Below are 109,289 nucleotides of genomic sequence, written 5' to 3'. Positions count from 1 at the left end.
GCGCTGGCCATCTGGTCGCGTGGCCGCGGCGCCCAGTGGCTGTGGCTGGAGGTGCGGGTCAGCAACGACCGGGCCCACGAGGTCTACCAGCGCTACGGCTTTCAGCGCATCGGTGAACGCAAGAACTACTACCCGGCCGCGGCCGGCCAGCGTGAACACGCGCTGGTGATGAGCCTCAAGCTCTAGGTTGCCATGAGCCTGGATCTGGACGCGCGCCAACGCGCGATGCTGGCCGAGATGGGGGTGCAGGTCTGGTGGCCGGCCGCCGAGCCGGCGTTGCCTGCTGCGGCCCCTGCGCCCGTGGCCGCACCGGCCGCAGCCACTGTGGCGCCTGTGCCGCAGGCCAAACCAGCGCCGGTCATGGTCGCTCCTGTGGCCGCCCGTGCCGCACCCATCCGCATTGACGCCGGGCCGGTGGCCACCATGGACTGGGCGGCGTTGCAAGCGGCGGTGGCCGGTTGCCAGGCCTGTGGCCTGTGCCAGAGCCGCAAAAACACCGTGTTCGGCGTTGGACCGGCCCCTGCCCAGGCCGACGCGCCGCCGCAGGTCGACTGGTTGGTGGTGGGCGAGGCGCCGGGCGAAAACGAAGACCTGGCCGGCGAGCCCTTTGTGGGCCAGGCCGGCAAGTTGCTCGACAACATGCTCAAGGCCGTGGGCCTGAGCCGCCGCGGCAGCGACGGTTTGCGGGGCGCTTTCATTGCCAACACGCTGAAATGCCGGCCGCCCGGCAACCGCAACCCCACTCCGGAAGAAATGGCGCAGTGCCAGCCTTTTCTGGCGCGTCAGATCGAGCTGCTGCAGCCCAAAATCATCCTGGCCTCGGGCAAGTTCGCGGTGCAGGCGCTGCTGCAGGAAACCCTGCCCGACGTGGCCACCACGCCGCTGGGCAAGCTGCGCGGCCGGGTGCACCGTTACCGCGGCATCCCGGTGGTGGTGACCTACCACCCGGCCTATCTGCTGCGCGCCCTGCCCGAAAAAGCCAAGGCCTGGGCTGACCTGTGCCTGGCGCTGGAAGTGTTGAGCACGCCCTGAAGGGGGTGTTGGACAGCCCGAAGAGGCGCTGACTCTGGCGGCGCCGCGGCCTGCAAGGCCAGGGCGCACACGCAGTGAGCAGCCGTGGGGGCCCTCCTTACAATCGGGGGATGACTTTCCTCGAGATGCTGCGCGCGGCGGAGCAGAAAAACGCGTCCATGCTGTGTGTGGGCCTGGACCCCGAACCCACCAAGTTTCCCGGGGCCATGCGGGGCGATGCCAGCCGGATTTTTGACTTCTGCGCCGCCATCGTCGAGGCCACGGCCGACCTGGCCATCGCCTTCAAGCCGCAGATCGCGTATTTCGCCGCGCATCGCGCCGAAGCCCAGCTGGAGCAGTTGATCGCCCAGATCCGCCAGGTGGCGCCGCAGGTGCCGGTGATTCTGGACGCCAAGCGCGGCGACATCGGCTCGACCGCCGAGCAGTACGCCATCGAGGCCTTTGAGCGCTACGGCGCCGACGCGGTGACGCTGTCGCCTTTCATGGGGTTTGACTCGGTCCAGCCTTATCTGAAGCACCATGGCAAGGGCGCCTTTTTGCTGTGCCGCACCTCCAACCCGGGCGGTGACGACCTGCAGGCCCAGCGCCTGGCTTCGGTCGACGGCCAGCCCTTGCTGTACGAGCATGTGGCCCGTTTGGCGCAAGGTCCGTGGAATTTGAACGGCCAGCTGGGCCTGGTGGTGGGCGCGACCTACCCGGCCGAGATCGAGCGCGTGCGGGCGGTGGCGCCCACGCTGCCGCTGCTGATTCCCGGCGTCGGTGCTCAGGGCGGCGACGCGGTGGCCACGGTCAAGGCCGGCTGGCGGGTCGATGCACCGATTGTGGTGAACTCGTCGCGGGCCATCCTGTACGCTTCGTCGGGCGACGATTTCGCCGCCGCGGCACGCCGGGAAGCCCTGAAAACACGCGATTTGCTGCAATCGGCACAATCCCAGGCATGAACGCGCTCAACATCTCCGAACTGATGCAGACCCTGGGCCTGCAGGCCAGGCAGGCCTCGGCCCAGATGGCCAAGGCCTCTGCCGCCACCAAGAACAAGGCGCTGAAGGCGCTGGCCGTGCGGCTGCGCGCCAACGTGGACGCGCTGCAGCTGGACAACGCCAAGGACATCGCCCGCGCCCAGGCTACCGGTCTGGCCGCCCCCCTGGTGGACCGGCTGCGCCTGACGCCGCAGGTGATTGCCACCGTGGCCGAGGGTTGCGAGCAGCTGGCTGCCATGCCCGACGTGATTGGCGAGGTGATTGGTCTGAAGCAGCAGCCCAGCGGCATCCGCGTGGGCCAGATGCGGGTGCCGATTGGCGTGTTCGGCATGATTTTCGAGAGCCGGCCCAACGTGACCATCGAGGCCGCTTCTCTGAGCATCAAGAGCGGCAACGCCTGCATCCTGCGCGGCGGCTCGGAAGCCATCGAGTCCAACAAGGCGCTGGCCCGGCTGGTGCAACAGGCGCTGACCGAGGCCGGCCTGCCGGCCGAAGCGGTGCAGCTGGTGCCCACCACCGACCGCGAGGCTGTGGGCCAGCTGATCACCATGCCCCAGTACGTGGACGTGGTGATTCCGCGCGGCGGCAAGGGGCTGATCGAGCGCATCAGCCGCGACGCCAAGGTGCCGGTCATCAAGCACCTGGACGGCAACTGCCACACCTATGTGGACGACCCCTGCGACATCGCCATGGCGGTGGCGGTGGCCGACAACGCCAAGACCCACAAGTACAGCCCCTGCAACGCCAGCGAGGGCCTGCTGGTGGCGCGCGGCGTGGCGGCCGAATTCCTGCCCCAGATCGGCGCCATCTTTGCCGCCAAGGGCGTGGAGATGCGCTGCGACGCCGAGGCCAAGGCCATTCTGGCGGCGCTGCCCCAGGCCCATTTGACCGACGCCACCGAGCAGGACTGGTTCGAGGAGTATTTGGCGCCCATCATCAGCGTCAAGGTGGTGGACGGGGTGGATGCGGCGATCGCCCACATCAACCACTACGGCAGCCACCACACCGACGCCATCCTGACCACCAACCACCTGCACGCCCGGCGCTTTCTACGTGAGGTGGATTCGGCCAGCGTGATGGTGAATGCGAGCACCCGCTTCGCCGACGGCTTCGAGTACGGGCTGGGGGCCGAAATCGGCATCTCCACCGACAAGTTCCACGCCCGCGGGCCGGTGGGCATCGAAGGCCTGACCTCGCTGAAATACGTGGTGCTGGGCGAGGGCGAAGTGCGCGCCTGACGGCCCAGTGGGCGGTCCGCGGGGTGCGGGCTTGCAAGCGGGGACAATGTCCCCACTTTTTAGAATCCTTTTGACATCCCTTCGCGAGGCCGCATGGTTCCCCATCTCGTCACCGCCCTGACCGGCCCCATCAACGAGCTCGAGCAGCGAGTGCTCGACTCCATGCCGGCCATCGAGCGCTGGTTCCGCCTCGAATGGATGGAGCACACGCCGCCGTTTTACTGCTCGGTGGACGTGCGCAACGCCGGCTTCAAGCTGGCGCCGGTGGACACCAACCTCTACCCCGGCGGCTGGAACAACCTGACCGACGAGATGCTGCCGCTGGCGGTGCAGGCGGCGATGGCGGCGATCGAGAAGATCTGCCCCGAGGCCCGCAACCTGCTGGTGATTCCGGAAAACCACACCCGCAACACCTTTTACCTGAGCAATCTGGTGCAGCTGCAACGGGTCTTCCACATGGCCGGCCTGAACGTGCGCATCGGCTCCATCAGCCCGGAGATCAAGGAGCCCACCGTCGTCAACCTGCCCAACGGCCAGAGCGTGACGCTGGAGCCGGTGATCCGCAGCAAGCGCCGGCTGGGGCTGAAGGACTTCGACCCCTGCACCATCCTGCTCAACAACGACCTCAGCGCCGGCATCCCCGGCATCCTGGAGGACATCCATGAGCAGTATTTGCTGCCGCCGCTGCACGCCGGCTGGAGCGTGCGCCGCAAGAGCAAGCATTTCCAGTGCTACGAAGAGGTGTCCAAGCGCTTCGGCAAGCTGCTGGGCGTGGACCCCTGGCTGATCAACCCGATGTTCAACAAATGCGGCGAGGTCAATTTCGCCGAGGGCACGGGCATGGACTGCCTGACCAGCAACGTGGACGCGCTGCTGACCAAGATCAAGCGCAAGTACAAGGAATACGGCATCAACGAGAAGCCGTTTGTGGTGGTCAAGGCCGACAACGGCACCTATGGCATGGGCATCATGACGGTGCGCGACGTCAAGGACCTGGAGGCGCTGAACCGCAAAACCCGCAACAAGATGAGCGTCATCAAGGACGGCCAGACGGTGGGGGAGGTCATCATCCAGGAGGGGGTGCTGACCAACGAACGCATGAACGACGCGGTGGCCGAGCCGGTGGTCTACATGATGGACCGCTACGTGGTGGGCGGCTTCTACCGCATCCACGCCGAGCGTGGCATCGACGAAAACCTCAACGCGCCCGGCGCCAGCTTTGTGCCGCTGGCCTTTGCCAACTCCACCCATTTGCCGCAGCCCGGCATCAAGCCCGGCGCCAGCGCGCCCAACCGCTTCTACATGTATGGCGTGATTGGCCGGCTGGCCATGCTGGCCGCCAGCTACGAGCTGGAAGCCACCGACCCCAACGCCGAAGTCTACGACTGAGCGGGGCCCCGGCCTGGCCGTCAAGCGGCGGCCAGGCACAGTTGCTGCATCGCAACAAATCTGCGAAATTGCCGGTTTTTTTGGCGTCTTACCTCAGTTTTGCGGGGGCTGAGCGGCGCACAATGGCGTTCTTTCTTCATGTGACGGACTCCCAACGCGGCCACCCTGGCTGCTGACCCGGGCCCCAGACCCCAGTGCAAAGCTCGAAATCATCGCTCGCGGCGCTCACCATCGGCGCCATCGGAGTTGTCTACGGCGACATTGGCACCAGCGTTTTGTACGCGATGAAGGAGGTCTTTGGCAGCGGCCATGTGCCGTTCACGCCGGAGAACGTCTACGGCATCCTGTCGATGTTCGTCTGGACACTGACCGTCATCGTTTCTTTCAAGTACGTGGTGCTGGTGCTGCGCGCCGACAACGCCGGCGAGGGTGGCCTGGTGGCCATGCTGGCCCTGGCCTCGCAGGCGGTGAAGGACAAGCCCGAGCTGCGCCGGGTGCTGCTGTTGCTGGGCATTTTTGGCACCGCGCTGTTTTACGGTGACGGTGTCATCACCCCGGCGATTTCGGTGCTGTCGGCCATCGAGGGCCTGGAGGTGGTGTCGCCCGGCCTGCACCCCTATGTGCTGCCGCTGACCCTGGTGGTGCTGCTGGCGCTGTTCATAGTGCAAAAACGTGGCACCAGCGGCATCGGCAAGTTCTTCGGCCCCATCACCGTGCTGTGGTTTCTGGTGCTGGCGCTGCTGGGCGTGTCTCACATCATGGACAACCCGGCCATTCTGCGCGCGGTCAGCCCGCACTACGCGCTGAGCTTCATGGTCGATTTCCCGGGCATCACCTTCATCATCCTGGGCGCGGTGGTGTTGTGTGTCACCGGGGCCGAGGCGCTGTACGCCGACCTGGGCCATTTCGGCAAACGGCCGATCCGGCTGGCCTGGTTCATCGTGGTCATGCCCTCGCTGGTGCTGAACTACTTTGGCCAGGGCGCGCTGCTGCTGCAGCAGCCCTCGGCGGTGAAAAATCCGTTCTTCCTGATGGTGCCCGACTGGGCCCAGTTGCCCATGGTGGTGCTGGCCACCATGGCCACGGTGATCGCCTCGCAGGCGCTGATCACCGGCGCTTTCAGCGTCACCAAGCAGGTCATCCAGCTGGGCTACCTGCCACGGCTGGGGGTCAAACACACCAGCGTCAAGGACACCGGCCAGATCTACATGCCCTTCGTCAACTGGGGGCTGTTTGTCGCCATCGTGCTGGCGGTGGGCATGTTCAAGTCGTCGAGCAACCTGGCCGCGGCCTATGGCGTGGCGGTCTGCACCGACATGCTGATCACCACCATCCTGACCTTCTTCGTGATCCGCTACGGCTGGAAATACCCGCTGTGGCTGTGTGTGGCCGCCACTGGTTTTTTCTTCGCGGTCGATTTGGCATTTTTTGCCTCCAACCTGCTCAAGGTGCCGCAGGGCGGCTGGTTCCCGCTGGTGATTGGCGGCGCGATTTTCACGCTGATGGTGACCTGGAAAGAAGGGCGCCGCCTGCTCAACGAAAAAATGCGCGCCGACGCCATCGACCTGCCCAGCTTCCTGGAGGCGGTGTTCGTCAGCCCGCCGGTGCGGGTGGAAGGCACGGCGGTGTTCCTGACCAGCGACGTGGGCGCGGTGCCCAACGCGCTGCTGCACAACCTCAAGCACAACAAGGTGCTGCACGAAACCAATCTGTTCGTCACGGTGCGCAACCACGAGGTGCCGTGGATCGGCCTGGACAAGCGGCTGGAGATCCAGTCGCTGGGCCACCATTGCTGGCAGGTGGTGGTGCACTATGGCTTCAAGAACGACCCCGACCTGCCCAGCGCGCTGCGCCAGATGCGGGGCCGGGGCTGCGAGATCGAGCCCATGAACACCAGCTACTTCTTGTCGCGCGACACCGTCATCCCCACCATCGGCGGTGGCATGGTGCCCTGGCGCGAAAAGCTGTTCGCCCAGATGCACCACAACGCCAGCGGGGCGGCCGACTTCCTGAACCTGCCCAGCAACTCGGTGGTCGAGCTGGGCTCCAAGATCGAGATCTGACGCAGCCGGCGCGGCTGCCCCCCGGGGTGCACGCCGCGCACTTCTTGGCGACAATGGGCCGATGAACCTGCTCTTCATCGCCGACCCCATCGACTCCTTCAAGATCACCAAGGACAGCACCTTTGTGATGATGCGTGCGCTGCAGGCGCGCGGCCACCGCCTGTCGGTGTGCGAGCCCAAAGACCTGATGTGGCAGCGCGGCGGCCGCGTCACCGCCTATGTGCGCGACATCACACTGACCGGCGACCCGCTGGCCTGGTATGCCGACGCCCACCCCGGCGCCGACTGCCGGCCGGTGGCGCTGGCCGACTTTGGCGCGGTGCTGATGCGCAAAGACCCACCCTTCGATTCCGAATTCTTCTACGCCACCCATTTGCTGGAACAGGCCGAGCGCGAAGGCGCCCGGGTCTTCAACAAGCCGCGGGCGCTGCGCGACCACCCGGAGAAGCTGGCCATCCTGGAGTTCCCGCAGTTCATCGGCCCGACGCTGGTGACCCGCGACCCGGCCGACATTCGTCGCTTCCATGCCGAGCACCACGACATCATCCTGAAGCCGCTGGACGGCATGGGCGGCATGGGCATCTTCCGGGTCACTGCCGACGGCATGAACCTGGGCAGCATCATGGAGACCCTGAACCGTGGCGGCGCCGAAACCGTGATGGTGCAGAAGTTCATTCCCGCCATCGCCCAGGGCGACAAGCGGATTCTGGTGATCGGTGGCCAGCCCGTGCCTTTTTGTCTGGCCCGGATCCCCCAGGGGGGCGAGGTGCGCGGCAACCTGGCGGCCGGTGGCAAGGGCGTGGCCCAGCCCCTGAGTCCGCGCGACCGCGAGATCGCCGAGGCGCTGGGGCCGGTGCTGATGGCGCGCGGCCTGCTGCTGGTGGGCCTGGACGTGATCGGCGACAGCCTGACCGAGATCAACGTCACCAGCCCGACCTGCTTCCAGGAAATCTTCAACCAGACCGGCTGCGACGTGGCCGCGCTCTATGCCGATGCGCTGGAGGCCCGGCTCTGAGCCCAGCCGGTCCGATCTTTGGGTCATGAACTCATGCCAAAAATGTTGTGGCAAAACCACTGACACCTGTTTGTAATACGGCCTGGTTACAAACCTGACTGGTAGTTTTGTTTCAACTTTTTTTGGATTGCCTCATGAAGAAACCCCTCATCGCCCTTGCTGCACTGGCCGCCGCCGGTGGTGCTTTCGCCCAGTCCTCCGTCACCCTGTATGGCGTGGTGGACACCACGCTGACCCGCATCACCGGCTCCCTGGCCAGCGTGACCGGTCAGACCTCGGGCAACTGGGCCAGCAGCCGCCTCGGGTTCCGCGGTACCGAAGACCTCGGTGGTGGCCTGAAAGCCAACTTCAATCTGGAGTCTGGCATCAGCGTGGACAACGGCTCCGGCGCTGCCACCAGTGCTGACAACATCAGCGGTGGCTCTGCCGCAGGCCTGACCTTCAACCGCATCGCCACCGTGGGCCTGGCCGGCTCCTTCGGTGAATTCCAGTTCGGCCGCCGCAATGTGCCCTCGTTCTACAACGACGACCGCAACCCCTTTGGTACCAACAGCGTCGGTGATGACGTGCACTGGCAGGCCAACCTGATCGGCCAGGCCCAGCAGCGCACCTCCAACGGCTTCCACTACTTCACGCCCGAACTCGGCGGCTTTTTCGCCCATTTGCACTACGCACTGGGTGAGCAGGCGTCCAACGCCACCTTCGGCACCGACAAGAACGGCAACTACGCCGGCCTGTTGCTCGGCTACCGCCAGGGCCCGCTGGACGTGGCCTTCGGTTATGGCAAGCAAGACATCAAGCGTGGCGACGCCACCGCCTCCAACACCGCCGACCGCAGCGTGACCAACCTGGGCGCGTCCTATGACTTCGGCGTGGTCAAGTTCAGCGGCGAGTACTCGCAGCAGAAGCTGGAGAACACCATCAACATCGGCGCCGCGCTGACGACACCGTCGGCCGCGCCTTACGGCGTGGCCGCTGCCGGTGTGGACACCAAGGCCAAGGGCTACGCGCTGGCCGCCACCGCACCGCTGGGTTCGGGTGTGTTCAAGGTCGGTTACAGCACCGTCAAGATCGACAACGGTCTGGGCCTGGGCACCGAGCCCAAGGCCAGCAAGTTCGCCGTGGGTTATGTCTACAACTTCTCCAAGCGCACCTCGATCTACACCACCGTGGCCCGCCTGAACAACAAGAACAATGCCGCCCTGACCGCCGGCACCCGCGCCGGTCTGGCCGGTGCCAGCACCGCCGCCAACGAGAGCTCCAACGGCTACGAACTGGGCCTGCGCCACAATTTCTGATGTGACACGCCCCCGGTGCGCCGGGGTTTGATTTCCAAGGTATTGGCCTCTGCAACCCCGGTTGCAGAGGCTTTTTTCATGCCCCCGGCAGGCCGATGGAGCCGGCCTTCACTGCGGCTGGCCGTTGACAAACACCCGCAGCTCACCGGACGCAAAACGCGTCCAGGCCTCGTTGGTGGTGAGCGGCGCGGTGACCACCACCGCCACCCGGTCGTCGGGCTGGGCGTGTTCGGCGAAGTTCACGCTCAGGTCTTCGTCGCTCAGTGTGGCGTGGGCAAAGGGGTGCTGGCGCACCACCCAGTACAGCTCGGTCGAGGCATGGGCCCACAGCGCCTGGCCGTTGCTCAACAGGCAGTTGAAGGTGCCATGGCGGGCGATCTTGGGCATCAGCTCGCCCAGCGTCAGCGTCAGCTCGGCCACGCTGGGCACATCGGCGTGCGATTTGGCCAGCTCCTGCATCAGCCAGCAGAAAGCCCGTTCGCTGTCGGTGCCACCCACTGGGCGAAACTGGCCGTGCAGCCGGGGGTGGAAGTCCTTCAGGTCGCCGTTGTGGGCGAACACCCAGTAGCGGCCCCACAGCTCGCGCACAAAGGGGTGGCAGTTCTGCAGCGCCACCCGGCCCTGGGTGGCCTTGCGGATGTGGGCAATGACGTTGCGGCTCTGGATGGGGTAGCTGCGTATCAACGCCGCCACCGGCGACTCCGAGGCCGCGCTGTGGTCGACAAAATGGCGCAGGCCCTTGTCGCCCTCGGCGCTGCCGTCGCCCTCAAAAAACGCGATGCCCCAGCCGTCGCTGTGGTGGTCGGTGCGGCCACCGCGCTGGGCGAAGCCGGTGAAGCTGAAGGTCACGTCGGTCGGCGTGTTGCAGTTCATGCCGAGCAATTGGCACATGGTCTCAGTCCTTGGCCGCGGGTGGGGCGTGGCGGGGGTGGGGCGCCCGCAGCCCCCAGGCCGCCACCATGGCCAGCGCACACAGGCCGGCCAGCATCACAAAAACCTCGTCAAAGGCCGCGATGCGGGCGGCGCTGGACAGCGGCTTGTCCAGCGAGTCGCCATGGGCGGTCAGCCGCCATTCCAGCACGATGCCACACAGGCTCACGCCCACCGCACCGCCCAGCATGCGCAGAAAGCTGATGGCGCTGGCGCCCTGGGGAATCAGGCCCTGGGGCAGGCCGCGCATCGCGCCCAGGTTCAGCGAGGGCAGGATGAAGCCCAGGCCGATGCGGCCCAGCACCGCCCAGGCCAGGATCAGCAGCAGCGAGCTGCCCAGGCCCACGGTGACCATCAGCGCGAACGAGGCCGCCAGCAGCGCCAGGCCGATGCTGACCAGCCGGTGGGTGGGTTGGCGGTCGGCCAGCCGGCCCACCACCGCGATGGTGATGGCCAGCACCAGGCCGGCCGGCAGCAGCGCCGTGCCCACATGCGAGGCCGACAGGCCCAGCCCCAGCTGCATGTAGACCGGCAGCAAATAGGTCGAGCCGAACAGCGCCGTGCCGTAGATGAAGGCCACGATGCCGCCCATGGTGAATTGCCGGTGGTGGTACAGCGCCAGCGCCATCAGCGGCTCGCCGCCACCGCCCGCCAGCCGCCGTTCCCACCACAGAAACGCCACCAGGCTGGCCAGCGCCGCACCCAGCAGCAGCGCCGCCTCGGTGGCCGAGCCGCCGTGCAGCGCCACCAGGCCGTTGAGCAGGCTCAGCGTGCCCACCGCCACCAGCAGCAGGCCGCGCCAGTCCAGGCCCAGGCCGTCGCGGTTGGCCGCCACGCCGCCGGGCGCGGTGTTGGGCACAAAGCGGTGGGCCAGCCACAGCGAGGCCAGGCACAGCGGCACCACCATGAAGAAGATCGAGCGCCAGCCAAACCAGTCCACCAGCAGGCCGCCGATGCTGGGTCCCAGCGCCGGCGCCAGCACCACGCCCATGCCGAAGATGCCGCTGGCCCGGCCCTGCTCGTGGGACTCGAAGGCGCGCAGGATGATGATGGCCGGGATGGGCTGGACCACGCCGGCCGCCAGGCCCTCGGTCACCCGGGCCACCAGCACCAGGTCGTAATGGCCCGACAGGCCGCCCAACAGGCCGCCGGCCATCAGCAGCAGCATCGCGGCGGCGTAGGTGCGGCGGTAGCCGTAACGCGCCAGCAGCCAGGGCGTGGTCAGCATGGACACCGTCATCGCCACCATGAAACCCGAGCTGACCCATTGCGCGCGCTCCTGGCCGATGCCGAAAAAATGGCTCATGCCGGGGATGGCCACGTTGACGATGGTCGACGACATCACCGACGCCATCGTGCCCACCATCACCGCCAGCAACAGCAGCCAGCGGTAGCGCTGGCCATAGCGCTGGCGCAGCGCGCTCAGCGTGTGGGGCGATTCAGCGGTGGGGTGAACAGACATGGAGGGCAGCTTGAAAGTAGCATTGTGCCGCCTGCACCCCAAGGAGACGCTGTGGCCCCCACCGATTTCAGCCTGGACCACCATTGGCTGCCCTTCACCCCCAACCGCAGCTTCGCGCTCGACCCGCGGGTCTTGGTGGCCGCCGACGGCATGGCCTTCACCACCCACGACGGCCGTCGGGTGCTGGACGGCATTTCCAGCCTGTGGTGTGTGGGCGCCGGCCACAACCGCCGGCCCCTCATTGAGGCCATCAAGCGCCAGCTCGATACGCTGGACTACGCCACCGCCTTCCAGGCCACCAACAACCAGGCCTGTCTGGCGGCCGACCGCATCGCCGCGCTGGCGCCGGGCGACCTGAACCGGGTGCTGTTCTGCAACTCCGGCTCGGAGGCGGCCGACACCGCGCTCAAGCTGGCGCTGGCCTACCACCGGGCCCGTGGCGAGGGCCAGCGCACCGTTTTCATCGGCCGCGAGCGGGCCTACCACGGCGTGGGTTTCGGCGGCTTGAGCGTCGGCGGCATTGCCGGCAACCGCAAGGCCTTCTCTGGGGCGCTGCTGCCGCGGGTGGACCACCTGGCCCACATCCACGACCCGGCGCGCCACGCCTTTGTCCACCACCAACTGCCGGCATGGGACCACGACCCGCTGGCCGAGCTGACCCAGCGCATCCTGCCGCTGCACGACCCGTCCAACGTGGCGGCCGTCATCGTCGAGCCAGTGGCCGGCAGCGCCGGCTGGTACATCCCGCCACAGGGCTATTTGCAGCGGCTGCGCCAGATCTGCGACCAGCACGGCATTTTGCTGATCTTCGACGAGGTCATCACCGGCTTTGGCCGCCTGGGCACGCCGTTTGCCGCCGACTTCTTCGGCGTCACGCCCGACCTGCTGACCTTTGCCAAATGCGTGACCAACGGCGTCATCCCGTTGGGCGGCGTGGTCTGCCGCGACAAAGTGCACGCGGCGGTGATGGCGGCCCACGCCCAGTCACCGGCCCACGCCATCGAGTTTGCCCATGGCTACACCTACTCCGGCCACCCGGTGGCCTGCGCGGCGGCGGTGGCCACGCTGGATTTGTTCGTCCAGGAAGACCTGTTCGTCCGTGCCGGTGAGATGGGCCACCTGTTGGGCGACGCCATGCACAGCGCGCTGGTGGGCTTGCCCGGCGTGGTGGGCCTGCGCACGCTGGGCCTGGCCGGTGCGGTGGAACTGGACCCGCAAGGTCAGCCGGGCCGTCGGGCCTACGAGGTGTTTCTGGCCTGCTTCCACCGTGGCCTGCTGGTGCGGCCGGCCGGCGACAACCTGGTGCTGTGCCCGCCCTACATTGTCAGCCCGGCCGAGATCGACCAGATGGTGACCACGCTGGCCGAGGCGCTGCGGGCCACGGCCTGAAACCGCTCAGCGCGGCGTGGATGCCGGCGCCTTGAAGGCCTCGCGCATCTCGGCGCAGTAGTCCTTGGGCGGCACCGGCGGGGTGCGCCAGGCCTGGTCGTAGCCCTGAGGTGGGGGGCTGCCCTCGGGCGCGGCCCACAGCCGCACCGCCTTGGCCTTCAGGGTGGGCGGCAGGTGCAAGGGCACGCCCAGGGTCCGGTCCACATGGGCGCTGCCGGCCAGCAACACCACCACCTGGCCGGGCCGCGCGGCGGCGGCCACGCTCTGGGCCATGGCCAGGTCGCGCGCCACCTGCACCCGGGCCATGGCCGGCAACTGGCCCTCAGGCAGCAGGCCGCAATGGCCGTCGCGCACCGCGTCCTGCTGGGCTTGCCAGCGCTCGGCGCTGAGCCGGGTGTCGAGTTCGGGCGCCTTCATCGCGTCGCGCAGCGCCGGCCGGGCCAGGTTGCCGCCCAGCACCGGCACGCCGGCGCGCACCGCCGCCATCACCGCCGGGCCGTAATCGGCCCAGGGCCAGCCGTCGGCGCCCCAGCGCAGCGCGGCCTGGACCTGGGCCTCGCCGGCATCCCGTGGCAGGCCGGCGGTGCTGGCGCCCTGGGAGGCCATCTCGATCACCACCGCCGCCAGCTGGCCGCGTTCGGCCAGCCGGGCGATCACGGCGCGGTGGATCTGCTGGTGTTCGGGGGCGTCGTGCTGCTCGCCCAGCAGCACCGCGTCGGCGGGCAGCAGGGCGTCGATCTGCGAGGCAGCCACCGGGGCGCTGGGCGTGGCGCAGCCCAGCAGGCTGGCAAGCAGCAGGCCGGTCAGGGCCAAGCCGACGGGGACACGGGGAGAAGGGGAAAGAAGGTGGCGCATGGCCCCATGCTAGGGCCAGCGCAAAGCCGGGGCGGGCGCGTCGGACATGGCCGGGCGCCCGGCCGCCGCCTCAATGCATGATGACCGGGTTTTGCGCCAGGCCGGTGTAGCGCTCCAGCGTGTCTTCCACCTCTTCGGCGGTGGGCATGTTTTCCTGCCAGTCGCGGATGTGCTGGTGGAACAGCTCGGCCCAGGAGCCGTCGAGGTAGACCTCTTTGCCCGAGCGTTTGTCAACGATCTCGAAGCCATGGCGAACCAGCGGCGGGTGCAGGGCCACCGGCAGGTCGGCGTCGGGATGGATGTGGACGACGGCGAACGATTCCGAGTCGTAGAGCATTTGCATGTTGTCGATCATTTCCACAGTGTGTACTCCTTAAGTAGCAACGTTCGCGCCATCTTCAAGACCGACCGGGGGGTCTGGGTGCCGGATGGCAGACAAACCGGGGGTCTGGTCAAGGAGTTTGCACCCCTTCGAGGAGTTGATCGACAAAATCGCCGCGGACTTGAGTCAATTTGATGCGTATTGGTAAAAAATTTAACGCTGGCGCAAACCAAAGTTCCACTTTTTGGTCGAATTCGTGGCGCGGAGGACGCACCAACTTGAGGCCGCGCAGCGCGCCATAGGGCAAATTCAGGCCTTCTTCGCGCTCCACCGTGAAGCGCCAGACCTCGGCCTCGCGGGGTCCGGCGGTTTGAATACCAATGGTTTTGCCCGGCGTGTAGCGGCCCGGGTCGCCGGCCAGCAAGGCCGACAGCTGCATCAGCACGCTCAACCGATCCTGTGCGCCGGGCAGCAAGGCCACGTCGGGGGTGTTGGCGCTGAAACTGATCTTGCCCTTGTCCCGGTCGAAGTGGGCCGCCAGCTCGCTGCGCGACTTGTCCGAGAAGCGGGTCGGCGCCAGGCCCTGGGGCGTCAAGCGGCCGCTGCTGGTCTGCACCCGGTTGCCGAGCAGGAAGACATTGACCTCCAGCCGCGCCTCGTAGCTGGTGGCCGCGGGTTTCCACTGCAGCTCGGCGTGTGCGGTGTACTGGAAGCCCTTGGCCTGGCCCTTGACCACGTACTGCAGGGCCACCGGTCCGGGCACCACCACCGGGGCCGCCGCGGCCAGGCCGGTTTCCGGCCCGTCGCCATCGGGCTGGCTGGCCACGGCGGTGGGGGCGGGTGCCGCCTCGCTGGCCAGTGGGGGCGCCGAAGCGGCCGTGGCGGCCGGGGTTGGCGTGGCCGGCGGGGCCAGGTCGGGCAAGGCTTCGGCCGGGCTGGCGGGGGCGGGCTCCGGCGTGGTCTGCGGCGCGGGTGCGGCAGCTTCGGTCGCTCTTTTCCGTGCCACCGGGGCCACCGCCCGGGCGCGGGGCGGGGCTCCCGCCTGGATGGCCGGGGGGGTGGGCGCCGGCGCTGCGGCCAGCGGCTCCGGGCCTGGCAGGCTGCGGGTCAGCAGGCGCACCGGGGTGGTGGCCGGGGCCAGCGGTGGCGGCACCCAGGCCTCGGGGGCGCGCTGCAGCAGCCACAGGTGAACCGCCAGCACGGCCACGGCCAGCCCGGCCAGCGGCACCCAGGTCGATCCACCGGGCCAGGCCGGTCGAAAGGGGGGAGGGGCGGTCAGGCGCAGCGGCAAAAGGGGCTTTCAGGTGGTGACATCGGAGCTTAACGCCGCCGCCCGGTCCGGGGTCGGTGAAGCCGCGGTAAACGGTGTGGCCCGTTGTCGCCAACGGCCCGGTGAAAATAGCGCCATGAAACTCGCCACCCTCAAAGACGGCTCGCGCGACGGCCAGCTGGTTGTTGTCTCGCGTGACCTGGCCAGCGCCCATTACGCCACCGGCATCGCCAGTCGGCTGCAGCAGGCACTGGACGACTGGAACTTCATCGGCCCGCAACTGCAAGACCTGTCCGACACGCTGAACCACGGCAAGCCGCGCCATGCCTTTCCTTTTGACGCCGCGCTGTGCCTGGCGCCGCTGCCGCGGGCCCACAGCTGGTTGACCGCCCAGGCCCACCCGAGCCATGTGGAGCGGCTGGCCCAGGCCGAGGGGCGCGAGCCGCCCAGCCATCTGAAATCGCGGCCGCGCATGCGCCTGGGCGACGCCAGCCAGTTCCTCGGGCCCGAGGCGCCGTTGCCTGCGGCCTGGTGCGCCCAGGGCCTGGACTTTGGTGCCCAGCTGGCGGTGGTGACCGGCGAGGTGCCGGCCGGCAGCCCGCCCGCTCAGGCCCTGGAAGGGGTGAGGCTGCTGATGCTGGCCAACGACTTGACGCTGCGCCAGCTGCTGGCCAATGAGCTGGCCGCCGGTCTGGGGCCGCTGCAAAGCCAGCCCGGCACCGCGTTTGCACCGGTGGCGGTGACGCCCGACGAGCTGGGCGACGCCTGGGACCATGGCCGGGTGGTGCTGAAGTTGCTCACCAGCTGGAACGGCCGCAAGGTCGGTCTGGGCGACGCAGCGGCCGGCCAGCAGTTCCACTTTGGCCAGTTGCTGGCCCACGCGGCGGCGCAGCGGCCACTGCGCGCCGGCACGGTGCTGGGCGCCGGCCCGGTGAGCCACCCCGACCCGGCGTTTGGTTACCACAGCATCGCGGAGAAGCGGGCGCTGGAGATGTTGGCCGACGGCCAGGCCGTCACCGGTTACCTGCAGCCTGGCGACCGGGTGCGGCACGAGCTCAAGGGCCGCGACGGCCTGAGCCTGTTTGGCGCCATCGACCAGGCCGTGGCCGGCGCCTGAGCGCGGCTGTCACAGGAGTGTCCCCAGGGGCGGACTGGCCAAAGTAATTCACCCTACACTCCGAGGCAGTTCATTCACGCCCTGAGGTTTGTTCATGTTGACGTCCTCCCTGCTTCGCTCGGTTTCGCTGCTGGCATTGGTGGGGCTGACGGCCACCACCAGCCTGGCCCAGACCAAGGTGCTGATCAACCCGGGCGACCGGGGCGAACAATCGCGGTTTGCGGTCTACAGCGCCTGGCGCACGGCCATCGAGCAGGCGCTGCGCAAGGAGAAGGTGACCGACATTGCCGTCACGCTGTCGACCGACGCCACCGCCGACCTGGGCCTGACCCGATCCAAAATTCCCGACATCTTCATCGCCCCCGCCCATGTGATCGGCAGCGCGGTGCGCCATGGCTACACCCCGGTGCTGGGCCTGGACAAACCGGTGCAGGCGGTGCTGGTGGCGCCCAAGGACAGCCCCATCACCACCCTGGCCCAGGCCCAGGGCAAGTCGCTGGGCCTGCCGCTGCAGGACAGCGTGGTGACCTACCTGGTGCGGGGCGAGTTGAACGCCGCCAACACCACGCTCAAGCGCCATTTCCGCGGCGTCTATGAAACCCGTTACCAGGACGCGCTGCTGAGCTGTCTGCAGCTGAAACGTTGCGACGTGGTGGGGGTGGAGCGCGCGGTGTACGACCGCTGGGTGGCGGCCAACGAACCGGTGAAACTGGTGATGGAAAGCAAGACCGCGCCGGCCATGGGCGTGGCCCTGAAAGACGGTGCCCGTCCCGGCGCCGAGGCCTTGCTGACCGCCATGATGGGCGGCGGCGGCCAGCTGGGCGCCGCCAGCGACGGGGCCAAGCTCGCCGGGCTGGACGCCAAGGCCTTTGACTACGTGTCCACGCTGGGCTATTTCACGCCGCGCGCCCTGCCGGGCGCCACCGTGGTCGATGCCAAGGCGGTGGCCCAGCTGATGGCCGCCGGCGCCCGCTACGTCGACACCCGCACCGACGCCGAATTCAAGGCCGGCCACATGCCGGGTGCGGTGCTGATGCCCTATGTGGAAAAGAGCGCCAAAGACGCCGACTTCAACGCCTCGCTGGACCAGTTCGAGCTGGCCAAGCTGGCCATCGATCCCAACACCCCGGTGATTTTCGGCTGCAATGGCGCCGAATGCTGGAAGAGCTTCAAGGCCAGCCAGGCCGCGATCAAGGCCGGCTACACCAAGGTGCATTGGTTCCGCGGCGGCTTCCCCGAGTGGCGCAGCGCCGGCATGAAGATCGACGCCGGCTGAGCGTCGCTTTGCCACGCCGCGCGTGATGGGCTGCTCGCCGACCCTCGGGGCCTGGTCGCTGGCAAGTCGGCGGCTGGTGGGGTGGGCTCGACGGCTGGGCCTTGGGTTCGCGGTCGGGTGGCTTGCCGGGTCGGCCTGGGCCCAGCCCCCTTGCCCTCCCGCGGCGCCGGCGCTCACGCCGGAGCGCCTCGCCCTGGCCCAGCGCAACGCACGCGACCATGGCCTGCTGTGGCGGGTGGAAAAGGCGGGTCGCGTGTCCTGGCTTTACGGCACGCTGCACCTGGCCCGGCTGGACTGGCTGGCGCCCGGGCCCACGGTGCGTGCGGCGTTTCAGGGCAGCGACACGCTGGCGCTGGAGCTCAACCTGCTCGACGCCGAATCGCTGAAACCCTTGACCGAGCCGGCCGACCCCGAGCGCATCCGCCAGGTCATGACCGCCCCCCGCCGTTCCCGCCTGGCCCAGGCCATGGCCAGTGCCTGTGTGCCCGATGGCGCCCTGGACGGTCAGCGCCCGGCGATGCAGGCCGCGGCCCTCGCTGTGATGGCCGGCCGGACCGTGGGTCTGCACGCCGAATTTGCCATCGACGCCTTGCTGGCCGGGGCCGCCCAGCGGCTGAACAAACCCGTGGTGGCGCTGGAATCGGCGGCCGACCAGCTGGAACTGCTGGCCGGTGCCAATGCCACCGAAGAGGGCGAGCTGGTGGACGGCGCGCTCGACGAACTGGAATCCGGCCACATGCCGCGCCAGCTCGAGCGTCTGGCCCAGGCTTGGGCCCGCGGCGATGAGCGCCTGCTGGCCGACTACCCGCGCTGGTGCCACTGCCTGAACAGCGCCCGCGACCGGGCCCAGTGGAAGCGTGTGCTGAACGACCGCAACGGCCCGATGGCCGAGCGCATCATGGCCCTGCACGACGGCGGCCGGGCGGTGTTTGCCGCGGTGGGCGCGCTGCACATGGTGGGGCCGCAAGGCCTGCCAGCCTTGCTGCGGACCGGTGGATTTCGGGTGACGCGTGTGGTGCCGGCCCGTCCGTGACGGTGCCGCCCAGCGCTTCTTTGTGTAGCCAACTTGTCGGCCTGGGCAATGGGCTGACGCTGATTTTCTGGAGATCGCCATGGACACCTGGCTGCTGTACGCCCTGCTCGCCATGCTGTTTGCCGGTTTCACCGGGGTGATTGCCAAGCTGGGCCTGGCGGGCATCTCGGCCGACCTGGGCATGGCCATCCGCACCGCTGTGGTGTTTGTGCTGGTGATTCCCTTCGCCGCCGCGGTGGTGCCGCGCACCGACTGGGCCCAGCTCACGGCCCGCAACTGGGGCTGGCTGGCCTTGTCGGGCCTGGCCACCGCGGTGTCCTGGGTCTGTTACTACCGGGCCATCAAGCTGGGCGAGGTGTCCACCGTGGCGTTGATCGACAAGGGCAGCGTGGTGGTGGCCCTGCTGCTGGCGGTGTTGCTGCTGGGCGAGTCGCTGAGCCTGGCCAAGCTGACCGGTGGGGCGCTGGTGGTGGCGGGGTTGCTGGTGATTGCCCGCGGCTGAGGTCTGCGGGGCGGGGCTCCAGCGGTCAGGCGCACGCCACCCGCGACGGCAGGCTGCCGATGGCCGGCCAGGGCAGTTGGCTCAGCGTGGGTCGGCAGTCGCTGACGGTTGGGCGCGCCACCCGTTGGCAGGGCCGCGGGCGTTCCGGCCCTGCAGACGGCGTGGCCGGCTGCCGTTCGATGGTGGGCAGCGAGGCGAGGGCGTCGGTCACGGTGACCGGCTCGGGGCCGTCCAGGGCGTCGGGTTCCCGCAGCAGCATGCGCACCAGGCCAGCGGCGTTGCGCACCCCGTATTTCTTCATCAGCCGGGTGCGGTAGATTTCCACCGTGCGGTGGCTGATGCCCAGCGAACGGCCGATTTCCTTGGCGGTGTAGCGCTCGCGCAGCAGCGAGGCCACCTCGCGCTCGCGCGGCGTCAGGCTGCCATGGTCGACCAGGGGCACGCTGGCCGACTCCACGCTGCACAGGGTCAGCTGCCGGCTGGCGTCCAGCGCCACAAACTGCAGACTGACCTGGCGCACCGGGCTGTCCGGCGCGGAGGCGCCGTCGCTCACCGGCTGCATCAGGCGCGTTTCGCGGTAGCGGCCGCCGTTCACCCAGGACCCCTGCATGGCCGACTGGATGGCCTCGAACGGGGTGCCGCCCGGAAACAAGGTGTTGAAGCGGGTGCCCAGCAGTCGGGATTCGGCCAGCTCGAAGAGGTCACACAGCGCCTGGTTGCAGGCCACCACGGTGTGGTCCTGCAACACCATCATGCCCAGCGGGGCGAACTCGAAGGCCACCCGGAAGTACGGTGCCGACAACTCGGCGTCCAGGGTGTCTTCATTGGCCGGCCCTTGCTGGCCTTCGTTGGCGTCGCCGTCAGCGGCGTTGTTGTGTGTCATGGTGCCTCCCGTTCCTGAAATGCAGTCTAGGGACGGCATCACGGGGCGGCTATTCGGTTCTGGACAGGGGCTGTCAGTGGATGGTCAAAAAGAACCATGGGGCCGGTCCGGAAACGACAAGGGCCCCTCGCGGGGCCCTTGGAGGCAGAACGGGAGCTCAGAACAGCAGAAAACCCGACACCGGCTGCAGCACCCCGAAGGCGGGCGTGGGTTCTGCCGGTGCCAAAAAGGTGGACAGCGGCGTCAATGGGCTGCCGGCGGTGAACAGGCCGTCCACCAGCGGCGGTGGAAACCCTTGGACCAGGCCAACGCCCGCCAGGGGCAGGCCGCTGGGAATGCCGACCGCTCCCTCGGGAATGGCCAGCCCGTTGGAAGAAGCCAGGCCGTTGATGGGCAGGCTGTCAGCCAGCGGGGCCAGCCCGGCCAGCGGCGGGGTGGCATCTGGCACCCCTGGGATATTCGACAGCAGGTAGGCGTACGAGGTCAGTTCGTTCAATGCGGGCAAACCGGTGGACATAGCAAGTCTCCAAAAATTTTTGACATGTCATCTTAGATTTTCCACATCAACATGTGATTTAAAAAAACTGCGTACGTAATTTGTGCCGAGATATTTTGGTGAATATGTGTAATTAAATTTTTGTATTCATTATGAAATACGTACGTACTCCGATCCATGAAAACCCGATAGGTGTGTGCCCTGACTTGAGAAAGGATGTGAATGCTTTTTCTAGAGCGAAAAATATCTCAGATGATGGTTTTCATGACGGGCGGCTGCATCGAAGGTGATGATGGGATAAATATCGGTATTACTACCTAGGTATTCATATAGGCGATTGCGGGCCTCTTTTCAGAATTCAATTTATATACAGTTGAGCAATGCCGTGGTGCATGGTTTTAATTTGAATTCAATGGAGGTTTCAATGAAGATGAACAAGGGTCTGAAATTGGCGGTGCTGGTGTTGCCGGTGCTGGCCGCCTGCGGGGGTGGCGGAGACGGTTCTTCGGTGGCCGATGCCGGCAAAACCTCGGCCATGGCGCTGAAACTGCCAGTGGGCGCCGCTTCACCCGAGCAGGGTGGGGTGTTGATGTCGGGTGGTTCTGCCACCACCACCTCGGCCGCCGACGCCAGTGCCAGCGGCAGCGCCAATGTCAACGGCGCGAACGCCAACGGCAACGCGAATGCCAGCACCGGTGGCGCCGGCGCTGGCAACCCACTGACGGCCTTGCTGGCCGGGCTGATGCCCAACGGCGGCAATGCCGGCCAGCTGCTCGACCCGTCGGCGGCCGCCAACACCGCCGTGCCCAAGCCCGAGTCTTGCGACGAGGGTGACAACCCTGAGAAGGGCCAGCAGGGTCAGACCTCGGTGGCCGAGCGTTTCAACGGCGCCAACAAGGTGGCGCGCAGCTGCAACCTGAAGCTGGTGGGCCAGTACCAGGGCGAGGGCACGACCTGGTACAGCACCGCCTACATGGAAAAAGACAAGGGTGTGGACGCCCAGGGCCGCGACCTGAACAAGGGCTGCAAGTACTTCGGCACCGCCTCGGCCGGCATCAACTTCAAGAAATCGCAGGGTGTGCAGGTGGTCGATGCCACCGACCCCAGCCACCCCAAACTGGCCACCAACCTGGCCAGCCCGGCGTTCTACCGCGGCACCTGGGAGACCTTGAAGGTCAACGAAAAGCGCAAGCTGCTGGCCGGCGCGGGCGTGAATTTCGGCTACGACTCGCTGGCCTTTGACGTCTACGACATCAGCGAAGACTGCACCAAGCCCAAGCTGCTGAACAGCTTTCTGGGCAGCTCGCGCGTCAGCAAGCCGTCCAACGTGCTGGGTCACGAGGGCAACTGGGCGCCGGACGGCCTGACTTACTACACCACGGGCTTGTTCACCGGCTCGCTGAACGCCATCGACGTCAGCGACCCCAAATCGCCCAAGTCCATCTACACCGGCACCACCGGCATCAGCAACCACGGCTTCAACCTCAGCGACGACGGCAACCGGATGTATTTGTCCATGGCCTTCCCGGCCGGCATCCTGATCCTGGACACCAGCGACATCCAGGCGCGCAAGCCGGTGCCTGTGGTGCGCCAGGTCGGCAGCCTGTTCTGGAACGCGCTGGGCCTGGGCCAGATGACCATCCCGGTCAAGTACGGCAACAAGCCCTATGTGATCGCGGTGGACGAACTGGCCGCCGAAGGTGTGCGCATCATCGACATCTCGGACGAAACCAAACCCAAGACGGTGTCGCACATCCAGCTGGAAGCCCAGCTGCCCAAGAACGCCAAGACCCGGCGCGACGAGATCAACGGCAACGGCTGGTTCGGTTACGAGGCCCATTACTGCCGGGCCGACAGCAAGGTCAACCCGACGGCACTGGCCTGCGGCTTCCTGCAGTCCGGCATCCGGGTGTTCGACATCCGCGACCCGGCCAAGCCACGCGAGATTGCCTACTACGTGCCACCGTCGCAGATGGACTTGCCGCGCGAGAAGCTGGCCGGCTCCGAGCATGCCTGGGGCATCATCGGCGGCGCGCCGACCAACCTGTCCGAGGCCGGCAACAAGGACTTGTCCACCATCCTGCGCACCACCGCAGTTCGCTCCAACCTGACCACCGACTTCTGCTCGTCCAGCGGCTTCTTCATGGGCCCGAGCAAGAAGACCGGTCGCCAGCAGCTGTGGGTCACCTGCCAGGACAACGGCGCGCTGTTCCTGGAGTTCACCAACAACGCCTACCCGCTGGCGGGCAGCGCCCAGGGCGCGGGCGAGTAAAGGGAGATGGCGGTGCTTTCCATGCGCACCCGGTTGGTGTTTGGCATCGGTGGCCTGATGGTGGTGGGCGGCTTGCTGGCGATGACGCTGCCCGCCACCGTGATGCCCTGGGCCACCAACGGGCCTGAGGCCGCGCCGGTGGCCGGGCTGCTGCCGGTACCGCAGAGCGGCCCGGTGGACGTGGGCTTTTCCCAGCTGATGGTGTTGCACCACGACCAGGTGGTGGTGCTGGGCAACGCGGTGCAGAAGCGGGCCTCGCCCATGGTCCAGGCCCTGGGCCGCAAGCTGGCGTCCGACCAGCTGGTGGAGATCGGCCAGCTCAAGGGCTGGCTGGCCTTGTGGAACCAACCCTGGATTCCCGCCAGCACCGACATGGCCAGCTGGATGCCCATGCGCAAGGACACCGCCGACCCGGTGGCTTTGAGCAACTACCTGGAACTGTGCCGCCAAACCCCGGGCGGCATGCCGGGGGCGGCCAGTGTGGCCGAGATCGCTGCGCTGGAGCGACTGGGCCAGCCCGAGAAGGCCGATGTGCTCTACCTGCAGTACATGGTTCGCCACCACCAGGGCGGGGCACCCATGTTGGTCTATGCGGCCCAGCATGCCGAGACTCTGGTGGTGCGGCAGGCCGCCTGGCGCATGCTGATCGACCAGCAGAAAGAAACCATGCAGATGCTGGCCATGTTGCGCAACCTGGGTGCCCTTCCCTTGCCGGAACCGGTGCCGCCGCCAGACCTGCAGGCGTTGGTGGACTCGCTGAAAGGCGCGCCCAACCGGGTGGTGCAGCGGCTGGACCAGCAACCGCTGCTGATGCAGGGGAGAACCGGGGGCTGAGGCAAGCGGTCTTGTTCAGTTTTTGTTCGTCGGGTCGTTTTCGATCGCCCCGGCGTTTTCCTTTTTCGCCGCAGCGGTTTATGCTGCCCAGAGTAAGAACCGCGGCACAGCGGTCTGTGGAGGGAAGCACAACATGACGATGGACGCCATCAATCAGGTGTTGCTGATGGACGCGCAGGGCCAGCCCACCGACCGGCACCTGCTGGTGGCCTCCAGCGACTGGGACGCGATACGCACCTATTCGAACGAGGTCTACATGCCCTACACGGTGTCCCCGCTGGGCAAGCAAATCAAGCCGAAATCGGTGTTGCGCGCCGCGGGCATCGGTGGCTTCACGCTGAGCCGCTTCAACTACGGCATCGGCGTCAACATCCGCGATTTCTCGCCCGAGGCCGGCACCGGCATGGTGTTGACCACCATCCGTGGTTCGGCCCGTCACTGGGCAGACAAAGAAAAATCGGCCGACACCGGCGTCGGTGAAACCTTTCTGGTCGACAACAGCCGTACCGACTACTGGGTGGATTTCGATCCCCGCCACCTGCAGGTCAACCTGTGTTTCCAGCACGACATGCTGGCCGACCTGTACCAGCGCTGGTATGGCGCGCCGGCCGAGGAACGCCTGTGGCGTGGCAAGGTCAAGTTCGGCGGCGCCCAGTCGAGCTGGATGGCCTTGCTGGAATACGCCTGCCGCTGCGTGATCGACATGCCTGAAGAAACCGCCAACGGCCCGCTGGGCAAACACCTGGAAGAGCTGCTGGGCATGCATTTGCTGATGCAGTGGCGCCAGGCCCTGGGCCAGGACGGCGGCCAGGCGGTGCCGAGGCTGGCCCCGTCGCAGGTGCGGCGCGCCGAGGAGCACATGCGCCAGCACGCGGCCGAGGTGCCCACGCTGACCGAAATCGCCAATGCGGTGGGGGTCAGTGTGCGTTCGCTGAACCGGGCCTTTCACGAGTTCCGTGGCTACACGCCAATGGATTTCCTGCGCGAGGAGCGTTACCGCGGGGCGCGTGCGTCGCTGATGGTGGCCCCGCCAGGCCACACCGTGGCCCTGATCGCATCCTCCTGGGGCTTCGCCAACCTGGGTTTGTTCGCGGTGAACTACAAACGCAAGTTTGGCGAGTCGCCGTCGCAGACGCTGCGCCGGCTGCGCATCCACTGACCCCTGGGGTGAATGTGTCCGACAACGCCATGCACCCGCCCCTGCCTCGTCGCCGCGGGCTGGCGCCACGGTCCGCGGTGGCGCAGGTCCTCACGGTGGACGCACAGGGTGGACCGACCGACCGCCACCTCCTTGTGGCGTCTGACTCCTGGCAGGAAATCGAAGCCTTCACCGACACCGTGTACATGCCCCTCACCGTCACGCCAAGGGGTCGGGAGCGCAAGCCGCGCTCGGTGCTGCGTGCAGCCGCCATCGGGGGGTTCACGCTGAGCCGCTTCAGCTACGGCATCGCGGTTAACGTCCGCGATCTGTCGCCCGAAGCTGGTACCGGCATCGTGCTGACGACGTTGGGTTCGCCAGCCCGTCACTGGTCCAGCGGCAGCCGCTTTGACGACACGTCGTTCGGCGAATCGTTTCTGATCGACGCCTCACGCTCCGACTACCGGGTTGATTTCCAGCCCCGGCATTTGCAGCTCAACCTGAGTTTTCAGCACGACATGCTGGCCGATCTGTACCAGCGCTGGCATGGCGCGCCAGCCGACCCGCGCATGTGGCAGCAGACCGTCAAGTTCGGCGGATGGCAATCGAGCTGGATGGCGCTGCTGGAATATGCCAGCCGCTGCGTGATCGACATGCCCGAGCAGACCGAGCATGGTGCGCTGGGCAAGCACCTGGAAGAGCTCCTGGGCATGCACCTGCTGATGCAGTGGCAGGGCGCCTTGGGGTCACTGGGGGCCCGGGCCGTGCCGAGGCTGGCGCCGGTGCAGGTGCGGCGTGCCGAGGCGTTCATGCGCCAGCACGCCCAGCAGGCGCCGACCTTGAGCGCCGTGGCATCGGCCATCCACGTCAGTGTGCGTTCACTGAACCGGGCGTTTGCCGAGTTCCGCGGCCACACGCCGATGGCTTTTCTGCGCGAGCAACGGCTGCAGGGTGTGCGGGCCGCGCTGATGGCGGCGCCACTGGGCTGCACCGTGGCCAGCATCGCCTCCGAATGGGGCTACAACAACCTGGGCCTGTTCGCGGTGAACTACAAACGCCAGTTTGGCGAGTCGCCGTCGCAGACCCTGCGTCGCCTGCGTACCCACTAGCGCCCAGGTCCACCGGTGCGCACCCTTCAAAACGCTTTGATGCACGACGCCTCGGGGGCGCCGAGCAGCCGCCACCTGGTGGTGGCGTCGCGCGACTGGGATGAAATCAAGCTGTGGTCCGACGAGGTCTACATGCCTTACACCGTGCGCCCCACCGGGCGGGCGCAGCAACCCAATTCCACCCTGCACGCCGCCGCGGTGGGGGGCTTCACGCTGAGCCGCTTTCACTACCGCATTCCCATCGAGGTGGCCGAGTTCTCGCGCGAGGCCGGCATGGCCATGGTGCTGACCGGACTGCGCGGCACGGTGCGTCACTGGCGCGACGACGGCAGCGCGGTGGAAACCCGGGCCGGTGAGGCCTACCTGGTGGACACCAGCCACACGGCTTACCGGGCGGAATTCGAAGACCGCCACCTGCAGCTCAACCTGGTTTTCCCGCAGCGCCTGCTGGCCGACTTGCACCTGCGCTGGTACGGCGAGGCGGCCGACGAGCGGCTGTGGCGGCAGACCCTGAGCTTTGGCGGCCGTCAGTCGCGCTGGATGGCCTTGCTGTCCTACTGCGCCCGCTGTGTGGCCACCGAGCCCGAGCAGACTGACAACGGCCCACTGGGCCGGCATCTGGAACAGCAGATTGGCCTGTTCCTGCTGAGCCAGTGGCGGGCTCAGCTGTCGGCGAGCGCGGCGCAGGGCGGGCGGCGCCTGCCCAGCCCGGCCGATGTGGACGCCACCGCAAGCTACCTGCTGCGGCATGCGGCCGAGGTGCCCACCGTGTCGGAGGCGGCCAAGGCGGTGGGTGTGCCCGCCGGTGCCCTTCAGCAAGCCTTCACCGCCCAGACTGGCCAGTCGCCGATGGAATACCTCACCGCGGCCCGTCTCCAGGGCGCCCGCCAGACCCTGTTGAGTGCGCCACCCGGCGCCACGGTGGCCAGCGTTGCCAAGGCCTGGGGTTTCGCCAGTGTGATGATGTTCAGTGTGGCCTACCAACGCCGCTTCAACGAGTGGCCGTCGCAGGCGCTGCGCCGGCTGCGTGCGCATTGAGCCATGGCTGGCCATGGGCGCCTCACTCCACTCAACGATAATCCCACCATGAGTCGCCTCCGCACCGCCCACCTGCTTGCACGCTGCGTGCTGCTGTGGTTTGCGCTGGCGCTGGGCGTGGCCGTGGCGTCGCCGCTGGTCAACCCGCAAGACACCCAGCTGATTTGCGCTGGCGCCGGCGTGATGAAATTGCTGGTGAAAAACGTCGACGGCAAACTGGTCGAAGGCTCGGGCCACAAGCTCGACTGCCCGCTGTGTGCCTCGCTCGGAGCGCCCCCGCCCGCGCCGCTGCGGCTGGAGCCACCGGCGCAGCCGCTGGGCCATGCCACCCGGCCCATCCCTGCCGCGCGCATCGCCGCGCTGGTGGGCGCGCCACTGCCAGCGCGCGGGCCGCCGCTGCACTCCTGAACTCGCCATTTCATGGCGCATGAGTCCAGCCGCCGCTGGACCGCGCTGTATGTCGTTGGTTTCCTGGAGTTTTCCATGCGTCTCACACGCGTGGCTGCGGCACTGGCCGTGGCCTTCCCTGTTCTGCCGGTGTTCGCGCAGACCAACCCCCCGTCGCCCCCGACCCCGGCGAGCGCAGAAGCGCCGACCCGGCAGCTGGGCATCGTCACCATCCACAGCGGCCAACCGACCTCGCTGCCCACGCAGATCCCCACCACGGTGGAAGGCATCACCGGCGCGCAGGTCGAGCAGGCCATCAACGCCACCGACAGCGAAGACGCGCTGAAGTACTTTCCCAGCCTGCTGGTGCGCAAGCGCTACATCGGCGACTACAACCACGCCATCCTGTCCAGCCGGGCCTCGGGCACCGGCAACAGCGCCCGTTCGGCGGTCTATGCCGATGGCATCCTGCTGTCCAATTTTCTGGGCAACGGCGTTGGCGGCCTGAGTTTTCCGCCGCGCTGGGGCCTGGTCACGCCGGAGGAGATCGAGCGGGTCGACGTGATGTACGGCCCGTTCTCGGCCGCCTACCCGGGCAACTCGGTGGGTGCGGTGGTCGACTACGTCACCCGCATGCCGACGAAGTTCGAAGCCCATGGCAAGGTGGGGGCGGTGTGGCAGCCCTTCGGGCTTTACAACACCAGCGAGACCGACAAGGCCTGGCAGACCAGCGCCTCGGTGGGCAACCGGAGCGGCGATTGGTCGTGGTTTCTCAACGCCAACCACACCGACAGCCAGGGCCAGCCTTTGACCTTTGCCACCCGGCTGGTCAGCGCCGGCATGCCAGGCTCGGCCGGCACCGCGGTGACGGGCGCGGTGCTGGAGCGCAACAACGCCAATGCCGCCTGGTACATCCTGGGCACCGGCACCCAGTACCACACCCGGCAAGACCACCTGAAGGCCAAGCTGGCCTACGACCTCACGCCCACGCTGCGCGCCAGCTATGTGCTGGGCCTGTGGCGCAACGAGTCCGACGGCCGGCCGGTGTCCTACCTGCGCAACGCTGCCGGCCAGCCGGTGAGCAGCGGCGTCATCAACATCGACGGACGCTCGTTTGCCGCCGTCACCGGCGCCGACTTCGCCGTCACCCGCGAGAGCCTGACCCATGTGATGCAGGGCCTGTCGGTGAAGAGCCACACCCAGGGCGAATGGGACTGGGAGGCGGCCGCCAGCCTGTACGACTACGCCCGCGACAGCAAGCGCCAGAACAGCGCAGCCAACACCCTGCCCAACGCCTTGACCGGTGGCCCGGGCACGCTGGCCGACGGCAGCGGTACCGGCTGGAACACGCTGGCGCTCAAGGGCATCTGGCGGCCCCAGGGGCTGAAGGGCGCCCACACCGTGGACTTTGGCTTTCAGCAGGACAGCTACACGCTGCGTTACCTGACGTCCAGCGTCAGCGGCAACCACCTGGCCGACGCGCCGGGCGCCTTGGTCAGCCGGGTCGGCGGCCAGACCCGGCTGCAAAGCCTGTACGGCCAGGACGCCTGGGGCTTCGCGCCGGGCTGGAAAACGGTGCTGGGCGCCCGCGCCGAGTGGTGGACGGCCTCTGGCGGCTTGACGCAGATTCCCGGTGCCAGCCCGGCGGTCAACGCCGCCTACAGCGAGCGCCGCGAGTTCCATGTCTCGCCCAAGGCCGCGCTGTCCTGGCAATGGCAAGCCGACACCGTGCTCAAGGCCTCGCTGGGCCGCGCCATCCGCAACCCCACGGTGGGCGAGCTGTACGGCGCCACGTCCACCACCAACGCGCAATACATCAACGACCCCAACCTGCGCCCCGAACGCTCGTGGACCACCGAGCTCAGCGCCGAGAAAGACCTCGGCGCCGGCCTGCTGCGCGCCACGCTGTTCGCCGAGAACACCCGCGACGCGCTGTACGCGCAAACCACCTTCGACGCGCTGGCCAACCGCAACGTCAGCCGGGTGCAGAACGTCGGTCGCATCGCCACCACCGGCGTGGAACTGGCCTTCACCGGCAGCGATGTGCTCACCCGTGGGCTGGACCTGAACGGCAGCGTGACCTGCGCCGATTCCGTCATCAAGGAAAACGCCGGTTTTGTGGCCCTGCCCGGTGACACCCTGGGCAAGCAGCAGCCCAACATCCCGAAGTGGCGCGCCACGGCGCTGGCCAGCTACCGCTGGAACAGCGAATGGACCACCAGCCTGGGCGCACGCTACAGCGGCCGGCAGTTCCGCACGCTGGACAACAGCGATGTGAACGGCTTCACCTACATGGGCGTGAGCCGCTTCTTCACCGTGGACGCCCGGGTGCGCTGGCAAATCGACAAGCAGCTGAGCGCGGCCTTCGGCATCGACAACCTGAACAACCACAAGTTCTGGAACTTCCACCCCTATCCCCAGCGCAGCTACTCGGCCGAGCTGAAATTCGACCTCTGAACCGGAGCCCCTCATGACCCGATCCCTTTCTTTGTTGGCCCTGGCGCTGTTTGCCGCCACCAGCGCCTTGGCCCATGTGGGCCTGGCCCAGCGCGAGGCCGAGGCCGGCAGCGCCTACAAGGCGGTGCTGCAAATCAGTCATGGCTGTGCGGGCTCGCCCACCCACACCGTCACAGTGCGTTTGCCGGCCGGTTTCCAGGGCGTCAAACCCATGCCCAAGCCGGGCTGGGCGCTGGCCATCCAGCGCCAGCCGCTGGCCCAGCCCACCACCAGCCACGGCCGCACGGTGACCGACGAGGTGAGCGAGGTCCGCTGGACCGCGCTGGACCGCAGCGCCTGGCTGGCCGACGCGCATTTCGACGAGTTTGTGCTGCGTGGCCAGTTGCCGGCCACCGCCGGCCCGCTGTGGTTCAAGGTCGCGCAAACCTGCGAGACTGGCGCCATCGACTGGGCCGATCTGCCGGCCCGCGGCACCGACACCCGGGGCATGCCCACGCCGGCCGTGCTGCTGCAGGTCCGGCCTGCCGCGCCCGCCCATGCCCACCACTGACCCGTTTGCCACTTCAGGAGCTTCCATGTTTGCATCCCTTCGTTGTCTGTCTGCCGCATTCGCCCTGGGCCTGGGGGCGGTCGCACTGGCCCAGCCCACCCCCCTGGTCGATGTGAAGAACGGCTGGGTCCGCGCCAGCGCGCCGGGCCAGCCGGCCACCGGCGGCTTCATGAGCCTGACCGCCCGTGAAAACCTCAGCCTGGTGGGTGTGCGCACAGCGGCCGCCGGCGTGGCCGAGGTCCATGAGATGAAGATGGAGGGCGACGTGATGCGCATGCGTGCCGTGCCCAGCCTGGCGCTGCCGGCCGGCAAAACCGTCGAACTCAAGCCCGGCAGCCACCACCTGATGCTGCAAGACCTGAAGCAGCCGCTGGCCAAAGGCGGCAGCGTGGCGCTGACGCTGGTGCTGAAGAATGCCCAGGGCGTGGAAAGCCAGCAGACGCTGAAGCTGCCAGTGGCCACCAGCGCCCCAGGCACCGCCGCGGCACCGGCCGGCCACGAGGCCCATGGCGGCATGGACCACGGTGCGCACAAACACTGATAAACCCGTGTCGCCAGCGGGGGCGGCATGGGGTAAGCTGTTCTGATCACACAGCTCCCCTTGAGGACTTGCCCATGAGCGACACCCCCAACTTCGGTTTTGGCAAATTTGTGCCGGGCTTTGACTTTCTGCAAGGCCTGGCCAAGCAGGCCACCAGCGGCGCCTCGCAGGCCATCCCGCAATTGCCCAACCTGTCCAACTGGGTTGCGCCTACGCTCAACGTGGAAGAGCTGGACAAGCGCATCGAGGAGCTCAAGGCCGTGCATTTCTGGCTGGACCAGAACTCCAAGGCCCTGGGCGCCACCATCCAGGCGCTGGAGGTGCAGAAGATGACGCTGGCCACGCTCAAAGGCATGAACTTCAACTTTGCCGACGTGGCCAACGCCTTCAAGCTCAAGGCCGGCGAAAGCATGGGCAATGTGCTGATGGGTGGCGCACAGAAGGCCGCCGAGAAAACCGCCGACACCGCCAAGGCCGCTATGGGCATGGCCTCCGGGGTGGCCTCGGGTGCGGCCAAGGCGGTCAGCAGCGCGCGCAAGCCGGCGGCCAAGAAAACGGCCTCCGGTGCAGCCCCTGCCAATGGCGTGGTTGACCCCATGCAGTGGTGGGGCGCCTTGACCCAGCAGTTCCAGGGCATCGCCGCCAACGCCATGAAGGACGCGGCCCGCCAGACCGCGGTGGACACCACCCGCAACCTGGCCACCGGCCTGGCCAAGGAAGCCATCAAGAGCGCCACCGGCATGGCCAAGGCGGCCACCAAGGGCGCTTCTGCGGCGCCCCGCAAGGCCGCCAAGACACCGGCCCGCAAACGCTGACAGGCTGGCGGCTGGCCCGCCTTGCCCAACCGCCCCGCATCTGGGGTTTTTGGGGCCTGTGGCTTTCAGGTCGGTGGTCTATGATGAAACGCCATCCACGACACCCCGCCCCGTGAAGCTTTTCCCCTACGGCCACGCGACCCACCCGCAATGGCGCATGGCCGCCGGTCTGGTGCTGGCCCAGCTGCGGGCCCTGATGGCCAGCCCCGATTACGCGCCCAACCCCACGTTGGGCCTGCTCTACATCACCGACCATTACGCCGACGAGGCCCAGGACATCCTGGACCATCTGGGTGCCGAGCTGCCCGAGGTCACCGACTGGACCGGCACCGTGGGCGTGGGCATTGCCGCCAACAACGTCGAGTACTTCGACGAGCCGGCGCTGGCGGTGATGTTGTGTGAGTTGCCCACCGACCAGTACCGTGTGTTCTCCGGCGTGGCCCCGCTGGGCCTGGGCTTCGAAGCCCACACCGCGCTGGTTCATGCCGACAGCAGCATGCCCGACGTGGCCGAGCTGGTGGCCGAGATGGCCGAGCGCACCACCACCGGCTACCTGTTCGGCGGCTTGTCGTCCAGCCGCACGCAGACGGTGCAGTTCGCGCTGGCTGGCAACGGCAACGTCAAGGGCCAGGGCGCGGCGCGCGGTGTGTTCACCGGTGGCATGTGTGGCGTGGCCTTTGGCGAAGGCGTGCGCCTGGTGTCGCGGGTTACCCAGGGCTGCCAGCCCATCACGCCGATGCGCGAAATCACCACGGTGCAGGGCAATGTGATGCTGGGCCTGGGGGCCGAACCGGCGCTGGACGTGTTGCTGAATGACCTGGACATCACGCTGGAGCAGCCCGAGGCGGCGATCGAGCGGCTGCGCGGCACCTTGGCCGGCTTGATCTCCCGCACCGACGCGGTGGGCGAGGGCTCGGTCGGCCGGGCCGGCAACTTTGGCGCTGATGTGCGGGTGCGCCACATCATCGGCCTGGACCCGGGCCGCAGGGGGGTGGCGATTGCCGAGCCGCTGGAGCCCGGCATGCGGGTGGCGTTTTGCCAGCGCAACGTGGGCGCGGCGCGGGCCGACCTGGTGCGCATCTGCGCCGAGATCCGCGAGGAACTGGAACCCGAAGACATGCCCATGGCCACCGCCGCGGCGCTGGCCCTGCCCGAGGCCGAATCGGCGCCCCATCCGGCGCGGCGCATCGCCGGCGCGCTCTACGTCAGCTGCTCCGGCCGCGGCGGCCCGCATTTCGGCGGCCCCAGCGCCGAACTGCAAATCGTCCGCCGTGCCCTTGGCGACGTGCCCCTGGTCGGCTTTTTTGCCGGAGGCGAAATCGCCCGCCACCACCTCTACGGCTACACCGGGGTGTTGACGGTGTTCACGACAGACTAGACAGACAAGCCGCTCACAAGAGTGGCCGCCTCGGTGGCAGAGCGCCACACGCAGCCGGCGAACCAAGGGCTGTTTTTCCGCCGGGCCGCCCCAAGGAAAAATGCGACCCCCTCGGGGGGCAGAGAGCCACACGCAGTGCGCGAACGTGGGGGCGATCTACCTCCGCAGCAGGCCAAACGCCTCGAACTCCCAGCGCCGCATCGCCAGCAGCAGGGTGTAACCCTCGCGGTCGGCCTCGGCCAGCTTTTGGTCGGCCAGGTGCTGCTGGGCAAAGTCCTGCGCCACCTTTTGCATGCGCTCCAGGAACGAGGGCGCCAGCGCCCGGCTCACCGCGCCGTGCACCATCAGCAGGCCCTCGCCCGGGCCGTCAAAGCCGCCGGCGTAGTAGTCCATCAGCGCGTGCTCGCGGAAGTAAGTCATCACCGGGCCGTGCGGTCGCCAGCGGAAGGTCTTGGCCAGCTTGAGCCGGTAGCGGTTCAATGGCCGCAGCTCGATGATGCCCACCCGGTCGAGCTGGGCCAGGTACTTGATGGCCTCGGCCTCGCTGAGCCGGTAGTTGCCGGTGATCTGCTCCAGCGTCCACTGGCTCAGCACACAAATGGCCACCAGCAGCAGCTTTTTGTCGGCCACCACCGCCTGCTCCTGGGCCTGGCTCATCTCGGCCAGCAGCGGCTGGCTGTCGGCCACCCGGCGAGCCAGGTCGGCAAAGTCGATGCGCAGGGCCCGGCAGATGGCGTCGATGCGCGACAGCGGCATCTCGCCCTTGGCCAGCATGCGCTTGACGCTGGACTCGGCCATGCCCAGCGCCCGCGCCAGGTCGGCATAGGTCATCTGGGCCGCTTTGAGTTCGGCCTTCAGGGCCAGAACCAGGTCGGCGGTGGTGCTCATCGTGGCTCTCCAGTATCGATACATGATACCGATGGCGTTTTGCAGATGCACCCGTACTGCGGGCGACCGAGGTGTCACCGATTCCGTGCAGAATGGCCGAACCGATTGGCACCCCTTTTGCGAAGGCCTGACGCATGCGCACCGAGTCCCCCGTCTCCCCTCCCAGCACCCCGGGCCACAGCAGCCAGTTTGCGCTGCTGGGTCAGCGCCGCTTCGGGCCCTTCTTCTGGACCCAGTTTTCCGGCGCGGCCAACGACAACCTGTTCAAGTTCGCCTTCACCGTGATGGTGACCTACCAGCTCAGCGTGGGCTGGATGCCACCGGCGCTGGCTGGGCTGGTGATTGGTGCGCTGTTCATCCTGCCGTTTCTGCTGTTCTCGGCCACCAGCGGCCAGCTGACCGACAAGTTCGACAAGACGCGGATGATCCGCTTCGTCAAGAACCTGGAGATCGCCATCATGGCGCTGGCCGCCTGGGGCTTTGTGCAGGACAACGTGTTGGTGCTGCTGGCCTGCACCTTTCTGATGGGCCTGCATTCCACGCTGTTTGGTCCGGTGAAATTTGCCTACCTGCCCCAGGTGCTGGACAGCCGCGAGCTGACCGGCGGCAACGGCATGGTGGAGATGGGCACCTTTGTGGCCATTCTGCTGGGCAACGTGGTGGGCGGCCTGCTGGTGGCGATTCCCGAAACCGGCCACCGCGACGTGGCCGTGGCCTGTGTGCTGCTGGCCCTGCTGGGCCGCACGGTGGCGCAGTTCATCCCCAGCGCCCCGGCCACCGACCCCGGCCTGAAGATCAACTGGAACCCGGTGAGCGAGACCTGGCGCAACCTGAAACTGGCGCACGGCAACATCGTGGTGTTTCGCTCGCTGCTGGGCATCAGCTGGATGTGGTTTTTTGGCGCGGTGTTCCTGAGCCAGTTCCCCAGCTTCGCCAAGGAGGTGCTGCACGGCAACGAACAGGTGGCCTCGCTGCTGCTGGTGGTGTTTTCGGTGGGCATCGGCATCGGCTCGCTGCTGTGCGAGGTGCTGGGCCGGCGCCAGGTGGAGATTGGCCTGGTGCCGCTGGGCGCCATCGGCATGAGTGTGTTCGCCATCGACCTGTACTTCGCCTGCCGCGGCCTGCCGCCGGCCGAGGCCCTCAGCGCCGCGCAGTTCATTGCCATCGCCGCCCACTGGCGGGTGATGGCGGACCTGCTGCTGCTGAGCCTGTTCGCCGGCCTGTACAGCGTGCCCATGTACGCGCTGATCCAGCTGCGCAGCGCCGCCACCCACCGGGCCCGCATCATCGCGGCCAACAACATCCTGAACGCGCTGTTCCTGATCGCCAGCTCGGTGATCGCCGGCGCGCTGCTCAAGGCCGGTTTCACCATCCCGCAGATCTTTTTGTTCACCGGCATCGCCAACGCGCTGGTGGCGACCTACATCTTCCTGCTGGTACCGGAGTACTTTCTGCGCTTCGTGGCCTGGGTGGTGTCGCACTTCGTCTACCGCTTCAAGGTGCAGGGCAGCGACCACATTCCCACCGAGGGCCCGGCGGTGCTGGTGTGCAACCACGTGAGCTTTGTCGATGCGGTGCTGCTGATGGCGGCCAGTCCGCGGCCCATCCGTTTTGTGATGGACCACCGCATCTTCGCCACGCCGGTGCTGGGCTGGATGTTCAGGCTGGGCAAGGCCATTCCGATCGCCCCGCAAAAGGAAGACCCGGCCACCTACGAGGCGGCGTTTGCGGCCGCCGCCCAGGTGCTGCGTGAAGGCGACCTGCTGGCCATCTTTCCCGAGGGCGGCATCACCAAGGACGGTGAGCTGCAGGAATTCAAAGGCGGCATCATGAAGATCCTCGAGCTGGCCCGCGCCGACGGCGTGGCGCCGCCGGTGGTGCCCATGGCGCTGACCAACCTGTGGGGCAGCTATTTCAGCCGCGTCGAAAAAGGCACGGCCATGGCCAAGCCCTTCCGCCGCGGTCTGTTCAACCGGGTCGGCCTGAACGTCGGCGCCCCGGTGGCCGCCGCCGACGTGTCGCCACAGGGCCTGCGCCAGCGTGTGGCGGCGCTGCTGGCGGCCTGAACCCAACCCATCACCCAACCGAGGAGTCCCATGACGTTTGTCGAATCCATCACCACCTGCTTTGGCAAATACGCCACCTTCAGCGGCCGGGCCAGCCGCTCCGAATACTGGTGGTGGGTGCTGTTCTGCGCGCTGGGCCAGTTGGTGTTGGGGGAGCTGAATTACAAACTCGGTGGGGTGTTTGCGCTGGCCACGCTGCTGCCCTACATCGCCGTGGCCGCCCGCCGGCTGCATGACACCAACCGCAGTGGCTGGTTCCAGCTGGTGGGCCTGATCCCGCTGATTGGCTGGCTGGTGTTGATTTACTGGTGTGTGCAAGACAGCCAGGAACCCAACCGCTTCAACCACTGAAGCGGCCCCCTCACAGCCCCGGACGGGGCTGTGAAAGTATCGCTAAAAGAGACTTGAAGTTCATATTCACTGAACTTTGCATCCATTGAGCGCCTTTTTGGGCGCCATCCCCAGACACTGCAGTCCTCTCAACCAACCCAGAGGATGTATGCAAGTTCTGATTCAACGCGACTCGTCGGCCTGGCGCCTGCAGGTGTGGCTGTCTTTCATGGCCGCCGCCGGCCTGTGTGCCGTGGGCCTGGCCTGGCTGCCGGGCCAGGACCTGGAGCGTGCCTTCATGGTGATGGGCTATGTGTTCTGCCTGTCGGCCGCCTTTGTGCTGGCCAAGTTTGTCCGTGACAACGAAAAGGCCCGAGCCACCCGCGGCGCCCGCAGCGACACCCCGCTGTTCAAGGCGGTGGTCTGGGGTGGCTTTTTCATGGCCATGGTCCTGACCGGCTGGGGCCTGTGGCAGATGGCCATCAACCCGGCCTACAAGGGTTTTCTGGGCGTCAGCTGGCTCTACCTGATCACCAGCAGCTTTACGCTGGCCAAAACCCTGCGTGACCAGCACGAGGCCGACCTGTCAGAGGCCCACGCCGCCGGCCGCCGCGCCCAGGCCGCTGAAACCCAATGAATCCCAGCTGCTTTACAGGAATTGCCATGACACACAAGTTTGCTTCTTTCTTGGTCGCTGCCGCCACCGCGTTCACCTTGGCCGGCGCCCCCTTCCATGCCCAAGCCCAGGACCAGGCTTCGGCGCTGAGTGCGGTCTCGGCCCTGCCCATCGCCTCGGTGGTGGTGGCCGGTGCCGCCGCCTCGGCCACCGTGGTTGCGGTGCCGGTGGTGTTGTCCACCGCCGGCACGGTGCTGGTGGTGCGGGCGGTGGCGTTGTCGGCCCGCGGCACCGTCTATGTGCTGGAGCGCGCCTCGGACGGCGCGCGGGCCAGTGTGGCGGTGGCGGGCCGGGCGGCCGGTGCGGCCTCGGTGGGCGTGGGCACGCTGGTCACCACCAGCGTGGTCGGTGCCGGGGTGGTGTTGTCGGTGGCCGGTGAGGCGATGGCCTTTTTGCCCAACGCCCTGGGCCGCGCGCTGCTGTACAACGAGCGCGTCACTTTTTGAAGGGGCGGCCATGCGATCTGTGTTCACCTTCACCAAGGCCTTGCTGTTGGCGCTGGCGTTGCTGGCCGGCCCGGCGGCCCAGGCTGGCCGCTCTTGCGAGGCCAAACCGCTGACCACCGAGACCCTGGTGCGTGGCCTAACGCTGGCCGAGCGCACCGCCGCCGCGCTGGACGCCAGCGGCGCCCGGGTGGTGGTGTTGGCCCGCGCCGGCCAGGACCTCAGCGCCCACGGCCTGCGTTACTCCCACCTGGGCTATGCCTACAGGCTGGCCGACGCCAGTGCGCCCGGCGGCCAGGTCTGGCGGGTGCTGCACAAGCTCAACCAATGTGGCAGCGCCAGCGCGGCGCTGTACCGGCAAGGCCTGGGCGAGTTCTTCCTGGACGACCTGTGGCGTTTCGAGGCGGCCTGGGTCGTGCCCGCGCCCGAGGTGCAAGACAGGCTGTGGGCCCTGTTGCAAGACAACCCACGGGCGGTGGCGCTGCACCAGCCGGCCTACAACCTGGTGAGCTACCCCTGGAGCCAGAAATACCAGCAGTCCAACCAGTGGGCCATCGAGACCTTGGCGCTGGCGATGGAGCCCACGGTGCTGGGGCCGGACGCCGGGCTCAACGCCAGCCGCCAGCGGGCCCAGGCCTGGCTGCAGTTCAAGGGCTACCAGCCCACGGTGCTGCGCATCGGTCCGCTGACCCGGCTGGGCGGCCGGCTCAGCGCGGCCAACGTGGCCTTCGACGACCACCCCAACGAGAAGCGCTTTGCCGACCGCATCGAGACGGTCACGGTGGACTCGGTGTTCGCCTGGCTGCTGCGTGCCGGCCTGGGCCAGGCGCCGGTGGTGGTGTCGCTTTGATTTCTCGGACCTGGAAATGGCCACGCCCTTCACGCCCCAGTGGGTGCGTGCAGGGCGTGGCCTGGGCGCCAAAGCGCGGGGGTCAGTGGCCGGTCAGGCCGCTGAGGGCCGAGCCCACCGGCGACACATGGGTGGGGTCGGCCACGCTGGAGATGCTGGGCAGTTGGCTCAGACCCAGCGAGTCGGCGGTGGTGCTGACGTTGGACAGCAGGCCGCTGCCATCGAAGGAGGCGCTGGCTTCCGGGGCCGACAGCGGTGCCGCGGCGCTGAGCAAACCTTCCATCGGGGCCAACAGGCCACCGCTCAGGGCCGTCAGGTCGCTGGTGCCCACCGTGCCAGTGCCGGTGGTGGCGCTGTCGCCCAGGATGCTCAGCAGGCTGCTGAGCAGGTCGGTGCCCGGCAGCGCCGCGGGCGAGGTGCTGGGCGAGGTGAGGATGGGCAGGCCAGACAGCAGGCCGCTGCTGACACCGTCCACCGAGCCCAGCAGGCCACCCAAGCCGCTGGTGGTTTCCAGGTTGCCGGAGCCGCTGACGGTGGTGCCGTTCAGCGCGTCGGTGACGGGGCTCAGCAGGCCACCCATGCCACCGATGTCGGCGCTGCCGAGCAGGTCGGTGACCGGCGACAGCGCGCCGCCCAGGTTGCCGGTGAAGCTGCCGCCGGCGGTGAAGCCGCCCAGGCTGCTGGTGAGGCCGCCGGCGGTGTCGGTCACCGGGGTCAGCAGGCTGGTCAACATGCTGCTGTCCAGCGACTGACCGCTGGTGGCATCGCCCAGCATGTCGGTCATGGGCTTGAACAGTCCACCGCCGCCCGACAGCAGGCCGGTGACCGGGCTCAGCAAGCCGCCGGTGTCGCCGGTGGTCAGGCCGGAGAGGGTGCCGGTGATGGGGGTCAGCGGGCTGCCCGTGCCGCCGGCGCCGGCCAAGGCGTCGGTCACCGGGGTCAGCAGGTTGCTCAGGTCCACCGGGGGGGCACTGGTGCCGCCACCGAGCAAATTGGTCACCGGGGCCAGCAGACCCCCGGCATTGGGCGCGCCGCCGAGCAGGCCGGAGATGGGTGACAGCAGGCTGCCGGCGTCCGAGCCACCGTCCAGCAGGTTGGTGACGGGCGCCAGCAGGCCGCCGCCATCGGTGCCGCCCAGCAGACCTGTCACCGGGGCCAGCAAGCCGCCCAGGTTGACGGTGCTGAGCATGTCGGCCACCGGCGTCAGCAGGCCGCTGGTGGTGCCAGCCACGGTGTTCAGCAGGCCACTGGTGAGGTCGGTCACCGGGGTCAGTGCGTTTTCCACCGCGTAGACGCCGTTGACCAGCGGCGACAGGCCCAGCGTGTTGGCGCCGCCGCTCAGTGCGTCGGTCAGGAAGTCGATCTGGGTGGTGACCGGGTGCACCAGCGAGCCGGTGGCACCCTGGCCCAGCAGGCCGTCGACCAGCGGGCTGACGCCGCTGGTGAGCGGGGCGGTGACGCTGCCCACCAGGTCGTCCACCGGGTCGAGGTTGTTGGCTTGGTTGGGGGTGAAATTGTCGCCGACCACCGGGGCCAGCGCGTCGTTCAGGGCATCGGTCACCATGGCGACCGCGTCGTCGACCGGTTTGGCGATGGTGCCCAGGTCGGCACCGGCCAGCACGCCGCCGTTGAGCGCGTTGGTGGCGTTGTCGACCGCGGTGCTGGTGGGGCTCAGCAGGCCGGCCGAGGTGCCACCGGCGGTGCCGCCGCTGGGGGTGCCGTCACCGGTGGTGCCGGAACCGGGGGGCGGCATCATGGTGGCGGTGTCGATGCCACCACCGCCACCGCCGCCTGCGAGGGCGGCCAGACCGCCAATGCCCAGCGCGGCCAGGCCGAAATCACCCAGCAGCGAACCACCGGCGGCGGCGGCTTTCTTGCGCACCGCCACCGAGGCCGCGTCGGCCAGGTCGTCCGGCTGGGCCATGAACAAATCACCCGCGCTCACGTCCACCACCACCTGCTCCACCCCGGTGGCGAGCTGCTTGACGCCGATCACGGCGTCGGTGCCGCCGGCCAGCACGCCGTTCAGCGGCGTCTTGTTGGCGCCGGGGCCAGGGAAGGTGATGTTGGCGCTGCCGTCCTTGGGCACGATGACACGGTCACCGGCCTGCAGCGCGGCATTGCCTTCCACCGACACCCGGGTCTCGCCACGGATGATCTGGGTGCCGGCGCTGGCGCCCGACAGCATGCCGACGCCGGCCGGCGCTGCGGGCGCGGCCATGGCGCTGCCGGCCGTGGCCGCGGTGGCGGGCGCGATGCTGGCCTGGGCCAGCAAGGGGGCGTCAACGCCAACCACGGCGGTGACGGGTGCAGAGGCGAGTTCGGTGGTGCTCATGGCGGGGTTCCAGACGTGAAAGTGGGTGGTGATGTCTGTACATCGGTCCCACAACGTTCCAACTGAAGGCTTTGTTAACTTCAGTACTCAGTGCTTCTGTGACTTATTTCATGGGAAGTCCGGCTGAATGAGGCCGGAAGGTCGCATTGGGCAACGGGCCACTGCCATTGGGGCCGCCCCTGTGTTTTCGCCCAGCCGCTGGTTGGCGCGGTGGCGATGGGGGGTGTTGGCGGAGCGCGTCAACCAATGGGCTACTTGGAGCCGGGTGCCCTGGCGCGGCGGCTGGCCGGGGCAGCGACCACCCGCGGGGTGGCGCAGGCGCAACCAAGCCATGGCCGGCCCAGCGGGCAGGTCAGGGGGCGCAAAAATCGGGGAAGGGGGCCAGGCCAGCGCGCGTGGCGTGGCCGTGGCGGAAACCTGCGGCCTGCGGGCCGCAGACGGGGCTTTAGCCGCCTTTGGTGGGGCGCTTGCCGGGGTTTTTCTTGCTGCGCGTGGCGGTGCCACGTTCCAGGCTGATCTTCTGGCCGCGGCCGGCGGTGCGGGTTTGGCCCGGTGCGGGGATGGGGGCCGGGGTGGCTTTGCGGTCGGCTTCGGTGCGGATTTTCTGGGGCATGGCGTGCTCTGAGGGGGTCAAAAAAGAGCCCTATTTGACCACAGCCGTCCTTGGCGAACGGCGGTGGCCGGCTGGGGCGTCAGGGAGGCGTGCCGCCGTCGAGCGCCTTGCAAGAGGGCGAACAGACGGTTTGCGACTTGCCGGCCACCTTGCGGGTGCCCATTTGCGAGCGGGCGCGGTGCTTGCCGCACAGGAAACACGACATGGTGGCGGCGCCGAACGACGAGGTGGCGCCGAACGGCGAGCCAGAGGCCTTGGACTTGTAGCGCAGGCCGTCGGCGACGACGGCGGTTTTGGTGTCAGTTCTTGCCATGAAGGGTGCCTTCTTTGGGTCGGTGCCGTGCCTTCGCCAGGGCCTGCTGGGCGGCCAGTTCGGCGGCCAGCGAGGCGTCAAGCGGCGAGCGGCACAGGCCCGCATGCTGGTAATGGAGGTTCTCGTACAGCGCAACGGCCGCGGGATGGGAGTCCAGCAAAGCTGACAACCCCTTTCCCGGTGGCGTGTGGCGCAACGCCTCAGCCAGCCGGTCCACGACCATCCGGTACTGGTCAGGATCGACCGGCACCCCGCTATTGTCGAGCTTCTCCAACATTTCTGCCAGCACATGGGTGACGGTCAGGCTGGGAATGACCGGGGTGGGGGTCGGCGTGTTCATGCCAGACAGGTGGGGACAGGGGGCCGGATTGCAAGCCCCGGCTCAGACACCGCGCGCCCGGTCGGCGTGGAACTGGCGCACAAAGGCGCCGAAACGGCCAGCGTCCAGCGCCTCGCGCACCTCGCGCATCAGGTTCAAAAAGTAGTGCAGGTTGTGGATGCTGGCCAGCATGGGGCCCAGCATCTCGCCGCAGCGGTCCAGGTGGTGCAGGTAGGCCCGACTGAAGCCGCCCTGACCGGAGGGCACTGTGTCGTCATTGGCATAGGCCGCGCCAAAGCCCTTGCAGGTGTAGCAGTTGCAGGTCTCGTCCAGCGGCCGTTCGTCGGTCTTGTGGCGGGCGTTGCGGATCTTCAGGTCGCCAAAGCGGGTGAACAAATGGCCGTTGCGGGCGTTGCGGGTGGGCATGACGCAGTCGAACATGTCGATGCCGTTGGAAACACCCTCGATCAGGTCTTCCGGCGTGCCCACGCCCATCAGGTAATGCGGCTTGTGCGCGGGCAGCTGGGGGCCGATGTGCTGCAGCACCCGGCGCATGTCTTCCTTGGGCTCGCCCACGCTCAGGCCGCCGATGGCCACGCCGGGCAGATCGAGCGCCTCCAGCCCGGCCAGCGATTCGTCGCGCAGGCCCTCGAACATGCCGCCCTGCACGATGCCGAACAGCGCGTTGGGGTTCTCCAGCCGCGCCACCTCGTCCTGGCAGCGCTTGGCCCAGCGCAGGCTGAGTTCCATCGACACCCGGGCCTCGGCCTCGGTGGTGATGTGGCCTTTGGTGTCGTAGGGCGTGCACTCGTCGAACTGCATCACGATGTCGCTGTTCAGCACGGTCTGGATCTGCATGCTGAGCTCGGGCGTGAGGAACAGCTTGTCGCCGTTGACGGGCGAAGCGAACTTGACGCCTTCTTCCGAGATCTTGCGCATCTCGCCCAGGCTCCAGACCTGGAAGCCGCCCGAGTCGGTGAGGATGGGTTTGTGCCAGTTCTCGAAGCGGTGCAGGCCGCCGAACTGACGCAGCACGTCCAGCCCCGGCCGCAGCCACAAATGGAAGGTGTTGCCCAGGATGATTTGCGCACCCATCTCGTCCAGCGAGCGCGGCATCACGCCCTTGACGGTGCCGTAGGTGCCCACCGGCATGAAGATGGGCGTTTCCACCACGCCGTGGTTCAGCGTCAGGCGGCCGCGGCGGGCATGGGTGCCGGTGTCGGTGGCGAGCAGTTCAAAGTGCAGCATGGGCGGCGTCCGAAGGGGAGGGGGTGGGGCGCTGCAGCAGCATGGCGTCACCGTAGCTGAAGAAGCGGTACTGCTGGGCGATCGCGTGGCGGTACAAGGCCATCACCGGCGCATGGCCGGCAAAAGCACTGACCAACATCATCAGCGTGGACTTGGGCAGGTGGAAGTTGGTGACCAGCAGGTCCACCACCCGGAACTCAAAGCCCGGTGTGATGAAGATGGCGGTGTCGCCGCTGGCCTGGCCGCTGCGGGCCCAGGACTCCAGTGTGCGCACCGTGGTCGTGCCCACCGCCACCACCCGGCCGCCACGGGCCCGGCAGTCGGCCAGCGCCTGCTGGGTGGCTTCGGGCACCTGGTACCACTCGCTGTGCATCACATGGTCTTGCAGCCGCTCGGTCTTCATCGGCTGGAAGGTGCCAGCGCCCACATGCAGGGTGACGCTGGCGCGCTGCACGCCGCGGGCGTCCAGCCGGGCCAGCAGGGCTTCGTCGAAATGCAGCGCGGCGGTGGGGGCGGCCACTGCGCCCGGGTGTTTGGCGAACACCGTCTGGTAGCGGCGTTCGTCCTCAGCCGAGTCGCTGTGTTCGATGTAGGGCGGCAGCGGCACATGGCCGTGACGCGCCATCAGCGCGTGCGGGTCGTCGCCGGCGTCGTTGGCCAAGGCAAAGCGGAACAGCCGGCCTTGCTCGTCGGGCCAGCGACCCAGCAGGGTGGCGCGAAAGCCGCCGTCCATGGCCAGCGTGGTGCCGGGCAGGGGCTTTTTGCTGGCCTTCATGTGGGCCACCACCTCGGGGCCGGTCAGCACCCGCTCGACCAGCAACTCCACCTTGCCACCGGTGGGCTTTTCACCGAACAGCCTGGCCTTGATGACCTGGGTGTCGTTGAACACCAGCAGGTCGCCCGGCAGCAGCAATTCAGGCAGCTCGCGGAAGATGCGGTCGATGGCGCTGGGGCCGCGGCCATCGAGCAGGCGCGAGGCGCTGCGCTCGGGCGCGGGGTGCTGCGCAATCAGCGCGGGGGGCAGGTCGAAATCGAAATCGGCAACGGTGAAGGCGGTCATGCGCTTGAGGGCCGGACAGGCCCGTTCCAAGGGGAAAAGAAGGACGGGGAGGGCAACAACTCAGGGCAGAATTGTCCCACGGCCCCATGGGGGCGGCCGGCGGTACAACACAAAGGGGGCGGGAATGGGCAAGGCACTGCGGCTGTCGGAACAGTGGTACCGGCGCGGCCTGTGGGCGGTGGCGCTGGTGTTTGCCGGCTTTCTGATCGGCCTGGGCAGCACCGTGGTGGGCGACCTGCCGCAGGTGGAGCAGCGGCTCAGGCTGGAGGATTTCATGGACCCGGCCCAGACCGCGGCGGCGCGGGCCCAGGTCAAGGCGGCCAGCGGCGTGGAGAAGGACGCCCGCGACACGCTGGAGCAAACCCGGTTGGCGCTGAAGGTGGCCCAGGCCGACTCGGCCGCCGCACGCGAGACTTTCGGCAACTGGCTGGCCACCCGCCGCGCCACCGGCCTGGCCGAGCAAGACCCGGAACTGGTCACCCGCACCGCCGCGCTCGACAAGCTGCGCGCCGCCGAGCGCCAGGCGCTGGCCCAGGTCGAGGCCCAGCAGCAGCGCGAACTGGACGCTCGGCAGGGCGCAGCCAAGGCCCGCGAGCGCCTGGTCGAGCTGGAGCAGGCCGGCCAGGCGGGCTGGCAACAGGCCCAGCGCCGCCAGGAGCTGCGGGTGTTTCTGTACCGGCTGGCGCTGGCCCTGCCGCTGCTGGCCGTGGCCGGCTGGCTGTTCGTGAAAAAGCGCCACAGCACCTGGTGGCCTTTTGTCTGGGGCTTCATCCTGTTTGCGCTGTTCACCTTCTTTGTCGAACTGGTGCCTTACCTGCCCAGCTATGGCGGCTATGTGCGCTATGTGGTGGGCATTGTGGTCACGGTGCTGGTGGGCCGCTACGCCATCGTGGCACTGAACCGCTACCTCGAAAAACAAAAGCTGGCCGAACAAAAGCCCGACGCCCAGCGGCGCGAGGAACTGAGTTACGACACCGCGCTGGCCCGGCTGGCCAAGTCGGTCTGCCCCGGCTGCGAACGGCCGGTGGACCTGAAGGACACGGCCATCGACTTCTGCCCGCATTGCGGCATCGGCCTGTTTGACCGCTGCGGCCGCTGCCAGACCCGCAAGAACGCGTTCTCGCGCTTCTGCCACGCCTGCGGCAGCGCCGCCACCGCCGCTTGAGCGAGGCGGCCAGCCCCCAGCAAAAAGCCCTGCGCAAGCTGGGGCTGGTGCGCGACATCGACCTGGCGCTGCACCTGCCGCTGCGCTACGAGGACGAGACCCGTATCACCCGGTTGCGCGACGCCTTTGATGGCCAGACGGTGCAGATCGAGGCCACGGTGACGGCCTGCGAGGTGAGCTACCGGCCGCGCCGCCAGCTGGTGGTGACGGTGGACGACGGCAGCGACAGCTGCACGCTGCGCTTCTTCAACTTCTACCCCTCGCAGCAGAAGGCGCTGGCGGTGGGCCAGCGCATCCGCGCCCGTGGCGAACTCAAAAGTGGTTTTGCCGGCCACCAGATGCTGCACCCGGCCTGCAAAAGCGCCAGCGGCCCGCTGCCCCAGGCGCTGACGCCGGTCTACCCCACGGTGGCCGGCCTGCCCCAGCCCTGGCTGCGCAAGGCGGTGCTGGCCGGCCTGGCCCGGGCCGATTTGTCAGAGACCTTTCCGCCCGGCATGTCAGACCACAACCGCCCTGGGCCGGCCTGGCCTTTGCGGGAGGCGCTGGCCTTTCTGCACCACCCCACGCCCGACGTGGCACTGGCCACGCTGGAAGACCACAGCCACCCGGCCTGGCTGCGGCTGAAGGCCGAGGAATTGCTGGCCCAGCAGCTGTCCCAATGCCAGGCCCGCCAAGGCCGCGACGCGCTGCGGGCGCCGCGGCTGGTGGTCACCCCGGGGGGCTTGCGCGACCAGCTGCTGGCGATCCTGCCGTTTGCGCTGACCGGTGCCCAGCAGCGGGTGGGCCAGGAGATCGCGCTGGACCTGGCCCGGCCCCAGCCCATGCACCGACTGCTGCAGGGCGATGTGGGCTCGGGCAAGACGGTGGTGGCGGCGCTGGCCGCGGCGGTGGCCATGGACGCCGGCTGGCAATGCGCGCTGATGGCGCCCACCGAAATCCTGGCCGAGCAGCATTTCCGCAAGCTGATCCACTGGCTGGAGCCGCTGCTGGCGCCGCGCGGCCTGCGGGTGGCCTGGCTCACCGGCAGTCAGAAGAAAAAGGCCCGCACCGAGATGCTGGGCCTGATTGCCAGCGGCGAGGCGGCGCTGGTGGTGGGCACCCACGCGGTGATCCAGGAGCAGGTGCAGTTCAAGCGGCTGGCGCTGGCGGTGATCGACGAGCAGCACCGCTTCGGTGTGGCGCAGCGGTTGGCACTGCGCGCGAAGATGGGGGGGGAGGGCGTCGCCGCTGGGCCGTCCCAAGGCGATGCAGCCCCCTCGGGGGGCAGCGACCCGCGCAGCGGCGGAGCGAGGGGGCCCGTTTCTGAGCCGCACCTGCTGATGATGACCGCCACACCCATCCCGCGCACGCTGGCCATGAGCTACTACGCCGACCTCGACGTGTCCACCATCGACGAGCTGCCGCCGGGCCGCACGCCCATCGTCACCAAGGTGGTGTCCGACAGCCGGCGCGACGAGGTGATTGCCCGCATCCGGGCCCAGGTGGCCGATGGCCGGCAGGTCTACTGGGTCTGCCCGCTGATCGAGGAGAGCGAGGCGCTGGACCTGAGCAACGCCACCGAAACCCACGCGGAACTGAGTGCATCTTTGCCCGGGGTGCTCGTGGGCCTGCTGCACTCCCGCATGCCGCCCGCCGAGAAGAAGGCGGTGATGGACTTGTTCACCACTGGCACGCTGGGGGTGCTGGTCAGCACCACGGTGATCGAGGTCGGGGTGGACGTGCCCAACGCCTCGCTGATGGTGATTGACCATGCCGAGCGCTTTGGCCTGGGCCAGCTGCACCAGCTGCGCGGCCGGGTCGGGCGGGGCGCAGCGGCCTCGGCCTGTGTGCTGCTGTACGCGGCCGGTGAGAGTGGCCGCGTCAGCGAGACGGCACGGGCCCGGCTCAAGGCCATGGTGGAGACCACCGACGGCTTTGAGATCGCCCGGCGCGACCTGGAGATTCGCGGCCCCGGCGAGTTTCTGGGCGCCCGCCAGTCCGGGGCGCCGCTGCTGCGTTTCGCCGACCTGGTGACCGATGCCGACTGGCTGGCCTGGGCGCGCGAACTGGCGCCGCAGATGCTGGCCCGCCATCCCGCATTGGCCCAGCAACACGTCGATCGCTGGTTGGGTGGAAAATCAGAGTTCCTGAAAGCCTGAGCGTCCATGATTCGCACCGCATCGGCCACGGCGCCCAGACCTTGGTTTCCCCATGACACTCACTGAACTCAAGTACATCGTTGCTGTCGCCAGGGAAAAGCATTTCGGCAAGGCCGCCGAGGCCTGCTTTGTCTCCCAACCCACGTTGTCGGTGGCGATCAAGAAGCTGGAGGAGGAGCTGGACGTCAAGCTCTTCGAGCGCAGCGCCAGCGAGGTCAGCGTCACGCCGCTGGGCGAGGAGATCGTGCGCCAGGCGCAGAGCGTGCTGGAGCAGGCGGCCAACATCAAGGAGATCGCCAAGCGCGGCAAGGACCCGCTGTCCGGCCCGCTCCGGCTGGGGGTGATCTACACCATCGCGCCCTACCTGTTGCCGGCGCTGGTGCACCAGGTGATTGCCCGCACACCGCAGATGCCGCTGATGCTGCAGGAAAACTTCACCGTCAAGTTGCTGGAGATGCTGCGCACCGGCGAGATCGACGCCGCCATCATGGCCGAGCCCTTTCCCGACACCGGGTTGGCGGTGGCGCCGCTGTTCGACGAGCCCTTCATGGCTGCCGTGCCGGCCAACCACCCGCTGGCCAGCCAGAGCCACATCACTGCCGAGCAGCTGAAAAGCGAAACCATGCTGCTGCTGGGCGCCGGCCATTGTTTCCGCGACCATGTGCTGGAGGTCTGCCCGGAGTTCGCCCGCTTCTCCAGCAACGCCGAGGGCATACGCCGCAGCTTTGAGGGCTCGTCGCTGGAAACCATCAAGCACATGGTGGCGGCCGGCATGGGGGTGACCCTGGTGCCCCGGCTGGGCGTGCCGGCCGGTGCGCTGGGCGCCCAAGCCAAGCGAAAAAAAGCCACTGACCACGGCCACATCACCTACCTGCCGTTCGACGGCGACCCACCCACCCGGCGTGTGGTGCTGGTGTGGCGGCGCAGCTTCACCCGCTACGAGGCGATCGCCGCGCTGCGCAACGCCGTCTACGCCTGCCCGCTGACCGGCGTGAAGCGGCTGTCCTGATGCCTTCTTTTTTGTTTGCCTGTTGAGGAGAAACCCATGGCCAAAAGCACCCCCAAAACCACCGCCGCCGCACCGGCCGGCGCGCCGCCCATCAACATCGGCATCGGCGAGAAAGACCGCGCCGGCATCGCCAAGGGACTGAGTCACCTGCTGGCCGACACCTACACGCTGTACCTGACCACCCACAACTTTCACTGGAATGTGACCGGGCCGATGTTCAACACCTTGCACACCATGTTCATGGCGCAGTACACCGAGCTGTGGAACGCGGTCGACCCGGTAGCCGAACGCATCCGTTCGCTGGGCCATCCAGCGCCCGGCTCGTATGCCCAGTTCGCCAAGCTGGCCTCGGTGCCCGACGCGCCGGTGGTTCCGCCCAAGGCACTGGAGATGGTGCGCATCCTGGTGCAAGGCCATGAGGCGGTGGCGCGCACCGCCCGCGCACTGTTCCCGCTGGCCGACAAGGTGGGGGACGAGCCCACGGCCGACCTGCTGACCCAGCGACTGACGGTGCACGAGCAGACCGCCTGGATGCTGCGCTCGCTGCTCGAAGACTGAACCCCCTGAGACGCTTCGCGCCACCCCGTCAAGGGGACAACACTGGCGGACCGGCGACGCCGGATCCGCGGTGTCTTTGATGTCCATCCTCTTTCGTCGATTCACCACCATGCCTTCGCGCTTCTCGCTCTGGTTGCAGTTGATCCGCTGGGACCGGCCGGCCGGCTGGCTGCTGCTGCTGTGGCCCACGCTCAGTGCGCTGTGGGTGGCGGCCGGCGGTTTCCCCGGCTGGCATCTGCTGGTGGTGTTCACGTTGGGCACCATCCTGATGCGCAGCGCCGGCTGCTGCATCAACGACGTGGCCGACCGTGAGTTCGACAAGCATGTCAAACGCACGGCGGCGCGGCCGGTGACCTCGGGCGCGCTGCCGGTGAAGGAGGCGCTGGCGGTGGGTGCGGTGCTGGCACTGCTGGCTTTTGGCCTGGTGCTGACCACCAACGCGGTGACGGTGGCCTGGTCCTTCGCCGCGCTGGCCATCACGCTGCTCTACCCCTATGCCAAACGCGTGGTGTCCATGCCGCAGGCGGTGCTGGGAGTGGCTTTCAGCGTCGGCATGCCCATGGCCTTCACCGCGGTGCGGGCCGGGCCGCTGGACAGCCTGTCGTCCCTGTTCGCCCCGGTGCCGCTGGTGGCCTGGCTGATGCTGCTGGGTAACCTGTTCTGGGTGCTGGCCTACGACACCGAGTACGCCATGGTGGACCGCGACGACGACCTGAAGATCGGCATCCAGACCTCGGCCATCACCTTGGGCCGGCTGGATGTGCCGGTGGTGATGCTGTGCTACGGCCTGTTCCTGTCTTTCTGGGCCCTGGCGTTGGCCCACCCGGTGGGGCACGGGGTGTTTCTGTTGGCCATCGCCGCGGCGGCGGCCCAGGCGCTGTGGCATTTCAGCCTGATCCGTGGCCGCACCCGCGACGGCTGTTTCCGCGCCTTCCGGCTCAACCACTGGCTGGGTGCCACGGTGTTTGTGGGCATCGCCGCCGGCTACGCGCTGCGCTGAGCCATGAAAAAACCGCCCTGAGGCGGCTTTTCCTGTGGGCGCGGTCGGCGCTCAGTAAACCGAAGACGCATGTGCCTTTTTGGCCTTGGTCTTGCTGGCCTTGGCCTTTTTGTGCTTCTTGGCCGTGCTGGTTTTGGCGGCGGCCGGAGTGGACACAACCGCCAGGGGCAGGGCGATGAAGGCGGCGCTGATCAGCGCGGTCAGGATTTTTTTCATGGTGTTCGGAAATCGTTGAAAAACAGGGGCCGCCCGCCCGGGGCGCACGGCAATTTGATTGTGCCGCATCGGCACCTCAGGACTTGCCAAATTCGTCACCCAATTCGCTGGCGCGCTCGCGGGCGGCCTGCATCGCGGCGATGAACTGCGTTTTCATGTGGGCGTTTTCCATCGCCGTCAGCGCGGCGTGTGTGGTGCCGCCCTTGGAGGTGACGCGCTGGCGCAGCACCGCCGGCGGCTCGTCCGAGGCCTGGGCCAGCGCACTGGCGCCGACAAAGGTTGCCACCGCCAGCTGCTGGGCCTGGTCCGGGCCCAGGCCCATGTCGGTGCCGGCCTGGGTCATGGCCTCGATGAAATAGAACACATAGGCCGGGCCGGAGCCGGACAACGCGGTCACCGCGTCCAGTTGCTCCTCCTGCGCCACCCACAGGTGCTGGCCGGTGGTGGCAATCACCGAGGCCACCAGCTGCCGGTCGGCTTCGCTGACCGCGGCGCGGGCAAACAGGCCGGTGATGCCCTGGCCCACCAGGGCCGGCGTGTTGGGCATGGAGCGCACCACCCGTTCGCTGCCCAGCCAGCGGGCGATGCTGTCGGAGCGGATGCCGGCGGCCACGCTCAGGTGCAGCGCCCGCCCGGTGTGGTCGCGGGCCTGGCCGGCGGCCTCGGCAAAGCTTTGTGGCTTCACCGCCCAGATCACCAGGCTGGCGTTGGCCAGCGCGGCGCCGGGGGCGGCATGCACGTCCACGCCCAGCGCGGCCAGGCGCTCGCGGGCCTCGGCCAGCGGCTCCACCACCGTGATTTGGCCGGCCGGCAGGCCTTGTTTGACCAGGCCGCCGATGATGGCGCTGGCCATGTTGCCGCCGCCGATGAAGGCGATGCGTTGCTGCTGCAGGGCGGGTGTGGGGCTCATGGTGCGGGTGAGGGTGAAAAAACTGGATTGTCGCCGCCTGGCGCGGTGGTTTTACCGGGGTGGTGCTGGCGGCAATGCGCTACGCTAGGCGCCATGGCTTTGATCCTCGCGCTTGACCAGGGCACCACCAGTTCGCGGGCCATGCTGTTCGACCGCCATGGCCAGGTGGTGGCCATGGCCCAGCAGGAGTTTGCCCAGGGTTTTCCGCAGCCCGGCTGGGTGGAGCATGACGCGCTGGCCATCTGGGCCTCGCAGCTGGCGGTGGCCCGGGCGTGCATCCAGAAAGCCCAGCAGGCCCAGGGTGGGGCGGTGGCCATCCGCGCCATCGGCATCACCAACCAGCGCGAAACCACGGTGCTGTGGGACCGTGCCACCGGCCAGCCGGTGGCCCCCGCCATCGTCTGGCAGGACCGCCGTACCGCAGCCCGCTGCGACCAGTTGCGCGCCGCCGGCCACGCCAGGCGGGTGCAGCAAAAAACCGGGCTGGTGATGGATGCCTATTTCTCTGGCACCAAATTGCAGTGGTTGCTGGACCATGTGCCCGGTGCGCGGGCCCGGGCCGAACGCGGCGAGCTGGCCTTTGGCACGGTGGACAGCTGGCTGGTCTGGCAGCTCACCAGCGGCCGTGTCCATGCCACCGACGCCAGCAACGCCTCGCGCACCCTGCTGTTCAACATCCACACGCTGCGGTGGGACGCGGCCCTGCTGAAGCTGTTCAACATCCCGGCCAGCCTGCTGCCGCGGGTGGTGCCGTCCAGCGGTGTGTTGGGCGAGACCGACCCGCAGTGGCTGGGCCAGGCCATTCCCATCGCAGGCCTGGCCGGCGACCAGCAGGCCGCCACCTTTGGCCAGGGTTGTTTCGCGCCCGGCATGGCCAAGAACACCTATGGCACCGGCTGCTTCATGCTGATGAACACCGGCACCGCGGCGGTGGCCAGCCACAACCAGCTGCTGACCACCGTGGGCTGGCAGGGGCCTGCTGACGCGGCACTGCCTGGCCATGCCACGGCCTACTGTTTGGAGGGGAGCGTGTTCATGGGCGGCGCCACCGTGCAGTGGCTGCGCGACGGCCTGCAGTTGGTGCGCTCGGCCGACGAGATCGAGCCGCTGGCCGCCAGCGTGCCCGACAGCGGCGACTGCTACCTGGTGCCGGCCTTCACCGGCCTGGGCACCCCCTATTGGGACGGCCATGCGCGCGGCACGTTGGTGGGCATGACCCGCGGCACCGGCCAGGCCCAGCTGGCCCGGGCCGCGCTGGAGGCCATTGCGCTGCAGAGCGCCGACGTGTTCGACGCGATGGCGCGCGACGCCGGCCTGCCGCTGGCCGAGCTGCGGGTGGACGGCGGCGCCAGCCGCAACAACCTGCTGATGCAGATGCAGGCCGACTTTCTGGGTGTGGCCGTGGTGCGGCCGGCGGTGACCGAGACCACCGCGCTGGGGGCGGCCCGGCTGGCCGGCCTGGCCAGCGGGCTGTGGGCTGGCGTGGACGAGATGCTGGGCCTGGCCGACCAGGCGCCGGCCCTGTCCGCACCCGCTGGCTCGGGGCCACGGCGTTTTGAGCCGCAGGGCGGCGAGGCAGCGCGGCAGGCCAAGCGGGCCCGCTGGCGCGAGGCGGTGGAGCGGTCGCGCGGCTGGGCCCGGCCCGCCTGAGCATGGACGTCCCCGCCCCGCTGCCCACCCGGCGTGCCGAGCTGATCGCCCGGCTGGCCCGCGGCGACCGTTTTGACCTGGCGGTGGTGGGCGGCGGCGCCACCGGCCTGGGGGTGGCGCTGGACGCGGCCGCCCGCGGCTTCAAGGTGGTGTTGCTCGAGTCACACGACTTCGCCTGCGGCACCTCGTCGCGCTCGACCAAGCTGGTCCATGGCGGCGTGCGCTACCTGGCCCAGGGCCATTTGCCGCTGGTCTACGAGGCCTTGCACGAGCGGGCCACGCTGCTGCGCAACGCGCCCCACCTGGCGCACCCGCTGGCCTTTGTGATGCCCTGCTACCGGTGGTGGGAAAAGCCGTTCTACGGCGCGGGCTTGAAGCTGTACGACGCGCTGGCCGGCGGCGCCTCGGCGGCGGTGGGGCTGGCCGGCACCGAGTTCTTGAGCCGCAGCGAAACCCTGGCCTGTGTGCCCGGCGCCCAGCCCCAGGGCCTGCGCGGTGGCGTCAAGTACTGGGACGGCCAGTTCGACGACGCCCGGCTGGCGCTGGCGCTGGCCCGCACCGCCGCCGCCCAGGGCGCGCTGCTGCTGAACCACTGTGCCGTGACCCGTTTGCTGCACGAAGGTGAGCAGGTGGCCGGGCTGGTCTGCCAGGACGCCGAAACCGGGCTGGAACACCCGGTGCAGGCGCGCTGTGTGGTCAACGCCACCGGGGTCTGGGTTGATGCGCTGCGGCAGCAGGATGCCCCCCAGTCCCGGCCCATGGTGGCACCCAGCCAGGGCGTGCACCTGGTGGTGGATGCCGACTTTCTGCCCGGCGACCACGCTTTGCTGGTGCCCAAAACCGCTGACGGCCGGGTGCTGTTTGCCGTGCCCTGGCTGGGCCAGCTGATCCTGGGCACCACCGACACGCCGCGCAGCGACGCGCCACGCGAGCCGCAGGCACACGAGGAGGAAATGGCGTTCATCCTGCGTGAAGCCGGGCGGGTGCTGCGCCGGGCGCCCACCCGGGCTGATGTGAAGAGCGTCTGGGTCGGCCTGCGCCCGCTGGTGCGGCCGGCCGACGCGGAAGAGGCCACCGCGCAGGTCAGCCGTGAACACACGGTGCGCACCAGCCGCAGTGGCCTGGTCAGCGTGACCGGCGGCAAGTGGACCACCTACCGCGCCATGGCCGAGGACGTGCTGGCGCGCTGCTTTAAGGCCGGCCTGCTGGACCAGCGTGCCGGTGGCGTGACCACCCACTTGCGGCTGGTGGGTGCGCCCATCGGGGAGATGGTCAGGCCGCAGCCCTCTGCCGGGCCGGGACTGTCGGCCTACGGCAGTGAGGCGGCCGCCGTGGCCTGCCTGCCCGGGGCCGACCGGTCGCTGGGCCATGGCCTGACCGAGGCCATGGTGCGTTTTGCCTGTCGCCATGAGTACGCCCGCACGGTGGAAGACATGCTGGCCCGCCGCAGCCGGTTGCTGTTTCTGGACGCCAGCGCGGCCCAGGTCTTGGCGCCGCCGGTGGCGGCCTTGATGTCGGAAGAACTGGGGCATGCCGTGGATGCAGCGCCCTTTTTGGCGCTGGCGCAGACCTACCGCTTGCCGATTTCGGGCCCCGATGCGGGTTTTTGCTGACAAGGCTGTTGACGCAGCGCCAATTTGTTGCCATAATCACAGGCTTCGCTTGAAAAAGCGCAGTGTCTGCCCATTAAAAAGGCGCTTCCCGAGTGGTTCGGGGGGAGTCCAACGGGCCCAAGACTGATCACTGAGGGGTGCCGCGCCAAGCGGGCTTGTCAGTGGTGCAAGTTGGGAATAAAGAAATGATCCAAACTGAATCTCGGTTAGACGTTGCCGACAACACCGGCGCGAAGTCGGTGTTGTGCATCAAGGTGCTCGGCGGCTCCAAGCGTCGCTACGCCAGCGTCGGCGATGTCATCAAAGTCAGCATCAAAGAAGCTGCACCGCGTGGCCGCGTCAAAAAAGGCGAAATCTACAGTGCCGTGGTGGTTCGCACCGCCAAGGGCATCCGTCGCGCCGATGGCTCGCTCGTCAAGTTTGACGGCAACGCCGCTGTGCTGCTCAACGCCAAGCTGGAGCCCATCGGCACCCGCATCTTCGGACCGGTCACGCGCGAACTGCGCACCGAGAAGTTCATGAAGATCGTGTCGCTGGCGCCCGAAGTTCTGTAAGGACCTGTCATGAACAAGATTCGCAAAGGCGACGAAGTCATCGTGCTCGCAGGGCGCGACAAGGGCAAGCGCGGCAAAGTGTCGTTGCGCGCTGACGATTCCTACATCGTGGTTGACGGTGTCAACCTGGTGAAGAAGCACGCCAAGCCCAACCCCATGAAGGGCATCACCGGCGGCATCATCGAGAAGACCATGCCGATTCACCAGTCCAACGTGGCCATTTTCAATGCCGCCACGGGCAAGGCTGACCGCGTGGGCATCAAACTGACTGCAGACGGCAAACGCGTGCGCGTTTACAAGTCCAGCGGCGAAGAAATCAAGGTGGCATGAGCATGGCACGTTTCCTCCAGCAGTACCGCGAAACCGTCGCGCCCGAACTGATGAAGAAGTTCGGTTACACCTCGCCGATGCAGGTTCCCCGCATCACCAAGATCACCCTGAACATGGGTGTGAGCGAGGCCGTGGCTGACAAGAAGGTCATGGACAACGCCGTCGGCGACATGACCAAGATTGCCGGCCAGAAGCCGGTGGTCACCAAGGCCAAGAAGGCCATCGCCGGCTTCAAGATCCGCGAAGACCTGCCGATTGGCTGCATGGTCACGCTGCGTGGCGTGAAGATGTACGAGTTCCTCGACCGTTTCGTGACGATCGCTTTGCCCCGCGTGCGCGATTTCCGCGGCATCTCGGGTCGCGCGTTCGACGGCCGTGGCAATTACAACATCGGCGTCAAAGAACAGATCATCTTCCCTGAGATCGAGTACGACAAGGTTGACGCCCTGCGCGGCCTCAACATCAGCATCACCACAACGGCCAAGACCGACGAAGAGTGCAAGGCGCTGCTCGCTGGTTTCCGTTTCCCGTTCAAGAATTGAGGTGACCTGTGGCAAAAGCAGCACTTATCCAGCGTGAACTTAAGCGTGACAAGCTGGTCGCGAAGTACGCACAGAAACACGCCGAACTGAAGGCCATCGCCAACGATGCCAAGCGCTCTGACGAAGAGCGCGCAGCCGCCCGTCTGGGCCTGCAGGCTCTGCCGCGCAACGCCAACCCGACTCGCCAGCGCAACCGCTGCGAGATCACGGGTCGCCCCCGCGGCACGTTCCGTCAATTCGGTCTGGCTCGCGCCAAGATCCGTGAAATGGCCTTTGCTGGTGACATCCCCGGCATCGTCAAGGCCAGTTGGTAAGCCAGGCAGGAGAGATTAAACATGAGCATGAGTGATCCCATTGCCGACTTGCTGACCCGCATCCGCAACGCGCAGATGGTGGCCAAGGCCACGGTGTCGGTGCCTTCCTCCAAAGTGAAGGTGGCCATTGCCCAGGTGTTGAAAGACGAGGGCTACATTGACAGCTTCCAGGTGAAAACCGAAGACGGCAAGGCCAACCTCGAAATCACCCTGAAGTACTACGCCGGTCGCCCGGTCATCGAGCGCATCGAGCGCGTGAGCCGCCCTGGCCTGCGTGTTTACAAAGGCCGCGACGCCATCCCCAGCGTGATGAACGGCCTGGGTGTGGCCATCGTGACCACGCCCCAGGGCGTGATGACGGACCGCAAGGCCCGCGCCACCGGCATCGGTGGTGAAGTTCTGTGTTACGTGGCCTAAGCCCGGCACCGAGGAGAAATTAAGATGTCCCGTGTTGGAAAAATGCCCGTGCTGGTGCCTGCTGGTGTCGATGTGTCGATCGCCCAGGACCAGATCAATGTGAAGGGCAGCAACGGCGCCCTGTCCCTGGCCAGCAACCCGCTGGTCACGGTCAAGAGCGAAGCCGGCAAACTGACGTTTGCCCCGGCCAACGACTCCCGTGAAGCCGATGCCATGAGCGGCACAATGCGCCAGTTGGTGAACAACATGGTGGTCGGTGTCACCAAGGGCTTCGAAAAGAAGCTGTCCCTGATCGGCGTGGGCTACAAAGCCCAGGCGCAAGGCGCCAAGCTGAACCTGGCGGTGGGCTATTCGCACCCCGTCAACAAGGACATGCCTGCAGGCATCACCGTGGCCACGCCCACCCCCACCGAAGTGGTGATCAAGGGTGCGGACCGCCAACGTGTGGGCCAGGTCGCTGCCGAGATTCGTGCGATTCGTCCGCCCGAGCCCTACAAGGGCAAGGGCATCCGCTACGCGGACGAGAAGATCACGATCAAAGAGACCAAGAAGAAATAAGGAGCTGCATGATGTTGACCAAGAAAGAGCAGCGTCTGCGCCGTGCGCGCCAAACCCGCATTCGCATCGCGAACCAGGGTGTGCCCCGCTTGACGGTGAACCGCACCAACCTGCACATCTATGCAACGGTGATTTCCGGTTGCGGCACCAAGGTGCTGGCCACGGCCTCCACCGCCGAAGCCGAGATTCGCAAGACCCTCGGTGCTTCCGGCAAGGGTGGCAACACCGCTGCCGCAGAAACCATCGGCAAGCGCATTGCTGAAAAGGCCAAGGCGGCCGGCGTTGAGAAAGTGGCTTTTGACCGTGCGGGCTTTGCCTACCACGGCCGGGTCAAGGCACTGGCTGACGCGGCACGCGAAGCTGGCTTGCAGTTCTAAGCGGATCGGAATCAAAAATGGCTAAATTTCAAGCTAAGGCGCAAAACGACACTCCTGATGATGGCCTGAAGGAGAAGATGATTGCGGTGAACCGCGTCACCAAGGTCGTCAAGGGTGGTCGTATTCTCGGTTTCGCAGCACTGACCGTGGTCGGTGACGGCGATGGCCGCGTGGGCATGGGCAAGGGCAAGTCGAAAGAAGTGCCGGCAGCCGTTCAAAAGGCCATGGAAGAAGCCCGTCGTAACCTGAAGAAGGTGTCGCTGAAGAACGGTTCCATTCACCACAAGGTGATGGGTCACCACGGTGCCGCCTGGGTCATGATGGCGCCGGCGCCCCGCGGTACCGGCATCATTGCCGGCGGCCCGATGCGCGCTGTCTTCGAAGTGATGGGCATCACCGACATCGTGGCCAAGAGCCATGGTTCGTCCAACCCCTACAACATGGTGCGTGCCACGCTGGACGCCCTGAAGCATTCGACCACGCCCTCCGAAGTGGCGGCAAAACGCGGCAAGACGGTCGAAGACCTGTTTGCCTGAGCGGAGTTGAGAAAATGACAACAGCACAAACAGTCAAGGTCCAGTTGGTTCGCAGCCCCATCGGTTGCAAGGAATCGCATCGTGCCACCGTGCGCGGTCTGGGTCTGCGCAAGCTTGGCAGCCAAAGCGAGCTGGAAGACACGCCCGCCGTGCGCGGCATGATCAACAAGATCAGTTACCTGGTCAAAGTGCTCTGAAGGTAGATGATGGAACTCAATGACATCAAGCCCGCAGCGGGCGCAAAGCATGCAAAGCGTCGCGTGGGTCGCGGCATCGGCTCCGGCCTAGGCAAGACCGCTGGTCGTGGCCACAAGGGTCAAAAATCGCGTTCGGGTGGCTACCACAAGGTGGGCTTCGAAGGCGGTCAAATGCCCATGCAGCGTCGCCTGCCCAAGCGCGGCTTCAAGTCGCAGACGCTGAAGTACAACGCCGAAGTCACGCTGTCGGATTTGGGCGCGCTGGGCGCTGCCGAAGTCGATCTGCTGACGTTGAAGCACGCTGGCCTGGTGGGTCAGATGGCCAAGGTGGTCAAGATCATAAAGACCGGTGAAATCACCGTGGCCGTCCAGCTGAAGGGCATTGGCGCCACCGCGGCAGCCAAGGCTGCCATCGAAGCTGCTGGCGGCTCGCTGGTCTGAGTGTTGAAGGCGATCACCCGTGGCCACTAACTCAGCGCAACTCGCAAAGACAGGCAAGTACGGCGACCTGCGTCGCCGGCTGGTGTTCCTGTTGCTGGCGCTGGTGGTGTACCGCATTGGTGCCCACATTCCCGTGCCTGGCATTGACCCTGTGCAGCTGCAGCAGCTGTTCAAGGGCCAGCAGGGCGGCATCCTGAACCTGTTCAACATGTTCTCGGGTGGCGCGCTGTCACGGTTCACCGTGTTTGCGCTGGGCATCATGCCTTACATCTCGGCGTCCATCATCATGCAATTGATGACCTACGTCGTGCCGACCTTCGAGCAGATGAAGAAGGAAGGCGAGGCAGGGCGTCGCAAGATCACCCAGTACACCCGTTACGGCACGCTGGGTTTGGCTTTGTTCCAGTCGTTGGGCATTGCCGTGGCGCTGGAAAGTTCGCAAGGCCTGGTGATTGATCCCGGTTTTGGTTTCCGCATGACGGCGGTGGTCAGCCTGACGGCCGGCACGGTGTTCCTGATGTGGCTGGGTGAGCAGATCACCGAGCGTGGTCTGGGCAACGGCATCTCCATTCTGATCTTTGGTGGCATTGCGGCCGGTCTGCCGGCCTCCATCGGTGGTCTGCTGGAGCTGGTGCGCACCGGTGCGATGAGCATCCTGATCGCCCTGGTGATCGTCGCGGTGGTGGGTCTGGTGACGTACTTCGTGGTCTTCGTGGAACGCGGCCAGCGCAAGATTCTGGTGAACTATGCACGGCGTCAGGTCGGCAACAAGGTGTATGGCGGCCAGTCCTCCCACCTGCCGCTGAAGCTGAACATGGCAGGTGTGATTCCGCCGATCTTCGCGTCGTCCATCATCCTGCTGCCGGCCACCGTGGTGAGCTGGTTCAGCTCCGGTGACTCGATGCGTTGGCTGAAAGACATCGCCAGCACGCTGTCGCCCGGTCAGCCGGTCTACGTGATGCTGTACGCTGCGGCCATCGTGTTCTTCTGCTTCTTCTACACCGCTCTGGTGTTCAACAGCCGTGAGACGGCCGACAACCTGAAAAAGAGCGGCGCCTTCATTCCAGGCATTCGCCCGGGTGATCAGACGGCTCGGCACATTGACAAGATTCTGGTGCGTTTGACGCTGGCGGGCGCGATTTACATCACCTTCGTCTGCCTGCTGCCAGAGTTCCTGATCCTGAAGTACAACGTGCCTTTCTACTTTGGCGGCACCTCGTTGCTGATCATCGTGGTGGTCACCATGGACTTCATGGCCCAGGTGCAGAACTACCTGATGTCGCAGCAGTACGACTCGCTGCTGAAGAAGGCGAATTTCAAGACGTCGGCGGGACGCTGACGGCAGGCGGTGCGGTGGAGCGGTCATTCATGACCTGCCAGCCGCAACGAAAATTGTGTTTCACGCCAGTGGTTGGCGTCTGTTCCGAGTCAATGGTTGATTCGGAATCAAAGGAGAGAGAAAAATGAGAGTTTCGGCTTCGGTCAAGAAAATTTGCCGCAACTGCAAGATCATCCGCCGCAAGGGTGTGGTTCGCGTGATCTGCACAGACCCGCGCCACAAGCAGCGCCAGGGCTGATCGACACGAGTTTTAGAGGACGTATATGGCACGTATCGCTGGTATCAACATTCCGCCGCACAAGCACGCTGAAATCGGGCTGACCGCAATTTTTGGCATTGGCCGCACCCGTGCACGCAAGATTTGCGAAGCATGCGACATCGCCTACTCCAAGAAGGTCAAAGACCTGACGGACGGTGATCTCGAAAAAATCCGCGACCAAATCGCCGCCATCACCATCGAAGGTGACCTGCGTCGCGAGACCACGATGAACATCAAGCGTTTGATGGACATCGGTTGCTACCGCGGTTTCCGTCACCGTCGCGGCCTGCCGATGCGCGGCCAGCGCACCCGCACCAATGCCCGCACCCGCAAGGGTCCGCGCAAGGCGGCTCAGGCGCTGAAGAAATAATTGGAACTGAAAGATCACCATGGCTAAGTCACCCGCCAACAGCGCTGCGCAGCGCGTCCGCAAGAAGGTTCGCAAGAACGTGGCCGACGGCGTCGCGCACGTGCACGCCTCCTTCAACAACACCATCATCACCATCACCGACCGCCAGGGCAATGCCTTGTCGTGGGCGTCGTCCGGTGGCCAGGGCTTCAAGGGTTCGCGCAAATCGACTCCTTTCGCAGCCCAGGTGGCGTCGGAAGTGGCGGGTCGCGCCGCGATCGAACAGGGCATCAAGAACCTGGACGTCGAGATCAAGGGCCCCGGTCCTGGCCGTGAGTCCTCGGTGCGTGCTTTGGCCGCACTGGGCATCCGCATCAACGTCATCGCCGACGTGACGCCGGTGCCGCACAACGGTTGCCGTCCCCAGAAGCGTCGTCGCATCTGAGGCTGTGAGCATTCGGGTGGCCGGCAGTTGATGCCGGCCACCCTTGTCGTTTGAAGTTTCGCTAACCCAAGCCCACCGCCAACAGGCTTCGCGCCGAAGGCTCCTGCAGTGAATTGCTGCAGCAGATGTTTAAAAGGAAAGTCACGTGGCACGTTACCTCGGCCCCAAGGCCAAACTCTCTCGCCGTGAAGGCACAGACCTGTTCCTGAAGAGCGCCCGCCGCTCCATCGGCGACAAGGCCAAGTTTGACTCCAAGCCCGGCCAGCATGGCCGCACTTCGGGTCAGCGCACTTCCGACTACGGTCTGCAGCTGCGTGAAAAGCAGAAGGTCAAGCGCATGTACGGCGTGCTGGAGCGCCAGTTCCGCCGCTACTTTGCCGAAGCCGACCGTCGCCGTGGTAACACCGGCGCCAACCTGCTGACGCTGCTGGAGTCCCGTCTCGACAACGTGGTGTATCGCATGGGCTTCGGCTCGACCCGCGCCGAAGCGCGCCAGCTGGTCTCGCACAAAGGTGTGACGGTCAACGGCCAAAGCGTGAACATCCCGTCCTACATGGTCAAGACCGGCGACGTGGTGGCTGTGCGTGAAAAGTCCAAGAAGCAGGGCCGCGTTCAAGAAGCGCTGCAACTGGCCCAGCAGGTCGGTTTCCCGGCCTGGGTGGAAGTCAGCCTGGAAAAGGCCGAAGGCACCTTCAAGAAGGTTCCCGACCGCGACGAATTCGCTTCCGACGTCAACGAATCGTTGATCGTCGAACTGTACTCGCGTTAATTTTTGTCCCGGCTGCGCACGCGGCCGGCGCTTCACCAGCCTTACCGGTGTAACGAGCCGGGGGTATTGAGAGGAAGTTTGAATGCAGACCAATTTGCTGAAACCCAAAACCATCAACGTCGAGCAGATCGCGGCCAACCATGCCAAAGTCACTCTGGAGCCATTCGAGCGTGGCTACGGCCACACGCTGGGCAACGCCCTGCGTCGGGTGTTGCTGTCGTCGATGGTGGGTTATGCGGCGACCGAGGTCACCATTTCCGGTGTTCTCCATGAGTACTCGTCGATCGACGGCGTGCAAGAAGATGTGGTCAACATCCTGTTGAACCTCAAGGGTGTGGTTTTCAAGCTCCACAACCGTGATGAAGTGACGCTGAGCCTGCGCAAGGACGGCGAAGGCGTGGTGACAGCGGCTGACATCCAGACGCCACACGACGTCGAGATCATCAACCCTGGCCACGTCATTGCCCATTTGTCGGCCGGCGGCAAGCTGGACATGCAGATCAAGGTGGAAAAGGGCCGTGGCTACGTGCCGGGCACCATGCGCCGTTATGGCGATGAGCCCACCAAGTCCATCGGCCGCATTGTGCTGGACGCTTCGTTCTCCCCGGTCAAGCGTGTCAGCTACACCGTGGAAAGCGCCCGCGTCGAGCAGCGCACCGACCTGGACAAGCTGGTGGTCGAGATCGAGACCAACGGTGCCATCACCGCCGAAGACGCGGTCCGTGCCTCGGCCAAGATTTTGGTTGAACAGCTGGCGGTGTTCGCTCAGCTGGAGGGCAGCGAACTGGCCGCCTTCGATGCACCGGCGCCGCGCAGCTCGCAGCAGTTCGACCCCATCCTGCTGCGTCCGGTGGACGAGTTGGAACTGACCGTGCGTTCGGCCAACTGCCTGAAGGCCGAAAACATCTATTACATCGGTGACCTGATCCAGCGCACCGAGAACGAGCTGCTCAAGACCCCCAACCTGGGTCGCAAGTCGCTCAACGAAATCAAGGAAGTGCTCGCCTCGCGCGGCCTGACCTTGGGCATGAAGCTCGACAGCTGGCCCCCGGCCGGTCTGGACAAGCGATAAATGGACCGCCGGGTTGTTTCAACCCGGCCCCTGGTGGATTGGTGGTACCTCGCACGGCCACCTCTGAATCAATAACGAAAGGAACACACCATGCGTCACGGACACGGACTCCGCAAACTCAACCGCACCAGCTCGCACCGCCTGGCGATGCTGCAGAACATGATGAATTCGCTCATCGAGCACGAAGTCATCAAGACCACGCTGCCCAAGGCCAAGGAACTGCGCCGCGTCATCGAGCCGATGATCACGCTGGCCAAAGAAGCCACGTTGTCCAACCGCCGCCTGGCCTTCAACCGCCTGCGCGACCGCGACAGCGTGACCAAGCTGTTCAACGACCTGGGCCCGCGTTTCAAGACTCGTCCCGGTGGGTACACCCGCATCCTGAAGATGGGCTACCGCGTGGGCGACAACGCCCCCATGGCCCTGGTGGAGCTGGTTGACCGCGGCACTGCAAATGAATCTGCAAACAGCGACGCCGCTGCCGCAGAATAAGCTATACTACAAGGCTTGACGCGCGATGGAGCAGCCTGGTAGCTCGTTGGGCTCATAACCCAAAGGTCGTAGGTTCAAATCCTACTCGCGCAACCAATTCGTCAGCCTCGCTGCTGACGCCAAAACGCCCGCTGATGCGGGCGTTTTGCGTTGGGGCGTCGGTTTGACTCAGTCGTTGTCTTCGGCTTCGTCGGAATCGCTGGACTTCATCTGCAAGGCCAGGGTGTAGACACTGTTGCGCGGCGCACCGGTGATGTCGGCCGCCAGCTTGACGGCCGTTTTCAGCGGCAACTCGGCCAGCAACAAGGTCAGCACCCGAGCGGTGTCATCCATGCCGTCGCTCTGCTGCGCCTGGGGGTGGAGCACCAGCGCAAACTCGCCACGCAGCCGCGAACTGCTCTCTGCCAGCCAGGCCGCCAGGCCTTCGGCCGCCACGGTGCTGATTTCTTCAAACTGTTTGGTCAGCTCTCGGCCTACCGTCAGCCGGCGTGCGCCCAGCGGCTTCAAGGCCTGGGCCAGGGCCTCGATGCGGTGGGGTGACTCCAGCAACACCACCGCCCGCGCCTCGCTGGCCAGCAACTGCACCGCGTGGGCCCGCTCCGCGCTTTTGCTTGACAGAAAGCCGGCAAACACAAAACCGCTGGCATCGCCAAGCCCTGCCACGCTCAGCAGCGCGGTGACGCTGCTGGCGCCGGGCAATGGCATGGCGCGGTGGCCTTGCTGTCGCGCCACCGTCACCAGACGCGCGCCGGGGTCGCTGATGGCCGGGGTGCCGGCGTCGCTGACATAGGCCACCCGCTGGCCGCGGGCCAGGCGCTCGCAGACCGCCAGCGAGGCTTCGGCCTCGTTGTGTTCGTGCAGCGCCAGCAGGGGCTTGTCGATGCCGTAGGCACGCAGCATGGCCTGGGTGTGGCGGGTGTCTTCGCAGGCGATGGCGTCCACAAGGCCCAGCACATGCAGGGCCCGCAGTGTGATGTCGGCCAGGTTGCCGATCGGCGTGGCCACCACATAAAGGCAGCCGGGCGGATACAGTTGGGCCGAGGCGGCGGCGTCGGCAGCGGCCAGGGCAGGAGCAAACAGTGCAGTCACAGGGGCTCTCGAAAAAGAAAATCGGTGACGCCGCCGAGGACAGCGCCGTCGCCCACCTGCAGCAGCAGGGCCTGCGCCTGGTGGCCCGCAATTATCGGACGCCAGGGCGCGGTGGCGGAGAAATCGACCTGATCATGCGCGAGGCCGATGGCACGCTGGTGTTTGTTGAGGTGCGCCGGCGGGCCAGCAGCGCCCATGGGGGTGCGGCGGCCAGCGTCACCGCGACCAAGCGCCAGCGCATCGTGTTTGCCGCTCGCCATTACCTGATGCGGCTGTCTCCCTGCCCAGCCTGCCGCTTTGACGTGGTCGGGCTGGAGGGCGGGGACGCCGCAGCAGGTCTGGCACCGCGGCTGGTGTGGCTGAAGGCGGCCTTCGATGCCGGCTAGCCGGGACCGGCATTGCCATGCCAATCCAAGCTTCATGAAAAGCCCAGCCGCCGAAGTTATCATCCCTGCATGGTTGAACAGCGAATCCAGCAGCATTTCATTGACAGCGCCGACCTCAAGTACCAGGCCGCGCAAACCCTGAGCAAGCCTCTGGCCGCCGCCGTGCAAGCGGTGTTGGCCTGTGTGACCAGCGGCGGCAAGGTGCTGGCCTGCGGCAACGGTGGCTCGGCGGCCGACGCCCAGCACTTTGCGGCCGAGTTTGTCGGCCGTTTCGAGCGTGAGCGGCCCGAGCTCGGGGCGATTGCGCTGACCACCGACAGCTCCATCCTCACCGCGATCGGCAACGACTACGACTTCAGCGTGATTTTCTCCAAACAGGTGCGTGCGCTGGGCCAGGCCGGCGACGTGCTGCTGGCGCTGTCGACCAGCGGCAATTCGGCCAACGTCATCGCGGCCATCCAGGTGGCCCACGAGCGCGACATGACGGTGGTGGCGCTGACCGGCAAGGGCGGCGGCAAAATCGGCGCCATGCTGCGCGACACCGACGTGCATGTCTGTGTGCCGCACGACCGCACCGCCCGCATTCAGGAAGTCCACCTGCTCGCCTTGCACTGCATCTGCGACGGCGTGGACGCTCAACTACTTGGTGACCAGGAACCCGCTCCATGAAACGACTTCTCTGCCATGTGCTCGCGCTGTCCGCCCTGTCGGCAGCCCTCAGTGCCTGCGCGCCGCTGGTGCTGGGCTCGGCCGCCGTGGGCACCGCGCTGGTGGCCACCGACCGCCGCACCTCGGGTGCCCAACTGGAAGACGAAGGCATTGAATTGCGGGTCGCCAACCGGCTGGCCGATGCGTTGGGCGGCCGCGGCCACCTGAACGTGACCAGCTACAACCGCCAGGTGCTGTTGACCGGCGAGGTGCCCACCGAGCAAGACCGTCTGATGGCCGAGCAGGTGCTGGCCAAGGTCGACAACGTGCGATCGGTGGTCAACGAGCTGGGGGTGATGGGCAACTCTACCATTGGCCAGCGTTCGTCCGACACGCTGGTGACCGGCCAGGTCAAGGCCGCCTTGGTGGACAGCCGCGACCTCTACCCCAGTTCCATCAAGGTGGTGACCGAGCGCGGCACGGTGTTTCTGATGGGCCGCTTGACGGCGCGTGAACAAAGCCGTGCCACCGAGGTGGTGCGTGGCGTCAACGGCGTGCAGAAGGTGATTCGCGTGTTCGAAACCATCAGCGAAGAAGAGCTGCAGCGCCTGCTGCCCTCCAACACCAAATAAGCCGTCACCAGCGGGCCCGGCTTCAGCCGGCCTTGCGCAGCCGCCGGACCAGGCTGGAGGTGTCCCAGCGCTGGCCGCCCATGGCCTGAACGTCGGCGTAGAACTGGTCCACCAGCGCGGTGACCGGCAGCCGTGAGGCGTTGCGTTTGGCCTCGTCCAGCACCAAACCCAGGTCCTTGCGCATCCAGTCCACCGCGAAACCGAACTCGAACTGGTCGGCCACCATGGTCTTGCCCCGGTTGTCGAGTTGCCAGCTCTGGGCCGCACCTTTGCCAATCACGTCCAGCACCTGGTTCATGTCCAGGCCGGCGTTCTGGCCGAAGGCAATCGCTTCGCTCAAGCCCTGAACCAGGCCGGCGATGCAGATCTGGTTGACCATCTTGGTCAGTTGCCCAGCGCCGCTGTCGCCCATGCGGGTGAAGGCCCGCGAGAAGGCCGCCGCCACCGGTGCCACGCGCTCAAAGGCGTCGGCGTCACCGCCACACATCACGGTGAGTTGGCCATTCTGTGCGCCACCCTGACCGCCGGACACCGGCGCATCGATGAAAAACAGGCCGCGCTGGCTGGCCTCGGCGGCCAGCTCGCGCGCCACCGTGGCCGAGGCGGTGGTGTGGTCCACAAACACCGAACCCGGCGCCATGCCGGCGAACGCGCCGTCCGCGCCCAGCGTGACCGAGCGCAGGTCGTCGTCGTTGCCAACGCAGTTGAAGACAATGCCGGCGCCAGCCGCAGCGTCACGCGGTGTCAGCGCCGGCGGCGTGCCCGCCTGGGGGGCGAACTCGTTGGCCCAGGCAATGGACTTGGCCAGCGTGCGGTTGTACACCGCGACGTGGTGGCCGGCACGGGCCAGGTGGCCTGCCATCGGAAAACCCATCACGCCCAGGCCCAGAAAGGCCACTGGACTGGGGGATACCGGCGCGTAGGCTCGGGGGTTGATGCTGCTCATGGAGTGTCTTTCAGGGGGAAATGAAAACGCCCCATGGGCAGGCCCACGGCCGGCCGACGGGGCGTGTCAGGGGGTCAGACGATGGCCAGGTGCTCGGTGCCGGCGGCCAGGTCGGGCGATTTGCTGCGCTGGCTGTTGAGCTTGATCTGCAGGCGCAGGTCGTTCAGCGAGTCGGCGTTGCGCAAGGCGTCTTCGTAGGTGATCAGGTTGTCTTCGTAGAGGTCGAACAGTGCCTGGTCAAAGGTCTGCATGCCGAGGTTGCGGCTCTTTTTCATGATCTCTTTGAGCTCGGTGACCTCGCCCTTGAAGATCATGTCTGACACCAGCGGCGAGTTCAGCATGATCTCCACCGCGGCAATGCGGCCCTTGCCGTCCTGGCGCGCGATCAGCCGCTGCGAAATCATGCCGCGCAGGTTGAGCGACAAGTCCATCAGCAGCTGCGGCCGCTTTTCTTCCGGGAAGAAGTTGATGACCCGGTCCAGCGCCTGGTTGGCGCTGTTGGCGTGCAAGGTGGCCAGGCACAAATGGCCGGTTTCGGCAAAGGCGATCGCGTGCTCCATGGTTTCGCGGTCGCGGATCTCGCCCATCAGAATCACGTCGGGGGCCTGGCGCAGGGTGTTCTTCAGCGCGGCAAACCAGTTCTCGGTGTCCACGCCCACCTCGCGCTGGGTCACCACGCAGTTTTTGTGTGGGTGCACGAACTCCACCGGGTCTTCGATGGTGATGATGTGCTCGAAGGCGTTTTCATTGCGCCAGTCCACCATTGCGGCCAGCGTGGTCGACTTGCCCGAGCCAGTGGCCCCCACCAGGATGCACAGCCCGCGCTTGGACATGGCCACGTCCTTCAGAATCTTGGGCAGGCCCGTGCCTTCGATGGTGGGAATGCTGGCTGGAATGACCCGCAGCACCATGCCGATCTTGCCCTGCTGCACAAAGGCGCTGACGCGGAAACGGCCAATGTCCGAGGGCGAGATGGCGAAGTTGCACTCCTTGGTGCGCTCGAATTCCGCTGCTTGCTTGTCGTTCATGATGGCCCGCGCCAGGGCCAGCGTGTGCTGGCCCGACAGCTGCTGCGGGGACACCTTGACCACCTTGCCGTCGACCTTGATGGCTGGCGGAAATTCGGCCGTGATGAACAAATCACTGCCTTTGCGGGTGATCAGCAGGTTCAACAGGTCGTTGATGAATTTGCTGGCCTGGTCGCGTTCCATGGTGGTACCTCTGCTGGGTCAATCGGGTGGGGCCGCCCCAAGGCAAAACGCGGCCCCCTCGGGGGGCAGCGAACGACACGCAGTGCGGAGCGTGGGGGCCATGTTCACCCCGGGAAGTTCTCGGGAATCTTGGCCTTGGCGCGGGCCTCGGCCGGGCTGATGACGTTGCGCCGCACCAGGTCAGACAGGTTCTGATCCAGCGTCTGCATGCCCACGCTGTTGCCGGTCTGGATGGACGAGTACATTTGCGCCACTTTGGCCTCGCGGATCAGGTTGCGGATGGCCGAGGTGCCCAGCATGATTTCGTGCGCTGCCACCCGGCCCGAACCGTCCTTGAGCTTGCACAGGGTCTGCGAAATAACCGCCTGCAGCGACTCCGACAGCATGGCCCGCACCATTTCCTTTTCTTCCGCCGGGAACACGTCGATGATGCGGTCGATGGTCTTGGCGGCGCTGGAGGTGTGCAATGTGCCAAACACCAGGTGGCCGGTTTCGGCCGCGGTCATGGCCAGGCGGATGGTTTCCAGGTCGCGCATTTCACCGACCAGAATCGCATCCGGGTCTTCACGCAGCGCCGACCGCAGCGCGGCGCTGAAGCTCAGCGTGTGCGGCCCCACCTCGCGCTGGTTGATCAAGCATTTCTTGGACTCGTGCACGAACTCGATCGGGTCTTCCACCGTCAGGATGTGGCCGTACTCGTTCTCGTTCAGGTAATTGACCATGGCCGCCAGCGTGGTCGATTTGCCCGAGCCGGTGGGCCCGGTTACCAGCACCAGGCCGCGCGGCTTGAGCGACAGGTCGGCAAAGATCTTGGGCGCGTTGAGCTGCTCCAGCGTCAGGATTTTGGATGGGATGGTGCGGAACACCGCGCCGGCGCCGCGGTTCTGGTTGAAGGCATTGACACGGAAGCGTGCCAGCCCCTCGATCTCGAACGAGAAGTCGACCTCCAGAAACTCTTCATAGTGCTTGCGCTGGGTGTCGTTCATGATGTCGTACACCATGGCATGCACCTGCTTGTGCATCATGGGTTCGACGTTGATGCGCCGCACGTCCCCGTGCACGCGGATCATCGGCGGCAGGCCCGACGACAGGTGCAAATCGGAGGCTTTGTTCTTGACGCTGAAGGCCAGCAACTGGGTGATGTCCACAAATCCCTCGTGTTCCTGGCCAGGCCGGCCATCTGCGATGTTTTGTTACGCTCGGGCTTATTATGACCACGATTGGCAGCAAGCTCCAGCAGGTCAGGCAGCGCATTGCGGCGGCCTGTGACGTCCATGGCCGGCCCCCAGGCAGCGTGCGTTTGCTGGCGGTGTCCAAGACCTTCGATGACCAGGCCGTGCGCGACGCCGCCGCAGCCGGCCAGCAGGCTTTCGGCGAGAACTACATCCAGGAAGGCGTGGAGAAAATCCTGTTGCTGCGCGACCTGCCGCTGGAGTGGCACATGATCGGGCCCATCCAGAGCAACAAGACCCGCGCGGTGGCGCAGCATTTCGACTGGGTCCACACCATCGACCGGCTGAAGATCGCCCAGCGCCTGAGCGAGCAGCGGCCGCCGGAGTTGCCACCGCTGCAGGTCTGCCTGCAGGTCAACATCGATGGCGGGCCCAACAAGTCTGGCGTGGCGCCCGAGGACACGCTCGCCTTGGCCCTGGCCTGCGCCGCCTTGCCCCGGCTGGTGGTGCGCGGGCTGATGGTGATCCCCGAGCCGGCCGACGAGCCCGAGGCGCAGCTGCGCCCCTTGCTGAAGGCGAGTGCCCTGTTCGACCAGTTGCGGGGGCGGGGTGAGGCCGGCCTGTCCCGCGTCGACACCTTGTCCATGGGCATGACCTCGGATCTGGAGCCCGCCATCCAGGCCGGCAGCACCCTGGTGCGGGTGGGATCAGCGATTTTCGGCGTGCGGCCGCGTGCCGGTTGAGTTCAGGTCCCGGTGTGGGCCGGGGTGCGGTTGACGGTGGCCCAGAACTGACCGAGGAATTTCATGGTTTCCACAAACTCGGTGAAATCCACCGGCTTGACCACATAGGCGTTGATGCCCAGGTCGTAGGCCCGTTCGATGTCGGCGGCGGCGACCGAGGAGGTCAGCCCCACCACCGGGATGTGGCGCAGCGACTCGGTGCTGCGGATGTCGCGCAGCACACTGAAGCCGTCGACCAGCGGCATGTTCAGGTCCAGCAGAATCACCACCGGGTCTTCGGCCGAGCGGCCGGCATGGCCGCCGCGCCGGTGCAACCAGTCCAGGGCCTGCTTGCCGTCTTGGGCGTGCACCACCCGGTCCGACAAGTCCAGTGTCAATGCGGCAATGGTCAGCTCGGCGTCGTCGGGGCTGTCTTCAATCAGCAGTATCGGTTTCAACGGGCGCTCAGTCGGTGGTGGGGCCGTTGGGTGGGGATGACCCTTGAGGCGATGTTTCAGATGTTACATCTGTCTGCGCGGCCGCGTGCGCCGGCAGGCTGAAGTAGAAGCAGCTGCCTTGCTCGGGCTGGCTCTCGGCCCACAGCTTGCCGCCATGGCGTTCCAAGGCGCGGCGTGCCAATGCTAGGCCAATGCCCATGCCATCAAAATCGCGCGCATGGTGCAGGCGCTGGAACACACCAAACAGTTTGTCCGCATGGGCCATGTCGAAGCCAGCGCCGTTGTCGCGGACAAAAAAGATGGTGTTGTCTGGGTTGTCGGTCAGTGCACCCACCGTGACCTGGGCCTGTGGCTGGCGGGCGGTGAACTTGGCGGCGTTTTCCAGCAGCCGTGTCCACACCTCGCGCAGCAGCACCGGGTCGGCCTGCACTGTGGGCAGGGCCTCCACCGCCCAATCGATGCTGCGGCCCTCGGTGGCCGTGGCCAGGCCCGCCACCACCGACTGCACCAGGGCCTGGCTGTCCACCGCCCGTTCGGCCATCACGGCGCGACCCAGGCGGGAGTAGGACAGCAGGCCGTCGATCTGCCGGCCCAGGCGCTGGGCGGCGTCGGTGATGGTGGTCAGGTATTTGCCGCCCTTGGCATCCACCTCACCCACATGCTGTTTGAACAGCTCGATGTAGCCGACGATGTGGCGCAGCGGCGAGCGCAGGTCATGAGACACCGCGTAGGAAAACGCCTCGAGCTCCTGCTGTGTCGCTGCCAGCTGGCTCGCCAGTCGGGCCATTTGCACGTCGGGCGGGGTGGCCAGCTGCTGCAGCTGTTCGCGCAAGGCCCGGTTGTCCGCATGAGCGCGGGCCAGGTCGGCGCGCAGGGCGGCCAGGTCGTCGGGCAGTGACCAGCCGGCGTCGGAAGGGGGCAAGGTGGGTGGCATGGGAAGGTGCGGCAAAGGCCGAAAGACCATTCTGACGGTACCCGAAGCAGCTTACAAGCCCACCGTCCGGGCCTCCCGCCCTGCGGAATACCCCTGCCTGCCGGGTCACTGGGGCAGTGATAAGCTCAACGGCTGAGGCGATGGTCGCCCCCACACTGTCCAATCGGAGCCCTCATGCCAGGCCTTTTGCCCCACATCGACCCGGACGGGTTGCTTGAATTCTCGGTGGTCTACACCGACCGCGCGCTCAACCACATGTCGCAGCGCTTTCAGGGCGTGATGAAAGACATCGCCAGCATCCTGAAAGAGGTTTACCAGTCGCGGTCGGCGGTGCTGGTGCCCGGCAGCGGCACCTTTGGCATGGAGGCCGTGGCCCGCCAGTTCGCCACCGGCAAGAAAGCGCTGGTCATCCGCAACGGCTGGTTCAGCTACCGCTGGACGCAAATTTTCGACATGGGCGGCATCCCCGCCGAATCCACGGTGCTGAAAGCGCGCCGTGTCGGTGACGGTCTCCAGGCCCCCTGGGTGCCTTGCCCGATCGACGAGGTGGTGGCCACCATCGCGGCGAAAAAGCCGGACGTGGTGTTTGCCCCGCATGTGGAAACCGCCGCCGGCATGATCCTGCCCGACGACTACTTGCGCGCGGTGGCCGACGCGGTGCACGCGGTCGGTGGTTTGTTTGTGCTGGACTGCATTGCCTCTGGCGCGATGTGGGTGGACATGAAAGCCACCGGCGTCGACGTGCTGGTCAGCGCGCCTCAAAAGGGCTGGAGCGGCTCGCCCGCCTGCGCCATGGTGATGCTCAGCGAACGCGCCCGCGCCGCCATCGACGCCACCACCAGCACCAGCTTTGCCTGCGATCTCAAGAAGTGGCTGCAGGTGATGGAGACCTACGAGGCCGGTGGCCATGTTTACCACACCACCATGCCCACCGACGCGCTGGCCCGGCTGCGCGAGGTGATGCAGGAAACCCGTGCCTACGGCTTCGAGAAGGTCAAGGCCGAACAAGCGGAGCTGGGCGTGCGGGTGCGCGCGCTGTTTGAAAGCCGTGGCATCCGCAGCGTGGCGGCCAAGGGCTTCCAGGCGCCGGGCGTGGTGGTCAGCTACACCGACGATGCCGACATCCAGAACAGCAAGAAATTCCTCGCCGCCGGCCTGCAGACCGCCGCCGGCGTGCCGCTGCAATGCGATGAAGGCCCGGAGTTCAAGACCTTCCGCATCGGCCTGTTCGGTCTGGAAAAGCTGCACCATGTGGACCGCACCGTGGCCCACCTGCAAGCCGCGCTCGACCAGGTGCTGCCCCAGCCGGCCCTGGCCCGGGCCGCCTGAAGGGCCTGCCGCCGGGCTCAGCCCAGTGGCAGCAGCTTGAACACCCAGGGCATCAGCAGCGCGGCCAGCACCGCCTGCAGGCCCAGTGCCAGCGCCGCGTAGGCGCCCGCGTCCGGGTCCACCTGCAGCGCGCGGGCCGCACCGATGCCGTGGGCGGCCGTGCCCAACGCAAAGCCCCGGGTCGACCAGCCGGCGCCGGCTGGGCGGATGCCCAGGCGGTCAAACAGGGTTTTGGCGCTCAGCGCGCCCACCATGCCGGTCACCACCGCGAACACCGCCGCCAGTGCCGGCACACCACCGATCTTGGCTGCCACCCCCATGGCCACCGGTGCTGTGACCGATTTGGGTGCCAGCGACAGCAGCACGTCGCGCGGCAAGTCCAGTGCCCAGCCGATGGCCAGCGCCGAGGCGCTGGCCGCCGCCCCGCCGACCACCGCCGCCAGCAGCAGCGGGCCGCCATGGCGCAGCAACTCGGCCCGGCGCTGCCACAGCGGCCAGGCCAGCGCCACCACCGCCGGCCCCAGCAGAAAGTGAATGAACTGCGCGCCCGAAAAATAGGTGGGGTAGGACACGCCGGTGAGCAGCAGGCCCACCGCCAAGGTCACCACCGACCACAGCACCGGGTTGGCCCAGGGCGCTTGACCGACCCGGGCGTACAAGGCCTGCGCCAGCACATACACCACCAGCGTGGCGGTCAGGCCGAACAGCGGGGTGGAGGCGAGGTAGACCCAGAGCTCAACGAAGCTGGCCATCGCGCCTTGCCCTCAGGTGGTGCAGCAGCAGCGCGGTGACGGCCATGCCGATCCAGGTCGAGACCACAATCGCCACCAGGATGCGCAGGCCATAGGCGCCCAGCAGGTTCAGATGGGTCATCACGCCCACCCCCACCGGCACGAACAGCAGCGACAAATGGGTCAGCAGCAACTCGGCACAGGCCGCCACCGGCTCGCGCACCAGCGGCCAGCCCAGGGCGGGCAACAGCAGCAGCATGCCCATCACCGGGCCGGGCAGCGGCCAGCCGGTCAAGCGCACCAGCACCTCGCCCAGCGATTGCAGCAACAGCAGCCATGCCAGACCCCGCAGTGCCAGCATGGAACGGTCAGAAGCGGGGCAGGTCGGGGTGGGGCAGGGCGCCGCCGCGGATCACCATGCGACCGTATTCGGCGCAGCGTTGCAGCGTGGGAATCACCTTGCCGGGGTTCAGCAGGCCACTGGGGTCGAAGGCGCGCTTGACGGCGAACATCGCCTCGCGTTCCTCGGGTGTGAACTGCACACACATGCTGTTGAGCTTTTCCACGCCCACGCCGTGCTCGCCGGTCACCGTGCCGCCCATGGCCACGCTGGTTTCCAGGATGTCGGCGCCGAACTGCTCGGTGCGGAGCAGCTCGTCGGCGTTGTTGGCATCGAACAGAATCAGCGGGTGCAGGTTGCCGTCGCCGGCGTGAAAGACGTTGAGGCAGCGCAGGCCGTACTTCACCTCCATCTCGGCAATGGCCTGCAGGATGTCGGCCAGCCGCTTGCGCGGGATGGTCGAGTCCATGCACATGTAGTCGGGGCTGATGCGGCCGCTGGCCGGAAAGGCGTTCTTGCGGCCGCTCCAGAAGCGCAGCCGCTGGGCCTCGTCGGCGCTGACGGTGATGGCGGTGGCGCCGCAGCGCCGCAGCACCTCGCTCATGCGGCCGATTTCTTCTTCCACCTCTTCCGGCGTGCCGTCGCTTTCGCACAGCAGGATGGCGGCGGCGTCGAGGTCGTAGCCGGCGTGCACAAAGTCTTCCACCGCGGCCGTCATGGGCTTGTCCATCATCTCCAGCCCGGCCGGGATGATGCCGGCGGCGATCACCGCGGCCACGGCCTCGCCGGCCTGGCGCACATCGGCAAAGCTGGCCATGATGCAGCGCGCCAGTTGTGGCTTGGGCACCAGCTTGACCGTGACCTCGGTGGTCACGGCCAGCATGCCTTCGCTGCCCACAAGCACCGCCAACAGGTCCAGGCCGGGGGCGTCCAGCGCGTCGCCACCGAACTCCACCGGTTCGCCCTCAACGGTGAAGCCCTTGACCTTGAGCACGTTGTGCAGCGTCAGGCCGTATTTGAGGCAGTGCACGCCACCGGAGTTTTCGGCCACGTTGCCGCCGATGGTGCAGGCGATCTGGCTGCTGGGGTCGGGCGCGTAGTACAGGCCGTGCGGCGCGGCGGCCTCGCTGATGGCCAGGTTGCGCACGCCGCACTGCACCACCGCTGTGCGGCTCAGCGGGTCCATTTTCAGGATGCGGTTGAACTTGGCCAGCGACAGCGTCACGCCCTCGGCGTGTGGCATCGCGCCGCCGCTCAGGCCGGTGCCGGCGCCGCGGGCCACCACCGGCACGCCCAGCGCATGGCAGGCCTTCAGCACCGCCGCCACCTGGGCCTCGGTTTCCGGCAGGGCCACGGCCATGGGGCGCTGGCGGTAGGCGGTCAGACCGTCGCACTCGTAGGGCGTGGTGTCCTCGTCATGCCACAGCAGGGCGTGGGCGGGCAGCTCGGTGCCCAGCCGCTGGCGGATCTGCTGGACGCGCTCGGACTTCAACAGCGACTGCGCTTCGCGGGCGGTGGTGGGGGCGTTCATGGATTTGATGCTACGCGATTTGCCCGCTTTGTGCGTGGCCGGTGTGCCCCTGGGGCCAGGGGCTGGGGCTACTTGAAGATCACCGTCTTGTGGCCGTTCAGCAGCACCCGGTGCTCGCTGTGCCATTTGACGGCGCGGGCCAGCACCTGGCTCTCGGTGTCGCGGCCCAGCGCGGTCAGGTCTTCCACCGTTTTGCTGTGGTCGACCCGGGCCACGTCCTGCTCAATGATGGGGCCCTCGTCGAGGTCGGCTGTCACGTAATGGGCGGTGGCGCCGATCAGCTTGACGCCGCGCTCATGGGCCTGGTGGTAGGGCTTGGCGCCCTTGAAGCTGGGCAGAAAGCTGTGGTGGATGTTGATGGCGCGGCCGGCCAGCTTTCGGCACAGTTCGTCGCTGAGGATTTGCATGTAGCGCGCCAGCACCACCAACTCGGCGCCCTCGGCCTCGATGACCTCCAGCTGCCTGGCCTCGGCCTGGGCCTTGGTGGCTGCCGTCACCGGGATGTGGTGGAAGGGCACGTTGTAGCTGGCCGCCAGCTGGTAGAACTCGCGGTGGTTGGAAATGATGGCGCGGATGTCCAGCGGCAGCAGGCCGCTCTTCCAGCGGAACAGCAGGTCGTTCAGGCAATGGCCTTCCTTGCTGACCATCAGCACGGTGCGCACCGGCTGCGACGCCGCGTGCAGGCTCCAGCGCATCTGCAAGCTGCCGGCCAGGTCGTGCAGTTGCAGCCGCAGGTCGTCCGACGTCAGCTGGCTGCAGGCGAACTGCACCCGCATGAAGAACAGGCCGGTGGCCGGGTCGTTGAACTGCGCGGCTTCCTCGATGTTGCCGCCGCGCTCCAGCAGAAAGCCCGAAACGGCGTGCACGATGCCGGGCCGGTCGGCGCAGGACAGGGTCAGGATGTGGGCGTGGCTCATGGGGATGGGTTCAACAAACCGGACAAGGGCGCAAATTGTCGCAGGTCGGCGTTGCGCGGGCGTGGGGCCCCGGCGGCCCATGAAAAAACGGCGCCCGAGGGCGCCGTTGTCGCGGGGCGGCGGACCGCTCAGGCCTGGCCGGCCTTCACTTTCAGACGCCAGGCGTGCAGCAGCGGCTCGGTGTAGCCGCTGGGCTGGGCCAGGCCCTTGAACACCAACTCGCTGGCGGCCTGGAAGGCGGCGCCGTCCGGGTTGCTGGCCATGGGCTTGTACAGCGGGTCGCCGGCGTTCTGCTTGTCCACCACCTTGGCCATGCGCTTGAAGGTCTTGCGCACCTCGGCCTTGGTCACCACGCCGTGGTGCAGCCAGTTGGCCATGTGCTGGCTGGAGATGCGCAGCGTGGCGCGGTCTTCCATCAGGCCCACGTTGTGGATGTCGGGCACCTTGGAGCAGCCCACGCCCTGGTCGATCCAGCGCACCACATAACCCAGGATGCCCTGGGCGTTGTTGTCCAGCTCCTGCTGCTTTTCTTCCGGCGTCCACTTGTCTTGCTTGACCACCGGGATCTGCAGCAGCCCGCCAAGCAGGGTGTCGCGTTCGCCGTCGGCGTCGATCTTTTCCAGCTCCTTTTGCACGTCACGCACCAGCACCTGGTGGTAATGCAGCGCGTGCAGCGTGGCGGCGGTGGGGCTGGGGGTCCAGGCGGTGTTGGCGCCGGCCTTGGGGTGGGCGATCTTCTGCTGCAACATGGCGGCCATCAGGTCGGGCATGGCCCACATGCCCTTGCCAATTTGCGCCTTGCCGCGCAGGCCGCAGCTCAGGCCCACCAGCACGTTGTTGCGTTCGTAGGCCTGGATCCAGGCGCTGGTCTTCATGTCGCCCTTGCGCATCATCGGGCCGGCCTGCATGGCGGTGTGCATCTCGTCGCCGGTGCGGTCGAGGAAGCCGGTGTTGATGAAGGCCACGCGGCTGGCGGCGGCGGCAATGCAGGCCTTCAGGTTGACGCTGGTACGGCGCTCTTCGTCCATGATGCCCAGCTTGACGGTGCTGGCCGGCAGGCCCAGCAGCTTCTCGACGCGGCCGAACAGCTCGGCGGCAAAGGCCACTTCGGCCGGGCCGTGCATCTTGGGCTTGACGATGTAGACCGAGCCTTTGCGGCTGTTGCGAATGCCGTTTTCACCGTGGCCTTGCAGGTCGTGCAGCGCGATGGTGGTGGTGACGATGGCGTCCATGATGCCTTCCGGGATCTCCTTCACGCTGCCATCGGCGGCGGTGTAGAGGATGGCCGGGTTGGTCATCAGGTGGCCCACGTTGCGCACAAACATCAGAGAGCGGCCGTGCAGCTTCACTTCGCCCTGGCCGTTGGCGGCGGTGTAGACGCGGTCGGGGTTCAGGCCGCGGGTGAAGGTCTTGCCACCCTTGGTCACGCTTTCGGTGAGGTTGCCCTTCAGAATGCCCAGCCAGTTGCTGTAGGCCACGACCTTGTCGGCCGCGTCCACCACGGCCACCGAGTCTTCCAGGTCGAGGATGGTGGACAGCGCCGATTCCAGCACCAGGTCGCTGACGCCGGCCGGGTCGGTCGCGCCGATGGCGTGGGCTCGGTTGATCTGCAGGTCCAGGTGTAGGCCGTTGTGCTGCAGCAGCACGCTGGAGGGGGCGGCGGCGTCGCCCTGGAAGCCGATGAATTGTTTGGCGTTCTTCAGCTCGCTGGTCTTGCCGTTGGCCAGCGTGACCACCAGTTGGCCACCCACCACGGCGTAGCCGGTCGAGCCCACATGCGAGCCCTTCTTCAGCGGGGCCGTGCGGTCCAGCACGTTGCGGGCGTAGTCAATGACCTTGGCGCCGCGGGCCGGGTTGTAGCCGCTGCCTTTTTCACAGCCGTCGGCCTCGGAGATCGCGTCGGTGCCGTACAGCGCGTCGTACAGGCTGCCCCAGCGGGCGTTGGCCGCGTTCAGCGCGTAGCGGGCGTTCAGGATGGGCACCACCAGCTGCGGGCCGGCCTGGACGGCCAGCTCGTCGTCGACGTTCTTGGTGGTGGCCTTGACCTTCTCCGGCACCGGCACCAGGTAGCCGATTTTTTCCAGGAACTTGCGGTAGGTCTTCATGCCCTTGATCGGGCCCGGGTTGGCCTTGTGCCAGGCGTCCAGCTCGGTCTGCAGGCGGTCGCGTTCGGCCAGCAGCGCGATGTTCTTGGGCGCCAGGTCGGCCACGATGGCGTCAAAGCCGGCCCAGAAGGCGTCGGTCGCCACACCGGTGCCAGGCAGCACCTGGGTTTCGATGAACTGCTGCAGTTCGGTGGCAACCTGGAGGCGGTGGATGGCGGTGCGTTCGGTCATGGTGTGATGAGTGAAGTGAAAAAAGAAAACGGAATCAGGCGGCCGCAAAAAAGCGGGACACATCGCGCAGCGAGCTGCCGGTGTGGGTGGGCGGTGTGCCCAGTTCCTCGAACGGCAGCTGGTAGCGGTTGACCCACAGGGTTTGGTAGCCGTACCAGGTGGCGGCCAGCGCGTCCCAGCCATTGCAGCTGACAAAGCCGATCTGCTGCACCGGCAGACCGGTGGCCTGCGGGCCCAGCGCGTAGGCGTCGGGATGGGTCTTGTATTTTCGCAGGGCATCGACGCTGAGCACATGGTCCAGCAGGTCCACCAGGCCGGCGCTGCGCACCGCCACCGCCAGCATCTCGGGGTCGCCGTTGGACAGGATGCCGGTGACGATGCCGCGCGCCTTCAGGTCGGCCAGCACCGCCCGGTTTTCCGGGAAGGCGCTCAGGTGGCGATACTGGTTCATCAGCTGCTGTTCGCGCTCGGTGGTCAGGTCCAGGCCCAGGCGCTTGCACGCGTAGCGCAGGCCGGCCCGCGTCAGCTCCCAAAACGGCTGGTAATGCGCGCCATGGTTGCTGGTGGTGACCAGCCGGGTGTATTCAATCTGCTTGTCGCGCCACAGAACGGCCAGCGCCTGGCCTTGGCCAGGGAACAGCTGTTCGGCCAGCAGGCCCACGCTGTACACATCCAGCAAGGTGCCATAGGCATCAAACAGCACCGCTTTGGGCGCAGAGAAGCCAAAGGCCAAAGATTTTTCCATGGCACTAATGTATTTGATACTTCAATGCCGATTAATCAATGAAAAGTTGATTGATTAATGACTTTTAAGATGTAATTGACGCCAACCCCATGGACAAGTTCAAACAACTCGCCTCCTTTGTGTCGGTGGCCACCCGCGGCAGCCTGACCGCCGCTGCGCTGGCCGAGGGTGTGGCCCCGGCCATCATGGGGCGCCGGCTGGACGCGCTGGAAGAGCGCCTGGGCGTCAAGCTGATGGTGCGCACCACCCGGCGCATCCGCCTGACCCACGAGGGCAGCGCCTTTCTGGAAGACTGCCAGCGGGTGCTGGCCGACGTGGCCAATGCCGAGGCCAGCGTGTCGGCCGGCGGGGTCAAGGCCAGCGGCCACCTGCGGGTCACGGCGCCGGCCGGCTTCGGGCGCCGCCATGTGGCGCCGCTGGTGCCCAAGTTCCGCGCGCTGCACCCCGAGGTCACGCTGTCGCTGAACCTGGGCGACCGGGTGGTGGACCTGGCGGTCGAGGGCTTCGATTGCGCGGTGCGGGTGGGCGACCTGCCGGATTCATCGCTGGTCAGCGTACGGCTGGCCGACAACCGGCGGCTGTGTGTGGCCACGCCGGCCTACCTGGCGCGCCGTGGCACGCCCCAGCATCCGCAGGATTTGCAGCGCTTTGACTGCCTGACCCTGTCCACCGACGCCTCCCAGGCCCGCGGCTGGGCGTTCCGGCTGCCGCGCGGCAGCCTGGGCCGGTCGGGCAAAGGCCCGCTGGCCGCCTTGCCGGTCGAGGCCGGTGAGGATGACGAACTGGTCCACCTCAAGCCCGGCGGGCCGCTGGACTGCTCGGACGGCCAGGTGTTGCACGACTGGTGCCTGGCCGGCCAGGGCATCGCCTGGCGCAGCACCTGGGAGGTCGAGGCCGAGATCGCCTCAGGCGCGCTGGTGGAGGTGCTGGCCGGCTTTGCCGCGCCGCCCAACGGCATTTACGCGGTGTTCCCGCAGCGCCGCCACCTGCCGCTGCGGGTGCGGTTGTGGATCGACTTCCTCAAGCACCATTACGGCCAGCCCGGCTTCTGGCGCGTGGCCGGGCCTTGATGCGGGCACAAAAAACCCCGCCGCAGCGGGGTCGGTGAGGTCGGGGACCGGTTGGGCCCCGCAGGCGCTCACTTGCTCAGGCATTCCTTCATGAAGGCCTTGCGTTCATCGCCCTTTTTGCCGGTGGCGTCCTTGTTGCAGGTTTTCATCTTGTCCTGCTGGGTGGCGGGGGCTGCAGGCTTGTTGCTCAAACAGCTTTTCATGAAAGCCTTGCGCTCGTCGCCCTTCTTGTCGCCGGCCTCCTTGTTGCAGTCGCCCATCTTGGACTGCTGCTTGGTCTTGCCGTCGGCCGCCTTGGCTGGTGCGGCCGCACTGGCGTTGGCCATCGGGGCGCCGGCGTGGCCAGCGGCCTGGGCGGTGCCCACGGACAGGGCAAAGCCCAGGGTGATCAGGGAAAGAATGGTTTTCATGGATTCTCCACAAAGGTGATGGGGGAAAGCGCGAGGTTGATTCAAGCACATTCTGAGGGCGCCAACAAGCGGGCCCGCCTCCTCCCAAAGGCCGACCCGTAAAATCCGCCGCATGTTGTCTGTCAAAAACGAATTGTTGGAAGCGCTCGCGCTGACGCTGGAAACCCTCAGCCCCGGAGCCGCCAGCAAGGCGTTTTTCGAGTCGCCCAAGGTCGCCGCCCATGGCGACTTCGCCCTCACCGCCGCGATGCAGCTGGCCAAGCCCATGAAGGCCAACCCACGCCAGCTGGCCGAGACCCTGCGCAGCGCGCTGCTGGCCGCACCGGCCTTCGAGCGCTGGGTGGCGGCGATCGAGATCGCCGGCCCGGGCTTCATCAACATCCGCCTCAAGCCCGAGGCCAAGCAGCAGGTGGTGCGCGAGGTGCTGAGCGGTGGCGAGGCCTTTGGCCGCCAGGCCGACAACGGCCAGCGCCTGCTGGTGGAGTTTGTCTCCGCCAACCCCACCGGCCCGCTGCACGTGGGCCATGGCCGCCAGGCCGCGCTGGGCGACGCCTTGTGCAACCTGTTCGACAGCCAGGGCTGGCGGGTGCACCGCGAGTTCTATTACAACGACGCCGGGGTGCAGATCCAGACCCTGGCCTCGTCCACCCAGGCCCGGGCCAAGGGCCTCAAGCCCGGTGACGCCGGCTGGCCGGAGAGTGCCTACAACGGCGACTACATCGCCGACATCGCGACCGACTTCCTGGCCAAGAAGACCGTCAAGTCCGACGACCGTGAATTCACCGCCAGCGGCGACGCCGACGATCTGGATTCACTGCGCGAGTTCGCCGTGGCCTATTTGCGCCGTGAACAAGACCTGGACCTGAAGGCCTTCCAGGTGCGCTTCGACCAGTACTACCTGGAGTCCAGCCTGTACACCAGCGGCCGGGTGGCGGCGGCGGTGCAAAAGCTCATCGATGCCGGCAAGACCTACGAGCTGGACGGCGCGCTGTGGCTCAGGTCCACCGACTACGGTGACGACAAGGACCGCGTGATGAGAAAGTCCGACGGCGGCTTCACCTACTTCGTGCCCGATGTGGCCTACCACATCACCAAGTGGGAACGCGGCTTTGGCCGGGTCATCAACATCCAGGGCACTGACCACCACGGCACCATCGCCCGGGTGCGCGCCGGCCTGCAGGCCGCCAACGTGGGCATTCCCGAGGGCTACCCCGACTACGTGCTGCACACCATGGTGCGGGTGATGCGCGGCGGCGAGGAGGTCAAGATCTCCAAGCGTGCCGGCAGCTATGTCACGCTGCGCGACCTGATCGAGTGGACCTCGAAGGACGCGGTGCGCTTCTTCCTGCTCAGCCGCAAGCCCGACACCGAGTACATCTTCGACATCGACCTGGCGCTGGCGCAGAACAACGACAACCCGGTTTACTACGTGCAGTACGCCCATGCCCGCATCTGCTCGGTGCTGGCGGCCTGGGGCGGTGAGCGCGCCAGCCTGGCCGGCGTGGACCTGTCGCCGCTGGACAGCCCGGCCGCCCAGGCGCTGATGCTGCTGCTGGCCAAGTACCCGGCCATGCTGACCGAGGCCGCGGCCGGCTTCGCGCCGCACGACGTCACCTTCTACCTGCGTGAACTGGCCGCCTGTTACCACAGCTACTACGACGCCGAACGCATCCTGGTCGACGACCCGGCCGTCAAGCTGGCCCGGCTGGCCCTGGTGGCCGCCACCGCCCAGGTGCTGCACAATGGCCTGGCGATGCTGGGCGTCAGTGCCCCGACCAAGATGTGAGCAGAAAGAGACCATGAAGCAAGGACGCAGCGGGGCCATTGTGGGCTTCATCATCGGGGTGCTGGTGGGCCTGGGCGCCGCCCTGGCGGTGGCGGTGTTCGTCACCAAGGTGCCGGTGCCCTTCATGAACAAGGCCCCGGCCAACCGCTCGGCCACCCAGGAGGCGGCCGAGGCCCAGAAAAACAAGGACTGGGACCCCAACGCCGCGCTGCAGGGCAAGAACCCGGTGCGCCCACCGGTGGCGCTGGGCAACACGCCGGCCGTCACCGGCGAGGCGGCCAGGCCGGCGCCCGGTGCGCCCGCCCGCGCCGACGCCAAAGCCCCGGCCTCGGCCGACCCGCTGGGCGACCTGGCCCGGGCCCGCGCCGCGGCTGCTGGCCCGGCGGCCACGCCCAAGGTCACCGCCACCAACCCCGTTCCCGCCGCGCCCAGCGGCGCGCCGGTAGACCCCTTCACCTACTTTGTGCAGGCCGGCGCCTTCCGCACGCCCGAAGAGGCCGACGCCCAGCGGGTGCGCTTGTCGCTGATGGGGGTGGAGGCCAAGGTCACCGAGCGCGAACAGTCCGGTCGCACCGTCTACCGGGTCCGGGTGGGTCCGTTCGAGCGCCGCGAGGACGCCGACCGCAGCAAGGACAAACTCGACACCAATGGCGTGGAAACCGCGCTGGTGCGGGTGCAGCGCTGAACTTTTTGCGCCACCGCGCAGTCAGACCCCCATCAACAGGAGAGATCGAGTCATGGAACGTCGGGAATTTTCGGCCGCGTTGGCGGTGGGCATGTTGGCTTTGTCGGGCGCCACGAGGGCGCAGGGTGCGAAGCCGCAGAACGGCGAGCAGTACCTGACGCTGGACCAGCCGGTGGCGGTGGACGTGCCGGCCGGCAAGGTCGAGGTGATCGAGTTCTTCTGGTACAGCTGTCCGCATTGCAACGCTTTTGAGCCCACGCTGGAGCCCTGGATCAAGCGCCAGCCCAAGGACGTGGTGGTGCGCCGGGTGCCGGTGGCCTTCCGGGCCGACTTCGTGCCCCAGCAGCGCCTGTACTACGCGCTGGAAGCCATGGGCCGGGTCGACGACATGCACCGCAAGGTCTTCCACGCCGTGCATGTGGAAAAGCAGCCATTGAACACCGACGCCGCCATCATCGCCTGGGCCGAGAAGCAAGGCCTGGACAAGGCCAAGTTCACCGAGCAGTTCAGCTCCTTCAGCGCCAGTTCCAAGGCCCGCAAGGCGGCCCAGTTGCAGGACGCCTTCAAGGTCCAGGGCGTGCCCTCGCTGGGCATTGCCGGCCGTTATTACACCGACGGCACGCTGGCCGGCGGCACCATGGCGCAGGCCCTGGCCGTCGCCGACTACCTGGTGGCCGAGGTTCGCAAGGCCAAATAAGCCTGCGCTGCGCCCCCCATGCCAAGGCCCGCCACCGCGCGGGCCTTGGCTTTGGGGGGTGTTGTTGCTGCAATGCAGCATGGTCACGGGAAACCCCAATCCTGCCCGGGTGGCGGGCTACAATGCCAGCAAGAATCATGCCCTTATGAAAAACACCCGTTTGTTCCTTCGCCTGGCTGGGGTCTTGTTGTCGCTGACGCTGGGAGCGGCTGGCCCGGCCCAGGCCGAAAAGGCCGACAAAGACAAACCCATGAACGTCGAGGCCGATGCCCTGCGTTACGACGACCTGCGGCAGACCAGTCTGTTCACCGGCAACGTGGTCATCTCCAAAGGCACGCTGCTGATCCGGGCCGCCCGGGTGGATGTGCGGCAGGATGGCCAGGGCGCGCAGTTCGGCGTGGCCACCGCGGCGCCGGGCAAACTGGCCTACTTCCGCCAGAAACGCGAGGGCCTGGACGAGTTCATCGAGGGCGAGGCCGAGCAGATCGACTACGACGGCAAAGCCGACAACGTCAAGCTGACACGCCGGGCCACGCTGCGCCGTTTCCGGGGCGACACCGTCACCGACGAAACCAGCGGCAGCGTGATCACCTACGACAACACCTCCGACGTCTTCACCGTCAACGGTGGCGCGGTCAATGCCGCCTCTGACAACCCGGGCGGCCGGATTCGCGCCGTGCTCACCCCCAAGGCGGCGGCGTCGGCCACGCCGGCCCAGCCGCCAGCCCAACTGCGGTCCAGCGAGCGCCTGCCCGGGAGCGGCAAATGAGTGCGCTGCCGGTCGCGGCCAGCGGCACAGAGGCGCCCAGCCGGCTGGAAGCCCGCGGCCTGCAAAAAGCCTACGGCAGCCGCAAGGTGGTCAAGGACGTCTCGCTGGCCGTGCAAAAAGGCGAGGTCGTGGGCCTGCTGGGGCCCAACGGCGCCGGCAAGACCACCTCGTTCTACATGATCGTGGGCCTGGTGCGGGCCGACGCCGGCGTGATCTCCATTGGCGGCCAGTCGGTCGAGCACATGCCCATCCACCGCCGTTCGCGGCTGGGCCTGAGCTATCTGCCGCAGGAAGCGTCGATCTTCCGCAAGCTCAATGTCGAAGACAACATCCGCGCGGTGCTGGAGTTGCAGCGCGACGAGGGCGGCCGGCCGCTGGGCCGCGCGGTCATCGAGCAGCGGGTGGATGCGCTGCTGCAAGACCTGCGGGTCGAGCACCTGCGCGATTCGCCGGCCCCTGCGCTGTCGGGCGGTGAGCGGCGCCGGGTCGAGATTGCCCGCGCCCTGGCCACCCAGCCGCAGTTCATCCTGCTCGACGAGCCCTTTGCCGGCATCGACCCGATCGCGGTGATCGAGATCCAGCGCATCATCGGTTTTCTGAAGTCGCGCGGCATCGGCGTGCTGATCACCGACCACAACGTGCGTGAAACCCTGGGCATCTGCGACCACGCCTACATCATCAGCGACGGTCATGTGCTGGCCCAGGGCACGCCCGCCGAGATCGTTGACAACGCCGATGTTCGCCGCGTCTACCTGGGCGAACATTTCCGCATGTGAACATGGCCCCCACGTTCGCGCACTGCGTGTCGCTCTCTGCCCCCCGAGGGGGCCGCGTTTTTCCTTGGGGCGGCCCGGCGGAAAAACCAGCGCCCCTGTTTGAGTCTTGCGGGGCATTCGCAGTCCCTTGTTCGCCTGCATGAAACAAGGCCTTTCCCTCCGTGTCTCCCAGCACCTCGCATTGACGCCGCAACTGCAGCAGTCAATCCGACTGCTGCAGCTGTCCACGCTGGAACTCAGCCAGGAGGTCGAGCAGATGCTCGACGAAAACCCCTTCCTCGACGTGGCCGACGAGACCGCGCCGCGCGAGGAGTTTGGCCTGGCCCAGGCCGATGCCCGGGCCGACGACGAGCCGTTTTCGTCATCGTCCAGCAGCACTGAGACCGAGGCGGTGGCCGATGGGGTGGGCGACGGTGAGCCAGCCCTGCCCGACAACTGGGACGGCGACGGCAGCACCGAGATCGCGCCCAACGACAGCGAGTGGGGCGGCGACGCGCCAGCCCACCAGCGGCAGGACGACGACGGCGCGATGGACGCCACCGAACTGGCCCGCCAGCAGGAGTCGCTGACCGCCTTTTTGCACCGCCAGGCCTTGTCGCTGCGCCTGAGCGAGATCGACCGCGCCGCGCTGCGTTTCCTGATCGAGTCGCTCAACGACGACGGCTACCTCGAAGACAGCCTGGACCTGCTGGCCCGCGGCCTGGCCGGCGACGATGCCGAGCAGGTCGAGGAGTTGGTGCAGCGTTTTGGCATGGCCTTGCGCCTGCTGCAAAGCCTGGAGCCGGTGGGCGTGGGTGCTCGCCACCTGGCCGAATGCCTGAGCCTGCAGCTCAAGGCCTTGCCCCCCAGCGAGGTGGTCAAGGCCGCCCAGGCCATTTGCGCCCAGCCCATGGAGCTGCTGGCGCGGCGCGATTTCAAGCGCCTGGCCCAGCTGTGCCAGCTCAGCGACGCGCTGGTGCGCCAGGGCATTGCACTGATCCAGACCCTGGAGCCCAAGCCAGGCCGGCGCTTTGTGGACGTGGAGCGCAACATCGTCGTGCCCGACGTCATCGTGGTGCAGGTGGGGCGTGGCCCCAACCCGCGTTTCCGGGCCCAGCTCAACCCCGACGTCATGCCCCGGCTGCGGGTGCACGACATCTATGCCGGTGCGCTCAAGGCCAGCCGCGGCGGCAATGCCCAGGCGCTTCAGCAGCGGCTGCAGGAAGCGCGCTGGTTCATCAAGAACATCCAGCAGCGCTTCGACACCATCCTGCGCGTCAGCAGCGCCATCGTCGAGCGGCAGAAGAACTTCTTCGTCCATGGCGAGCTGGCCATGCGGCCGCTGGTGCTGCGCGAGATCGCCGACGAGCTGGGCCTGCACGAGTCCACCATCTCGCGGGTCACCACCGCCAAGTACATGGCCACGCCTTTTGGCACCTTCGAGCTGAAGTATTTCTTCGGCTCGGCACTGGGCACCGAAACCGGCGGCAACGCGTCGAGCACCGCGGTGCGGGCGCTGATCAAGCAGTTTGTCAGCGCCGAAAACCTCAAGAAGCCGCTCAGCGACAACCAGATTTCCGAGATGCTGAAAGAGCAGGGCATTGAGTGCGCGCGCCGCACCGTGGCCAAGTACCGCGAGGCCTTGCGCATCGCGCCCGCCAACCTGCGCAAAGCACTGTGAACATGACCCCCACGCTCCCCACTGCGTGTGGTTCGCTGCCCGCCGAGGGGGCCGTGTTTCGCCCAGGGGCGGCCCGGCGGCGAAACATCCAGGCTTTTGACCAATGAACCAACTTCACCTTTTTTTGCCCTGCGCCGCTGGCGTGGAAGACCTGCTGGAGGCCGAGGTGCGGCGGCTGTGCAGCGGCCACACCGACAAGCTGCGCGGCGGCGTGCGGGTGGTGGCCTCCTGGCGCGACGCCATGCTGCTCAACCTGCACAGCCGGTTGGCCCAGCGGGTGCTGGTGCAGCTGGCGGACGGCTTTTACCGCAGCGAAAACGACCTCTATGCCATCGCCAGCGAGGTGGCCTGGGAAATCTGGTTCACGCCGCGGCAAAGCATCAAGGTGGAGATCACCGCCCAGCACAGCCCGCTGACCTCGCTGAACTTTGCCGCGCTGAAGGTCAAGGACGCGGTCTGTGACCGCTTCCGGGCCAAGAGCGGTGGCGTGCGGCCCGACGTCAACACCCAGTGGCCCGATGTGCGCATCTACACCCACCTGACCACCGACCGCTGCGCCCTCTACATCGACACCTCGGGCGAGCCGCTGTTCAAACGCGGCTGGCGCGAAGACAAGGGCGAGGCGCCGCTGAAGGAAACCCTGGCCGCCGCCATGCTGGCCGCCAGCGGCTGGGACGCCACGGTGCCGCTGTACGACCCCTGCTGCGGCAGCGGCACCATCGCCATCGAGGCCGCCACCATCGCCTGCCACCAGGCGCCTGGCCTGCTGCGCCGCTTCGCCTTCGAAAAATACCTGCCCTTCCAGGCCCATGTGTGGGACGCGCTGCGCGACCAGGCCGAGGCCGCCGTGTGCGCGCCCACCGCGCCGGTGTTTGGCAGCGACGTGGCCTTCCGCATGGTGGACTTCGCCCAGCGCAACGCCGAGCGGGCCGGTGTGGCCCACGCGGTGCAGTTGCGCGGCGGCGACGCCTTGCAGCGCATGCCGCCGGCCGAGGGCGGCGTGATGCTGCTCAACCCGCCTTATGGCGAACGCATCGCGGTGGCCGGTGTGGCCGGCAGCGGCCGCGGCCACGGTGCCGGCCGCGAGACCGCCCAGGTCGATGGCCAGCGCGATGAGGGCGACGACTTCTTTCCCCAGCTGGCCACCCACTGGAAGAAAAACTACGCCGGCTGGACCGCCTGGGTGTTGACACCCGACCTCAAGCTGCCCGGCCGCATGCGGCTGAAAGAGTCGCGCCGGGTGCCGATGTGGAACGGCCCCATCGAATGCCGGCTGTTCAAGTTCGACATGGTGGCCGGCTCGGCACGTCAGAAGCCGGCTGCGGCGGCCGGCGAATGACATCGCCCGTGCCGACACCAGGCCAGGGCCAGCCGGTCGTGCTGGACACCAACATCCTGCTCGACCTGTGGGTGTTTGACGACCCCGCCTCGGTACCCCTGAAAACTGCCGTTGAGGCGGGCGACATCGACTGGCTGGCCACCGCCGAGATGCGCAGCGAGCTGGCCCGGGTGCTGGCCTACCCGCAGATCGCGCCCCGCCTGGCCTTCCACCAGCGCCATGCCGACGCGGTGCTGGCGGCCTTTGACCGCCATGCCCGCGTGCTGCCGGCCGCACCCAAGGCTTCGGTGACCTGCAAGGACGCCGACGACCAGAAGTTCATCGACCTCGCTGTGGCCCACCAGGCCACGCTGCTCAGCAAAGACCGCGCGGTGACGTCCATGAAAAAGCGGCTGCTGGCCCTGGGCGTGGCCAGCGAACTGGCTACGCCATCTCCAGCGTGAAGCTGTCGGCCCGGGCCAGCGGCCAGTAGCGCCGGAACACCTCGTGCTGCCCGTCCAGCGGGCTGTCCAGCAGCGCGCCTGGTGCGACCTGCATCACCAGGCTGGCCAGCGGCATCACCTGGTTGTGGGCGGCGCGGCGCAGGATGTGGTGGGGCGTGATGGCGCCCGGGTGGCTCAGGCCGGCGGCCTGCACCAGCTCCTTCAAGGCCTCCAGCGTGTGGCGGTGGAAATTGAACACGCGTTCGGCCTTGTCCGGCACCACCAGCGCCTGCTGCCGCAGCGGGTCCTGGGTGGTCACGCCGGTGGGGCAGCGGCCGGTGTGGCAGCTCTGGGCCTGGATGCAGCCCAGCGCAAACATGAAACCGCGCGCGGCGTTGCACCAGTCGGCGCCCAGCGCCATCATGCGGGCCACGTCGAAGGCGCTGACCACCTTGCCGGCGCAGCCCAGGCGGATGCGGCCGCGCAGGCCCACGCCGCGCAGGGTGTTGTGCACCAGCAGCAGGCCTTCCTGCAGCGGCGCGCCCACATGGTCGGTGAACTCCAGCGGCGCCGCGCCGGTGCCGCCCTCGGCGCCGTCGACCACAATGAAATCGGGCGTGATGCCGGTGGCCAGCATGGCCTTGACGATGGCAAACCACTCCCAGGGGTGGCCGATGCAGAGCTTGAAGCCGGTGGGCTTGCCGCCCGAGAGTTCACGCAGCCGGGCAATGAACTGCAGCATTTCGGTGGGTGTGGCAAAGGCGCTGTGCGCCGCTGGCGAGACGCAGTCCACGCCTTCCGGCACACCGCGCGCGGCGGCGATTTCGGCGGTGACCTTGGGGCCGGGCAGCACGCCGCCATGGCCGGGTTTGGCGCCCTGGCTGAGCTTGAGTTCGATCAGTTTCACCTGGGGCTGGCAGGCCTGCTCGGCGAAGCGGGCCTCGTCAAAGCGGCCTTGCTCGTTACGGCAGCCAAAGTAGCCCGAGCCGATCTCCCACACCAGGTCACCGCCATGCACCCGGTGGTGGACCGAGATCGAACCCTCGCCGGTGTCGTGGGCAAACCCCCCGCGCTGGGCGCCAGCGTTCAAGGCCAGGATGGCCGGTGCCGACAGCGCGCCAAAGCTCATCGCCGAGATGTTGAACACGCTGGCCCGGTAGGGCTGGGAACAACCGGGCAGCGGCGTGCCGTCGTCCTGTGCACCGATCCAGACCCGAAAGTCGTTGGAGGCCAGCTGGGTTGGCACCAGCGAGTGGTTGATCCATTCGTAGCCATCGGCGCCCACGTCCAGCTGGGTGCCAAAGGGCCGCTTGTCGGGGTCGCCCTTGGAGCGCTGGTAGACCAGCGAGCGTTGCGAGCGTGAAAAGGGGGCGGCCTCGGTGTCGCTTTCCAGAAAGTACTGCCGCAACTCCGGCCGGATGGATTCCAGCAGAAAGCGCACATGGCCCACCACCGGGTAGTTGCGCAGCACCGAGCGTTTGGTTTGCCGCAGGTCGTAAATGCCCAGGCCCACCAGGCCGGCGCACAGCAGCAGCACCCCCCAGCCGACACCGAACACCAGCACGCTGAACAGCGCCAGCAACAGCGCAAACACACACAGGCCGAAGGCGGTGTAGCGCACCGGGTAATAGGCTTCGAGGCGGGAGAGCATGGGAACTCCAGGGGGTTCGAGGTGATCGGCATTGTGGCGCGGTTCGCGCCCGTTGATCGAAGGAAGCGAGGCCTGGCCGGTGGGGCGGCCACTTACACTCGTCGCCATGAGCCAAGACACCGCCCTCCAACCCGCCGAGTTCGACGAACTCGACGCCCTCCTCGACGGCCTGCGGGCCCGCCACGACGACACCCCGCAGTGGGAGTTCTGCGAGGGTTTTCTGGCCGCGCTGGTCTGCTGCCGCCGCCCGATCGCCGCTGACGAGTACCTGCCCGTGCTGCTGCCGTCCGACGACCAGCCCGGCCCGCACAGCCCCTTCGAAACCGCCGAGCAGGCCGAGCGCTTCATGGCGCTGTGGACGCGCCGCCAGGCCGAGGTGGTGGCGGCGCTGGACGCCGACGTGCAGCAGCTCGACGACCCGCGCGCCTATGCCCCCGATGTGCTGGACGTGCGCGGCGGTATGGCCTCGCTGCCCGAAGAAGAGCGGGTGGCGGCCGAAGACGGCCCGCTGCCCAGCTTTGCCCAGGTCTGGGCGCTGGGCTTCATGTTCGCGGTGGAAAACTGGCCCGAGGACTGGGCCGCGCCGCGCGACAAGGAGGCTGCCGAGATCCTCGACGCCGCGCTGGAAGCGGTGGTGGCGATGACCGAAGACGACACCGAGCCGCCCAGCATCTCGATGTTCAGCGAAGACGGCCCGGCCAGCGTCAGCCAGGCCCGGCTCGACGCCTACGGCACGGCGCTGTGGGCGGTGTACGACCTGCGCGAGCTGTGGCGCAGCCTGGGCCCGCGGGTCGAGCAGGTGCGCAAAGAAGCCGGCCCTGGCCGCAACGATCCCTGCCCCTGCGGCAGCGGCAAGAAATTCAAGAAGTGCCACGGGGCGTGATTCGCTCTTGCTGATGCTGATGCTGATGCTGATGGTGTTGGGGGTGGCCGGCGGTCTGGGTGTCCGTGCTCCGGCCTGCGCGCGGGGAAGCGCGTCGGGTTGCAAGCGTTGTGGGCGTCAAGGCGCACCTTGATGCGCCAGCGCTGCGTCCCACGCGCATCGGGCCTGCGCCCGGACACCCAGGCCACCGGCCACATCACCGCCGGTGGTGAACCACGGTGAATTCAATCTTTGTGCACCAGTGCGGCCACCCAAGGTGGATGGTGGGGGCATGCGGGTGCAGGCCCCATTCGCAGCGCCCTTGTGGTGGGCAAGCGCTGGCTCGCATCCACTTTCACTGGGCTGGCAAACCGGTGGGGTATACCGCGAGCAGGCCGGAGAACGCATGCCCCCGCCGTCCGCCTTACCCACGGCTTCAGGCTGACTCAAGACGGCGAAAAAAACGCCCGCAAGGCACTGGCTGTGTCCTGCGGCAACTCCTCCGGAATGAAATGCCCCGCCGGCAGCGTGTGGCCACTGACCCGGCCCGCACACTGGGCCCGCCACAGCGTCAGCGGCTGGAACAGCCGGTTCACCACACCGCGCTCGCCCCACAGCACCAGCGTGTCGCAGGCGATCTTGTCGCCGTTGGCGCGGCTGGCACGGTCGTGTTCAAGGTCGATGCCGGCGCTGGCGCGGTAGTCCTCGCAGGCGCTGTGGATGCCCTCTGGCGTGCAGAAGCAGCGCTGGTACTCGGCCAATGCCTGCGGCTCGATGTAGCCCACGCCGGCACCACCCCAGCCGCCCAGCTTGGTGTGCAAATAGGCCACCGGGTTGCCGGCAATCATGGTCTCGGGCAGCGGCGCCGGCTGGATCAGGTGGAACCAGTGGTAATAGGCACTGGCAAAAGCCAGGTCGGTGGCGTTGTACATGTCCAGCGTGGGCGCGATGTCGATCACGCAGAGCCTGGCCACCCGCGTGGGATGGTCCACCGCCAGCCTGTGCGCGACCCGGCCGCCGCGGTCATGGCCACACAGGAAAAATCGCTCCTGGCCCAGCGCGGCCATCACCGCCACCATGTCGGCCGCCATGGCGCGTTTGCTCTGCTGGCGGTGGTCGGGCAGGGCGGGCGGCTTGCTTGAGTCGCCATAGCCGCGCAGGTCGGGCATCACCAGAAAGAAATCGTTCGCCAGCTGCTGCGCCACCCGGTGCCACAGCACATGGGTTTGCGGGAAGCCATGCAACAGCAGCAAGGCCGGCTTTTGCGGGTTGCCGCCGTGGCGCACAAAAATGCGGGCACCGTCCACGTCGATGTGGCTGGCTTTGAAGCCCACGAACCACGGAGCGCTCATGCCGCCTTGCCCAGGAATTTGCTCAGGTTGGCGCGGGCCTGGGCCTGCACCTTGGCGCGCAGAAAACCGCTCCAGCCCAGCAGCAGGCCGGGCAGGCCCAGCGCCTGGCGCGACCAGGCCCAGAAGCTGAAACGGTCACGGTGGCGAATGATGTCGCCCTGGGCGTTGAACTCGAACTGGCCGTCGATCACGTTGTGCACCAGCCGGCCGGTGGCGCTGAAGCGGTAGTCGGCCTCCCAGTGGGCCTGGCCCTGGTGGGCGTCGGCACTCACCCCGCTGAACTCCAGCGCCCAGGCGTCGCGGCCCTTGGCTTTCGTGGCCTCGCACAGCATGCGCCACATGCCGGCCACCTCGGTGCGGCCGCGCAGCGAAAACACCTCGTCGTCAAACTGCACGTCGGCCGCGTAGCAGCTTGCCATGGTGTCGGCGTCGAGCGCGGCAAAGGCGGTGTAGAAGCGGCGCAGGGTCTGCTCGTTGGGGTGCATGGGGGCTCCTGGAACGGGTGCGCCCCATGCTACACCGGGGCCCAGCCGCCTGTCAGCAGGGCACGGTGCGAGGGGTCGTTGCGCTGCGCTGGGTGCGCCGCCACAGCCAGAACACGGTGGCGAAGTTCAGCGCGTTCCAGGCGATGCCGTTCAGAAAGGCGGCCTGGTAGTGGCCAGTGAGGTCGAACACCTTGCCCGACATCCAGCCGCCCAGCGCCATGCCCAGCATGGTGGCCATGATCACAGTGCCCACCCGGACGGCCGCACCCACCGCCGGGAAATGCTCGCGCACGATGATGGCGTAGCTAGGCACGATGCCCCCCTGGAACAGGCCGAACAGCGCCGACACCAGGTACAAGGGCACCAGCCCGTCGAAGGGCAGAAAAAGCAGCAGCGCGACGGCCTGCAGCGCCGAGCCCAGCAGCAGTGTGCGCAGGCCACCGATGCGGTCACAGATGGCGCCCGAGGCCAGCCGGCTGACGATGCCGCAGGCCAGCATCAACGCCAGCATCTCGGCGCCGCGGGCCGCGCCGTAACCGAGGTCGGTGCAGTAGGCCACGATGTGGACCTGGGGCATGGCCATGGCCACGCAACAGCCCACGCCTGCCACGCTCAGCATCGCCAGCGCCAGTCCGGGGGGCAGGCCAAAGGGGCGCTCGCCGGTTTGGGCTCCGGCAGTCTGGGGGCTGGGGGCCTGCTGCGCCGGCGGACGCTGGCGCATGCGCTGGGCCAGCACCAGCATCACCGCGGCGCTGAACAGGCCCAGGCCACCGTAGGTGGTGCGCCAGCCCACGGTGGCCACAAAATGCTGGACGATGGGCGGCCAGACCGCGCCACCCAGGTAGTTGCCGCTGGCGCAGATGGCCACCGCGATGCCGCGGCGCCGGGCAAACCACAGCGAGGTGTCGGCCAGCAATGGCGAGAAGGTGGCCGCCGCGCCGCACAGGCCGATCAGCAGCCCATGCACCAGCGCCAGCGTGGTGATGTCGTTGGTCAGCGCCGCGCCGCCGTAACCCAGCCCCAGGCAGACCGCGCCGACGCGCAGTGGCACGGCCACGCCAAAGCGGTCGGCCAGCTTGCCCATCAGGATGCCGCCGGCGCCAAACCCCACCATCAGCAGCGTGTAGGGCAGGGCGGCGGCGGCGCGGCTGATGCCGAAGTCGGCCTGCACCGCCGGCAGCACTACCGGCACCACGTACATGCCGCTGGCACCCACCGTCATCAGCGCCAGCGTCACCCCCAGCCGCCACCAGGCCTGGCGTGAGTCGATCAGCCCGGCGCTGGCCTGCGGCGGTGTGGCCATGCTCAGGCCAGCAGTGCGTTGAGCCGCTGCAAGGCGTGCTGCACGGTGGCGGCGCGCACCGCGGCGCGGTCGCCGTCAAAGTGCCGGCATTCGGTGACCTGCTGACCGGGCAGCGCAAACCCAAACCACACCGTGCCCACCGGTTTGGCGGCGCTGCCGCCGCTGGGGCCGGCGATGCCGGTCACCGCCACCGCCACCTGGGCCCGGGCGTGGCGCAGCGCGCCCTCGGCCATGGCCCGGGCCACCGGCTCGCTGACCGCACCATGGCGGGCCAGCAGCGCGCCGTCCACGCCCAGGGCCTCGGTCTTGGCCTCGTTGGAGTAGGTCACAAAGCCGCGCTCGAACCAGGCACTCGAGCCGGCCAGGTCGGTGCAATGGGCGGCGATCAGGCCGCCGGTGCAGCTCTCGGCAGTGACCAGCCGCAGCTGCCGCGCGAGCAGCTTTGAAGCCAAATCGGCCGCCAGCTGGGACACAGGCAGGGCCATCGCCTCACCAGGCGCGCCACAGCGCCATCACCAGCAGCGTGCAAAAGGCCGCCACCAGGTCGTCGAACAAAATGCCGAAGCCGCCGCGCGCACCGAAGCCCTTGAAATGCTGGTCGGCCCAGCCCACCGGGCCGGGCTTGGCGGCGTCAAAGAAGCGGAACAGGCCAAAGGCCACCAGCTGGCCCACCACACCGGTGGGCATGACCAGCCACAGCACCAGCCAGAAAGCGACCACCTCGTCCCAGACGATGGCGCTGGGGTCCAGCGTGGCCAGGTGGCGGGCGGTGACGGTGCAGGCCCACCAGCCGACGACCGCACTGGCAGCGATCAGCAGGCCCATTTGCAGCGGCGTGAGCCAGGTCTGCAGCACGAGAAAGGCCAGCCAGGCCCACAGCGTGCCGGCGGTGCCGGGAGCGAACGGGCTGAGGCCGGAGCCAAAGCCCAGCGCCAGCACATGGGCCGGGTGGCTGCGCATGAAGCGGCTGTCGGCCTTGGGCGGTGGGGTCAGGGCGGTGGGGGGCAGCGGTGCGGTGTCGGTGGCCATGGGGTCAGGCGAAATGGTCGAAGGATCCGAAGCGCTGGGTCAGCGGCTGGCCTTGGCGGTCGAGCAGGCGCAGGCCGGGCTCGGCGTCGATCTGGCCGATGCGGGTGATCTGGGTCTGGCTGGCCAGTGCGGCCTCGTGCACCGCGTCGCGGGCCGACGGCGGGGCGGTGAACAGCAGCTCGTAGTCGTCGCCGCCGGCCAGTGCGCAGTCGAGCGCGGCGGCGGTGGGCAGCTGTTTGAGCGTGGGGCTGGTGGCGTCGGTGTCGAACACAAAGCCGGTGGCGAGGGTGGCGCCGCAGCGCGACGCGCTGAGGATGTGGCGCAGGTCACCGATCAGGCCGTCGCTGATGTCGATGGCCGCGTGGGCCACCCCGCGCAGCGCCAGGCCCAGCGCCACGCGCGGGGTGGGGCGCTCCATGCGCTCGCGGGCCCGCTCGAAGGCCTGGCCGCTCAGCGACTGTGTACCGCGGAACACCTCCAGCGCCAGCCGGGCGTCGCCCACGGTACCGCTCACGTACAGGTCGTCGCCGGGCTGGGCCCGGCTGCGCAGCAGCGCCTGGCCCGGCACCACCTCGCCGAACACGGTGACGCTGATGGTCAAGGGCCCGCGGGTGGTGTCGCCACCCACCAGCGGGCAGGCATGCAAGTCGGCCAGCGCGAACAGGCCGCGCGAGAACTGGGCCAGCCAGGGCTCGTCCACCTGCGGCATGGCCAGCGCCAGCAAACAGCCCAGCGGGCGGGCGCCGATGGCGGCGAGGTCGCTCAGGTTGACTGCCAGCGCCTTGTGGCCCAGCTTCAGCGGGTCGACGGTGGACAGGAAATGCCGGCCCTCGACCAGCATGTCGGTGGAGGTGGCCAGTAACATGCCCGGCGTGGGCTGCAGCAGCGCACAGTCGTCACCAATGCCCAGCGCCACCGGCGACAGCGCCGCGCTGGTGGGCGCTGAGCGGGTGAAGTAGCGGGCGATCAGGTCAAATTCGTTCATGGCGGCTCAGGAGCATACGCCACCGGGCCCGGCGGCGCTGGCTCAGCCGGGTTCGCCGCGAAAGCGCTGGGCCGCCTGGCGCACCACCTCGCCCAGCAGCTGCTCCTGGGCCTGGCGCTCGCGCAGCCAGCGGGCGTCGTTGTGGCCCTGGTTGACCACCGCACGCAGCGCCTGCAGCGCCGCGCCGGCGCCCAGGGTGTTGGCGTGGTCGGTGAGCCGGTGCATGGTCAGCAGCAGGTGTTCGCGCAGCGCCAGGTGTTCGCCGGTGGCCGGGTCCACATAGACCGCGTCGAGGCCGAAGCGGCAGGCCTGGAAGCGGTTGTAGGTGTAGACCAGGTAGTCGTCCTCGGCCGGCATGAAGGGCGCGTCGTGCATCAGCCAGGCCGCCAGGGCCTGCACAAAGCCGGCCAGCGCGGCGGCGCGCTCCACCGTCAACGGGGTGTCGAAGACGCGAATTTCCACCGTGCCGAACTCCGGCTTGGGCCGGATGTCCCAGTAGAAGTCCTTCATGCCCTTGACCACGCCGGTGCGGGTCATCTTGTCGAAATAGTCGCCAAAGGCGTCCCAGCTCAGCGCGAACGGCGCCCGCCCCGACAGCGGGAAGGCAAACACCGAGTTCAGCCGGGCCGAGTCAAAGGCCGTGTCCTGGCCCTGCACATAGGGCGACGAGGCCGACAGCGCAATGAAGTGCGGGATGTAGCGCGACAGCCGGTGCAGCAGAAGCAGCGCGGTGTCGGCGTCGGGGCAGCCCACGTGCACATGCTGGCCGAAGATGGTGAACTGTTTGGACAGATAGCCGTACAGCTCCGACAGCTTCTGAAAGCGCGGCTTGTCGTAGATGCGGCGCTCGTGCCATTGCTGGAAGGGGTGGGTGCCACCGCCCACCACCGCGATGTTGAGCTTGTCGGCGCTTTTCACCAGTGCGTCGCGCACCTGGGTCAGCTGGTCGCGCACCGCGTCGGCCGAGTGGCAGACGCCGGTGGAGATCTCGATCATGCTGGAGGTCATCTCCGGCACCACGCTGCCGGGCAGCGGCTTGGCCTTCATCAGCCGCAGCATGTCGTCGGCATAGGGGGCCAGGTCGTAGTCGTGGGTGTTGACCAGCTGCAGCTCCAGCTCCACCCCCAGCGTCAGCGGGGCCGAGGCCGCAAAGGCGCCCAGGGGGGTGTGGTCAGCCATGGCCGGGCCCTCCCGGCAGGCTGGGGCTGCCGCGCAGGCCCTCGCCGGCGCGGCGCAGCGCCACGGTGGCGCCCACCGCGCCCAGCAACTCCATCAGCAGAATGGCCGGCAGGCCGACCATGGCGATGGGGGCGCCCAGCGTGGCCGAGGCCTGGGCGAACTGCGACAGCATCAGCAAGGCCACCGACGACATCGGCAGCATGGCGCAGCCCACCGCCAGCGCCTGGCGAAAGCGCGCGCCACTGCCCGGGTTGGCCAGCGCCACCCCGGCCAACTTGGCCAGCGCCCGGGCCGCCACCAGGGCCAGCACCAGGCCGGCCACCGAAGCGCCCCAGGGGGCCTGGGCCGACACCGACGACACCAGCACAAACGACAGCATCACCAGCAGCGACGAGGCAATGCCCATCTGCTGCGGCCAGGCCCAGGGCTGGGGGTGGGCCTGTTTCAGCAGCACCCCACCGATCAGCGCCGCCAGCGGGGCCGAGCCGCCGACATGGGCGGCCAGCGTGGCGAAGGAGGCAATCAGCGCCAGCAACAGCATGGCGGTGTTTTCGCTGCCGGGGTGCATGGCCTTCAGCGCCAGCCGCACGGTGAGCGCCAGCAGCGCGCCCATGGCCAGCGACAGCGCCAGCACCGCCAGCACCGGCGCCAGCGCGGCCGCCCAGCCTTCGCTGCCGCTGACCATCAGCTTGGCCTCGGCGCTGCACAGGGTCAGCGTGTACAAGGTGCTCAGCGTGGCCAGCACCAGGGCCCGCTCGGTCACCGGGCCGGAGGCGCGGGTGTCGCGCACCACCTGGGCCAGCACCGTGGGCGAGGCCGCCATGGCCACCAGGGCCAGCGGGTGGGCCACCTCGTCGGCGCCCAGCCGGCCCAGCGTCCAGGCCACCAGCACGTAGGTGGCGACCGACTCCACCCCGCTTTGCACCAGCACCATGGGGTTGTGGCGGAACCAGCGCAGCGGGACGCGGCCGCCGGCCTCGAACAGCACCAGTGCCACCCCCAGCTCCAGCAGGTAGAGGCCGGGGCCTTGCAGCGGCCAGGGCGCGCCACCGAAGCCGATCAGCCCGGCCAGCGTGCCCACCACCGAGTAGCCCAGGATTTTGGGCAGACCCAGCCGGCGCTGCACCAGGTGGCCGGCCACGGCGGCCACGGCCAGCAGCACCGACCACTGCAAGGTGGCCAGGCCGGGCGAGGCATGCAGCCAGGGGGTGAAGGCTTCGGGGGCCGGAACAGCGGTCATTCTGCGAGCATCTCCTGCAGGGGGTCGTCGGCGAGGCGCCTGCTTGCCAGTGCCCTGCGGCATGGCAAGAAACCAGTCTAACGACGCCATGTAAAGCGCCGGCCCGGCCCGCTCAGGTGGGCACGAGGAAGCTGCGCGGGTGGCTGAACAGGCGCTGGCGGATGGCCGCGCGGATGCGGCTGCGGTCCAGCCCACTGACGTTGTGGGCCCGCAGCGCCAGCCGGAAGGCCAGGTAAAAGCTCACCCCCAGGTTGAGCGCGCCAATCACCGGGATGGCCGCCACACACCACCACAGCGCCGGCAGCGTGAAAGCCTGCCAGCCCAGACCCGCCACCGCGGCGGCCAGCTGGCCGGTGGACAGCGTCACATGGCGAGCCTCCAGGCCCAGGCCGAAGAAGGCGGCAAAGGCCGGCACCAGGCCCAGCATGAAGCCCAGCGCGATGTTGGAGGCGAAGCCCGACACGTTGCGCCGCATGAAGCGCGACCAGCGCCCGGCGCGGCCGGCGCCCAGCAACGCGGTGATGCGCGGGTTGTAGCGCAGCGCCGAGTCCAGCCGGTAGAACACAAACCAGTTCTCCACCCAGCCGCCAGCCAGGCTGGCCAGGAACAGCAGCACCCCGGTGAAGGCGGCGAACAGCGCGGTGGGTCCCAACAGGTGCAGCGACTCCAGCACATGGGCGGCCTTCTCCGCGCTCAGCATGGGCTGGCCCAGACCCCATTGCATGGCCAGGCTCATGGCCACCACCACCGGCGCCACCACCAGCACATTGCCCAGCACCGCCGCCACCTGCGAGCGCACCAGGTGGCTGACCTCGTCGACAAAGTCGCGCAGCGCCGCGTCGGAGGCGATGTCTTTCAGCTTGGCGGCCATGGCCGGGGCGGTCATCGCCGGCTGCTTGGTGGCCAGCGTGAAATGCATCAGCTGGATCACCAGAAAGCTGGCCGCGTACATCGCACCGGCCCAGAAGCCGCCCCAGAACACCGACAGGCCCAGCCCGCCCATCAAAAACTTCAGCAGCGTGGTGACGCCGGTCAGCGCGCCGCCGCCGGCGGCCTTGCGCAGCATGCCGCGGTAGGCCTCGCGGTCGCGGGTGATGTAGTGCTCGCCGGTTTCGGCGCTGCGCTCGGCCATCTTGGCCGCCAGCAGCGTGGAGTTGGCCGCCACCAGCGCGCGCAGGCTGGACCGGTCCTGGCCCAAATGCACCAGCTTGGCCAGCAGCTTGGTGGCCGCCAGCGGTGGCGATGCCGACAGCAGGCCATCGAGCAGCTCACGGATACGCAGGATGCGCTCGCGCACCTGGCGCAGCCGGAATACCAGGCCGACCGAGATGCCATGGTCGTCCAGGTGGGCGTAGACGCTGGCGATCGCCTGGCGGCAGGCCTCCAGCCGCTCGCGCAGGCCGGCCGCGGTGGCCTGCACCGCCGCGTCGTCGGGCGGGCGGCGCGACAGCTCCACCTGCAGCCGCGCCACGTCCAGCGCCAGCGCATGGAAGGGCTGGGCCTGCAAGGCCTCGGGGTTCATGCGCAGCCGCAGCTCGGGCGCGAAGCCGGCCGCGCTGACCTGGCTGGTGCAATAGGCCATGGCCTCCAGCAGCCGGGCCTGCAGCGCGTTCGACGGGGCCTGGCCATCGGGGCGCGCCAGCGCGCCCAGCCGGTCCAGCGTGGCCTCGTCCAGCGCATTCAGCCATTGGGCGTCAAACCGGCTGGGCAGGGCCAGCATGAACAGCACCGACGCGTCCACCGTTTCCGGTGTGCCCGGCAGCAGCTTGTGGCGCAGCCGCTCGGCGAATTCGCTGACAAAGGCGGTGCGCGGGGCAAAGCCAAAGTCGGCCAGCAGCACGGTGATGTCCACCGTGTCGGTGAGGGTTTGCCACCAGGCCTGCAGCCGGCCTCGGGCCTCGGCGTCGGCCTCGAAGGCGGCGATCAGTTGCTGCAACCGGGCCTGCGCGGCCTCGGGCGAGGTGGCATCGCCGCGCACCCAGGCCAGGGTGTGAATCAGCCACAGGTGGCGTTTGGCCAGCCCGGCGTCGGGGTCGATCGCGGCCAGCAGTGCAGGCAGCTCGCGCATGGCGGCGCTCAGTGGAGCACCCGGGCGCTGCCCGCCCCGTTGGCTTCCAGCACAAACAGCGTGATCGGCGCCTCGAAGCGTTCGCCGTCCTCGGCCACGCAGAAATAGCTGCCGTGCATGGTGCCGGTGGGTGTGCGCAGCCGGCTGCCGCTGGTGTACTGGAAAGACTCGCCGGGCTTGAGCAGCGGCTGCTGGCCCACCACGCCCAGGCCTTTGACCTCCTCGGTGTGGCCCTTGGCGTCGCAGATCACCCAATGGCGGGCGATCAGCTGCGCCGGCACTTCGCCGGTGTTGGTGACGGTGACGGTGTAGGCAAAGCTGTACACACCGTCTTTCGGGGCCGACTGGTCGGGCAGGAACTCGGGTTGAACCGACACGCTGAATTCGTAAGAGGCCATGGCATCATCCTAACCCGTCGACATTGCCCACCAGATGACACCATGACCCACGCCCCCACCCCGCTGCGCATTGCGCCCTCCATCCTGTCGGCCGACTTTGCCCGCCTGGGCGAGGAGGTGCGCAACGTCATCGCGGCCGGTGCCGACTGGATCCACTTCGACGTGATGGACAACCATTACGTGCCCAACCTGACCTTTGGCCCCATGGTCTGCCAGGCGCTCAAGCCCCATGCCAAGACCCCCGACGGCCGGGCCGTGCCCATCGACGTCCACCTGATGGTGCAGCCGGTGGACGCGCTGGCCGCGGCCTTTGCCGCCGCCGGCGCCGACTACATCAGCTTCCACCCCGACGCCTCGCCCCATGTGCACCGCAGCGTGCAGGCCATCCGCGCCGCCGGCTGCAAGCCCGGCCTGGTGTTCAACCCGGCCACGCCGCTGGACGTGCTGGACTGGGTGATCGACGACATCGACCTGGTGCTCATCATGAGCGTCAACCCCGGCTTTGGCGGCCAGAGCTTCATCGATTCGGCGCTGCGCAAGGTCGAGGCGGTGCGCCGCCGCATCGAGGCCAGCGGCAAGGACATCCGGCTGGAGGTGGACGGTGGCATCAAGGTCGACAACATCGCCCAGGTGGCCTCGGCCGGTGCCGACACCTTTGTGGCCGGCAGCGCCATCTTCGGCAAGCCCGACTACAAGGGCGTGATCGACGCCATGCGCGCCGCGCTGGCGGCCCGCTGATGGGGCCGGCCACCACCATCCAAGCCGCCATCATCGACCTCGACGGCACCCTGGTCGACACGCTGGGTGATTTTGTCGTGGCGGTGCACGGCATGCTGGCCGACCTGGGCCTGCCGGCCAGCTTGCATCGCGACACGGTGGAGCGCTTTGTCGGCAAAGGCTCGGAGCATTTGATCCAATCGGTGCTGACCCATGTGCGGGGCACAGCCGAGGGCCTGGCGCCGCTGCTGGCGCCGGCCTGGGAGCGCTACCAGGCCCATTACCGCGCGGTGAACGGGCAACACGCCGAGGTCTATGCCGGGGTGGTGGCCGGGCTGGACGGCCTGCAGGCCGCCGGGTTGGCGCTGGCCTGTGTGACCAACAAGCCCACCGCCTTTGCCCGTGAACTGCTGGCCGCCAAGGGCCTGGCCGGGTATTTCAGAGAAGTGTTTGGCGGCGATGCCTTCGAGCGCAAAAAGCCCGACCCGATGCCGCTGCTGAAAACCTGCGAGGCCCTGGGTAGCTTGCCGGCGCAGACCCTGATGGTGGGCGATTCCAGCAACGACGCCCAGGCGGCGCACGCGGCCGGTTGCCCAGTGGTGCTGGTGACCTATGGCTACAACCACGGCCAGCCGGTCCGCCAGGTGGCGGCCGATGGCTTTGTGGATTCGCTGGCCGACCTGTCGGTCGACCCGCGCGGTGGCTTTACTTGCCGCCCAGCATCGCTGTCTTGAGCTTGCCGTCGACCGGCTTCTCGCCGAACCAGATGCGCATCAGCGTGGCGTAGAACTCGGTGTCCTTGATCGGATCGGGTTCGGCCTTGCCATTGATGGTGAAGACCACGCCGGTGCCTGGCACCAGGTCGATCAGCACGCTTTCACCCTTTTTCAGCTCCTTGTGGGCACCGAACAAGGCGTTGACGCGGGCGATGTTGGGCTGCAGCTTGGCCATGTCACCGGCGGCGGTGTTGGCCTCGATGCCTTCGACAAAGGCCTTGGACATGTCGCTGCCTTCGAGGTTACGCAAAAAGGTCAGCGCGATGCGCTTCGGGCCGGCGCCACCAATGACGTCCTGGGCGGCGGTGGTTTTCTGCGGCACGTACATGCCGGCCACATAGACCTTGAAGATCACCTTGGTGCGGATGCCGGCGCCGTTGAGCTGCAGCTTGGCGCCACCCACGTCGACCGTGTCTTCCAGCTTGACACCATCGATCTCGACCGCCGCCATGCTGCTGGCGGCGAGCAGCAGGCCGGCCGCCATCAGGGCCAGTTGTTTCAGCAATTTCATGTCCATCACTCCTTGAAAAAGAACGGTCGTTCGGAAAATGTCATTGGATTGTTCGGGGGTTTGACGGCCCCGGCATCAGGGTTACTACGTGCTTAGAGTCAACGGCCCAGTCCAATTGGCACAAAGCGTGACAAAGCGGCGCCGACAACACCGTTTGCTACACTTTGCCCATGTTCATTCACCGCACCACCACTGCAGGTTGCCATGACCGGGGAGCCTGGCCCTGGCGTCAACCCGTGTCTGCCCGCACCTGACGGCTCGGCCGGCCGGTGCCCCCGCGCCTCTCACCGAGGCCTTGGTTTGAATGAACACAACACCCACCGCCGTGGGGTTGTCCGAGCTGGAGGCTCATCCCGTGATCACCGAATCTGAATTCAATCGCCTGGCGCAGGACGGCCACAACCGTATCCCGCTGACCGCCGAGGCCTTTGCCGACCTCGAAACCCCGCTGTCGCTGTATTTGAAGCTGGCCCATGCCGACGGACAGGGCGCCCACAGTTTCCTTTTGGAATCTGTGGTCGGCGGCGAGCGTTTTGGCCGCTACAGCTTCATCGGTCTGCCGGCCCGCACGCTGCTGCGGGCCCGCGGTTTTGGCGACCAGGCCGTCACCGAGGTCGTCACCGACGGCCGGGTGGTGGAGACCTCCAGCCAGAACCCGCTGGACTTTGTGGCCGCCTACCAGCAACGCTTCAAGGTGGCGCTGCTGCCCGGCCTGCCGCGGTTCTGCGGCGGCCTGGCCGGCTACTTTGGCTACGACACGGTACGCCACATCGAGAAAAAGCTGGTCCATTCCTGCCCGCCCGACACGCTGGGCTGCCCCGACATCCTGCTGCTGCAATGCGAAGAGCTGGCCGTCATCGACAACCTGTCGGGCAAGCTGCACCTGATCGTGTACGCCGACCCTGGCCAGCCCGGTGCCTATGACCAGGCGGCGGCGCGGCTGGCCGCGCTGAAGGCGCGGCTGCAAGAGCCGGTCCACGCGCCCCAGGTGGTGCCGTCGGCCAGCCAGCCCACCGAGCGCGAGTTCGCCAAAGAGGCCTACCTGGCCGCGGTGGACCAGGCCAAGGAGCTGATTGCCGCCGGCGACTTCATGCAGGTCCAGGTGGGCCAGCGCATCACCAAGCGCTACACCGAGTCGCCGCTGAGCCTGTACCGCGCGCTGCGTTCGCTGAACCCCAGCCCCTACATGTACTACTACCACTTTGGCGATTTCCATGTGGTGGGGGCCTCGCCCGAAATCCTGGTGCGGCAGGAGAAAACGCCGGAGGGGCCCAAGGTCACCATCCGCCCGCTGGCCGGCACCCGGCCACGCGGCGCCACGCCGGAACTGGACAAGGCCGCCGAGGCCGAGCTGATCGCCGACCCCAAGGAGCGGGCCGAGCATGTGATGCTGATCGACCTGGCGCGCAACGACATCGGCCGCATCGCCAAGACCGGCAGCGTCAAGGTGACCGAGGCCTTTGTGGTGGAGCGCTACAGCCATGTGATGCACATTGTCAGCAACGTCGAAGGCCTGTTGCTGGACGGCATGACCAGCATGGACGTGCTCAAGGCCACTTTCCCGGCCGGCACGCTGACCGGCGCGCCCAAGGTGCATGCGATGGAAATCATTGACCGGCTGGAGCCCAGCAAGCGAGGCATTTACGGCGGTGCCTGCGGCTACCTGAGTTATGCCGGCGACATGGACGTGGCGATTGCCATCCGCACCGGCATCATCAAGAACCAGACGCTGTACGTGCAGGCCGCCGCTGGCGTGGTGGCCGACTCCATCCCCGAGATGGAATGGCGCGAAACCGAGCACAAGGCCAGGGCCTTGCTGCGGGCCAGCGAGCTGGTCGAGGAGGGGCTGCAATGAAACTTTTGATGGTCGACAACTACGACAGCTTCACCTACAACCTGGTCCAGTACTTTGGCGAGCTGGGGGCCGAGGTCGAGGTGTTCCGCAACGACGAGATCACGCTGGAAGGCATTGCCGAGCGCCGGCCCGACCGGCTGGTGGTCTCGCCTGGGCCCTGCTCGCCGGCCGAGGCCGGCATTTCGGTGGCGGCCATCCGGCACTTTGCCGGCCGGCTGCCCATTCTGGGCGTGTGCCTGGGCCACCAGAGCATCGGTGCGGCCTTTGGCGGCACCATCGTGCGGGCCCAGCAGCTGATGCATGGCAAGACCAGCGTCATCACCACCACCGGCGAGGGCGTGTTTGCCAAGCTGCCGACGCAGTTCACCGTCAACCGCTACCACTCGCTGGCCATCGAGCGGGCCAGCAAGCCCGAGGCGCTGAAGGTCACCGCCTGGACCGACGACGGCGAGATCATGGGCGTGCGCCACACCGGCTTCGCGTCCGAGGTTCGGGTGGAGGGCGTGCAGTTCCACCCCGAGTCCATCCTCACCGAGCATGGCCACGCCATGCTCAAGAACTTTCTGGAACTGGCATGACGACGACCGCTCACCAGATCACGCCGCAGGAGGCCCTGCAGCGCACCATTGAGCACCGCGAGATCTTCCACGACGAGATGCTGCACATCATGCGGCTGATCATGCGCGGCGAGATGTCGCCGGTGATGACGGCGGCCTTGATCACCGGCCTGCGCGTGAAGAAGGAAACCATTGGCGAAATCACCGCCGCTGCGCAGGTGATGCGCGAGTTCTCCACCAAGGTGGAGGTGGCCGACCGCACCCACCTGGTGGACATCGTGGGCACGGGAGGCGATGGCTCCCACACCTTCAACATCTCCACCTGCAGCATGTTTGTGGCCGCCGCCGCCGGCGCCCGGGTCAGCAAACATGGGGGCCGCAGCGTCAGCAGCAAGTCCGGCAGTGCCGACGTGCTGGAGAGCCTGGGCGTGGGCATCAACCTGTCGCCCGAGGCCATTGCCCGCTGCATTGCCGAGGTGGGTGTGGGTTTCATGTTCGCCCCCAACCACCACCCGGCCATGAAAAACGTGGCCCCGGTGCGCAAGGAAATGGGTGTGCGCACGCTGTTCAACATCCTCGGGCCGCTGACCAACCCGGCCGGCGCCCCCAACATCCTGATGGGCGTGTTCCATGCCGACCTGGTGGGCATTCAGGTGCGGGCCTTGCAGCGCCTGGGCGCCGAGCACGCGCTGGTGGTGTTTGGCAAAGACGGCATGGACGAGGTCAGCCTGGGCGGCGCCACCGTGGTGGGCGAGCTCAAAGACGGCCAGGTCACCGAATACGAATTGCACCCGGAAGACTTTGGCCTGCCCATGGCGTCGAGCCGGCAGCTGCGGGTGGACACGCCCGAGCAGTCGCGCACCATGCTGCTGGGCGTGCTCGACGGCCAGCCCGGCGCGGCGCACGACATCGTGGCGCTGAACGCCGGCGTGGCGTTGTACGCCGCCAACGTGGTCAGCACCATTCCCGATGGCATTGCCCGCGCCCGCGAGGCCATTGCCTCCGGGGCGGCCAAGGCCAAGCTGCAGCAACTGGTGGCGCTGAGCTGCCAACTGGCCGCGCCCTGAGCGCTGCCTTCCCACACCCCCTGGAAAGCCCATGTCCGACATCCTGAACAAGATCGTGGCCGTCAAGCACGAAGAGATTGCGGCCGCCCAGCGGCGCATGCCCCTGGCCGCGATGCGCACCGACGCCGAGTCGCGGGTGCTGACCCGCGACTTCGTCGGGTCGATGCGCCGCAAGATCGCTGCCGGTCTGCCGGCGGTGATTGCCGAGGTCAAAAAGGCCAGCCCGTCCAAGGGGGTGTTGTGCGAGGACTTCATCCCAGCCGACATCGCCCAGAGCTACGCCGAATTTGGCGCGGCCTGTTTGTCGGTGTTGACCGACAAACAGTTCTTCCAGGGCAGCATCGACGCGCTGAAGCAGGCCCGGGCCTCGTGCGACCTGCCGGTGCTGCGCAAGGACTTCATCGTCGACGCCTACCAAGTCTACGAATCGCGCGCCATCGGCGCCGACTGCATCTTGCTGATCGCCGCTTGCCTGGACGACGCCCAGATGGCCGACTTCGAGGCCATCGCCCACGCGCTGGGCATGGCGGTGCTGGTCGAGGTGCACGACGGCGCCGAGCTGGACCGCGCGCTGCGCCTGAAAACGCCGTTGCTGGGCATCAACAACCGCAACCTGCGCAGCTTCGAGGTCACGCTGGACACCACGCTGGCGCTGCGGGCCCGGGTGCCGGCCGAGCGGCTGTTGGTCACCGAAAGCGGCATCCTGACGCCTGCCGATGTGCAAGTGATGCGGGACGCCGGCGTCAATGCCTTCCTGGTGGGCGAGGCCTTCATGCGGGCCCCCGATCCGGGTGTGGCGTTGGGCCAATTGTTCGGCCTGGCCGCCGCTTGAGCGGGCGGGCTCCGCCCAGCGACGCCTTGATGGACACGCTGTTCGCCACCGACCCGGTGGCCCGCCTGGACGCCTGGGCGCCTGCGCTGTGGGCGGTGCACCCCAGCTGGGGGCCCTGGGTCAGCCCTTTTCTTGCCGGTGCCGATGGCCAGCGGCTGGCCGCGTTCGTTTCGGCGCGGCTGGCGGCCGGTGCCACGGTCTTCCCGCCCCAGCCCTTGCGGGCCCTGGCGCTGACGCCGTTGGACGCGGTGCGGGTGGTGATCCTGGGCCAAGACCCTTACCACGGCGCCGGTCAGGCCGAGGGCCTGGCCTTTTCGGTGGCGCCCGGTGTCAAGCCGCCGCCCTCGCTGCGCAACATCCTGCAGGAGGTGGGCCGCGACACCGGGGCTGCTGCGCCGGCCAACGGCTCGCTGGTGCGCTGGGCCGGGCAGGGCGTGCTGCTGCTCAACACCTGTTTGACGGTGGAAGAGGGCCTGCCAGCCAGCCATGCCGGCCGCGGCTGGGAGGGCTTGACCGATGCCTTGATCGCCGCCGTGGCGCGGCGCCACCCGGCCGCGGTGTTCATGCTGTGGGGCGCGCATGCCCAGGCCAAGGGCCCGCTGTTGCCGGCCGACGGCGGGCATGTGGTGCTGTCGGCCAACCACCCGTCACCGCTGGCGGCGCGCCGGCCGCCGCGCCCCTTTGTGGGCTGTGGCCATTTCAGCGCGGCCAACCGGCATCTGGTGGCGCAAGGGGGCTTGCCGATAAATTGGTGAAAGTTTGCGGTCGGCTTGGCCAGGCCCATAACTTCGTGGCATAATCCGGAGTTCGCTGAGGAGGGGTGCCCGAGTGGCTAAAGGGGGCAGACTGTAAATCTGTTGGCTTACGCCTACGCTGGTTCGAATCCAGCCTCCTCCACCAGCAAAACAATTCGATGTGTGAGCGTCAGGAAACGGTTTCCACGCAAGGTTTGAGTGCCAAAGCGCTCGGACAATGCGGGAGTAGTTTAGTGGTAGAACCTTAGCCTTCCAAGCTAATGATACGGGTTCGATTCCCGTCTCCCGCTCCACGGTCGGTTGTGTGTTTTAAGAGATTGCCCATGTGGCTCAGTGGTAGAGCACTCCCTTGGTAAGGGAGAGGTCGCGGGTCCGATTCCCGCCATGGGCACCAAGATTTCGGGTGCCGCGTGCATGAGCAGAGCGTGCGTTGCCGTGAAGCTGTCATTGTTTTTTGCGTTCCTGC

The 109,289-nt window shown here is 67.4% G+C and carries 116 protein-coding genes and 4 tRNA genes (1 of these 120 running past the window's edge); 79 read left to right on the top strand and 41 right to left on the bottom strand.

Translation table 11 applies throughout. The annotated features are described in order from the left end of the window. The 8 genes from rimI to AC4BAR_RS11670 all read left to right on the top strand — a co-directional run. A protein-coding gene (gene rimI, locus AC4BAR_RS11705) for a ribosomal protein S18-alanine N-acetyltransferase (protein ID WP_490628043.1) crosses the window boundary here: on the top strand, positions 1 to 186 show its 3' end. 282 nt of this gene lie to the left of the window's left edge; only the last 186 of its 468 coding nucleotides appear in the window; the start codon falls outside the window, past its left edge; its stop codon occupies positions 184 to 186. A gap of 6 nt (positions 187 to 192) precedes the next feature. Further along, complete coding sequence (locus tag AC4BAR_RS11700) at positions 193 to 1,032, top strand: uracil-DNA glycosylase (protein WP_490628042.1); 840 nt, start codon at positions 193 to 195, stop codon at positions 1,030 to 1,032. Positions 1,033 to 1,142: 110 nt separating this feature from the next. Next, entirely contained in the window at positions 1,143 to 1,973 is an 831-nt protein-coding gene (gene pyrF / locus AC4BAR_RS11695) for an orotidine-5'-phosphate decarboxylase (protein ID WP_490628041.1), read from the top strand. Continuing rightward, the gene (locus AC4BAR_RS11690; protein WP_490628040.1) at positions 1,970 to 3,250 is read left to right on the top strand and encodes a glutamate-5-semialdehyde dehydrogenase; all 1,281 of its coding nucleotides are present in this window, start codon (positions 1,970 to 1,972) and stop codon (positions 3,248 to 3,250) included. Before pyrF ends, AC4BAR_RS11690 begins: the two co-directional genes overlap by 4 nt. 93 nt (positions 3,251 to 3,343) lie before the next feature. Further along, a complete protein-coding gene (gene gshA / locus AC4BAR_RS11685; RefSeq protein WP_490628039.1) occupies positions 3,344 to 4,639 on the top strand; it encodes a glutamate--cysteine ligase in 1,296 nt (431 codons plus the stop codon). Positions 4,640 to 4,833: 194 nt separating this feature from the next. Further along, a complete protein-coding gene (locus AC4BAR_RS11680) occupies positions 4,834 to 6,702 on the top strand; it encodes a potassium transporter Kup (protein ID WP_490628038.1) in 1,869 nt (622 codons plus the stop codon). Between the two features lie 61 nt (positions 6,703 to 6,763). Then, a complete protein-coding gene (gshB, locus tag AC4BAR_RS11675; protein WP_490628037.1) occupies positions 6,764 to 7,717 on the top strand; it encodes a glutathione synthase in 954 nt (317 codons plus the stop codon). Positions 7,718 to 7,851: 134 nt separating this feature from the next. Further along, positions 7,852 to 9,015 carry a porin gene (locus AC4BAR_RS11670; RefSeq protein WP_490628036.1) on the top strand — a complete coding sequence of 388 codons (1,164 nt, stop codon included), beginning with the start codon at positions 7,852 to 7,854 and terminating at the stop codon, positions 9,013 to 9,015. A gap of 108 nt (positions 9,016 to 9,123) precedes the next feature. Here AC4BAR_RS11670 and AC4BAR_RS11665 read toward each other — a convergent pair whose 3' ends face one another. Further along, positions 9,124 to 9,906: a class II glutamine amidotransferase gene (locus tag AC4BAR_RS11665; protein ID WP_490628035.1), complete on the bottom strand. Its 783-nt coding sequence runs from the start codon at positions 9,904 to 9,906 to the stop codon at positions 9,124 to 9,126. Between the two features lie 4 nt (positions 9,907 to 9,910). Further along, on the bottom strand, positions 9,911 to 11,407 hold the full coding sequence (locus AC4BAR_RS11660; protein ID WP_490628034.1) for an MFS transporter: 1,497 nt from the start codon (positions 11,405 to 11,407) through the stop codon (positions 9,911 to 9,913). A gap of 51 nt (positions 11,408 to 11,458) precedes the next feature. Between AC4BAR_RS11660 and aptA the strand changes: the two genes are divergently transcribed. Then, positions 11,459 to 12,796 (top strand): omega-aminotransferase AptA, encoded by a 1,338-nt coding sequence (gene aptA / locus AC4BAR_RS11655; protein ID WP_490628033.1) that lies wholly within the window; start codon positions 11,459 to 11,461, stop codon positions 12,794 to 12,796. Positions 12,797 to 12,802: 6 nt separating this feature from the next. On the opposite strand, the gene AC4BAR_RS11650 is transcribed toward aptA, so the two are convergent. The 3 genes from AC4BAR_RS11650 to AC4BAR_RS11640 form a co-directional block, all read right to left on the bottom strand. Continuing rightward, a complete protein-coding gene (locus AC4BAR_RS11650; protein ID WP_490628032.1) occupies positions 12,803 to 13,609 on the bottom strand; it encodes a ChaN family lipoprotein in 807 nt (268 codons plus the stop codon). A 112-nt stretch (positions 13,610 to 13,721) separates the two neighbouring features. Further along, positions 13,722 to 13,994 (bottom strand): BTH_I0359 family protein, encoded by a 273-nt coding sequence (locus AC4BAR_RS11645; protein WP_490628317.1) that lies wholly within the window; start codon positions 13,992 to 13,994, stop codon positions 13,722 to 13,724. Between the two features lie 109 nt (positions 13,995 to 14,103). Continuing rightward, on the bottom strand, positions 14,104 to 15,264 hold the full coding sequence (locus AC4BAR_RS11640) for a DUF3108 domain-containing protein (protein ID WP_490628031.1): 1,161 nt from the start codon (positions 15,262 to 15,264) through the stop codon (positions 14,104 to 14,106). 115 nt (positions 15,265 to 15,379) lie between these two features. On the opposite strand from AC4BAR_RS11640, the gene AC4BAR_RS11635 reads away from it, so the two are divergent. The 4 genes from AC4BAR_RS11635 (at position 15,380) to AC4BAR_RS11620 (ending at position 19,171) form a co-directional block, all read left to right on the top strand. After that, positions 15,380 to 16,360 (top strand): fumarylacetoacetate hydrolase family protein, encoded by a 981-nt coding sequence (locus tag AC4BAR_RS11635; RefSeq protein WP_490628030.1) that lies wholly within the window; start codon positions 15,380 to 15,382, stop codon positions 16,358 to 16,360. A gap of 94 nt (positions 16,361 to 16,454) precedes the next feature. Then, a complete protein-coding gene (locus AC4BAR_RS11630; RefSeq protein WP_490628029.1) occupies positions 16,455 to 17,636 on the top strand; it encodes a rhodanese-like domain-containing protein in 1,182 nt (393 codons plus the stop codon). 25 nt (positions 17,637 to 17,661) lie between these two features. Further along, a complete protein-coding gene (locus AC4BAR_RS11625; protein ID WP_490628028.1) occupies positions 17,662 to 18,669 on the top strand; it encodes a TraB/GumN family protein in 1,008 nt (335 codons plus the stop codon). Positions 18,670 to 18,748: 79 nt separating this feature from the next. Further along, complete coding sequence (locus AC4BAR_RS11620) at positions 18,749 to 19,171, top strand: EamA family transporter (protein ID WP_490628027.1); 423 nt, start codon at positions 18,749 to 18,751, stop codon at positions 19,169 to 19,171. 25 nt (positions 19,172 to 19,196) lie between these two features. On the opposite strand, the gene AC4BAR_RS11615 is transcribed toward AC4BAR_RS11620, so the two are convergent. Both AC4BAR_RS11615 and AC4BAR_RS11610 read right to left on the bottom strand, forming a co-directional pair. Further along, positions 19,197 to 20,054: a LuxR C-terminal-related transcriptional regulator gene (locus AC4BAR_RS11615; RefSeq protein WP_490628026.1), complete on the bottom strand. Its 858-nt coding sequence runs from the start codon at positions 20,052 to 20,054 to the stop codon at positions 19,197 to 19,199. Positions 20,055 to 20,211: 157 nt separating this feature from the next. Continuing rightward, positions 20,212 to 20,571 carry a hypothetical protein gene (locus tag AC4BAR_RS11610; protein ID WP_490628025.1) on the bottom strand — a complete coding sequence of 120 codons (360 nt, stop codon included), beginning with the start codon at positions 20,569 to 20,571 and terminating at the stop codon, positions 20,212 to 20,214. 403 nt (positions 20,572 to 20,974) lie between these two features. Between AC4BAR_RS11610 and AC4BAR_RS11605 the strand changes: the two genes are divergently transcribed. The 11 genes from AC4BAR_RS11605 to AC4BAR_RS11555 all read left to right on the top strand — a co-directional run bounded on the left by AC4BAR_RS11605 (position 20,975) and on the right by AC4BAR_RS11555 (position 33,069). Continuing rightward, positions 20,975 to 22,822 (top strand): LVIVD repeat-containing protein, encoded by a 1,848-nt coding sequence (locus tag AC4BAR_RS11605; protein ID WP_490628024.1) that lies wholly within the window; start codon positions 20,975 to 20,977, stop codon positions 22,820 to 22,822. A 21-nt stretch (positions 22,823 to 22,843) separates the two neighbouring features. Next, on the top strand, positions 22,844 to 23,656 hold the full coding sequence (locus AC4BAR_RS11600; protein ID WP_490628316.1) for a DUF305 domain-containing protein: 813 nt from the start codon (positions 22,844 to 22,846) through the stop codon (positions 23,654 to 23,656). A gap of 139 nt (positions 23,657 to 23,795) precedes the next feature. Further along, the gene (locus AC4BAR_RS11595; RefSeq protein WP_490628023.1) at positions 23,796 to 24,815 is read left to right on the top strand and encodes a helix-turn-helix domain-containing protein; all 1,020 of its coding nucleotides are present in this window, start codon (positions 23,796 to 23,798) and stop codon (positions 24,813 to 24,815) included. A 134-nt stretch (positions 24,816 to 24,949) separates the two neighbouring features. Then, positions 24,950 to 25,903 (top strand): AraC family transcriptional regulator, encoded by a 954-nt coding sequence (locus AC4BAR_RS11590; protein ID WP_490628022.1) that lies wholly within the window; start codon positions 24,950 to 24,952, stop codon positions 25,901 to 25,903. Positions 25,904 to 25,942: 39 nt separating this feature from the next. Beyond that, a complete protein-coding gene (locus tag AC4BAR_RS11585) occupies positions 25,943 to 26,941 on the top strand; it encodes an AraC family transcriptional regulator (RefSeq protein ID WP_490628021.1) in 999 nt (332 codons plus the stop codon). A gap of 48 nt (positions 26,942 to 26,989) precedes the next feature. Further along, positions 26,990 to 27,349 carry a hypothetical protein gene (locus AC4BAR_RS11580; RefSeq protein ID WP_490628020.1) on the top strand — a complete coding sequence of 120 codons (360 nt, stop codon included), beginning with the start codon at positions 26,990 to 26,992 and terminating at the stop codon, positions 27,347 to 27,349. A 75-nt stretch (positions 27,350 to 27,424) separates the two neighbouring features. After that, positions 27,425 to 29,785, top strand: coding sequence for a TonB-dependent receptor (locus tag AC4BAR_RS11575; protein WP_490628019.1), 2,361 nt, complete (start codon positions 27,425 to 27,427; stop codon positions 29,783 to 29,785). Between the two features lie 13 nt (positions 29,786 to 29,798). Continuing rightward, complete coding sequence (locus AC4BAR_RS11570; protein WP_490628018.1) at positions 29,799 to 30,335, top strand: YcnI family copper-binding membrane protein; 537 nt, start codon at positions 29,799 to 29,801, stop codon at positions 30,333 to 30,335. Positions 30,336 to 30,360: 25 nt separating this feature from the next. Next, a complete protein-coding gene (locus AC4BAR_RS11565) occupies positions 30,361 to 30,876 on the top strand; it encodes a copper chaperone PCu(A)C (protein WP_490628017.1) in 516 nt (171 codons plus the stop codon). A 74-nt stretch (positions 30,877 to 30,950) separates the two neighbouring features. After that, the gene (locus tag AC4BAR_RS11560) at positions 30,951 to 31,691 is read left to right on the top strand and encodes a PhaM family polyhydroxyalkanoate granule multifunctional regulatory protein (protein ID WP_490628016.1); all 741 of its coding nucleotides are present in this window, start codon (positions 30,951 to 30,953) and stop codon (positions 31,689 to 31,691) included. Between the two features lie 112 nt (positions 31,692 to 31,803). Then, positions 31,804 to 33,069: an FIST signal transduction protein gene (locus tag AC4BAR_RS11555; RefSeq protein ID WP_490628015.1), complete on the top strand. Its 1,266-nt coding sequence runs from the start codon at positions 31,804 to 31,806 to the stop codon at positions 33,067 to 33,069. 156 nt (positions 33,070 to 33,225) lie between these two features. Here AC4BAR_RS11555 and AC4BAR_RS11550 read toward each other — a convergent pair whose 3' ends face one another. Further along, complete coding sequence (locus tag AC4BAR_RS11550; RefSeq protein WP_490628014.1) at positions 33,226 to 33,957, bottom strand: helix-turn-helix domain-containing protein; 732 nt, start codon at positions 33,955 to 33,957, stop codon at positions 33,226 to 33,228. A 134-nt stretch (positions 33,958 to 34,091) separates the two neighbouring features. On the opposite strand from AC4BAR_RS11550, the gene AC4BAR_RS11545 reads away from it, so the two are divergent. The 5 genes from AC4BAR_RS11545 (at position 34,092) to AC4BAR_RS11525 (ending at position 38,322) form a co-directional block, all read left to right on the top strand. Beyond that, complete coding sequence (locus tag AC4BAR_RS11545; RefSeq protein WP_490628013.1) at positions 34,092 to 36,023, top strand: MFS transporter; 1,932 nt, start codon at positions 34,092 to 34,094, stop codon at positions 36,021 to 36,023. Positions 36,024 to 36,053: 30 nt separating this feature from the next. Beyond that, positions 36,054 to 36,374, top strand: a complete 321-nt coding sequence (locus AC4BAR_RS11540) for a DUF805 domain-containing protein (RefSeq protein ID WP_490628012.1) — start codon at positions 36,054 to 36,056, stop codon at positions 36,372 to 36,374. 148 nt (positions 36,375 to 36,522) lie between these two features. Then, positions 36,523 to 36,990, top strand: coding sequence for a YiaA/YiaB family inner membrane protein (locus AC4BAR_RS11535; RefSeq protein ID WP_490628011.1), 468 nt, complete (start codon positions 36,523 to 36,525; stop codon positions 36,988 to 36,990). A 26-nt stretch (positions 36,991 to 37,016) separates the two neighbouring features. After that, the gene (locus tag AC4BAR_RS11530) at positions 37,017 to 37,475 is read left to right on the top strand and encodes a hypothetical protein (protein ID WP_490628010.1); all 459 of its coding nucleotides are present in this window, start codon (positions 37,017 to 37,019) and stop codon (positions 37,473 to 37,475) included. A gap of 10 nt (positions 37,476 to 37,485) precedes the next feature. Continuing rightward, complete coding sequence (locus tag AC4BAR_RS11525; protein ID WP_490628009.1) at positions 37,486 to 38,322, top strand: DUF2145 domain-containing protein; 837 nt, start codon at positions 37,486 to 37,488, stop codon at positions 38,320 to 38,322. Between the two features lie 82 nt (positions 38,323 to 38,404). On the opposite strand, the gene AC4BAR_RS11520 is transcribed toward AC4BAR_RS11525, so the two are convergent. The 6 genes from AC4BAR_RS11520 to queA form a co-directional block, all read right to left on the bottom strand. Continuing rightward, positions 38,405 to 40,657 carry a hypothetical protein gene (locus AC4BAR_RS11520; protein WP_490628008.1) on the bottom strand — a complete coding sequence of 751 codons (2,253 nt, stop codon included), beginning with the start codon at positions 40,655 to 40,657 and terminating at the stop codon, positions 38,405 to 38,407. A 445-nt stretch (positions 40,658 to 41,102) separates the two neighbouring features. Continuing rightward, positions 41,103 to 41,270 (bottom strand): hypothetical protein, encoded by a 168-nt coding sequence (locus AC4BAR_RS11515; RefSeq protein ID WP_490628007.1) that lies wholly within the window; start codon positions 41,268 to 41,270, stop codon positions 41,103 to 41,105. Positions 41,271 to 41,349: 79 nt separating this feature from the next. Further along, positions 41,350 to 41,583 (bottom strand): hypothetical protein, encoded by a 234-nt coding sequence (locus AC4BAR_RS11510; RefSeq protein WP_490628006.1) that lies wholly within the window; start codon positions 41,581 to 41,583, stop codon positions 41,350 to 41,352. Then, entirely contained in the window at positions 41,570 to 41,923 is a 354-nt protein-coding gene (locus AC4BAR_RS11505; protein ID WP_490628005.1) for a hypothetical protein, read from the bottom strand. Before AC4BAR_RS11505 ends, AC4BAR_RS11510 begins: the two co-directional genes overlap by 14 nt. A gap of 42 nt (positions 41,924 to 41,965) precedes the next feature. Then, positions 41,966 to 43,150, bottom strand: a complete 1,185-nt coding sequence (gene tgt / locus AC4BAR_RS11500; RefSeq protein WP_490628004.1) for a tRNA guanosine(34) transglycosylase Tgt — start codon at positions 43,148 to 43,150, stop codon at positions 41,966 to 41,968. Next, on the bottom strand, positions 43,137 to 44,210 hold the full coding sequence (gene queA / locus AC4BAR_RS11495) for a tRNA preQ1(34) S-adenosylmethionine ribosyltransferase-isomerase QueA (protein WP_490628003.1): 1,074 nt from the start codon (positions 44,208 to 44,210) through the stop codon (positions 43,137 to 43,139). The genes tgt and queA overlap by 14 nt, the downstream gene beginning before the upstream one ends. Before the next feature lie 124 nt (positions 44,211 to 44,334). Between queA and AC4BAR_RS11490 the strand changes: the two genes are divergently transcribed. The 5 genes from AC4BAR_RS11490 (at position 44,335) to ubiA (ending at position 50,080) form a co-directional block, all read left to right on the top strand. Then, positions 44,335 to 45,375: a serine endopeptidase gene (locus tag AC4BAR_RS11490; RefSeq protein WP_490628002.1), complete on the top strand. Its 1,041-nt coding sequence runs from the start codon at positions 44,335 to 44,337 to the stop codon at positions 45,373 to 45,375. After that, positions 45,372 to 47,513: an ATP-dependent DNA helicase RecG gene (gene recG / locus AC4BAR_RS11485; RefSeq protein ID WP_490628001.1), complete on the top strand. Its 2,142-nt coding sequence runs from the start codon at positions 45,372 to 45,374 to the stop codon at positions 47,511 to 47,513. The genes AC4BAR_RS11490 and recG overlap by 4 nt, the downstream gene beginning before the upstream one ends. A 52-nt stretch (positions 47,514 to 47,565) precedes the next feature. Next, positions 47,566 to 48,522 (top strand): hydrogen peroxide-inducible genes activator, encoded by a 957-nt coding sequence (locus AC4BAR_RS11480; protein ID WP_490628000.1) that lies wholly within the window; start codon positions 47,566 to 47,568, stop codon positions 48,520 to 48,522. Between the two features lie 36 nt (positions 48,523 to 48,558). Next, complete coding sequence (locus AC4BAR_RS11475; protein ID WP_490627999.1) at positions 48,559 to 49,080, top strand: Dps family protein; 522 nt, start codon at positions 48,559 to 48,561, stop codon at positions 49,078 to 49,080. A 109-nt stretch (positions 49,081 to 49,189) separates the two neighbouring features. Next, on the top strand, positions 49,190 to 50,080 hold the full coding sequence (gene ubiA / locus AC4BAR_RS11470; RefSeq protein ID WP_490627998.1) for a 4-hydroxybenzoate octaprenyltransferase: 891 nt from the start codon (positions 49,190 to 49,192) through the stop codon (positions 50,078 to 50,080). A 51-nt stretch (positions 50,081 to 50,131) separates the two neighbouring features. Here ubiA and AC4BAR_RS11465 read toward each other — a convergent pair whose 3' ends face one another. Both AC4BAR_RS11465 and proC read right to left on the bottom strand, forming a co-directional pair. Beyond that, on the bottom strand, positions 50,132 to 50,371 hold the full coding sequence (locus AC4BAR_RS11465) for a hypothetical protein (protein WP_490627997.1): 240 nt from the start codon (positions 50,369 to 50,371) through the stop codon (positions 50,132 to 50,134). Between the two features lies 1 nt (position 50,372). After that, on the bottom strand, positions 50,373 to 51,206 hold the full coding sequence (gene proC / locus AC4BAR_RS11460; protein ID WP_490627996.1) for a pyrroline-5-carboxylate reductase: 834 nt from the start codon (positions 51,204 to 51,206) through the stop codon (positions 50,373 to 50,375). Positions 51,207 to 51,299: 93 nt separating this feature from the next. On the opposite strand from proC, the gene glpK reads away from it, so the two are divergent. From glpK to AC4BAR_RS11360, 20 genes are all read left to right on the top strand, one after another. Continuing rightward, positions 51,300 to 52,856 carry a glycerol kinase GlpK gene (gene glpK / locus AC4BAR_RS11455; protein WP_490627995.1) on the top strand — a complete coding sequence of 519 codons (1,557 nt, stop codon included), beginning with the start codon at positions 51,300 to 51,302 and terminating at the stop codon, positions 52,854 to 52,856. Between the two features lie 2 nt (positions 52,857 to 52,858). Next, positions 52,859 to 54,469, top strand: a complete 1,611-nt coding sequence (locus tag AC4BAR_RS11450; RefSeq protein WP_490627994.1) for a glycerol-3-phosphate dehydrogenase/oxidase — start codon at positions 52,859 to 52,861, stop codon at positions 54,467 to 54,469. A 185-nt stretch (positions 54,470 to 54,654) separates the two neighbouring features. Beyond that, a complete protein-coding gene (gene rplN, locus AC4BAR_RS11445) occupies positions 54,655 to 55,023 on the top strand; it encodes a 50S ribosomal protein L14 (protein WP_068674584.1) in 369 nt (122 codons plus the stop codon). 9 nt (positions 55,024 to 55,032) lie between these two features. Then, positions 55,033 to 55,353 carry a 50S ribosomal protein L24 gene (gene rplX, locus AC4BAR_RS11440; RefSeq protein WP_490627993.1) on the top strand — a complete coding sequence of 107 codons (321 nt, stop codon included), beginning with the start codon at positions 55,033 to 55,035 and terminating at the stop codon, positions 55,351 to 55,353. Further along, positions 55,350 to 55,895, top strand: coding sequence for a 50S ribosomal protein L5 (rplE, locus tag AC4BAR_RS11435; RefSeq protein ID WP_490627992.1), 546 nt, complete (start codon positions 55,350 to 55,352; stop codon positions 55,893 to 55,895). The genes rplX and rplE overlap by 4 nt, the downstream gene beginning before the upstream one ends. Before the next feature lie 8 nt (positions 55,896 to 55,903). Then, a complete protein-coding gene (gene rpsN / locus AC4BAR_RS11430; protein WP_490627991.1) occupies positions 55,904 to 56,209 on the top strand; it encodes a 30S ribosomal protein S14 in 306 nt (101 codons plus the stop codon). Between the two features lie 21 nt (positions 56,210 to 56,230). Further along, complete coding sequence (gene rpsH, locus AC4BAR_RS11425) at positions 56,231 to 56,626, top strand: 30S ribosomal protein S8 (protein WP_490627990.1); 396 nt, start codon at positions 56,231 to 56,233, stop codon at positions 56,624 to 56,626. Between the two features lie 24 nt (positions 56,627 to 56,650). After that, on the top strand, positions 56,651 to 57,184 hold the full coding sequence (gene rplF, locus AC4BAR_RS11420; protein WP_490627989.1) for a 50S ribosomal protein L6: 534 nt from the start codon (positions 56,651 to 56,653) through the stop codon (positions 57,182 to 57,184). Between the two features lie 11 nt (positions 57,185 to 57,195). After that, positions 57,196 to 57,561, top strand: coding sequence for a 50S ribosomal protein L18 (gene rplR / locus AC4BAR_RS11415; protein WP_490627988.1), 366 nt, complete (start codon positions 57,196 to 57,198; stop codon positions 57,559 to 57,561). A gap of 17 nt (positions 57,562 to 57,578) precedes the next feature. Then, positions 57,579 to 58,097: a 30S ribosomal protein S5 gene (rpsE, locus tag AC4BAR_RS11410; RefSeq protein ID WP_490627987.1), complete on the top strand. Its 519-nt coding sequence runs from the start codon at positions 57,579 to 57,581 to the stop codon at positions 58,095 to 58,097. A 14-nt stretch (positions 58,098 to 58,111) separates the two neighbouring features. Further along, positions 58,112 to 58,294: a 50S ribosomal protein L30 gene (rpmD, locus tag AC4BAR_RS11405; RefSeq protein WP_490627986.1), complete on the top strand. Its 183-nt coding sequence runs from the start codon at positions 58,112 to 58,114 to the stop codon at positions 58,292 to 58,294. 9 nt (positions 58,295 to 58,303) lie between these two features. Continuing rightward, complete coding sequence (gene rplO / locus AC4BAR_RS11400; RefSeq protein ID WP_490627985.1) at positions 58,304 to 58,735, top strand: 50S ribosomal protein L15; 432 nt, start codon at positions 58,304 to 58,306, stop codon at positions 58,733 to 58,735. A gap of 19 nt (positions 58,736 to 58,754) precedes the next feature. Beyond that, positions 58,755 to 60,074 carry a preprotein translocase subunit SecY gene (gene secY / locus AC4BAR_RS11395; RefSeq protein WP_490627984.1) on the top strand — a complete coding sequence of 440 codons (1,320 nt, stop codon included), beginning with the start codon at positions 58,755 to 58,757 and terminating at the stop codon, positions 60,072 to 60,074. Between the two features lie 124 nt (positions 60,075 to 60,198). Next, positions 60,199 to 60,312, top strand: coding sequence for a 50S ribosomal protein L36 (gene rpmJ, locus AC4BAR_RS11390; protein ID WP_011481465.1), 114 nt, complete (start codon positions 60,199 to 60,201; stop codon positions 60,310 to 60,312). 25 nt (positions 60,313 to 60,337) lie between these two features. Beyond that, positions 60,338 to 60,703, top strand: a complete 366-nt coding sequence (gene rpsM, locus AC4BAR_RS11385; protein ID WP_490627983.1) for a 30S ribosomal protein S13 — start codon at positions 60,338 to 60,340, stop codon at positions 60,701 to 60,703. Between the two features lie 19 nt (positions 60,704 to 60,722). After that, complete coding sequence (gene rpsK, locus AC4BAR_RS11380) at positions 60,723 to 61,127, top strand: 30S ribosomal protein S11 (RefSeq protein WP_490627982.1); 405 nt, start codon at positions 60,723 to 60,725, stop codon at positions 61,125 to 61,127. Between the two features lie 145 nt (positions 61,128 to 61,272). Beyond that, on the top strand, positions 61,273 to 61,896 hold the full coding sequence (gene rpsD, locus AC4BAR_RS11375) for a 30S ribosomal protein S4 (RefSeq protein WP_490627981.1): 624 nt from the start codon (positions 61,273 to 61,275) through the stop codon (positions 61,894 to 61,896). Positions 61,897 to 61,978: 82 nt separating this feature from the next. Continuing rightward, a complete protein-coding gene (locus AC4BAR_RS11370) occupies positions 61,979 to 62,968 on the top strand; it encodes a DNA-directed RNA polymerase subunit alpha (protein ID WP_490627980.1) in 990 nt (329 codons plus the stop codon). Between the two features lie 90 nt (positions 62,969 to 63,058). Further along, a complete protein-coding gene (gene rplQ, locus AC4BAR_RS11365) occupies positions 63,059 to 63,460 on the top strand; it encodes a 50S ribosomal protein L17 (protein WP_490627979.1) in 402 nt (133 codons plus the stop codon). Positions 63,461 to 63,479: 19 nt separating this feature from the next. Further along, a tRNA-Met gene (locus AC4BAR_RS11360) sits at positions 63,480 to 63,556 on the top strand. Between the two features lie 72 nt (positions 63,557 to 63,628). On the opposite strand, the gene rsmI is transcribed toward AC4BAR_RS11360, so the two are convergent. Then, entirely contained in the window at positions 63,629 to 64,549 is a 921-nt protein-coding gene (gene rsmI, locus AC4BAR_RS11355; protein ID WP_490627978.1) for a 16S rRNA (cytidine(1402)-2'-O)-methyltransferase, read from the bottom strand. Between rsmI and AC4BAR_RS11350 the strand changes: the two genes are divergently transcribed. The 3 genes from AC4BAR_RS11350 (at position 64,540) to AC4BAR_RS11340 (ending at position 66,215) form a co-directional block, all read left to right on the top strand. Then, positions 64,540 to 64,935 (top strand): YraN family protein, encoded by a 396-nt coding sequence (locus tag AC4BAR_RS11350; RefSeq protein ID WP_490627977.1) that lies wholly within the window; start codon positions 64,540 to 64,542, stop codon positions 64,933 to 64,935. The two genes, rsmI and AC4BAR_RS11350, sit on opposite strands and share 10 nt — an antisense overlap. Positions 64,936 to 65,004: 69 nt before the next feature. After that, positions 65,005 to 65,604, top strand: coding sequence for a phosphoheptose isomerase (locus tag AC4BAR_RS11345; protein WP_490627976.1), 600 nt, complete (start codon positions 65,005 to 65,007; stop codon positions 65,602 to 65,604). Further along, positions 65,601 to 66,215, top strand: coding sequence for a BON domain-containing protein (locus AC4BAR_RS11340; RefSeq protein WP_490627975.1), 615 nt, complete (start codon positions 65,601 to 65,603; stop codon positions 66,213 to 66,215). Before AC4BAR_RS11345 ends, AC4BAR_RS11340 begins: the two co-directional genes overlap by 4 nt. 22 nt (positions 66,216 to 66,237) lie before the next feature. On the opposite strand, the gene AC4BAR_RS11335 is transcribed toward AC4BAR_RS11340, so the two are convergent. From AC4BAR_RS11335 to AC4BAR_RS11325, 3 genes are all read right to left on the bottom strand, one after another. After that, the gene (locus AC4BAR_RS11335; protein ID WP_490627974.1) at positions 66,238 to 67,161 is read right to left on the bottom strand and encodes an NAD(P)-dependent oxidoreductase; all 924 of its coding nucleotides are present in this window, start codon (positions 67,159 to 67,161) and stop codon (positions 66,238 to 66,240) included. A 74-nt stretch (positions 67,162 to 67,235) separates the two neighbouring features. Next, positions 67,236 to 68,372, bottom strand: coding sequence for a PilT/PilU family type 4a pilus ATPase (locus AC4BAR_RS11330; RefSeq protein ID WP_490627973.1), 1,137 nt, complete (start codon positions 68,370 to 68,372; stop codon positions 67,236 to 67,238). A gap of 104 nt (positions 68,373 to 68,476) precedes the next feature. Further along, on the bottom strand, positions 68,477 to 69,520 hold the full coding sequence (locus tag AC4BAR_RS11325) for a type IV pilus twitching motility protein PilT (RefSeq protein WP_490627972.1): 1,044 nt from the start codon (positions 69,518 to 69,520) through the stop codon (positions 68,477 to 68,479). Between the two features lie 62 nt (positions 69,521 to 69,582). On the opposite strand from AC4BAR_RS11325, the gene AC4BAR_RS11320 reads away from it, so the two are divergent. Then, entirely contained in the window at positions 69,583 to 70,287 is a 705-nt protein-coding gene (locus AC4BAR_RS11320) for a YggS family pyridoxal phosphate-dependent enzyme (RefSeq protein WP_490627971.1), read from the top strand. A 2-nt stretch (positions 70,288 to 70,289) separates the two neighbouring features. Here AC4BAR_RS11320 and AC4BAR_RS11315 read toward each other — a convergent pair whose 3' ends face one another. Further along, complete coding sequence (locus tag AC4BAR_RS11315; protein WP_490627970.1) at positions 70,290 to 70,724, bottom strand: response regulator; 435 nt, start codon at positions 70,722 to 70,724, stop codon at positions 70,290 to 70,292. 7 nt (positions 70,725 to 70,731) lie between these two features. Further along, positions 70,732 to 71,658, bottom strand: a complete 927-nt coding sequence (locus AC4BAR_RS11310) for a sensor histidine kinase (RefSeq protein ID WP_490627969.1) — start codon at positions 71,656 to 71,658, stop codon at positions 70,732 to 70,734. Positions 71,659 to 71,832: 174 nt separating this feature from the next. Between AC4BAR_RS11310 and AC4BAR_RS11305 the strand changes: the two genes are divergently transcribed. After that, the gene (locus tag AC4BAR_RS11305) at positions 71,833 to 72,987 is read left to right on the top strand and encodes an aminotransferase class V-fold PLP-dependent enzyme (RefSeq protein WP_490627968.1); all 1,155 of its coding nucleotides are present in this window, start codon (positions 71,833 to 71,835) and stop codon (positions 72,985 to 72,987) included. A 17-nt stretch (positions 72,988 to 73,004) separates the two neighbouring features. Here the strand turns inward: AC4BAR_RS11305 and AC4BAR_RS11300 are convergent, their stop codons facing one another. From AC4BAR_RS11300 to AC4BAR_RS11275, 6 genes are all read right to left on the bottom strand, one after another. Continuing rightward, positions 73,005 to 73,739 carry an LrgB family protein gene (locus AC4BAR_RS11300; protein WP_490627967.1) on the bottom strand — a complete coding sequence of 245 codons (735 nt, stop codon included), beginning with the start codon at positions 73,737 to 73,739 and terminating at the stop codon, positions 73,005 to 73,007. Then, entirely contained in the window at positions 73,723 to 74,079 is a 357-nt protein-coding gene (locus AC4BAR_RS11295) for a CidA/LrgA family protein (RefSeq protein ID WP_490627966.1), read from the bottom strand. Before AC4BAR_RS11295 ends, AC4BAR_RS11300 begins: the two co-directional genes overlap by 17 nt. A gap of 7 nt (positions 74,080 to 74,086) precedes the next feature. Then, positions 74,087 to 75,589, bottom strand: coding sequence for an FAD-linked oxidase C-terminal domain-containing protein (locus tag AC4BAR_RS11290; RefSeq protein ID WP_490627965.1), 1,503 nt, complete (start codon positions 75,587 to 75,589; stop codon positions 74,087 to 74,089). A gap of 68 nt (positions 75,590 to 75,657) precedes the next feature. Further along, complete coding sequence (purU, locus tag AC4BAR_RS11285) at positions 75,658 to 76,506, bottom strand: formyltetrahydrofolate deformylase (RefSeq protein WP_490627964.1); 849 nt, start codon at positions 76,504 to 76,506, stop codon at positions 75,658 to 75,660. A 128-nt stretch (positions 76,507 to 76,634) separates the two neighbouring features. Then, positions 76,635 to 78,842 (bottom strand): malate synthase G, encoded by a 2,208-nt coding sequence (locus AC4BAR_RS11280; protein ID WP_490627963.1) that lies wholly within the window; start codon positions 78,840 to 78,842, stop codon positions 76,635 to 76,637. 34 nt (positions 78,843 to 78,876) lie between these two features. Then, positions 78,877 to 79,587 carry a haloacid dehalogenase type II gene (locus AC4BAR_RS11275; protein WP_490627962.1) on the bottom strand — a complete coding sequence of 237 codons (711 nt, stop codon included), beginning with the start codon at positions 79,585 to 79,587 and terminating at the stop codon, positions 78,877 to 78,879. A gap of 89 nt (positions 79,588 to 79,676) precedes the next feature. Between AC4BAR_RS11275 and AC4BAR_RS11270 the strand changes: the two genes are divergently transcribed. Then, on the top strand, positions 79,677 to 80,657 hold the full coding sequence (locus tag AC4BAR_RS11270; RefSeq protein ID WP_490627961.1) for a LysR family transcriptional regulator: 981 nt from the start codon (positions 79,677 to 79,679) through the stop codon (positions 80,655 to 80,657). A 68-nt stretch (positions 80,658 to 80,725) separates the two neighbouring features. Here AC4BAR_RS11270 and AC4BAR_RS11265 read toward each other — a convergent pair whose 3' ends face one another. Further along, positions 80,726 to 81,067, bottom strand: a complete 342-nt coding sequence (locus AC4BAR_RS11265) for a PsiF family protein (RefSeq protein ID WP_490627960.1) — start codon at positions 81,065 to 81,067, stop codon at positions 80,726 to 80,728. 112 nt (positions 81,068 to 81,179) lie between these two features. Here AC4BAR_RS11265 and argS point away from each other — a divergent pair, with 112 nt between their 5' ends. From argS to AC4BAR_RS11225, 8 genes are all read left to right on the top strand, one after another. After that, a complete protein-coding gene (argS, locus tag AC4BAR_RS11260) occupies positions 81,180 to 82,853 on the top strand; it encodes an arginine--tRNA ligase (RefSeq protein ID WP_490627959.1) in 1,674 nt (557 codons plus the stop codon). Positions 82,854 to 82,866: 13 nt separating this feature from the next. Beyond that, positions 82,867 to 83,538 carry an SPOR domain-containing protein gene (locus AC4BAR_RS11255; protein WP_490627958.1) on the top strand — a complete coding sequence of 224 codons (672 nt, stop codon included), beginning with the start codon at positions 82,867 to 82,869 and terminating at the stop codon, positions 83,536 to 83,538. Positions 83,539 to 83,590: 52 nt separating this feature from the next. After that, entirely contained in the window at positions 83,591 to 84,235 is a 645-nt protein-coding gene (locus tag AC4BAR_RS11250) for a thiol:disulfide interchange protein DsbA/DsbL (RefSeq protein ID WP_490627957.1), read from the top strand. Between the two features lie 145 nt (positions 84,236 to 84,380). Next, entirely contained in the window at positions 84,381 to 85,004 is a 624-nt protein-coding gene (gene lptA / locus AC4BAR_RS11245) for a lipopolysaccharide transport periplasmic protein LptA (RefSeq protein ID WP_490627956.1), read from the top strand. Then, complete coding sequence (gene lptB, locus AC4BAR_RS11240; protein WP_490627955.1) at positions 85,001 to 85,780, top strand: LPS export ABC transporter ATP-binding protein; 780 nt, start codon at positions 85,001 to 85,003, stop codon at positions 85,778 to 85,780. The genes lptA and lptB overlap by 4 nt, the downstream gene beginning before the upstream one ends. Positions 85,781 to 85,919: 139 nt before the next feature. Next, positions 85,920 to 87,440 carry an RNA polymerase factor sigma-54 gene (locus tag AC4BAR_RS11235; RefSeq protein WP_490627954.1) on the top strand — a complete coding sequence of 507 codons (1,521 nt, stop codon included), beginning with the start codon at positions 85,920 to 85,922 and terminating at the stop codon, positions 87,438 to 87,440. 103 nt (positions 87,441 to 87,543) lie between these two features. Further along, on the top strand, positions 87,544 to 88,779 hold the full coding sequence (locus AC4BAR_RS11230) for a THUMP domain-containing class I SAM-dependent RNA methyltransferase (protein WP_490627953.1): 1,236 nt from the start codon (positions 87,544 to 87,546) through the stop codon (positions 88,777 to 88,779). Continuing rightward, positions 88,776 to 89,222: a putative toxin-antitoxin system toxin component, PIN family gene (locus AC4BAR_RS11225; RefSeq protein ID WP_490627952.1), complete on the top strand. Its 447-nt coding sequence runs from the start codon at positions 88,776 to 88,778 to the stop codon at positions 89,220 to 89,222. The genes AC4BAR_RS11230 and AC4BAR_RS11225 overlap by 4 nt, the downstream gene beginning before the upstream one ends. Here AC4BAR_RS11225 and AC4BAR_RS11220 read toward each other — a convergent pair. Beyond that, complete coding sequence (locus AC4BAR_RS11220) at positions 89,203 to 90,852, bottom strand: FMN-binding glutamate synthase family protein (RefSeq protein ID WP_490627951.1); 1,650 nt, start codon at positions 90,850 to 90,852, stop codon at positions 89,203 to 89,205. The two genes, AC4BAR_RS11225 and AC4BAR_RS11220, sit on opposite strands and share 20 nt — an antisense overlap. Before the next feature lie 106 nt (positions 90,853 to 90,958). Between AC4BAR_RS11220 and AC4BAR_RS11215 the strand changes: the two genes are divergently transcribed. After that, positions 90,959 to 91,735, top strand: coding sequence for a UPF0149 family protein (locus tag AC4BAR_RS11215; RefSeq protein ID WP_490627950.1), 777 nt, complete (start codon positions 90,959 to 90,961; stop codon positions 91,733 to 91,735). A gap of 425 nt (positions 91,736 to 92,160) precedes the next feature. Here the strand turns inward: AC4BAR_RS11215 and AC4BAR_RS11210 are convergent, their stop codons facing one another. From AC4BAR_RS11210 to apaG, 10 genes are all read right to left on the bottom strand, one after another. Next, a complete protein-coding gene (locus tag AC4BAR_RS11210) occupies positions 92,161 to 93,066 on the bottom strand; it encodes an alpha/beta fold hydrolase (RefSeq protein ID WP_490627949.1) in 906 nt (301 codons plus the stop codon). Next, positions 93,063 to 93,551: a nuclear transport factor 2 family protein gene (locus AC4BAR_RS11205; protein WP_490627948.1), complete on the bottom strand. Its 489-nt coding sequence runs from the start codon at positions 93,549 to 93,551 to the stop codon at positions 93,063 to 93,065. Before AC4BAR_RS11205 ends, AC4BAR_RS11210 begins: the two co-directional genes overlap by 4 nt. 52 nt (positions 93,552 to 93,603) lie before the next feature. Continuing rightward, on the bottom strand, positions 93,604 to 94,854 hold the full coding sequence (locus AC4BAR_RS11200) for an MFS transporter (protein ID WP_490627947.1): 1,251 nt from the start codon (positions 94,852 to 94,854) through the stop codon (positions 93,604 to 93,606). Positions 94,855 to 94,856: 2 nt separating this feature from the next. Further along, positions 94,857 to 95,339 (bottom strand): CinA family protein, encoded by a 483-nt coding sequence (locus AC4BAR_RS11195; protein ID WP_490627946.1) that lies wholly within the window; start codon positions 95,337 to 95,339, stop codon positions 94,857 to 94,859. 4 nt (positions 95,340 to 95,343) lie between these two features. Next, entirely contained in the window at positions 95,344 to 95,883 is a 540-nt protein-coding gene (locus tag AC4BAR_RS11190; protein WP_490627945.1) for a phosphatidylglycerophosphatase A family protein, read from the bottom strand. Between the two features lie 4 nt (positions 95,884 to 95,887). Continuing rightward, on the bottom strand, positions 95,888 to 96,868 hold the full coding sequence (thiL, locus tag AC4BAR_RS11185; protein WP_490627944.1) for a thiamine-phosphate kinase: 981 nt from the start codon (positions 96,866 to 96,868) through the stop codon (positions 95,888 to 95,890). A 42-nt stretch (positions 96,869 to 96,910) separates the two neighbouring features. Next, positions 96,911 to 98,047, bottom strand: coding sequence for a YbdK family carboxylate-amine ligase (locus AC4BAR_RS11180; RefSeq protein WP_490627943.1), 1,137 nt, complete (start codon positions 98,045 to 98,047; stop codon positions 96,911 to 96,913). Next, positions 98,040 to 99,287, bottom strand: coding sequence for a cation:proton antiporter domain-containing protein (locus AC4BAR_RS11175; RefSeq protein ID WP_490627942.1), 1,248 nt, complete (start codon positions 99,285 to 99,287; stop codon positions 98,040 to 98,042). Before AC4BAR_RS11175 ends, AC4BAR_RS11180 begins: the two co-directional genes overlap by 8 nt. A 112-nt stretch (positions 99,288 to 99,399) precedes the next feature. Continuing rightward, positions 99,400 to 101,355 carry a site-specific recombinase gene (locus AC4BAR_RS11170; RefSeq protein ID WP_490627941.1) on the bottom strand — a complete coding sequence of 652 codons (1,956 nt, stop codon included), beginning with the start codon at positions 101,353 to 101,355 and terminating at the stop codon, positions 99,400 to 99,402. A gap of 8 nt (positions 101,356 to 101,363) precedes the next feature. Next, complete coding sequence (gene apaG, locus AC4BAR_RS11165) at positions 101,364 to 101,753, bottom strand: Co2+/Mg2+ efflux protein ApaG (RefSeq protein ID WP_490627940.1); 390 nt, start codon at positions 101,751 to 101,753, stop codon at positions 101,364 to 101,366. 42 nt (positions 101,754 to 101,795) lie between these two features. Here apaG and rpe point away from each other — a divergent pair, with 42 nt between their 5' ends. Both rpe and AC4BAR_RS11155 read left to right on the top strand, forming a co-directional pair. Continuing rightward, positions 101,796 to 102,491, top strand: coding sequence for a ribulose-phosphate 3-epimerase (gene rpe, locus AC4BAR_RS11160; RefSeq protein WP_490627939.1), 696 nt, complete (start codon positions 101,796 to 101,798; stop codon positions 102,489 to 102,491). Further along, positions 102,491 to 103,204, top strand: coding sequence for a phosphoglycolate phosphatase (locus AC4BAR_RS11155; RefSeq protein WP_490627938.1), 714 nt, complete (start codon positions 102,491 to 102,493; stop codon positions 103,202 to 103,204). Before rpe ends, AC4BAR_RS11155 begins: the two co-directional genes overlap by 1 nt. On the opposite strand, the gene AC4BAR_RS11150 is transcribed toward AC4BAR_RS11155, so the two are convergent. After that, positions 103,176 to 103,757, bottom strand: a complete 582-nt coding sequence (locus AC4BAR_RS11150) for a chalcone isomerase family protein (RefSeq protein WP_490627937.1) — start codon at positions 103,755 to 103,757, stop codon at positions 103,176 to 103,178. The two genes, AC4BAR_RS11155 and AC4BAR_RS11150, sit on opposite strands and share 29 nt — an antisense overlap. A gap of 355 nt (positions 103,758 to 104,112) precedes the next feature. Here AC4BAR_RS11150 and trpE point away from each other — a divergent pair, with 355 nt between their 5' ends. From trpE to AC4BAR_RS11110, 8 genes are all read left to right on the top strand, one after another. Further along, positions 104,113 to 105,612: an anthranilate synthase component I gene (gene trpE, locus AC4BAR_RS11145; RefSeq protein WP_490627936.1), complete on the top strand. Its 1,500-nt coding sequence runs from the start codon at positions 104,113 to 104,115 to the stop codon at positions 105,610 to 105,612. Next, positions 105,609 to 106,190, top strand: coding sequence for an aminodeoxychorismate/anthranilate synthase component II (locus tag AC4BAR_RS11140; protein WP_490627935.1), 582 nt, complete (start codon positions 105,609 to 105,611; stop codon positions 106,188 to 106,190). The genes trpE and AC4BAR_RS11140 overlap by 4 nt, the downstream gene beginning before the upstream one ends. Next, positions 106,187 to 107,236 (top strand): anthranilate phosphoribosyltransferase, encoded by a 1,050-nt coding sequence (trpD, locus tag AC4BAR_RS11135; RefSeq protein ID WP_490627934.1) that lies wholly within the window; start codon positions 106,187 to 106,189, stop codon positions 107,234 to 107,236. Before AC4BAR_RS11140 ends, trpD begins: the two co-directional genes overlap by 4 nt. A gap of 31 nt (positions 107,237 to 107,267) precedes the next feature. Beyond that, entirely contained in the window at positions 107,268 to 108,068 is an 801-nt protein-coding gene (gene trpC / locus AC4BAR_RS11130; RefSeq protein ID WP_490627933.1) for an indole-3-glycerol phosphate synthase TrpC, read from the top strand. Positions 108,069 to 108,097: 29 nt separating this feature from the next. Then, entirely contained in the window at positions 108,098 to 108,823 is a 726-nt protein-coding gene (locus AC4BAR_RS11125) for a uracil-DNA glycosylase (RefSeq protein WP_490628315.1), read from the top strand. Between the two features lie 59 nt (positions 108,824 to 108,882). Then, a tRNA-Tyr gene (locus tag AC4BAR_RS11120) sits at positions 108,883 to 108,968 on the top strand. Between the two features lie 74 nt (positions 108,969 to 109,042). Further along, positions 109,043 to 109,116 (top strand) — tRNA-Gly (locus AC4BAR_RS11115). Between the two features lie 26 nt (positions 109,117 to 109,142). Beyond that, positions 109,143 to 109,217: transfer RNA gene (locus AC4BAR_RS11110), tRNA-Thr, on the top strand. Positions 109,218 to 109,289: the final 72 nt, after the last annotated feature.

The sequence above is a fragment of the Rhodoferax sp. SPJ4 genome, from assembly GCF_058216275.1.
Note: the sequence above shows the minus strand (reverse complement) of the source record. Positions and strands in the feature narration are given on the sequence as shown.

Coding starts and splice junctions, on each gene's coding strand:
- AC4BAR_RS11700 (WP_490628042.1), top strand. CDS start 193: ATGAGCCTGGATCTGGACGCGCGCCAACGCGCGATGCTGGCCGAGATG.
- pyrF (WP_490628041.1), top strand. CDS start 1,143: ATGACTTTCCTCGAGATGCTGCGCGCGGCGGAGCAGAAAAACGCGTCC.
- AC4BAR_RS11690 (WP_490628040.1), top strand. CDS start 1,970: ATGAACGCGCTCAACATCTCCGAACTGATGCAGACCCTGGGCCTGCAG.
- gshA (WP_490628039.1), top strand. CDS start 3,344: ATGGTTCCCCATCTCGTCACCGCCCTGACCGGCCCCATCAACGAGCTC.
- gshB (WP_490628037.1), top strand. CDS start 6,764: ATGAACCTGCTCTTCATCGCCGACCCCATCGACTCCTTCAAGATCACC.
- AC4BAR_RS11670 (WP_490628036.1), top strand. CDS start 7,852: ATGAAGAAACCCCTCATCGCCCTTGCTGCACTGGCCGCCGCCGGTGGT.
- AC4BAR_RS11665 (WP_490628035.1), bottom strand. CDS start 9,906: ATGTGCCAATTGCTCGGCATGAACTGCAACACGCCGACCGACGTGACC.
- AC4BAR_RS11660 (WP_490628034.1), bottom strand. CDS start 11,407: ATGTCTGTTCACCCCACCGCTGAATCGCCCCACACGCTGAGCGCGCTG.
- AC4BAR_RS11645 (WP_490628317.1), bottom strand. CDS start 13,994: ATGCAAATGCTCTACGACTCGGAATCGTTCGCCGTCGTCCACATCCAT.
- AC4BAR_RS11635 (WP_490628030.1), top strand. CDS start 15,380: ATGAAACTCGCCACCCTCAAAGACGGCTCGCGCGACGGCCAGCTGGTT.
- AC4BAR_RS11630 (WP_490628029.1), top strand. CDS start 16,455: ATGTTGACGTCCTCCCTGCTTCGCTCGGTTTCGCTGCTGGCATTGGTG.
- AC4BAR_RS11625 (WP_490628028.1), top strand. CDS start 17,662: ATGGGCTGCTCGCCGACCCTCGGGGCCTGGTCGCTGGCAAGTCGGCGG.
- AC4BAR_RS11620 (WP_490628027.1), top strand. CDS start 18,749: ATGGACACCTGGCTGCTGTACGCCCTGCTCGCCATGCTGTTTGCCGGT.
- AC4BAR_RS11615 (WP_490628026.1), bottom strand. CDS start 20,054: ATGACACACAACAACGCCGCTGACGGCGACGCCAACGAAGGCCAGCAA.
- AC4BAR_RS11610 (WP_490628025.1), bottom strand. CDS start 20,571: ATGTCCACCGGTTTGCCCGCATTGAACGAACTGACCTCGTACGCCTAC.
- AC4BAR_RS11605 (WP_490628024.1), top strand. CDS start 20,975: ATGAAGATGAACAAGGGTCTGAAATTGGCGGTGCTGGTGTTGCCGGTG.
- AC4BAR_RS11600 (WP_490628316.1), top strand. CDS start 22,844: ATGCGCACCCGGTTGGTGTTTGGCATCGGTGGCCTGATGGTGGTGGGC.
- AC4BAR_RS11595 (WP_490628023.1), top strand. CDS start 23,796: ATGGACGCCATCAATCAGGTGTTGCTGATGGACGCGCAGGGCCAGCCC.
- AC4BAR_RS11585 (WP_490628021.1), top strand. CDS start 25,943: ATGCACGACGCCTCGGGGGCGCCGAGCAGCCGCCACCTGGTGGTGGCG.
- AC4BAR_RS11580 (WP_490628020.1), top strand. CDS start 26,990: ATGAGTCGCCTCCGCACCGCCCACCTGCTTGCACGCTGCGTGCTGCTG.
- AC4BAR_RS11575 (WP_490628019.1), top strand. CDS start 27,425: ATGCGTCTCACACGCGTGGCTGCGGCACTGGCCGTGGCCTTCCCTGTT.
- AC4BAR_RS11570 (WP_490628018.1), top strand. CDS start 29,799: ATGACCCGATCCCTTTCTTTGTTGGCCCTGGCGCTGTTTGCCGCCACC.
- AC4BAR_RS11565 (WP_490628017.1), top strand. CDS start 30,361: ATGTTTGCATCCCTTCGTTGTCTGTCTGCCGCATTCGCCCTGGGCCTG.
- AC4BAR_RS11560 (WP_490628016.1), top strand. CDS start 30,951: ATGAGCGACACCCCCAACTTCGGTTTTGGCAAATTTGTGCCGGGCTTT.
- AC4BAR_RS11550 (WP_490628014.1), bottom strand. CDS start 33,957: ATGAGCACCACCGCCGACCTGGTTCTGGCCCTGAAGGCCGAACTCAAA.
- AC4BAR_RS11545 (WP_490628013.1), top strand. CDS start 34,092: ATGCGCACCGAGTCCCCCGTCTCCCCTCCCAGCACCCCGGGCCACAGC.
- AC4BAR_RS11540 (WP_490628012.1), top strand. CDS start 36,054: ATGACGTTTGTCGAATCCATCACCACCTGCTTTGGCAAATACGCCACC.
- AC4BAR_RS11535 (WP_490628011.1), top strand. CDS start 36,523: ATGCAAGTTCTGATTCAACGCGACTCGTCGGCCTGGCGCCTGCAGGTG.
- AC4BAR_RS11530 (WP_490628010.1), top strand. CDS start 37,017: ATGACACACAAGTTTGCTTCTTTCTTGGTCGCTGCCGCCACCGCGTTC.
- AC4BAR_RS11525 (WP_490628009.1), top strand. CDS start 37,486: ATGCGATCTGTGTTCACCTTCACCAAGGCCTTGCTGTTGGCGCTGGCG.
- AC4BAR_RS11520 (WP_490628008.1), bottom strand. CDS start 40,657: ATGAGCACCACCGAACTCGCCTCTGCACCCGTCACCGCCGTGGTTGGC.
- AC4BAR_RS11515 (WP_490628007.1), bottom strand. CDS start 41,270: ATGCCCCAGAAAATCCGCACCGAAGCCGACCGCAAAGCCACCCCGGCC.
- AC4BAR_RS11510 (WP_490628006.1), bottom strand. CDS start 41,583: ATGGCAAGAACTGACACCAAAACCGCCGTCGTCGCCGACGGCCTGCGC.
- AC4BAR_RS11505 (WP_490628005.1), bottom strand. CDS start 41,923: ATGAACACGCCGACCCCCACCCCGGTCATTCCCAGCCTGACCGTCACC.
- tgt (WP_490628004.1), bottom strand. CDS start 43,150: ATGCTGCACTTTGAACTGCTCGCCACCGACACCGGCACCCATGCCCGC.
- queA (WP_490628003.1), bottom strand. CDS start 44,210: ATGACCGCCTTCACCGTTGCCGATTTCGATTTCGACCTGCCCCCCGCG.
- AC4BAR_RS11490 (WP_490628002.1), top strand. CDS start 44,335: ATGGGCAAGGCACTGCGGCTGTCGGAACAGTGGTACCGGCGCGGCCTG.
- AC4BAR_RS11480 (WP_490628000.1), top strand. CDS start 47,566: ATGACACTCACTGAACTCAAGTACATCGTTGCTGTCGCCAGGGAAAAG.
- AC4BAR_RS11475 (WP_490627999.1), top strand. CDS start 48,559: ATGGCCAAAAGCACCCCCAAAACCACCGCCGCCGCACCGGCCGGCGCG.
- ubiA (WP_490627998.1), top strand. CDS start 49,190: ATGCCTTCGCGCTTCTCGCTCTGGTTGCAGTTGATCCGCTGGGACCGG.
- proC (WP_490627996.1), bottom strand. CDS start 51,206: ATGAGCCCCACACCCGCCCTGCAGCAGCAACGCATCGCCTTCATCGGC.
- glpK (WP_490627995.1), top strand. CDS start 51,300: ATGGCTTTGATCCTCGCGCTTGACCAGGGCACCACCAGTTCGCGGGCC.
- AC4BAR_RS11450 (WP_490627994.1), top strand. CDS start 52,859: ATGGACGTCCCCGCCCCGCTGCCCACCCGGCGTGCCGAGCTGATCGCC.
- rplN (WP_068674584.1), top strand. CDS start 54,655: ATGATCCAAACTGAATCTCGGTTAGACGTTGCCGACAACACCGGCGCG.
- rplX (WP_490627993.1), top strand. CDS start 55,033: ATGAACAAGATTCGCAAAGGCGACGAAGTCATCGTGCTCGCAGGGCGC.
- rplE (WP_490627992.1), top strand. CDS start 55,350: ATGAGCATGGCACGTTTCCTCCAGCAGTACCGCGAAACCGTCGCGCCC.
- rpsH (WP_490627990.1), top strand. CDS start 56,231: ATGAGCATGAGTGATCCCATTGCCGACTTGCTGACCCGCATCCGCAAC.
- rplF (WP_490627989.1), top strand. CDS start 56,651: ATGTCCCGTGTTGGAAAAATGCCCGTGCTGGTGCCTGCTGGTGTCGAT.
- rplR (WP_490627988.1), top strand. CDS start 57,196: ATGTTGACCAAGAAAGAGCAGCGTCTGCGCCGTGCGCGCCAAACCCGC.
- rpsE (WP_490627987.1), top strand. CDS start 57,579: ATGGCTAAATTTCAAGCTAAGGCGCAAAACGACACTCCTGATGATGGC.
- rpmD (WP_490627986.1), top strand. CDS start 58,112: ATGACAACAGCACAAACAGTCAAGGTCCAGTTGGTTCGCAGCCCCATC.
- rplO (WP_490627985.1), top strand. CDS start 58,304: ATGGAACTCAATGACATCAAGCCCGCAGCGGGCGCAAAGCATGCAAAG.
- rpmJ (WP_011481465.1), top strand. CDS start 60,199: ATGAGAGTTTCGGCTTCGGTCAAGAAAATTTGCCGCAACTGCAAGATC.
- rpsM (WP_490627983.1), top strand. CDS start 60,338: ATGGCACGTATCGCTGGTATCAACATTCCGCCGCACAAGCACGCTGAA.
- rpsK (WP_490627982.1), top strand. CDS start 60,723: ATGGCTAAGTCACCCGCCAACAGCGCTGCGCAGCGCGTCCGCAAGAAG.
- AC4BAR_RS11370 (WP_490627980.1), top strand. CDS start 61,979: ATGCAGACCAATTTGCTGAAACCCAAAACCATCAACGTCGAGCAGATC.
- rplQ (WP_490627979.1), top strand. CDS start 63,059: ATGCGTCACGGACACGGACTCCGCAAACTCAACCGCACCAGCTCGCAC.
- AC4BAR_RS11345 (WP_490627976.1), top strand. CDS start 65,005: ATGGTTGAACAGCGAATCCAGCAGCATTTCATTGACAGCGCCGACCTC.
- AC4BAR_RS11340 (WP_490627975.1), top strand. CDS start 65,601: ATGAAACGACTTCTCTGCCATGTGCTCGCGCTGTCCGCCCTGTCGGCA.
- AC4BAR_RS11335 (WP_490627974.1), bottom strand. CDS start 67,161: ATGAGCAGCATCAACCCCCGAGCCTACGCGCCGGTATCCCCCAGTCCA.
- AC4BAR_RS11330 (WP_490627973.1), bottom strand. CDS start 68,372: ATGGAACGCGACCAGGCCAGCAAATTCATCAACGACCTGTTGAACCTG.
- AC4BAR_RS11320 (WP_490627971.1), top strand. CDS start 69,583: ATGACCACGATTGGCAGCAAGCTCCAGCAGGTCAGGCAGCGCATTGCG.
- AC4BAR_RS11310 (WP_490627969.1), bottom strand. CDS start 71,658: ATGCCACCCACCTTGCCCCCTTCCGACGCCGGCTGGTCACTGCCCGAC.
- AC4BAR_RS11305 (WP_490627968.1), top strand. CDS start 71,833: ATGCCAGGCCTTTTGCCCCACATCGACCCGGACGGGTTGCTTGAATTC.
- AC4BAR_RS11300 (WP_490627967.1), bottom strand. CDS start 73,739: ATGGCCAGCTTCGTTGAGCTCTGGGTCTACCTCGCCTCCACCCCGCTG.
- AC4BAR_RS11295 (WP_490627966.1), bottom strand. CDS start 74,079: ATGCTGGCACTGCGGGGTCTGGCATGGCTGCTGTTGCTGCAATCGCTG.
- AC4BAR_RS11290 (WP_490627965.1), bottom strand. CDS start 75,589: ATGAACGCCCCCACCACCGCCCGCGAAGCGCAGTCGCTGTTGAAGTCC.
- purU (WP_490627964.1), bottom strand. CDS start 76,506: ATGAGCCACGCCCACATCCTGACCCTGTCCTGCGCCGACCGGCCCGGC.
- AC4BAR_RS11280 (WP_490627963.1), bottom strand. CDS start 78,842: ATGACCGAACGCACCGCCATCCACCGCCTCCAGGTTGCCACCGAACTG.
- AC4BAR_RS11275 (WP_490627962.1), bottom strand. CDS start 79,587: ATGGAAAAATCTTTGGCCTTTGGCTTCTCTGCGCCCAAAGCGGTGCTG.
- AC4BAR_RS11270 (WP_490627961.1), top strand. CDS start 79,677: ATGGACAAGTTCAAACAACTCGCCTCCTTTGTGTCGGTGGCCACCCGC.
- AC4BAR_RS11265 (WP_490627960.1), bottom strand. CDS start 81,067: ATGAAAACCATTCTTTCCCTGATCACCCTGGGCTTTGCCCTGTCCGTG.
- argS (WP_490627959.1), top strand. CDS start 81,180: ATGTTGTCTGTCAAAAACGAATTGTTGGAAGCGCTCGCGCTGACGCTG.
- AC4BAR_RS11255 (WP_490627958.1), top strand. CDS start 82,867: ATGAAGCAAGGACGCAGCGGGGCCATTGTGGGCTTCATCATCGGGGTG.
- AC4BAR_RS11250 (WP_490627957.1), top strand. CDS start 83,591: ATGGAACGTCGGGAATTTTCGGCCGCGTTGGCGGTGGGCATGTTGGCT.
- lptA (WP_490627956.1), top strand. CDS start 84,381: ATGAAAAACACCCGTTTGTTCCTTCGCCTGGCTGGGGTCTTGTTGTCG.
- lptB (WP_490627955.1), top strand. CDS start 85,001: ATGAGTGCGCTGCCGGTCGCGGCCAGCGGCACAGAGGCGCCCAGCCGG.
- AC4BAR_RS11235 (WP_490627954.1), top strand. CDS start 85,920: ATGAAACAAGGCCTTTCCCTCCGTGTCTCCCAGCACCTCGCATTGACG.
- AC4BAR_RS11230 (WP_490627953.1), top strand. CDS start 87,544: ATGAACCAACTTCACCTTTTTTTGCCCTGCGCCGCTGGCGTGGAAGAC.
- AC4BAR_RS11225 (WP_490627952.1), top strand. CDS start 88,776: ATGACATCGCCCGTGCCGACACCAGGCCAGGGCCAGCCGGTCGTGCTG.
- AC4BAR_RS11220 (WP_490627951.1), bottom strand. CDS start 90,852: ATGCTCTCCCGCCTCGAAGCCTATTACCCGGTGCGCTACACCGCCTTC.
- AC4BAR_RS11215 (WP_490627950.1), top strand. CDS start 90,959: ATGAGCCAAGACACCGCCCTCCAACCCGCCGAGTTCGACGAACTCGAC.
- AC4BAR_RS11210 (WP_490627949.1), bottom strand. CDS start 93,066: ATGAGCGCTCCGTGGTTCGTGGGCTTCAAAGCCAGCCACATCGACGTG.
- AC4BAR_RS11205 (WP_490627948.1), bottom strand. CDS start 93,551: ATGCACCCCAACGAGCAGACCCTGCGCCGCTTCTACACCGCCTTTGCC.
- AC4BAR_RS11200 (WP_490627947.1), bottom strand. CDS start 94,854: ATGGCCACACCGCCGCAGGCCAGCGCCGGGCTGATCGACTCACGCCAG.
- AC4BAR_RS11195 (WP_490627946.1), bottom strand. CDS start 95,339: ATGGCCCTGCCTGTGTCCCAGCTGGCGGCCGATTTGGCTTCAAAGCTG.
- AC4BAR_RS11190 (WP_490627945.1), bottom strand. CDS start 95,883: ATGGCCACCGACACCGCACCGCTGCCCCCCACCGCCCTGACCCCACCG.
- thiL (WP_490627944.1), bottom strand. CDS start 96,868: ATGAACGAATTTGACCTGATCGCCCGCTACTTCACCCGCTCAGCGCCC.
- AC4BAR_RS11180 (WP_490627943.1), bottom strand. CDS start 98,047: ATGGCTGACCACACCCCCCTGGGCGCCTTTGCGGCCTCGGCCCCGCTG.
- AC4BAR_RS11175 (WP_490627942.1), bottom strand. CDS start 99,287: ATGACCGCTGTTCCGGCCCCCGAAGCCTTCACCCCCTGGCTGCATGCC.
- AC4BAR_RS11170 (WP_490627941.1), bottom strand. CDS start 101,355: ATGCGCGAGCTGCCTGCACTGCTGGCCGCGATCGACCCCGACGCCGGG.
- apaG (WP_490627940.1), bottom strand. CDS start 101,753: ATGGCCTCTTACGAATTCAGCGTGTCGGTTCAACCCGAGTTCCTGCCC.
- rpe (WP_490627939.1), top strand. CDS start 101,796: ATGACCCACGCCCCCACCCCGCTGCGCATTGCGCCCTCCATCCTGTCG.
- AC4BAR_RS11155 (WP_490627938.1), top strand. CDS start 102,491: ATGGGGCCGGCCACCACCATCCAAGCCGCCATCATCGACCTCGACGGC.
- AC4BAR_RS11150 (WP_490627937.1), bottom strand. CDS start 103,757: ATGAAATTGCTGAAACAACTGGCCCTGATGGCGGCCGGCCTGCTGCTC.
- AC4BAR_RS11140 (WP_490627935.1), top strand. CDS start 105,609: ATGAAACTTTTGATGGTCGACAACTACGACAGCTTCACCTACAACCTG.
- trpD (WP_490627934.1), top strand. CDS start 106,187: ATGACGACGACCGCTCACCAGATCACGCCGCAGGAGGCCCTGCAGCGC.
- trpC (WP_490627933.1), top strand. CDS start 107,268: ATGTCCGACATCCTGAACAAGATCGTGGCCGTCAAGCACGAAGAGATT.
- AC4BAR_RS11125 (WP_490628315.1), top strand. CDS start 108,098: ATGGACACGCTGTTCGCCACCGACCCGGTGGCCCGCCTGGACGCCTGG.